The organism is Streptomyces fulvoviolaceus (genome assembly GCF_000718165.1).
GTDB lineage: Bacteria > Actinomycetota > Actinomycetes > Streptomycetales > Streptomycetaceae > Streptomyces > Streptomyces fulvoviolaceus.
Genome location: NZ_JOEY01000005.1, coordinates 169,099 through 283,439 on the forward strand (window position 1 = coordinate 169,099; position 114,341 = coordinate 283,439).

Genomic DNA, 114,341 nt, shown 5'->3' on the forward strand with positions numbered 1-114,341 from the left:
CGTCGCTCGCGTCGCTCGCGTCGCTCGTGTCGGAGACGGCGGCGTGGACCGTGGTGGTGGCCTCGACGGCGGTGGACTTGGCCTGCGCCTGGGCGGCACGGGCGGCCTTGGCGCCCTGGATGGCGGCGGCGCCCTTGATCTTGGAGGCCTTGGAGACCTGGGAGGCCTGAGGGACGGTGACCTTCGCGTCGACGTAGCGGCGGGCCTGGTCGGTGGTGCCGGTGGTGCCGGTGGTGTCCGCGACGGTCGAGGTCGCGTCCTTGACGGCCGTGCCGTCGGTGACGCCGGCGACGGTGTCCTGTACGCCGGAGACGACACCGTCGACCGTGCCGGTGACGGTGTCGGTGACCGCGCCGAGGGTGTCGGTGAGAGTGGTGTCGGAGGTGGCATCGGTGGTCGGGTCCGAAACGGACAGGGAAGAGGCCGGGAGTTCGTCCGCGCTGGCCACGGTGGAACCGAGCGCCCACGCACCGGTGACGCCGGCGGCTATGACGATGGAACGGCGGATGTTCTTGTTCATGGGTACGTCAGATCCTTGGATCCTGGGGAGGCCTGTGGAGGCCTGGGGACATTCCGGAGCCGACGGGCTCCAGGGGCTTCCGTCCGGAGATCGGAGGGGTGTCCGAACGGTTCGGGCAGACCTGATCCGCCCCCGCGCGGCAGGTCAGCAGCGGGGGAGGTCTGCCCTAGCCGGGGAAGACGGGAATGTCCCGGTGCCTGTCCCGGGTCCCGGCCGCGGAGACGCCCGCGGCGGCACCGGGCACGAGCCTCAGCGGCGCCCGGTGGTCGGTGGTGACGGCGTGTACGTCGCCGTGCCGTGACGTGCCGTTGTCCACGGCCGGCCTGTTGCCCAGGGCACCGCCCGGGGCATCGGCGGGCGCCTGGTGGACGGGCGCGTAGGCGGAGGGTGCTGCGCGGTGCGCGGAGGTGTCCGCGGTGGTGTCGGTCGCGGTGCCGTACGCGACGAACCGCGGCCCGTAGGTGTCACTGCTCTTGCCGAGGTGCTCGGCGCCCTGTTCCTCGGCCGCCGGCTCGGCGCCGCCGCCCGGCTGGGGCTGCGGTGCCGATGTGACCGGGGCGGGCAGGGTCTCCACCGGAAACAGGGGGAGACCGGGGAGTTCGGGCAGCGTGGGGAGGCTCGGCCACGACGGGGACTCCGGCAGTGACGGGAGGTCGGCCCCCGCCTCGGTCAGCCCCTCTGTCAGCCCTGTGGTCACGGTCTCGACCGCCTCGCCGACCGGCTGCACGACACGGTCACCCACGGACTGGATGACGTGATCGGTCACGGGGCGGACGAGCTGATCGTCGACCGGCGAAAGCGGCTTCACGTCGACCGGGGGCGGCTGCGCACCGACCGGGGCCGCGGGCGCCTTGTGGGTCGGATGGACGACGGGCTTGTCGGCCTTGTCGGCGTCGACCGTCTTGTCCACGAGGCTGCCGACCGTGTTGCTAGTCAACGACCGGGCGTCTCCCACCGAAGTCGCCGACACCGTGCCGTCCGCCGCATGCGCCTGTTCCCCGCAGAGGAACCCGAGCATGAACAACCCACCCACCAGCAGCACCACTTGCAGCACACGCCGTCCGGCCGCCGTGCGCATCACGCGCAGAGCGGCACCGGGCAGAGCTGCTGGCAAGGTCAAGACGGGGCGGTTCCTCCCGTGCGGCGGAACGGAATCGAAAGCGGCGGAACGGAATCGAAGGCCGTGGAACGGAATTCGAAGGCTGTGGAGGCGTCGATCCTTGCACGGGACTCCCGAGGTTGCGCAAGCCCTCCGTTACCGATGGGTAGGCATGTCCGTTTTGGTGGCCCAAGTCGGGCGTCGTCACATCGACAAATCACCAACAGGCGGGCGGTTTCCCGTAGTCACGCCGTCACGCGGTGTCCGGTATCGGCAGCGGGCGCTTCTCGATGGCCGCCGCCATCACCTCCGGGAACAGATCGGGCGTACACGCGAAGGCCGGTGCGCCGAGGGCGGCGAGCGCGGCCGCGTGCTCCCGGTCGTACGCGGGCGCCCCCTCGTCGGACAGCGCGAGCAGCGTCACGAACTGCACGCCCGACGCCTTCATCGCCGCGACCCGCTTGAGCATCTCGTTGCGGATCCCCCCTTCGTAGAGGTCGCTGATCAGCACGACCACCGTCTCGGTGGGCCGGGTGATCTGCGACTGGCAGTACGCGAGCGCCCGGTTGATGTCCGTACCGCCGCCGAGCTGCGTGCCGAACAGCACGTCGACCGGGTCGTCCAGCTGGTCGGTGAGGTCGACGACCGCCGTGTCGAAGACGACGAGCCGCGTGTTGATCGACCGCATGGACGCGAGCACCGCCCCGAACACGGACGCGTACACGACGGACGCCGCCATCGAGCCCGACTGGTCGATGCAGAGGACGACCTCCTTCTTCACCGACTGGGAGGCGCGGCCGTAGCCGATGAGCCGCTCCGGCACGATCGTCCGGTGCTCCGGGAGGTAGTGCTTGAGGTTGGCCGCGATCGTGCGGTTCCAGTCGATGTCGTGGTGACGCGGCCGGTTGATCCGAGCGCTGCGGTCGAGCGCGCCGGTGAGCGTGGCCCGGGTGCGGGTGGCGAGCCGCTTCTCCAGGTCCTCGACGACCTTGCGCACGACGGCCCGTGCCGTCTCCTTCGTCGTCTCCGGCATCACCTTGTTGAGGGAGAGCAGCGTGCCGACGAGGTGCACGTCGGCCTCCACCGCCTCCAGCATCTCCGGCTCCAGCAGCAGCGTGGACAGCCCGAGCCGGTCGATGGCGTCGCGCTGCATGACCTGCACGACGGAGGAGGGGAAGTACGTCCGGATGTCCCCGAGCCAGCGCGCGACGGACGGCGCCGACGCCCCGAGCCCCGCCGAACGGTCCTTCCCCGCCTGTCCCTTGTCCTTGTCCCCTCTCCCGTAGAGCGCGGTGAGCGCCCCGTCCATCGCGGCGTCCTGCCCGGCGAGCGCGCATCCGGTGCCGTCGGCCGCGTCGCCGCCGAGCACGAGCCGCCAGCGGCGGAGCCGCTCCTGTGCCAGGTCGGTCGACTCCGTCGTCATCCGTGCACCCCCGTGCGAAGTCGCTCCCAGAGCGGGATCACCCGGACGGTCGCCGAACCGTCGTCCGGCCGGCGCCCGTGGCCGTCCCTCGCTCTCACCACTTCCGCCCCCTGCTTCGGTTCCCTCGGTCCGTCGGTCGTCATCCCGCCACCCCCACAAGGTCGTTGTCGTCGGCGTTCTCCTGGCCGTCGCCGTCCAGGCCGAGCAGCAGCCGCACCACCGGCAGCACGGCGTCCGCGCGGTCGCTGTCCAGGTCGGGCGCGAAGCCCGGTATGCCGGAGCCGGCGCCCGCCGTACTCCCCCGCTCCCCCGGCCCGCGCCGCACCAGTTCGCCGAGCGTCCTGCGCACCCCGGGCTCGTACGCCGAGAACGTCCGCCGCAGCAACGGCAGCACGTCCGTGAACGCCTCCGTCGGCACGCCCGTCAGCCATGCGTCGACCAGTCCGAGCAGCCGCTCGTCGTGCACGAGGAGCATCCCGCCGCCGGAGCCGCCGCCGACGAAGCCCTCGATCCACGCGGCCGCGTCGCCGGGCGGTGTCCCCGGTGACAGGACGAGCCCCATGAGCAGGGCCGCCTCGTCCTGCCCCAACTCCCCGTCGTCCAGCAGCAGTCGCACCGCCCGGCCCCGCACGACACCGGGCACGGTGTCCCGCGTGGACAGCACTCGCAGCACGGCGTGCCATCGCTCGCGCAGGTCGCCGTGTCCCGGTGCGGGGGCGTCGCCCAGCAGCCCCAACGCCCCGTGCACCGCGTCCACATGGCGCCGCATCTCCTCGGCCGCCTCCACGTCGAGCGCGGCACAGGCCGGGGGCAGGCCGACGAATATCCGCTCGGCGAGGCCCGCGGCGACCTCCGCCAGCGCCCCAGTGTCCGTGCCGCGCACATCGCCGTAGCGCAGGGAGCGGACCAGGGCCGGCAGGGCCTGGGCGAGGTGGCCGACGTCGGCGTCGAGCGCCGCGCGGTCGGCGAGGACCTGCATCACCACGGGCAAGGCGTCCGGCAGTTCGGCCAGCAGGCAGCGCTCGGCGAGTGCGGTGACCTCGGCGAGGCCCTGCGCGGAGACGGCGTCCGCCTCCACCTTGGCGGTCGCGGCGGCCGCTACGGTCGTCCCCCACACCCCGGCCTCGGCGACCCGCACGGACAGCTCCGGCTCCCAACGCAGCCGCCACGTCTCCCGGAACGTGCCCGTGCTCCCCCGCGAGGCGGCCGGCTCCCCCCATCCGACACCGAGCAGCCGCAGCCGGTGCAGCAGCCTGCTGCGCTCGGCGTCGGTCTCCTTGCGCAGGTCGAGCTCCAACTCCCGCTCCAACGCCTCCGGTTTGAGCCGCAGCCTGCGCTGGAGCCGGTCGAGGTCCCGCTGCAACGGCACCGCGGGCGCCGACCGCGGCACTTCCCCGAGCACGTCCCCCACAACCAGCCGGTCGTGCACCAGGGCCAGCGGCACGTCCGAGCCCTCGCACATCACCGCCCGCACGGCGTCGGTCGTCTCGCTCAAACCGGGCAGCGGGCGGCCACGCATCGCGGCGAGGGTCTCGGCCAGCCGCACCGCCTCGATGACGTGCGCCGAGGAGACCAGTCGGTCCTCGTCCCGCAGCAGCCCCGCCACCTTGGTCAGCCACCGCGCGACCGGCCGGTCCGGGGCACCGAACAGATGCCCGTACCAACCGGGCGAGTCGATGCCGGCGCCGTAACCGCTGTGCCGCGACAGCCTGCGATACGTCCACGGCACCCACGTCAGGTCCGCCTTGACCTTGGCGAGCCCCTTCAGCAGCGCCCGGTCGGCGGCGACGGCGGTCTTCTGCCGCAGCGCTGGAACGTGCCAGGCCCCGCACACCACGGCGACCTCGCCCCCGAACTCACGCTGGGCCGCCCGCAGTTGGAGCCGCATGTAGGCCTCTCGCACGAGATCCCGGTCATGCCCCCCGGTCCCGTACGTCTCTCGCAGCACCCCCATCGCTTCTTCCAGCACGACGAACGGCTCGAACGCGTCCCCCTCCCCGGCGCCCCGGTGCTCGACGACGTCCTCCCACCAACGCTCCGGGTCGTCGTAACCGGCGGCCTCGGCGAGCACACCGAGCGGATCGACACGGACGGCCGCCTCGGGGGCGGGTTCGGCCGAAGGCTCGGCGCTCTCACTCTCGGCGCTCTCATCCTCTGCGCTCTCACCCTCTGCGCTCTCCTCCTCGTCTCTCCCCCACGCCAGCGTGTGCGTGGCCGGCAGGTCGATGAAGCGGGCCGGGACGTCGTGCTCCAGGGCCCAGCGGATCGCGACCCACTCCGGGGAGAACTCGGCGAGCGGCCAGAACGCCGAGCGGCCGGGCTCGTCCACGGCATGGGCGAGGAGCGCGACCGGCGGCCGCATGTCCTCGTCGGCGGCCAGCGGAATCAGGGCATCGGCCTCGGGCGGCCCCTCGATCAGCACGACCCGGGGCCGGGCCGCGGCCAGCGCCGCCCGCACGGACCGCGCCGACCCGGGCCCGTGATGCCGTACGCCGAGCAGCAGCGGCCCGCCACCGGTCGCGGCCCACACGCCGCTCTCGAGCCCTGTCACACCGTCCCCCTCGTCATCGTCATCGTCATCGCAACCACCGGTTGCCGCCCCCGGCGTTCACGCCGTTCCCGCCCGACTGGGTCCCGCCCGACCCCTTGTTCCCGCTCGCACGCCCCCATCCCAGGTCGTCGTTCACGCGCTCACCTCACGGCAGGCCCGGTAGAAGTCCTTCCAGCCGTCGCGCTCACGGACGACCGCCTCCAGGTACTCCTGCCAGATGACCCGGTCGGCCGCCGGATCGCGCACGACGGCGCCGAGGATGCCCGCGGCGACATCACCGGCCCGCAGCACGCCGTCGCCGAAGTGGGCGGCCAGCGCGAGGCCGTTGGTCACGACGGAGATGGCCTCGGCCGTCGACAGCGTGCCGCTCGGCGACTTGAGCTTCGTACGGCCGTCGGACGTCACCCCGTCGCGCAGCTCGCGGAACACGGTCACGACGCGTCGGATCTCGGCGATGCCGTCGGGCGCGGCGGGCAGTTCGAGGGAGCGGCCCATCTGGTCGACGCGGCGCGAGACGATGTCGACCTCGGCCTGGACGCTCTCCGGCAGCGGCAGCACGACCGTGTTGAAGCGGCGGCGCAGGGCGCTGGAGAGGTCGTTGACCCCGCGGTCGCGGTCGTTGGCCGTCGCGATGAGGTTGAAGCCGCGGACCGCCTGCACCTCCTGCCCCAACTCCGGTATCGGCAGCGTCTTCTCGGACAGGATCGTGATGAGCGTGTCCTGCACGTCGGCCGGGATACGGGTCAGCTCCTCGACCCGCGCCGTCATCCCCTCGGCCATCGCCCGCATGACCGGGCTGGGGACGAGGGCGGCGCGGCTCGGGCCGTTGGCGAGCAGCTGCGCGTAGTTCCAGCCGTACCGGATCGCCTCCTCCGGGGTGCCGGCCGTGCCCTGCACCAGCAGGGTCGAGTCGCCGCTGACCGCTGCGGCCAGGTGCTCGGACACCCAGGTCTTCGCGGTGCCGGGCACGCCGAGCAGCAGCAGGGCGCGGTCGGTGGCGAGTGTGGTGACGGCGACCTCGACGAGGCGGCGCGGGCCCACGTACTTCGGTGTGATCACCGTGCCGTCCGGCAGGGTGCCGCCCAGCAGGTAGGTGGCGACGGCCCACGGCGACATCTTCCAGCGGGCCGGGCGCGGGCGGTCGTCCTGCGCGGCCAGCGCGGCGAGTTCACCGGCGAAGTCGTCCTCGGCATGCGGGCGCAACGCCTCGGTCGAGTCCTGCTCCTGAGATTCCACGGGTACCGCGTCGACGGACACAGACATGGCTGAGGCCCCCTCCAGCTCGGCCGGTTCGGATCTGACAACCACGTTGCACCACGGCACTGACAACGCGTTCCGACCTGCGGAGACACGCTTGCGGGGCGGCTGGCGAGATCGCCGCCGAGGCCGATTGTCAGTGCTGGGATCTACCTTCGATGACATGACTCAGCAGGGGGTGCGCTGGACGGCGGATCAGGTGCTGGCACTGGCGCCTGACGCAGCATCACGCAAAGCGGGAAGCAAACTCGGGGCGGCCGGGCCGTGGTCCGAGGCGGGGAGTACCGACGAGGGGACGGTGTGGGGGCTGTGCAAGGGCAGTGGCAGCAAGCCGTATCAGACGGTCATCGACATCGCGGACGCCGCAGGGCCCGCGTACAAGTGCAGTTGCCCGAGCCGCAAGTTCCCGTGCAAACACGCGCTCGGGCTGCTGCTCCTGTGGGCGGGCGGGGACGGTGCGGTGCCGCCGGGGCAGGTGCCGGACTGGGCGGAGCAGTGGACGGAGGGGAGAAGGAAGCGCGCGGAGGACAAACGGACGGCGGGCGCGCCCGGTTCCTCGTCCGGGTCCGGTGATCCGGAGGCGGCGCGGCGCAGGGCGGAGCGCCGGGCCGTGCGGATCACCGCGGGTGCCACGGAACTGGAGCAGCGGCTCGCGGATCTGCTGCGCGGCGGGCTGGCCGGCGCGGAGCAGGCGGGGTACGGGCTGTGGGAGGAGACGGCGGCCCGCATGATCGACGCCCAGGCACCCGGACTCGCCGCGCGGGTAAGGGAATTGGGGGCGATCCCGTCCTCCGGTCCGGGCTGGCCGGTGCGGCTCCTGGAGGAGTGCGCCCTCCTCCACCTCCTCGACCAGGGCTGGCTGCGCCGCGAGCGGCTGCCGGACGGCCTGGCGGCGACGGTCCGTTCCCGGATCGGCCTGTCCGGTGCGGCGGACGGCCCGCCGGTGCGGGACCGCTGGCTGGTCCTCGCCCAGTACGACACGGCGGACGCGCGTCTGACGACCCGCCGGATATGGCTGTACGGCGCCGAGTCCGGCCGTACCGCGCTGCTCCTCTCTTATGGGGCCGCCGGACGCGCCCCGGAGATCGCGCTGCCGGTGGGGCTGGCCCTGGAGGCGGAGGTGTCCGCGTACCCGGGTGCCGGACAGCAGCGGGCTGCCCTGGGCGAGCAGTTCGCGGCGCCGGCTCCGGTGGGGATACGACCGCCGGGGGTGCCGACGGACGTGGCGGCCGCCCGCTACGGCGAGGCGCTGCGGGACGACCCCTGGCTGGACTCCGTCCCGGTCACGCTGGACCGGGTCGTGCCGACCCCGGACGGCGACTCCTGGCAACTGGCGGACGTCGACGGCGACTCGGCGCTGCCGCTCTCACCCGCCGCCCGTTCCCGCCCCGGCCTGTGGCGCCTGGTCGCGCTCTCGGGCGGCGCCCCCGTCAAGGTCTTCGGCGAGTGCGGCCACCGGGGCTTCACCCCGCTGACGGCCTGGCCGGAGGGCGCGGGCGAGGCGGTGCCGCTGTGCTGAACCGACCGAACCCCGTGCGCACGTGCAACAGCTCCCAGGCAGCCTCTGCAAAGGAACGGAAGGGAACCGCATGAACGGCACCGCTGTTACTCCGGCTGCGCCCGCACCGGGCGCCTGGGAGGAACTCGTCACCGCGGCCCTGCTCGGCACGGAGCGACGCACACCGCCCGGAGTCACACCCGGCCCCGAGGCACCCGCGGCGTTGCTGGACGCCGCGGCTGTGGAGACCGTACGGCGCCGGGCCGGGCTGCGGCCCGCCCGTGCGGCGGAGCGGCCGCGGCCGGCGCCCGAGGACGCGCGCCCACCGCTGCCCGCCGCGGCGGCCCGCAGGCTCGCGATGCTGCTGGCCGACCGCCCCGGCACGGGAGGCGGTGGCCGCAGAGGTACGACGCCGGATCTGATGGAACTGCTGCCGCAGTGGCTCGCGACGGCCAACGCCCGTGGTTTCGCGGCACCTCCTCAGGTGCTGCCCGCTCTGCTGGACGCGGCACGCGGGCGTACGGACCTGCGGCCGGCCGCGCTGACCTTCGCGGGACCGCGTGCCGTGTGGCTGGCCCGGCTGAACCCGGACTGGCGGTTCGCCCTGCGCGCGACCCCGGGCGGGGGCACGGCACTGCCGTCCCCCGAGGACACCGCGAGGATCCAACGGCTCTGGGAGGAGGGCCTGTTCGCCGAGCGGGTCGCCCTCCTCGCGGCGATACGCGCCCGCGAGCCCGCCGCCGCGCGCGAGCTGCTCGCGACGAGCTGGGCGACGGAACGCGCCGAGGACCGGCTGATGTTCCTCGACTCGCTGCGCACGGGCCTCGGCCCGGACGACGAGCCGTTCCTGGAACAGGCGCTGGCCGACCGGAGCCGCAACGTACGGGCGACGGCGGCGGAGCTGCTGTCGGCGCTGCCGGATTCGGCGCTGGCGGCACGGATGGCGGTCCGGGCCGGGGCCTGCGTGGCCGTCGACCGCACCCGGGACACACCGGCCGTCGTCGTCGAGGCACCGCACGAGTGCGACACGGGCATGGAGCGCGACGGCGTCGTACCCAAGCCTCCCGCGGGACGGGGTGAACGGTCGTGGTGGTTCGGTCAGTTGGTGGAGGCGACACCGCTCGGAGTGTGGCCGGGGCGGCTCGGCGGGCGTACGCCCCAGGAGATCGTGGCGCTGCCGGTGGCGGACGACTGGCAGAGCGAACTGCACGCGGCCTGGTGCCGGGCCGCCGTACGACAGCGGGACGCCGCGTGGGCGCGGGCGCTGCTCGGGCTGCCGGCCGCGCCCGAGGCCGGCGGGCCCGGCGCGGTGTCCCTGGCGGAACGGGCCAAGCTGCTCGGCACGCTGGGCTCCGCGGAACGGGCCGAGTGGGTGGCCGGGTTCATCGCGACCCACGGGCTGTCCGAGGCGTTCCAGCTGCTGGGGGTGTGCGCGGTGCCGTGGGCCGCGCCGCTTGGACGGGCCGTGGTGGACGCGCTCAACATCGCGCGGGACGCGGGGAGTTACCCATGGAGTTTCAGCGGAGTGATGGGGCTGGCGGAGCGCTGCCTCGATCCGTCCGCGGCAGGGCGACTGGACGGGTTGTTGGCGGTGCCGGACGAGGGGGAGGATGCGTCGCCCGGGGCCGGGGGCTACTGGGCGGAAGCCTTTCAGCGGCTCGTCACAACGCTGCGGCTGCGGGCGGCGATGCAGGAGGAACTGGGGGTGGTGCAACTCCCCGGCCCGTCCGGCGTTTGAGGACGAGGCCGTTCAGGCCGAAAGCGGGGGTCTGGGGGCGGCAGCCCCCAGGGACGGTCACCCCGCCCGACGGTGCGGCGCGCTTCGGCTCAGCCGCGGGAGGGCTACGCCCCCGCCGGCTGCCGTACGTTCTCCCGCACCCAGTCCACGATCGACTGCGTCGTCGCGCCGGGTGTGAAGATCTCCGCGACGCCCTTCTCCTTCAGGGGAGCGATGTCCGCATCGGGGATGATGCCGCCGCCGAAGACGAGGATGTCCGCCGCGTCGCGTTCGCGCAGGAGGTCGATCACCGCGGCGAACAGCGTGTTGTGGGCGCCGGAGAGGATGGACAGGCCGATCGCGTCGGCGTCCTCCTGGATCGCGGTGGCGACGATCTGTTCGGGCGTCTGGTGGAGCCCCGTGTAGATGACCTCCATACCGGCGTCGCGCAGCGCCCGCGCGATCACTTTGGCCCCGCGATCGTGGCCGTCGAGCCCCGGCTTGGCCACCACCACGCGGATCGGACCGGCTGCCACACCCATCACTGCCTCCATGAAGCGACTGCGTCCATTCCCACATCCATTCCCACCGACAGGTACCGCATCGGCCGGGAAAGTGAACGAACGTTATCTCCAGCATCCCGCAACCGGCAGTTTCGCGGTGCTGACCGAGGGGGAAATCACACGATGGGACACGTTCGGGAGCCGCAACGAGGTCGCCGCACCGCCGCGCCGCACACAGCGCGCCGCGGCGGTGCGGTGCATCGGCGTCGGCACGAAGGGCACGAAGAGCAGGTAAGGCACGACAGCGGGGAGCCTCGTCGCCACACCGGCAGGGCACCTCGTCACGTCATCGGCGCACCACGAGCCGCCACTCGCCGCACCCACCTCACGCGCGCCACTCGCGCTCCGTCGATGACGACCCGCGTCGCGACTTCACTTGAGTGCACACGGGGGACAGAGCCGTCCTTCCGCGTGCCGACAGGAGGTCGGCCATGAAGGTCACCAGGGCAGTGCTGCCCTTTCTTCCGCTCTGCCAGCGTCTCCTCCCGACCAGGCTGGCGGGACTCTCCCTCACCCTTCTGAAGGCGACCGCCCTCGAGCTCGCGATCCTCGCGGGACATCTCCTGCTCTACCCCTCCGGCATCACCCAGGAGCGCCGTTCCCCCCTCCCCCCGCTCCCCTCACCGGAGAACGGCACGGCGCAGCTGCCGACGGAGGCCAAGCCCCCGGTCGTGCTGCTGCACGGCTTCATAGACAACCGCTCGGTCTTCGTGCTGCTGCGCCGCAGCCTCGCCCAGCACGGCAGGCAGCAGGTCGAGTCGCTCAACTACTCCCCGCTGACCTGTGACATCCGTGCCGCGGCGGAGCTGCTCGGCCGGCACATAGAGGGAATCTGCGAGCGCACGGGCAGCAAGCAGGTCGACATCGTCGGGCACAGCCTCGGCGGGCTGATAGCGCGTTACTACGTGCAGTGTCTCGGCGGCGACCTCCGGGTCCGGACGCTGGTGACGCTCGGCACCCCGCACTCCGGCACCCAGGTGGTGCCGCTGGCGAACGCGCACCCGATCGTGCGCCAGATGCGCCCCGGCTCGGACCTGATCGAGGAGCTGACCCTGCCCGCCCCCGGCTGCCGTACGCACTTCGTCAGCTTCTGGAGCGACCTCGACCACCTGATGGACCCGCTCGAGACCGCCTGCGTCGACCATCCCGACCTGCTGGCGCAGAACGTCCGGGTGAGCGGGATCGGACATCTCGCCCTGCCCGTGCACCCCGCCGTCGCGGCCGGCATACGACAGGTCCTCAACGCCGACACCGACGCCGCCACGGACACCGCACGGACGGGAGCCAATGCCGTCGGCCACGCCGGCGGCCTGACAGTGGCGTAACAGCCACAACAGACGCCCGTCACAGCAGCCTCACGGCACTCAGGCGTCGAACGCGTATCGAACGCAGGGCCAAAGTCGCGCCCACAGTCCCCCGAAACACGGCCGAATGCCCGTTTCCTGCGAGCGCAAAACCCGTTGAAGATTGTCGCGCCCGCGTACCGCCGGGTACAGTCACCGCACTGCTCTGGCAGCCCCTGTTGTCGAGGCGAGAGAGAAGTTGGTGAACGACCGTCATCCGTCGGGGAGCATGACCACCCCGGCTCCGGCTTCCGACGCCGCCTCCGCGCACTACGCGCAGTACGGCAACCAGGAAGCCCAGTACGGCGACTTCACCACGTACGGCAACTACGACGCCACCGCGAGCTTCGAGGCCGACCCCCTCTTCGGCAACATGGCGGGCGAGAGCACCGGCACGTACGACAACTCGGCGTGGTCCACGGGCAGTCACCAGACCCTGAACTACGACATGTACGCGGCCCAGCACCACGCCGCCTACGACACCGGCGCGTACGACACCACCGCCTGGACCGGCCACCACCAGCAGCTCTCCGCCATCCCCCCACAGGCCACCGGCAACGACACCAGCGGCCAGTGGGACGCGAGCGCCTGGACCCAGCCCAACCAGTCCGCGGGCCCGGCCGACCAGACCCAGCACTGGGAATGGGGCACGCAGGCCTTCGACACCGGGGCGTACGACGCCACGCAGTGGAACTCCGACAGCGGCGCGACGGCGACCTTCGAGCAGGTCGGATACGAAGAGACCCACTCCTACGGCGAGTCCCACGGAACGTCCGCCTACGACGAACCCGCTTCGCACGAGGGCGAGATGCCCGCCCTGGACCTGACCGAGGCCGACGCCCACGCGCCTCTCCTCGACGACCAGGAAGACATCGCCCCGGCCCCGGCGCCCACCCCCGCCCCGGGTTCACGCGTCGCCGCTCGCAACGCGGGCCGTTCCCGCCGCCGTACGCCCCCCAAGCGCTCCGCACTGCTGACGATCGCCGTGCCCTCGGCGTGTGTCATGGGCGTCGCGGGGATCGCCGCCGCCTCCGTCGGCACGATGACCGGCGACAGCAAGGACACGTCGACGACCGCGTCGGACGCGACCTCCGTCAAGCCGTCCGCCGCGAACAACAAGCTGGACACCCAGCTCGAGAGCCTCTCCGCGGGCGCCGACGACTTCGCCGACCGGGCCAGCCGTACGCAGGAACGTATCGACCTCAAGGCCCAGCAGGCGGCCGAGCGGCAGAAGGCGAAAGAGGAGGCGGCCCGCAAGGAGCGGCTGCGCCCGAAGTTCGCCCTCCCGGTGACGCAGAAGGGCCTCAGCGCCTACTACGGCCAAGCCGGCATCAACTGGATGTCCGTCCACACGGGCATCGACTTCCCGGTCGCGTACGGCACGACCGTGATGGCCGCGACCGACGGCACCGTCCGTACGGAGTGGAACAGCTCCTACGGCAACATGATGGTCGTGACGGCGAAGGACGGCACGGAGACGTGGTACTGCCACCTTTCCAGCTACCGGGTCGCTTCCGGTACGACGGTCAAGGCCGGCGACCCGATCGCGTACTCCGGCAACTCCGGCAACTCGACCGGCCCGCACCTGCACTTCGAGGTGCACCCGGCGGGCGGTTCGGCGATCGACCCGCTCCCGTGGCTGCGCAGCCACGGGCTGGACCCCACGTAGCGGCCCAGCCCCCGCTCAACCCTCGGCTACAGCTTCTCCACCGGCGCGTACCGCAGCAGCAGCCGCTTCGGGTTGTCCCCGAAGTCGATCGTCGCCTCCGCGTTCGTCCCCGTGCCCTTCACGGCCACGACCGTCCCGAGCCCGAACTGGTCGTGCGTCACGCGGTCTCCGACGGCCAGGGACACCACCGGCTTCTCCGAGGCCCGCCGGGTGGCGAAGCCGGACGCGCCCGACGCCGACGAGCGCGAGCGGGACGTCGACAGCGAGGCCGCCACCCCGGACGCCGGGCCGGAGGAGACGGGTGCCATGGCGCCCGTGCGCTTCCAGTCCACGTGCTGCGCCGGGATCTCCTCCAGGAAGCGGGAGGGCGGGTTGTACGACGGCTGTCCCCATGCGCTGCGCAGCGACGACCGCGTCAGGTACAGCCGTTCACGCGCGCGCGTGATGCCGACGTACGCGAGCCTCCGCTCCTCCTCCAGCTCCTTGGCCTGGCCGAGGGCGCGCATGTGCGGGAAGACGCCGTCCTCCATGCCGGTGAGGAAGACGACCGGGAACTCGAGGCCCTTGGCGGTGTGCAGGGTCATCAGGGTGATGACGCCGGAGCCGTCCTCGTCCTCGTCGGGGATCTGGTCGGAGTCGGCGACGAGCGCGACCCGCTCCAGGAACGCGGCGAGCCCGACCGGGGCCGCTGCCTCGCCCTCCCCGGACTCCCCCGACTCCCCCGACTCCTGCTCGAACTCCAGGGCCACGGCGGCGAGTTCCTGGAGGTTCTCGATACGGGTCTCGTCCTGCGGATCGGTGGAGGCCTGCAACTCGGCGAGATAGCCGGTGCGTTCGAGGACCGCCTCCAGGACGGTCGCCGGGCCCGCTCCGGACTCGACGATCGTACGGAGGTCCTCCATCAGCGTGTTGAACCGCTTGACGGCGTTGGTCGACCGGGACGCCATCCCGTACGCCTCGTCGACGCGCTTCAGCGCCTGCGGGAAGCTGATCTTCTCCCGCTGGGACAGGGCGTCGATCATCGCCTCGGCACGGTCACCGATGCCCCGCTTGGGCACGTTGAGGATCCGGCGCAGCGGCACCGAGTCCTCCGGGTTGGCGAGCACCCGCAGGTAGGCCAGGACGTCCCGGACCTCCTTGCGCTCGTAGAAGCGGACGCCGCCGACGACTTTGTACGGCAGGCCGACGCGGATGAAGATCTCTTCGAAGACCCGGGACTGGGCGTTCGTCCGGTAGAAGACGGCGACATCGCCGGCCTTCGCGTCGCCCGCGTCCGTCAGTCGGTCTATCTCCTCGGCGACGAACTGGGCCTCGTCGTGCTCGGTGTCGGCGACATAGCCGGTGATGCGCGCGCCCGCGCCCGCGTTGGTCCACAGGTTCTTGGGGCGGCGGGACTCGTTGCGCTCGATGACCGCGTTGGCGGCGGTGAGGATCGTCTGGGTGGAGCGGTAGTTCTGCTCCAGGAGGATCGTCGTCGCGTCCGGGTAGTCCTCCTCGAACTGGAGGATGTTGCGGATGGTCGCGCCGCGGAAGGCGTAGATCGACTGGTCGGCGTCGCCCACGACGCAGAGTTCGGCGGGCGGGAGGTCATGCTCGGCGGGCGGTACGTCGACCGGGTGCTCGGAGGTGCCGACCAGCTCCCTGACCAGGGCGTACTGGGCGTGGTTGGTGTCCTGGTACTCGTCGACCATGACGTGCCGGAAGCGGCGGCGGTAGTGCTCGGCGACGTCCGGGAAGGCGCGGAGCAGGTTGACCGTCGTCATGATCAGGTCGTCGAAGTCGAGGGCGTTCGCCTCGCGGAGACGGGACTGGTACATGGCGTAGGCCTGGGCGAGGGTCTTCTCGAAGCCGTCCGTGGCCTGGGCGGCGAAGTCCTCCTCGTCGATCAGCTCGTTCTTCAGATTCGAGATCTTGGCGCTGAAGGACTTCGGCGGGAAGCGCTTGGGGTCGAGGTCGAGGTCACGGCAGACGAGCGCCATCAGACGCTTGCTGTCGGCGGCGTCGTAGATCGAGAACGAAGAGGTGAAGCCGAGCTTCTTCGACTCCCGCCGCAGGATCCGCACGCACGCGCTGTGGAAGGTCATCACCCACATCGCGTTCGCGCGCGGGCCGACGAGCTGCTCGACGCGCTCCTTCATCTCGCCCGCGGCCTTGTTGGTGAAGGTGATCGCGAGGATCTGGCCCGGGTGGACGTTCCGCGCGCCGAGCAGATACGCGATGCGGTGGGTGAGCACGCGGGTCTTGCCGGAGCCGGCGCCGGCCACGATGAGCAGCGGGGTGTCGGAGTGGATCACCGCCGCGCGCTGGTTGTCGTTCAGGCCCTCCAGCAGCGCGGCCGGGTCCACCGCCGGGCGCGGGGCGCCGTCGCGGTAGTACGCGTCCCGCTCCGGCGGCACGTCGAACTTCCCGCCGAACAGATCGTCCGGAACGGGTTCCGGTCCGTGCTCGTCCTCGGGCGGCGGCGGGGGTTCCTCGGCATGGGCCCGAGGGCCCTGGAGGTCCGCCAGGAAGCTGTCGTCAAAGAGGCTGCTCATCGCTCTCCGAGTTTAGGGCCTGCCCGATGGCCCAGTCCGGGGGTCGCGGGCCCTGGCACGCACATCTGCCGCGTTGTCGTCGATTGCCGACTCCCCCATCGCGTCGACGCCCTCCTCCGCGTTGCAGCTGCACGCACCAGACCCCGCTCGGGCCAGATGACCAGGCACCGGCGCCAAACCGAACTGAGCCATCGGACAGACCCTAAGGCTCCCCACTGACACCCTGCCGCCGCCCCGAGAACATCGCCCGAATCGCCAAGGGATCAGAACCCGAGGATCTTCCAGACCTGGCCTCCCGGTGTCTTCTTGCCTTCCAGGACCGTCCCGTCACGGTCCGCGATCGACCAGGCCGAGACGTAGACCTTGCCGTCGTACGGGTCGACGGCCACGCCCGCCGGGAACGGCACCTTCACGTTCGTACGTTTGCCGTGCGAGACCTTGGTCACGACGCCCGCGAAGAGCTGGCTGACGTACAGGTCGCCGCTGTCGTTGAAGGCGATGCCGGCGATCGAGCCGAAGCCCGACTTCCAGCCGAGGATCTTGCCGGTCCACGGGTCGACCTTCCACACGCGCGCGGTGGGCTTCTGGGCCTCGCCGTTCAGCTCGCCGACATAGAGGTTGCCGTCGGGGCCGAGCGCCAGGGAGGTGGGGACGGACTGGTTCTTGTCGTGGTCCGGGAAGACCGTGAAGGGGCGGGCCTTGCCGTGGCGCGAGACGACGACCAGGTCGTTGCCGGCCGCGTCCGCGACGATCTTGCGGCCGTCGGGGAGGGCGAGGACGGCGTACGGGTTGGACTCGACGGACGCCTTGTGCGGGTTGTATTTCAGCTCTACGGCGGTGATGTCGGCCGCGACCCTCGCCTTGCCGCGGTCGATGCGCAGCAGCTTGCCGAGCTTGTTCCAGGGCGGGGTCGTGGGGACTCCGGCCTCCGGCGGGGCGTAGGTCTCGACGCCCCAGATCTCGCCCCGGAGCGCGGAGACGCCGTCCACGCCGGTCGCGAAGCCGCCGTCGGGGGCGGCGCCCGAGGGCAGGCCCTGCACCACCCGGTAGTGCTTCCATGCGCCCCCGTCCCAGAAGATCTTGGTGACCGCGGAGCTGAGGCCGATGCACGTCGTGCCCTCGGGGCCCTCGCCGATGCACTTCTTGCCGCCGCGGCCGGCTTCGGCGACGTACACATGTCCGTTGTCGTAGGAGAGCTGGCGCGGGTTGTCGAGGCCGGTCGCGATCACGCGGACGACCGGTTTGTCGCCGGCGTGACCGCCCGTGGCGGTCGCGGGCGCGATGCCCGCGGTGGCGACGAGCGCCACCCCCGTGGCGACGACGAGTGCTGTGCGCTTCCTCATGGCCGAAACCCCCTCACTTGCCACGGCACCCGACCGTGGCCCGGCTGGAAGTTAGCGCCCGGAAGCGGGCGGACGTCGTCACTCCGGTCAAAATACGCACAAGTCGTCGCAGATCCTTCCGGATTGACCGCGGCGAGCGACGTCCTGACCTAAGGTCACGAAAATGTATCGGGCATATCGAACATCAACCTTCACAGAGGCCACACGAATTGGCTACCGTGCCGAGCAGGCCGTACGACCCCCACCGGCGAACGTCGCCGGGCCGCACGGCCTCCGCCTAATCCGGAGCGCCGCCGCGCCCCCGGAGCCGGGGACCCACCGAACTTTGGGGTGAATCGGCCAACTCCCTTATGGGGAAAGGCCGTAGGGCAACCCTTCCGAACCACCCGCCCGAACCCGACAGCTAACTCGGTAGGCGGAGCGTGGAAGGAGTCGCCAACCTTGGCGTCGCACCGCAAGTCGCGTCCCGCGGGTACGCGCGTAGCAGGCATACGGACCCCGGCGCTGGCCACGGCAGCCCTCACGTCCGTGGCCCTGCTGTCCCAGACCGCCAACGCAGCACCGGCCGATGACAAACCGAGCCTCGAAGAGGTCGAGAAGAAGGTCGACGACCTCTACCGTCAGGCCGAGTCGGCGACCGACAAGTACAACTCGGCCAAGGAGAAGACCTCCAAGCAGCGCAAGGAGGTCGACACCCTCCTCGACGACGTCGCCCAGCGCACCCAGCAGCTCAACGAGGCGCGGGAGGAGCTGGGTTCCTTCGCCGCCGCCCAGTACCGCACCGGCGCCTCCGCCCCCGACACGGCGACCTTCCTGCTCGCGGACTCCCCGCAGGACTACTTCGACCAGGCCCAGCTGATGGGTCGTATGACGAGTCGCCAGAAGAGCATGGTCGACGACTACGTCACCGAGCAGTCCGCGACGATGGAGAAGCGCCAGGAGGCCACCCAGAGCCTCGAGACGCTCACCGAGTCGCAGAGCGACCTGAAGACCGCCAAGGCGAACGTCCAGACGAAGCTCTCCGACGCACGCACGCTGCTGTCGAAGCTGACCGCCGAGGAGAAGGCGCGCCTCGCGGCGATCGAGAAGGAGAAGCAGCAGGAGGCCGCGCGCAAGGCCGCGGAGCTCGCGCAGCAGCAGGCGGAGGCGGAGCAGAAGGCGGCCGCGGAGGCCGCGCAGCAGGAGAGCAGCTCGTCGTCCGCCACGGACACCACGGACTCCTCGTACGCCACCAAGGCCGCGAAGGCGATCGCCTTCGCCCGCTCCCAGATCGGCAAGCCGTACGTCTGGGGCGCCACCGGCCCCGACTCCTACGACTGCTCCGGCCTCACCCAGGCTGCCTGGAACGCCGCCGGCATCTCCCTCCCCCGCGTCACCTACGACCAGGTCAACGCCGGCACCACGGTCTCCCTCGCCAACGCCCAGCCCGGTGACCTGGTCTTCTTCTACGACGACATCAGCCACGTCGGCCTCTACATCGGCAACGGCATGATGATCCACGCCCCGAAGCCGGGCGCGTACGTCCGCGAGGAGTCGATCTACTACGACGGCGAGTCGTCGATCTACAGCGTGGTGCGGCCGGCCTGACGGAAGCCGGGCGCGCCGATGGCCCGTATGGAGGCAAGCCTCCTGACCTCCCTCACCGCGCCCGGACTCGACCGCGCGCCGGTCTCGGCCGCCGCGCGCGGCGGAGCAACCGCAGCGGTCCGTCCCCCGAACTCGCCGTGAGCATCGGCCCGATGCTCACGGAGCCGACGGACGGGGGGCGCGAGGACGGGTGAGCGCGGCGCGTGGCACAGGCTGCACGCCCGCGCCTTTTGCCGTGTGCCCGCGCGCGTGCCCCGCTCGCGCGGCGCGCGGGGCTCCTTAGCATCGGCCTCATGTCCGGTACCTCCCCGCACTCCCCCCTGCGCGCCTGGTGGGCGCAGCGTCCGCCGGCGGCCGGGGCCGCCGTGATGGCGACCGGCATCGTGTCGGTCGGGCTGCATCTGACCGGCTACGAGGTGCTGTCCCGGATCGCCCTCGTGCTCGGCTGTATCGCCTGGCTGGGGCTGGCCGCGGACTTCGCCGTACGACTGCTGCGGGAGCCGGCGAGGTGGGTGGCGGAGGCCGGGACACCGGGGGCGCTGACGGCGGTCGCGGCGACCACCGTGCTGGGCACGCGCTTCTCCGCACTCGGCCGGCAGCAGCTCGCCGAGGCCCTGCTCGCGCTGTCCGCGCTGCTCTGGCCGGGGCTGATCGTGCTCGTCGTAGGGCACTGGAAGCGGCGCATGCCCGGGGCGGTGTTCCTCGGCTGCGTGGCCACCCAGGGGCTCGCGGTGCTCGGCGCGACGCTCGCGGCGGCCGAGGCGACGGCCTGGCTCGCGCACACGGCGCTCGTGCTGTTCTGGCTGGGGCTGGTGCTGTACGGGTTCGCGCTCGCCCGTTTCGACCTGCGGCAGGTGACCGAGGGGCTCGGCGACCACTGGGTCGCCGGGGGCGCGATGGCCATCTCGGCGCTCGCCGGCTCGAAGCTCATCGCCGCCGACAGCGCCCGCCTGTACCTGTGGAACAGCGACGACTACGGCGTCCTGCGCACGGTGACCGTCGCGCTGCTGGTGCTCGACCTGGCCTGGTACGCCGTGCTGCTCGTCGCCGAGATCCTGCGGCCGCGGCCGGCCTACGACGTGCGCCGCTGGGCCACCGTGTTCCCCATGGGCATGACCGCGGCGGCGACGCTGTCCGTCGCCGCCGCGCTGGACGTCTCATGGCTGGAGATTCCGGGTGAGGTGCTGCTGTGGATCGCGGTGGCGGCGTGGCTGGCCGTGGCCGCGGGGGCGGTCCTGAAGGCTCGGGCCGCCGTCAGGTCCACAGCACCGCGATGAAGATGTTCGCCGTGGTCAGCGCGCCCACCAGCCCGAACAGGCCCTTCTCCACCTTCTCGTCGTCCCGCTTCACGTAGACGAGGCCGAGGATCACGATCAGCAGGGCCAGCTTCACGCCGATCTTGATGTTGTTGACGGGCTGGTCGTCGGCCTGGTTGAGGCCGACCAGGATCACGCCGGTGACCAGCATCGTCGCGGCGCCGTGCAGCATCGCGGGGACGAAGCGGGCGGTGCCCTGGCCCATCGCCTTCATCTGCGTGAGGAAGCCGCCGAGCAGCGAGGCGATGCCGATGATGTGCAGGCCGACGAAGAGATGGATGAGGACGTCCATGAGGCCGGAGCCTAATCACGGGCACAGGGGACCCCCGACACCGCCCCACACCACATGACCTGACCTTGCATATATGCGGCCCATAGCACTCCGCTGCCACCCCCCGTCCCGGAATCGCCACTTCGGTCATCGCCCTGCGTGAAGTCGACGGCCCGGCCCCGGGATCACGGTCACATACGGTCACTCGGCGGTCGGCTCACGGCAGTTGCGCACAACGCGTTACCTCCCGGACACAGCGAGGTTTAGCGTCCTTCACCAGGTGACCGGCTCCCCACCGCCGCCCGGGCCAGGGGCGGCAGTCGGCCACCACCGCCGAGAAGGTCCGGCGGCGGTCCGCTCCCCCTGTGTGGGCCGCCGCCGGACGCGTGACCCGCCCCGGGCGGTCGTACGTCCGCTCCCCCTGGCGGCCGCACGTCCGGTGAACCCCCCGGGGCGGCCGTACCTCCGCCGACCGGGCGGTCGTACGGCCCGGGCGGTCGTACGAAAGGACGTGCAAGTCCACGTGGCAACGCACCGCAAGCCCCGTCAGCGCTCGGCCGGCGGCAACTCCGTCCGTACGGCAGCGACGATCGCCCTCGCCGGGGCAGCCACCGCGACAGGCTTCGACGGGATCGGACACGCCGAGCCGCAGCTGACGCCGGCGCAGGTCAAGGCGAAGGTGGACAAGCTGTACCAGGAGGCGGAGGCCGCCACCGAGAAGTACAACGGCGCGAAGGAGAAGGCGGAGGCGGCCCAGACCCGGCTGGGGACGCTGCAGGACGAGGCGGCGCGCAGGACCGAGAAGCTCAACTCGGCGCGGGACGCGCTGGGTTCGATGGCAGCGGCGCAGTACCGCGACGGGGGCATGGACCCCGCCCTTCAACTGGCGCTCTCCTCCGACCCCGAGCGCTACCTGGACGGCGCCGAGTTCGTCGACCGTGCGGGCACCCGGCAGGCGGCGTCCGTCGAGAGCGTCCGCCAACAGCTGCGGGAGATCGAGCAGTTGCGCGGCGCCGCGCATGTCGAGCTGGCCTCACTGAGGTCGCGGCAGGCGGAGCTGAAGCGGCACAAGAAGACGATCACCGGGAAGCTGGACGCCGCACGCCGGCTGCTGTCGCAGCTGCCGGACGAGGAACGCGCGGGCGATGTGCAGCGCGCCTCACGCTCCTCCGGCACGGGCACCCGGGACGGCCTGACGGCCGCGGGCAACGTGCCGGCCCCCAACTCCCGTGCCGCGGCCGCCGTCTCGTACGCCTACTCGAAACTCGGCAGCCCCTACGTCTGGGGCGCCACCGGCCCCGACGCCTTCGACTGCTCGGGCCTGATGCAGGCCGCGTACCGCTCCGCGGGCATCGCCCTGCCCCGCACGACCTACGCCCAGATCGGCGCCGGCCAGCGTGTCTCCCGCTCCGAACTCCTCCCGGGCGACCTGGTGTTCTTCTACTCCGGCATCAGCCACGTCGGCCTCTACGTCGGCAACGGCCAGATGGTCCACGCCCCGAACCCGTCGGCACCGGTGCGGGTGGCGCCGATCGACGAGATGCCGTTCGCGGGGGCTACGCGGGTGGCGTGAGCTAGCGCTGCGTCCAGCGCCGCTGGTCACTCTCCAGATACTCGGAGGAGACGAGACGGCGTGCCTGCTCCCGGAGCGCGGCGATGCTCCCGGGGCGGGCGACGGTGGAGAGGCTGATCCCGGCTTGGTAGTAGCCGCCGTGCATGAGCACCTCCCCGTCGAGCGAGGCCATGAGGAAGGCCGGGTTGCCGGCTCCCGCGCCCAGTACGCCCCTCTCGCAGCCTGCTCCGGCCACGTCCCACACCGGCGCGAGCTCGACCCGCACCCACCGCTGCTCGATCTCCACAGGGTCCACCTCGTTCGGATCCGCCCCCGACAGATCCAGGCCGACCAGGAACTCCCCGCCACCCGAGAAGAGCCCTCGCTCGACCGCCAGACGCTCCCACTCCTCGTTGATCCGCGTGCAGAGATCGGCTTCGTCGTGGCCGATCAGCACGCCGGAACGGCCGTCCTCCGAACCCAGGTAGCCCATGCAACCGGCCACTGCCACCGGGACCAGCTGGTCGGCGATCGGGAGGACTTCACGGAACAGCAGACCGGCGGCGGCCAGGTCGGCGACAAGCTTCGCTCGGGGTGGACGCACCACGACATCATGCCGCCCGCCGCGGGCCTTGACCGCAAGTCAGGTCGAGTTTCTATGGTCGGTCCCATGGACGACAAGGCCGCGGCCCTCCAGGACGACCTGTGGACGGAACGCCACGTGGGCATCTCCGACGAGGAGTACCTGACCACCCTCAAGGTGCTGCAGCGATTCATCCACAACACGGGCGGGCGGGCCTGGCACCACTAGGCACGTCGCGGTGTGCGCAGGGCGGCGCGCATCTCTTTCGCGTCGCCCCCGACTCAGCCGGATCGGTGCCGCTCGGCCCGAACTCCTGACCGCGTCACACCAACCGTCGCGCCGTCGCCCACCGCGTCAGCTCGTGCCGGTTCGACAGCTGCAACTTCCGCAGCACCGCCGAGACATGGGACTCGACCGTCTTGACGGAGATGAAGAGCTGCTTGGCGATCTCCTTGTAGGCGTAGCCCCGGGCGATCAGCCGCAGCACCTCCCGTTCGCGCTGCGTGAGACGGTCCATGTCCTCGTCCACCGGCGGCGCGTCCGTCGACGCGAACGCGTCCAGCACGAAGCCGGCCAGCCTCGGCGAGAACACCGCGTCGCCTTCCTGGACGCGGAAGATGGAGTTGACGAGGTCCGTGCCGGTGATCGTCTTGGTGACGTAGCCCCGCGCGCCACCGCGGATCACGCCGATCACGTCCTCCGCCGCATCCGAGACGGACAAAGCGAGAAAGCGGACGGGCTGCTCGGCGTCGGCCATCAACGCGGCGCTGCGGCGCAGCACTTCGACCCCGCCGCCGCCCGGGAGATGGACGTCGAGGAGGACGACCTCGGGCCGGGTCGCGGTGATGACGGTGACCGCCTGGTCGACGTCCGCGGCCTCGCCGACGACCTCGACCCCGGTCTCCTCGGTCCGGCCGATCTCGGCCTGGACGCCGGTGCGGAACATACGGTGGTCGTCGACAAGGACCACGCGCACGTGCCGCTCTCCTGCGCTGCCGGTGGCCTCCGCCGTGCTGTTCGCCTCGTCGCTCATGACGTCTTCTCCGCCCTCTCCATCTCCAGCTCGACCTCCGTGCCGCCGTCCGGCACCGCGCGCAGCCGCGCCGTGCCGCCGTGGCGCTCCATGCGGCCGATGATCGATTCTCTGACGCCCATGCGGTCGGCGGGTATCGAGTCCAGGTCGAAGCCGGGACCCCGGTCCCGGACGGACACGAAGACCGTCCTGCCCTCGACTTCGGCGAAGACCTGTACGGCGCCGCCCTCGCCACCGTACTTGGCGGCGTTCACCATCGCCTCGCGCGCGGCTTGCATCTGTGCGCCGATTCTCTCGTCGAGCGGGCAGTCGCCGACGACCACGACCTCTATGGGGACGCCGTGCTTGTCCTCGACCTCCGCCGCGTTGCACCGCACGGCATCGGCGAGGGTGGTCGGTTCGTCGGCCTCGTCCTTGCCGGTGCCCTCGGGTTTGTAGAGCCAGGTGCGCAGGTCGCGCTCCTGGGCGCGGGCGAGACGGCGCACCTCGCTCGCGTTCTCCGCGTTGCGCTGGATCAGGGTCAGGGTGTGCAGCACCGAGTCGTGGACGTGGGCGGCGACCTCCGCGCGCTCCTGGGCTCGGATGCGCATCAGACGCTCCTCGGAGAGGTCCTGGGTCATACGCACCAGATAGGGACCGGCGAGAAGCGTTATGCCGACGAGGACCGCGAGCGCTGCCTGCAGGACGGAGCCGAGGTGGGCGGTGGAGCCCTGCAGGACGAAGACGCCGGAGACGCCGGCCGTGACCAGGAGGACACCGCCGCCGGCCCGCAGCAGCGTGAGCGTACGGCGGCGGCGGCCGACCTCGACCCAGCGGGCCCGGCGGGCGTTGTCCGCCTGGCGCCAGACGAGGGCGACGCCCGCGCCGACCAAGACGACGGGCCAGAGATACGCCTTGGCGCCACTGCCGACATTCACGTTGCCCACGAAGACCATGGCCACGACGACCATGAGGAGCAGGGCCACGATCTGGCCCTTGTCCGGCCTGCGGGCCACAAGTCGGCGGCGACCGTCCGGCGAGGTCTCCGTGCTGACGATCGACGGGGGCTTCTGGCCGGCGACCCCGCCGACGCCGAGCGGAACGAAGAACCAGAACGCGGCATACAGCAGGGCGCCGAGGCCGTCCGCCATGAACAGGCCGACGAAGACGAGCCGCAGCCAGATCACGGGCAGCCCGAGATGCCCGGCGAGCCCCCGCGCCACGCCACCGAGCCAGCGTCCGTCACTGCTGCGGTAGAGCTTGCGCGGCGGCCGCGGTTCGACGAGTGGCGCTGCTGCGGCGTCCGGCATGCCATCGATGTTCACACGGCGGGAGGACCCGGGCATCAGGGTTGTCCCCCTAGACTCCCCTGATCTTCGAACCACCGCCGTCTCGAACACCTCCCCCGCCCCGCCTCAGGGACGATTTCAGGGTCCGGCCAGGGTCGTTCCGACTGCCGCCGCGGCGATACGACCGTCACCATGGACACATGACAGATCACCAGCACGCCGCGACGCCGCAGGACGCGGGCGCGCGGAAGGAAGGAGCCGCTGCCGAGGAGCAGGAGCCCGCCCTCGCCGCCGAGGACACGGCCCCCGTCACCGAAGGCGCGACCGCGGTTCCCCTCCGGTTCCGGCGGGACCGGCCGCACAAGATGCTGGCCGGTGTGTGCGCCGGACTCGGCCGGCAGTGCGACATGGACCCGGTGATCTTCCGCATCACGCTCGCGGTGCTCTCCGCGACCGGTGGCATCGGCCTCATCTTCTACGGCTTCGCCTGGCTCTTCGTCCCGTACGACGACGAGGACGAGAACGAAGTCCGCAAGCTCCTCACCGGCCGCGTGGACGGCCAGGCACTGACGGCCGTGCTGTTCGCGCTGGTCGGCTGCGGCGTGTTCCTCACGATGCTGAAGAACGGCGGAGTGCTGACCTTCGCCGTCGTCCTCTCCCTGCTCCTCGCGGGCGCCGGGTACTGGTCGCGCAACCGCGGCACCCCCGATCCCGACCCCCTGTCCGCCCAGGCCGTCGCCGACGCCCCGCCGGAGGCCCAGGCCCCGCCGGTGCCCACCGCCTACCCCTCCTGGTGGCGCGACCCCATCGTCAAGGACGGCACGCACGTCGGCGGCACGGGCTATCTCTGGGGCCCCCGGGACTCCCGCGACCGCGACATAGCGGCGGCGGTCAACATCAGCCTCGGTCGTACCTGGAGCAGCCGCGAGGACACCCGTACGACGCCCACCCGGCAGCCCAAGCCCCGCGGCCCGCGCTGGATCGGCGGCTGGGTCCTCCTGTTCGCCCTGCTCGCGGGCGGCCTCGGCACGAGCGCGACGTGGGACGACCACGCCCTCGGCACCAGCCTGCAGACCGGCCTGGCCTGCGCGCTCATCGTCTTCGGCCTCGGCATGGCCGTCAGCTCGTTCCTGGGCCGGACGGGAGCGGGCTCGGTCTTCCTGGCGATCATCACCGCGGGCCTCCTCGCCGCCTCCGCCGCGCTGCCGAAGGACATCAGCACGCACTGGGTGCGCACGGACTGGCGGCCCGCCGCCGTGTCGGACCTGCAGCAGAAGTACGACCTCGGTACCGGCGTCGGCACGCTGAACCTGACCCGGCTGAACATCCCCAAGGGGCAGACGGTGGAGTCCGAGATAGAGGTGGGCGTGGGCCGGGCGAGGGTGATCGTGCCCCCGGACATGACGGTGAAGCTGCACATCGACGTGGGGGTGGGAGACATCCAGCTGCCGGGGGACGAGGAGAAGGACGTGGACGTGGAGCCGGGCAAGTACAAGGAGGTGACCCTGTCGCCGACCTCGGGCGCCAAGAACACGGGCACACTCGACCTGGACATCCAGGTGGGCGTCGGTCAGGCGGAGGTGAGCCGTGCTGCGTCATGAGTTCCAGCCGGGAAAGCTGGTCGCCGGCTTCTTCGTGGCCCTCGCGGGCGTCATCTACGCCGGTGACGCGGGCGGCGCCTGGGAGACCCCGTGGTTCGTGGTGATCCCCGTCGTCACGGGCGGCCTCTGTCTGGCGGGCGCGGTCGGCCTCCTGACCCGGGGCATCCGCAGACGCCGCGGAAAAGGCCGTACGGGCGCCACCGCCGAGCCTCAGCCGGAGGCCCCGCGGTAGCCCCGCCGACCCGAGGAGCTACCGGTAGCCGCCCGCCCGCTGCCGTCGCCGGTTCCGTAGGGCCGCGTCCAGGGAGAAGACGGCCGCGCCCGCGAGGACGAGGGGCAGCCAGGCCATCAGATAGGCGAGGTCGTTGCCGTAGTAGTAGGGATCGGAGGCCCAGCTCACGGTCAGCCACAGGCTGAGGGAGATCAGCGCGCCGCCGAGTGCGGCCAGGCGGGCGAGGAGACCGATCAGGGTGCCGATACCGACGGCCAGCTCACCGAAGGCGATGGCATAGCCGAACCCGACAGGGCTCTTCAGCGACAGGTCGACCAGGGCCGGAATGGCCGAGGAGTCCCGGACGCCGCGCATCATGTCGCCGATCGAGCCCGAGCCGGAGTCCTTCATGAAGGCGCTGTCGGTGAGTTTGTCCAGACCGGCGTAGATGAAGGTGACGCCTAGGAAGACGCGGAGCGGAAGCAGGGCGTAGCGCGTGGCGCTGTCCCGCCAGCCGCGGTCTTCGTCGAAGTAGGGGGCGTGCGTGTCCGTACGAAAGCCGTGAGTCATCGCTCTAGCCGCCTCTCACCAGCGTGCGAAACCCCTAAAAGACGATACGCACGAACTGGCGGGACCGCTCAACCCCGTCCCGACCAGTTTCCCTACCCCGCGGTAACCCCTACAGGCATCGTCACTCCGTCACATCGATCGCGTACCGGTTGGTCTCCGCACCCGCCGCGGTGACCACCTGCACCTCCACCCGCCCCGGCTCCACATCCGCCGGCACCGGCACGGTCAGTACCTCGTCCGTCGGGTTGCTGAAGCCGCCGGTCACCGGGACGAGCGGCACATGGACGTTCACGGGACCGATGCGGACGACCATCCGCGACAGGCGGTCCGCCCGCTGCGCCCCCGGCGGCACGAACCCGGCGCCGCGGATCTCGATGTCGTCACCGGTGCGGATGGGCCCGTCCAGATCCCCGGCCTCCCGCGCCCGCACCACGGAGAGGATCACCGGCCGTCCGCCCTCGGAGTACTTCCCGGCGACATAGGTGGCGGCCGACACCAGCACCACCACCGCCAGCCCCCACGGCAGATCCGGCAGCTGATCCGGCCGCCGGGCCAGCCGCACCACACCGAACACCAAGGCGACCGCGCTGATCACGACGTACTGGATGTCGGCGAAGGTCCCCCGCCCGGCATCGTCCGTCAGCAGATCCGCGGCCCGAGGCCGATCCGCCCGCACCTTCTGCAACCGCTGCCCAAGAACCCGCAGCCCGACCACCCGCCGCACGAGCACCGCGATCCCGCAGACCACGGCCAGCACGGTCACCACACCCGCGCCCCGGGCCAGTTCGAGCCCGGAGATCAGCGCATCGCGCTCCGCAGGGGAGGAGGCCGCGGCCAGCCGGCCCACCAGCACCAGGACGGCGTAGGCGACGAACAACACCCACCCCACCGCCACCACCCGCGACGTGGACAGCCGGTTGTCCTCACCGACCACGGGCGCGAGCACACCACCCCGCGCCCGGTGGAACCAGGACGCGGCGGACAGCGCACCCGCCACCACAACAGCCGCCACCAACCCGGCCGTACGCGCGGAGCTCCACCCCGTACCGATGGCCGTCAGCGCCTGGACGAGCAGCAGCGCCACCACCACCGCCCACACCGCGTACACGGTCCGCCGCCACAGCCGCGCCAGCCACGCCTCGCCCTCGGCCCGCCCCCGCTCGGCCACCAGCTCGGCCGACTGGGTCAGTTCCTCGGAGACCCACTGGCGGGAGGCCGACGCGGAGTGCGCCACGGCTGCCGGCAGCCCCTGCCCGGCCGCGAATTCCTCCCGTTTCAGCAGGAATTCGGCAACGGCCCGCCGATGCCCCGCCCGTGCCCCGTGCGGACAGTCCCCGCAGGTGCAGCCCCCCTGGTGCGCACCCGCGTCCGCACCTTGTCTCGCTTCCTGCACCGCCACGCCCGACGCCCGCCTTCCCCTATGACCCTCTTGACTCTCACGACCCGTGCCCCGACAACTCCCCCGTGATGACAGCGAATTGTGCCCTACCGCACACCACCCCCGCCCGGCAGGTCTGGTCAGCGTGGGTGAAGCGGGAGCCGCCGTGTTGACCCGGCTGCGAGAATTTCCGTATGGCCGAGATCATCCAGCGTGACGGGACCTGGGCCTTCGACGGCACAACGATCAGGATCACGCCGGGACTCCACCGCTCCGTCCCGCTGTTCCGGCAGACGTACGGCGAGATCGCGGTGCCCCTGGAGGCCGTCTCGGGTGTCGTCTTCGAGCCGGAGCGCAAGCGCGGCAGGCTCCGTATGCGACTGCGCGAGGGCGCGGACCCGCTCCTCCAGGCGACCGGCGGCCGCCTGCCCGACCCGGCCGACCCGTACCGGCTCGTGGTGGACGTCGACCGCGCCGGAGTCGCCGAGTACGTGGCCGAGGAGATTCGCCGCTCCCTCCTCCTGGACCAGATCCCCAAGGAACCCACCAAGACCTACCTGCTCCCCGGCCCGCCGGTCCCGGTCTCGGTGCGTTCCTCCGACGGCACCGTCTCCTTCGACGGCACCCAGGTGCGCATCGACTGGGCCGACACCTCCGACCGGGTCAAACGCGCGACCGGCCCGCGCATCATCAACGTCGGCGACCTCGTCCAGGTCGAGTGGCTGCCCAACTCCGGCTACGAGGACGGCTTTCTGCGCTTCGTGACCCGCGAGACGGCGTTCTCCAAACTGCCACCGGAGAAGGACCCGTTCGCCCTCGACCTGTGGGGCAGCACCCGCCGCGACCTGCTCACGGCCCTTGTCGCGACGGCGGTCACGGCCCGGCTCCCGCACCCGTCCACCCGCAGCGCCATCGAGTACGACGACCAGCACGCCGCCCGCCCGCAGCTCACGGCGGCCGTACCGCCCCCGGCCGACCACCACGACGTACTCCTCAGAAGGCTGCGGGAGTTGGGCGAGCTGTACCGGGACGGGGTGCTCACGGACGAGGAGTTCGCGATGACCAAGGCGGCAGTGCTCCGGGGTTTCTAGCTCAGAAGGCTAGCTCAACAGATCCGGCTCGCTCCGGCTGATGTCCTGCCACATGGGCTGGTAGTTGATCCATGCGACCAGGTCCCCGCCCAGCTGCTCCCGTGTCGCCACCGCCGCCTTGTGGTCGATCAGGAGGGGCCGCCCGGCGGCCTTCGCCATCAGCTGGACCTGACAGGACCGCTCCAGCGACAGGAACCACCAGGCGGCCGCGTCCACCGAGTCGCCGACCGTCAGCAGGCCGTGGTTGCGCAGCACGAGCGCCTTGCGGGAGCCGAGGGCGCCGGCGATACGGCGGCCCTCGTGGGCGTCGACGGCGACGCCGGAGTAGGCGTCGTACAACGCGTGGTCCTCGTAGAAGGCGCAGCTCTCCTGAGTGATCGGGTCCAGGAGGTCGCCCAGCGCCGACAGCGCCCGCCCGTGCACCGAGTGGCAGTGGGCGACGGCGACGACGTCCGGGCGGGCGGCGTGCACCTGGGCGTGCACGGTGAACGCCGCCTGGTTGACGTGGTAGCGGCCCTCGATCACCTGCCCGTCCGAGTTGGCGAGCACCAGGTCGCTCACGGTGACGTGCTTGAACGGCATCCCGAAGGGATTGACCCAGAAGCAGTCGCTGTACTCCGGGTCGCGCGCGGTGATGTGCCCCGAGACCCCGTCCTCGAAGCCGAGCCGCCCGAAGAGCCGGAGCGCGCCCGCGAGCCGCTCCTTGCGGTGCCGGCGCTCGTCGTCGACCGAGTCGTGCATCGGCGGCATCGCGAACCGCAGCCGGTCGGTCGGAAGCGGCAGCGGCGGAGTGGCCCCGGCCGCGGAGGTCCCGTGCATGTGTCCTCCAGCACTGGGTTGCTTTACGGGGCGGAAGTTACCGTCGGTCAGCGCAGGAGAACAGAGGTGATTTGTAAAGATGGCGCACGAGAGGCGCCGTAGGCCGCGAATACCCGACAGCAGGTGTCGGGTATCGGCGCGAGACTGGCTCGTATGAGTATGAACTGGGCGACTTTCTCCGCCGCGGAACCCGAACTGGCCAAGATCGCCGAAGAGCGCTTCGGCGCCTTCACCCACCACGTCCTCGCGACCCTCCGCAAGGACGGCTCCCCGCGCACCACGGGCCTGGAGGTCCGGTTCCTGGGCGGCGAGCTGTGGCTCGGCATGATGCCGGACTCGCTCAAGGCGCTCGACCTGCGCCGGGATCCGCGTTTCGCGCTGCAGGCGAACCCCGGGGAGGGGCAGACCATGGGCGGCGGGGACGTCCGGATCAGCGGCCGGGCGATCGAGGTCGACGATCCGGAGACGAAGGCCCGGTACGGCGAAGAGGTGGAACCGCCGGAGCCGTTCCACCTCTTCCGCACCGAGCTGACGGAGGTCGTGCGGACCTACGTCGAGGACGACAAGTACCTGGTCGTCCAGGTCTGGAAGCCCGGAGAGCCGGTGCGGACTCTCCGACGCACCTAGGGCCTGTCCGGCGGATCATGCCGGCGCCGCTTATTACAGCCGGCCTGATCCGCCGGACAGGCCCTGGCGGGTCACTCCCACTCGATGGTGCCCGGCGGCTTCGACGTCACGTCGAGGACGACGCGGTTGACGTCGGCGACCTCGTTGGTGATCCGCGTCGAGATCTTCGCGAGGACGTCGTACGGCAGCCGCGACCAGTCGGCCGTCATGGCGTCCTCGGACGAGACCGGGCGCAGGACGATCGGGTGGCCGTAGGTCCGGCCGTCGCCCTGGACGCCGACGCTGCGGACGTCCGCGAGCAGGACCACCGGGCACTGCCAGATGTCCCGGTCGAGGCCGGCCGCGGTGAGCTCCTCGCGGGCGATGGCGTCCGCGTCGCGGAGCAGGTCCAGCCGCTCCTTGGTGACCTCGCCGACGATACGGATGCCCAGGCCGGGGCCGGGGAACGGCTGGCGCTGGACGATCTCGTCCGGGAGCCCGAGCTCCTGGCCGACCATCCGGACCTCGTCCTTGAACAGCTTGCGCAGCGGCTCGATGAGCTGGAACTCGAGGTCCTCGGGCAGCCCGCCGACGTTGTGGTGGGACTTGATGTTGGCGGTGCCGGTACCGCCACCGGACTCGACCACGTCGGGGTACAGGGTCCCCTGGACCAGGAACTCCACCGCCGGACCCGCGTCCGCGATGATCTCCGCCTGCGCCTGCTCGAAGACCCGGATGAACTCCCGGCCGATGATCTTCCGCTTCTCCTCGGGGTCGGAGACACCCTTCAGCGCGGTGAGGAAGCGCTCCTCCGCGTCGACGACGACCAGCTTGACGCCGGTCGCGGCCACGAAGTCCTTCTCGACCTGCTCGGTCTCGCCCTTGCGCATCAGACCGTGGTCGACGTACACGCAGGTCAGCTGGTCGCCGATGGCACGTGCGACGAGCGCGGCGGCCACGGCGGAGTCCACGCCGCCGGACAGACCGCAGATGGCGCGCTTGTCGCCGACCTGCTCGCGGATCGCGGTGACCTGCTCGTCGATGACATTGCCGGTGGTCCAGTCCGGGGTCAGGCCCGCGCCCCGGTAGAGGAAGTGCTCCAGAACCTGCTGGCCGTGCGTGGAGTGCATGACCTCGGGGTGGTACTGGACGCCGTAGAGCTTCTTCTCGTCGTTCTCGAAGGCGGCGACCGGGACGACGTCCGTGGAGGCCGTCACCGAGAAGCCCTCGGGGGCGGCGGAGCAGGCGTCGCCGTGCGACATCCAGACGGACTGCTCGTCGGGGGTGCCCTCGAAGAGCGTCGAGCCGGACTTCGAGACGTGCAGCGGTGTACGGCCGTACTCGCGGGCGCCGGTGTTGTCGACCGTGCCGCCGAGGGTCGTGGCCATCAGCTGGAAGCCGTAGCACATGCCGAAGACGGGGACGCCGGCTTCGAAGATCTCGCGGTCCAGGCGCGGGGCGCCCTCCGCGTAGACCGAGGAGGGGCCGCCGGAGAGGATGATCGCCGCCGGGTTCTTGGCGAGCATCTCCGCGACCGGCATGGTGCTCGGCACGATCTCGCTGTAGACCCGGGCCTCGCGGACACGACGGGCGATGAGCTGGGCGTACTGCGCGCCGAAGTCGACGACCAGGACGGTGTCGGGGGCGGGGGTCGCTGCTGACACGGAGTGCCTTCCGGCGGTTGGGCGGGGGTCTGTGGTTACCGATTCTAACGGGGTGCAGGTGGGCACCTTCCCGACCCGGTGGGTCATGGCATACTGACCCCCATGCTCACGCACCCGACCTTCCTCTTTACCTATGGCAACCGGCCCGCCGGCTGCCATGGTCGTGCTGCTTGAGCTACTGACAAGCGACTTCCCAGGCGCCCCGGGCCGACAAGGTCCGGGGCGCCTGTCGTTTCTTCCGGACCTTGCCGCTCCGGGGCACCCCACCCATCCCGATGAGGAGCCCCTTATGACCGCCATCGACGTGACCGGCGCCCGTACCTCCGAGGCCGCGGACGTGATCACCGGCGCCCGTGAGCGCATCGACGCGCTCGACGACCGGATCATCGGTCTGATCCAGGAACGGATGGCCGTGTCCGCCGTCGTCCAGGAGGCGCGGATCACCTCCGGCGGGCGGCGCGTGAACCTCTCCCGCGAGATGGAGATCCTCAGCCACTACAGCGAGGCGCTGGGCAAGCCGGGGACGTCGCTGGCGATGACGCTCCTCGAACTGTGCCGGGGTCGTATCTGAGTGGGTCGTATCTGAGTTCGGGCCCCCTCTCACCCGTACGGCGCGTGACCGTGACGCGAAGCGCTTCGTTGGTGGTGGTGTCCGTGCCAGCCAGGGGCGGGCCCGAACGAACCACGCGTGGCTCGCTGGGGCGATGAGACGTACGGATCGTGCCGTACGTCGTGGGACCTCGCTCCAGGTAGGTGACCGGACGGCAGGGGACAGCAGCCCGGTCACCCAAGGGAACGGCCGGCCCCGGGGACGCCCGGGGTCGACCGGCGGAAAATGCAAAAATGCACAAAAGCACAAAAGCTGAGCCAAGCGGTTGCGGAGGCCGCGTCCATCCAGCACGATGCTGAGAAAGCCCCCAAGTCCCGTCGCAGACAACTGCATTGCTTTGCGTTGACGTACTGCCAGAGGTCGAGACCATCCGCGCGCCCCGCATGCGCCGGGGCGCCGACCCGAGGGCACTCCAGGCAAGCGGCGCAACCCCCCGGCGCCGCTCCCAGGCACCGGCGCTGCCCTGACGTCGGTGCTGACGAGCGAAGGGCCCCGCGGCTCCGTCCCGCGGGGCCCTTCGCATGCGTGTCCTCAGGTACGCGACGCCGTCCCGCACTGCTCCGCCCCGCCGGCCGGGATGCCCCGGCTGCGGTCGTACGGGTCCGTGGTCGGGCCGGCCGCCGGGGAGCCGGTGGGCCCGGACGACGGGAACTCCGGGTGCATGTAGCCGTCGTACACACCGCAGGTCGAGTTGCCGACGTCCCGGGAGTACTGGACGACGTTCAGCCGGCCCTCGGTGGCCACGTAGCGGGTGGCGTCGAGGAGTTCGAAGTCGAGGACGCGGCGCACGATGGTGCGGGTGACCTCGGTCGAGCCGTCGGTGCGGGCCACTGGATAGACGAAGGTGTAGTCGGCGTGCACGGCCACGCCGTTCTGGTCGCCCTTCTCGAAGGTCATCCGGCCGCGTGTCTTGATCACGTCGCCGACCAGGCGTGTTTCGGCGGGGTCGAAGCGGCTGAACATCAGCAGCGGGTCGTAGGTCTTGTTCGGCTTGCGCAGGGCGCGGTTCAGGTCGTCGAACATGTCCGGTTGCTGCGGGTCGAGGATCGCGAAGGCCTTCTCGGGGCGTTCGCCGCGCAGGGTCTTCGTGTCGAGGTTCGCCGCGACCAGCAGCTTCTTGGTCTGCTGGAGCGCCAGTTCGACCCGTTCCTTCGACAGCCCGTCCAGGGCCTTCGCCTTCGGTACGACGATCCCGGCCTCGCCGTCGGCCCAGCGCAGCGCCGGGGAGCCGGCGAACGGGGCGTCGAGCGTGGGGGTTTCGGGGTCCTCGGCGCCCGGGGCCCCGGTCGGGGCCGCGGTCTCGGCCGGGAGCGTGGAGGTCGCGGTTTCCGGGGTGCTCCCGCCGAAGAGGTCGCCCGGCAGCAGCGACGGCTTCACCGCCACGACGGCCACCGCGGCGGCGACGGCTACGCCGAGGACCGTCCACAGCCCCCGGCGGCTCTTCTTCTTCTGCCACGCCGGGCCGGTGCGCCAGCCCTCGGGCAACTCGCCCCGCGCCTCTTTCTTCTTCAGCCGCTCGGTGACCATACGGGCGCGCGCGGACGGCTCCTTGGGAGCGGAGCCGCGGATGTCCCGTTCGCTGTCACGGGCGAACTGTTCCCAGACGTCATCAGGAATCTCGGGGTCTTTTGACACGACGGTCAGTTCTATGGCCTCCGAAAGCCCTTTCACAAGAAGAACTTGTATGTGACTCAGCCCACATAAGAATCCCGTGAGTGCGAGCGCAACCATTCGCAGGTGTCACGGATCAAACCTGACGAACCAAGGGCCCCACCCGCGCCCCCACGCGGAGGTTTCACCCGACGCGTGCTGCGAGTGGCGCAGTACACCGACTTTCCGAGGTCTTCATGAAGCTTCGACGTGCGCTGGCCGCTGCGGCCGCGACGGCTGCGATAGCACCACTGGCGCTGTTCGCCGCGCCGACCGCGTTCGCGGACGAGTCGCCGACGCCGACCGCGTCGGAGACCACTCCGGCCGCCGAGGAGAGCACGCCCGCGGCGGAGGAGAGCACCCCCGCCGCCGAGGAGTCGACTCCGGCCGCGGAGGAGAGCACGCCGGCCGCGGACGAGAGCACGCCCGCGGCGGAGGAGAGCACCCCCGCCGCCGACGAGAGCACCCCGGCGGCCGAGGAGAGCACGCCCGCTCCCGCCTCCAGCAGCCCCACCGCCGACGAGAGCGACGAGCCGATCGAGGACTGCCCGGTCGACGAGGACGGCGTCCCGATCGTCGACATCAGCGAGGTGCTGCACAGCTCGCTGACCGGTCTGCCCGAGAGCGTCGTGGCGGGCAGCGGCTGGACGGACTTCAAGTTCAACGTCAGCAACTCCAGCGACGACACGATCGAGAACATCACGCCGTTCGTCGGTGTCGGGGCGGTGGACTGGGAGTTCGAGGACGACTACAGCGACCTCGTCACCCTGCAGGTCAAGCAGGGCGGCAGCTGGGTGGACGTCGCCACCGAGTTCGGTGAGGGCGGTGCGTTCAACGCCTTCGCGCTCGACGGCGGCCGGTCGATCAGCTACGACCTGCGCGTGAAGGTCGACCGCGAGGTCCCGAGCGCCGTCGGCATCGCCATCGGCCTGGCCGAGTACTCCGACGACGAGTCCTGCTGGATCTCCGAGGACGAGAACTACGGCATCTACTTCTTCGAGGTCCTCCCGGCCGGCTCCGACGCGGGCGACCCGAACGACGCGAAGCCCCAGACCGGCGGCAAGGACGCGATCTCCGACGTCAGCGACGTCGACGTCGACGGTGAGCTCGCCGAGACCGGTGCCGGCTCCGCCCTGCCGGTCCTCGGCCTCGTCGGCGGCTTCGCCGTCGTCGCCGGTACCGGTGTGGTGTTCGCGATGAAGCGGCGGAAGGCCGGCTCGCACGCCTGAGCCATCGGAACACAGAGAAGGACCTGCGCTCGGAGGGGGGTGCAGGTCCTTCTCTGCGTCTGGCTTCTCTTCTACGACGTCTGTCTCTTCTACGACGTCTGTCTGTTCTACGACGCGTGTCTCTTCTACGACTTCGGCGGCACCGTCGGCATCCCCAGGAACGGCAGCTTCAGCGCGCCGAACGCCTCCGCCGGGACCGCGGGGGCCTTCGGCTCGACCGGGTTCAGGCGTTCGTACGCCGCTCCCTGCGCCGGACGCCGGTCCTCCTCGCCCTTGTTGGGCCAGTACGACATCGCGCGCTCGGCCTGGGCGGTGATCGTCAGCGAGGGGTTCACTCCGAGGTTCGCGGAGACCGCGGCGCCGTCGACGACCGAGATGCCGGGGTGGCCGTAGAGGCGGTGGTACGGGTCGATCACGCCGGTCTCGCGGGAGGAGCCGATGGGGCAGCCGCCGAGGAAGTGGGCGGTGAGGGGGGTGCCCATCAGCTCGCCGACGTTCGAGCCGGCGAAACCGTTGATCTCGGCGGCGATCGCGGACGCGCCCGCCGAAGCCGCCTTGATCTGCTTGGGGTTGGGGGCGCCGTGGCCCTGGCGGGCCGTGAGCAGGCCCTTTCCGACGCCGTCGGGTTTCAGGTACGTCGTCAGGGAGTTGTCCAGCGACTGCATCACCAGCCCGATGATGGTCCGCTCCGACCAACGGTGGTTGGAGAGGGAGCGCAGGACCAGGCCCGGGTGGCGGGTCGCGTTCCGCAGCCAGGCCAGGACGCGGGAGGAGCCCTCGGCGTACGGCACCTGGAGGATCGACAGGCCGCCCATCGAGTTGGAGCCCTTGCCGTAGCGGACCGGCTCGATGTGGGTGTTCTCGTCCGGGTGGATGGACGAGGTGATGGCGACGCCCTGTGTGAAGTCGACCTTCTGCTCGCCCGTCACCTTGCGGTAGCGGCGGTTGTTGGTCTGGGCGCCCACCAGCGCCTCGGAGTTGGTGCGGGTGAGTTCGCCCAACCTCTCTGAGATGTACGGGAGTTGCCCGCCCTCCTTCATCCGGTGCAGGAGGGTCTGGGTGCCGTAGGTGCCGGCGGCGATGACGACCCGGCGGGCCTTGAAGGTCCGTCCCCTCGACTTGCGGCGCGCGTCGGTCGGCAGGGTGGCTATCGCGTATCCGCCCTGCGAGTCGTCCGTGACCGACACGGCCGTCGTCAGCGGGTGCACGACCGCGCCCGCCTTCTCGGCGAGGTGGAGGTAGTTCTCGTTGAGGGTGTTCTTCGCGCCGTGACGGCAGCCGGTCATGCACTCGCCGCACTCGGTGCACGCGTTGCGGGCCGGGCCGGCGCCGCCGAAGTAGGGGTCGTCGACCTGCTCGCCGGGCCTGGCCTTCGCCGCGCCCTCCGCGTCCTCGCCGTCCCCGAAGAACACGCCCACGGGTGCCATGTGGAAGCTGTCGCCTACGCCCATCCGCTCGGCGGCCCCCTTCAGGTGGACGTCGGACGGGGTCATCGTCGGGTTGAGCCGTACGCCGAGCATGCGGCGGGCCTGGTCGTAGTACGGCTTCAACTCCTCCTGCCAGTCCGTGATGTCACGCCACTGGGGGTCGTCGAAGAAGGGCTTCGGCGGTACGTAGAGGGTGTTGGCGTAGTTGAGGGAGCCGCCGCCCACGCCTGCGCCGGCGAGGACCATGACGTTGCCCAGCAGGTGGATGCGCTGGATGCCGTACATGCCGAGTTTCGGCGCCCAGAGGTAGTTCTTCAGGTCCCAGGAGTTCTTGGGGAGGGACTCGCGGGTGAAGCGGCGGCCGGCTTCCAGGACGCCGACTCGGTAGCCCTTCTCCGTGAGGCGGAGGGCAGTGACGGATCCGCCGAACCCTGATCCGACGACGATGACGTCGTAGTCGTACCCGCCCTCGTCCCGGGCCTGGACAGACTTCTCCTGTGACACGTGCTCTCCTCGTTGAGAACGGGTGTTGCTAGCGGAACCGGAATGCCTTCATGACCCGGAGACTGCGGCTCATGAACTGGGCGTACGCCTCGTCGGTCATCCCCAGCGACGGCGCCATCGGCAGCAGCCGCTGCTGGGCCACCGTCTGGGCCTCCGTGTACTTGAGGATGCCCTCGGAGCCGTGGCGGCGGCCGAGGCCGGAGTCCTTCATGCCGCCCATCGGGGACTGGACGCTGCCGTATGCGGGGGCGTAGCCCTCGTTGACGTTCACCGTGCCGGTGCGCAGGCGGGAGGCAACCGCGCGACCGCGTCCGGCGCTCTTGGTCCACACGGACGAATTCAGGCCGTACGCCGTCGAGTTGGCAGCCGCCACCGCCTCGTCGTCGGTCTTGAAGCGGTAGATGGAGACGACCGGGCCGAAGGTCTCCTCGCCGCACACGGCCATCGGCGTCTCGACGCCCTCGAGGATCGTCGGCTCGAAGAAGTACGGGCCGATGTCCGGGCGGGCGACGCCGCCGGCGACGACCTTCGCACCCTTGGCCACGGCCTCCTCGACGTGCCGGGTGACCGTCTCCAGCTGCCGCTCCCCCACCAGCGAGCCCATGTCGGCGCCGTAGGTGAGGGACTTGCCGAGCCGCATCGCCTTGGTGCGGGCGGCGAAGCGCTCGACGAAGGCGTCGGCGATCGACTCGTGGACGTACAACCGCTCGATGGAGATGCAGAGTTGGCCGGCGGAGGAGAAGCAGGCGCGGACCGCACCCGCGGCCGCCTTCTCGATGTCGGCGTCCTCCAGGACCAACATGGCGTTCTTGCCGCCGAGTTCGAGGGAGACGCCGACCAGGCGGGCGGCGGCGCCCTGGGCGACCTCGCGGCCGGTGCGGGTGGAGCCGGTGAAGGAGACGTAGTCGGCGTGCTTGACCACCTCGGGGCCGACGACCGGGCCCTCGCCGAGGACGACCTGGAAGACCTCGGCGGGCAGCCCGGCCTCGATCAGGAGGTCACGGGCCCAGAGCGCGGTCAGGCAGGTCTCCGTGTCCGGCTTCATGACGACCGCGTTGCCCGCGACGAACGCGGGGAGCGCGTCGCCGACGGACAGCTCCAGGGGGTAGTTCCAGGGGGCGATCTGGCCGACCACACCGCGCGGGTGGCGCAGCTCGGTGACCTTGGTGAGGGTCGGGATGGCGCCGGTGTGGCGCTTCGGCTTCAGGTAGGAGGGCGCCTTACGGCCGTAGTGGCGCGCCGCGACGGCGACGGCCTGGACCTCCTCGTGGGCGTGCAGGCGCGCCTTGCCGGTCTCCAGCTGGATGAGGTCGAGGACCTCGGCCTGGCGGGCCAGGATCAGGTCGTGGAAGCGGAGCAGGACGGCCGCCCGCTGCCGTACGGGCACCTGCTCCCACACGGCCTGCGCCTTGCGGGCCGCCTCGAAGGCCTTCTCCACGTCCTCCGGCGTCGACTCGGGCAGGTCGGCCAGCTTCTCGCCGGTGTACGGCGTGTGGTTGGCCGTACGGCCGGAGCCGGTCACGCCCTTGGTGAGCTGGGCGACCAGCTCCGGGGTGACCACATCGGCTGCGGTGCGGGCGCCCTCCGGGGCGGGGGCGAGGGGGTTCGTGCCGGTCTGGGCCGGGGCCTGCGCGTCCGTCATGAGGCGCAGGGTATGCCGGAGCGGAGGCTTTGGGTACCCGTCGGTAACGGGCATTCACGGAGTACACACACACTGCCAGTGATCGGTGGCAACAAACGCGCTGATCAGGGCGTTGTGCAGGGATGTTCGGGGACGATCACCCCGGTTCCGGCCTCATCCGATCTCCAGCCGGCCTCGGGCGCCCTTGAAGAGCGCGGTGCCCTTCTTCTCGTCCGGAGTGCCCTTCGGCATCTGCACGTCCAGCTGGTACATACGGTCGTCGTCGGTGCGGACGACCAGACGCATCACCCGGACCGGTTCCTCGCCGTGCGGGTCGTAGGTGACGTCGGAGAGGACCGCCTCCTGGCCGTGGAAGGAGGTCGCGGTGTACTGGCCGCCGGTCCGCTCGTGCCCTTCCCTGCCGATGGCGGTTTCCTTCGCCGCGGCCATCGGGGAGGCGGGGGCCTTGTCCCACTCGGTGAACTGGACCGACAGGGTGCGGTTGTCGCTGTAGACGGACATGACGCGGTCGTCGCCGGCCTCGCCGATCTCGTAGAGCAGCAGGTAGCGGGAGGGAAGGGTGAGGACGGCGTCCATGCCCTGCGTCCGGTGAGCCACCCAGCCGTCCTTCCGCGCGGTGGTCCCGGTCGCCCCGCTCGTTCCGTCGGCGAAGGAGGTCCCGAGCCAGATGCCGCCGGCGAGCAGGATGCCGAGGGGGGCTACGGCCATGCGGAGGAGGGTGCGGCGGGCAGGTGGTGCTTTTTCGGCTTGCGGTACGGCGTCTTCCGGGGCGCTCGCCTCGGGCTCGGGCTCCGGTCCCGGCTCCGGCTCCGGTTCGGGCCGTCTCTCCCCCGCCACCCCCTCCAGAACCCGGGCGACCTCCTCCGGCTCCGGCCGCTCCTCCGGATCCTTCGCCAACAGACCCTGTATCAGCGGCCCGAGCGCTCCGGCGTGCTCCGGTTCGGGTGGATCCGCGGCGAGGATCGCGGCGAGCGTGGCGTGCGGTGTCGTACGGCGGAAAGGAGACCGTCCGTCGACGGCGGCATGGAGCAGTACGCCCAGGGACCACAGGTCGGACGCCGGCCCGGCGCCCGTGCCGGACATGCGCTCGGGGGCCACGAACTCCAGGGAGCCGACGAACTCCCCGCTGGCGGTGAGGGATTCCTCGCCCTGGACGTGGGCGATGCCGAAGTCGGTGAGGACGACGCGGCCGTGCGGGCCGAGCAGGACGTTGGCGGGCTTCACGTCACGGTGCACGATGCCGACGGAGTGGGCGGCACGCAGGGCACCGAGGACGGCCAGGCCTATGCGGGCGGCCTCGGCAGGCGGGAGGGGGCCTCTGCGTATCGCCTCGTGCAGTGACTCGCCGCGGATCAACTCCATGACGATCCACGGGAGTCCGTCCTCCTCCTCGACGACCACGTCGTGGATGGAGACGGCGGCGGGATGGTCGACACGGGCGGCGGCACGGGCCTCGCGGTAGAGCCGGTGCGCGGCCCGCCGATGACTCTCGTCCTCGGGGTCACCGGGCAACCGCGGCTGCTTGACGGCGACTTCGCGCTCCACGAGCTCGTCGCGGGCCCGCCAGACGGTGCCCATCCCGCCGGAGCCTATGCGCTCGACGAGGCGGTAGCGCCCGCCGAGCAGGACCCCGCTGGGGTCTGTGCCGCCCCCGTCGTTGCTCATGCCCCATCAGTACCGTGCGGGACGCCCACTTGTCGACGCCGGTCCCGACCGACCCGCCCACCGCCCGAGGGCGAACGTGCCGTTCTCCCGGCGCACCTCCACGCCCCCCGCGCCGCCGAAGTGCGCCGGAATCACCAACTCGCCCTGGTCTATGGCCCGTTCAAGCACGCGGCGCCGGCTCGCCACCGCCTGTCGTGGGTCCAGGCAGAAGCAGCTGCTGCACTCGGGGTGGAGGACCTGCACCGGGCTGTGCAGCAAGTCCCCGACGAATACGGCCCGTTCACCGCGGGAGGCGACGCGCAGCACGGCGGAGCCCGGGGTGTGCCCGGGGGCGGACTCCAGGGTCAGGTGGTCGTCGATGCGGTGCTCCCCGTCCCACAGCGTGGCCGATCCGGCCCGGTGCACGGGCGCGACGCTGTCCTCGTAGGTGAGGCGGTCGTCCGGCCGTACGCCACCGCCGTATCCGCCCGCGGGGCCGAAGTGGGCGTCGTCGGCGGCCGGGAGGAGGTAGCGGGCGTTCGGGAAGGTCGGCGCCCACTCGCCGTCGACATCATGGGTGTTCCAGCCGACGTGGTCCGCGTGGATATGGGTGTTGACGACGACGTCGACGTCCTCCGGGCGCACCCCGACCCGCTCCAGCCGGCCGGGGAGGTCGCCCTGCCGCCGGTGGAACAGGGGGTTGGAGGGCCGCTCGCGTCCGTTGCCCACGCCCGTGTCGACCAGTACGGTCCGTCCGGCGCTGCGCACCACCCAGGTCTGCAGCGCGGCCACGACGTGGTCGCTGTCGGGCTCCCAGTGGTCCGGCACCAGCTCCTCGCGCCGGCCCTGCCACACCTCGGGGCCGCAGCCCGGGACAAGGACACGGGTGGGCGCGAACGGGCCCTGCCACTCGACGACACGGACGATCTCGACGTCACCGATCACCAGACTCTGCACGTTCTCATCAGCCATGGTCGGGACTCTAGGAGCGCGGGGATGAGTGCTTCGATGCTCCAGTCACTCATCTGGATATGCGAGGAGCTCATACACTGCCGGTATGGACGTGGTGAGTGACGCGATCGCCGCCGTGCGCACCGGGCGCCCCTCCTCCAACCGGCTGCGGGTGGGCGGGAGTTGGTGCACACGGCTCGCTCCGTACGACGGTGCGGGCTTCCATGTCGTCCTGGCGGGGAGCTGCCGGCTGCTGCCGGACGGGGGCGGGGAGCCGGTGGCGCTGGGCGCGGGGGACGTCGTACTGCTGCCGCACGGGGCGGGGCATGTGCTGGCGGACGGTCCGGGCGATGCGGCGCGGGCGGTGCCGTTCGAGGAGATGCGCCGGCCGACGGGGGATCCGGGCGGGCGTGAGACGGAGCTGCTGTGCGGGAAGTACCGGCTCGACCGGAGCCGGGTGCACCCCCTGATGGCGGAGCTGCCGCAGGTCGTCCACCTGCCGAACCGGGTCGGCCACCACCCCGAACTGCGGTCCGCCGTGGACCTGTTGGCGCGGGAGCTCGACGACGAGCCCCGCCCGGGTTCCCAGCTGGCCCTGCCGAGCCTGCTCGACCTCCTCCTCGTCTACATGGTCCGCGCGTGGATGACGGAGGCGGCGACAGGAGCATGGCCGGCGGTGCTGACCGACCCGGTGACGACGGCCGCCCTGCGCGCGCTGCACGCGGACCCGGCCGCGCCCTGGACCAACGACCGCCTGGCCGCCGAGGCGGGCGTCTCCCGCGCGACCCTGGCCCGCCGCTTCACGGCCCTGGTCGGACGCCCGCCGATGGCCTACCTCACCTGGTGGCGGCTGACCCTCTCGGCGACCCTGCTCCGGGACACCGACGCCCCCCTGTCGACGGTGGCCCGCCGGGCGGGGTACGGCAGCCCGTACGCCCTCTCACACGCCTTCCGGCGGGAGTTCGGGGTGACGCCGGGCAAGTACCGGGAACGGCTGGTCGTTCATCGCGGTCGTGCTCCAGGGGGGCTCCGCGAAGGGCACTGACGGTGGCTTCGTCAGGAGTCTGTTCCTCCCAGTCGCAGGGACGAGAGCTGCGTGCTGCTGACCACGCCGGCGTACGAGTGGATCTCGTCGACCTCGCCCGCCAGGTGATCCGTGTCGCCGTCCGCGGTGAGGGTGCGGCCGATCTGGAGGTCGCCCGTCGGTGTCCAGGTGTCCGCGCCCGTCACGCTCGCGGTGTCGGCGGCGTAGTTGTAGTCGACGTAGAGCCGCAGTTCGTCGGTCTTCTCGTCGTAGACCACGGCGAGGAACTGCTCGCCCGCCGACGGGCTCGAGCCGAGCGGCGCGCTGACCGTCGTGGTCGGGGCGTCGGCGCGGTCCTCGTGGGCCACCACGGCCTGCCAGGTCTGCGAGGCGGCGACATAGCGCAGGGTGAGCAGGTCGGTGTGCTCGCCCGGCTGCGACAGCACCGTCATGTCACGGGTGGCGGCGGCCTCGTCGAGGCGGACGTGGGCGGCCACCGAGAAGCCCGCGTCGGTCGGGGTGAGGGCGGTGGGCGTGGTGGCGTAGTCGCCGTCGCCGTCGAGCAGCAGGTCGGCGTTGCCGACGAGGGGGTACTGCACCGGCGTGCAGTCCGGGTTCCAGGCGCAGTCGTCGGTGGCCGCGTGGAGCGATGCGTCGCCCGCCAGGGTGAGCGGCTCACCGCCCGCGTACGCCGGGCTCTTGCCGTCGGGCGCCGCCTCCAGGTCCCAGTAGCCCAGGCGCTGGGCCTTGCGGGTCGCCGTGGCGGTGATCTCCTCGGGCACGAACACGCGGTCCCAGACGTTCACATCGGTGAGAAGGCCCTGCCAGTGGCCGCTGTTCCCGTCGGCGCCGATGCGGAGCGTTCCGGTGCCGCCTGCCGCCGTGACGCTCTCGGCCGTGCCGGTGAGTTCTCCGTCGACGTACAGCCGGGCCGTGTCCTGCTCGGCGTCGTACACGCCCACGAGGTGCGCCCATTCGCCCTGTTCCGGGGCGCCGCCGGTGAGGCGGGCCGTGCCGCCGTCCGCGGTCGGGAGCGTGAAGGACCAGACGGGGGCGTCCGCCGGTCCGGTCGAGGTGCCCAGCGCGAAGCCGGCCTGGGTCACGGCCGTCGAGTCGGCGGAGAGCGCGTCCGGGCGCACCCAGGCGTCCACCGAGAAGTTCTGCGCGGAGTCAACCGACAGGTCGAGGGCCGCGTACGCCTCGTCCGTGCCGTCGAAGGCGGCGGCCGAGGCGACGCCGGTTCCGGACGGGCCGGAGGCGCCGAGGGTGACGCCGGAGCCGGTGACGGCGCCGGACTGGTCGTCCGGGTCCCAGTGGGTCACGGCCGCGCGGCCGTCCTGGACCCTGACGTAGTAGGTGGTGCCGGCGCTGATGGCGCCCTCGGCGTTGACCGCCTGTGCCTGGAGGTAGGTGACGCCTTCCGTCTCCGGCATCCACCGCAGGGACACCGGGGCGCCGGGCTCGGACGCCGTGAGGGTCCGCGTCGATCCGCCGAGCCACGAGTAGCGGTACGACACCACGTCGTCGGACGCCGAGTCGATCAGGAACGTGCCGTAACTGCCCACGCCGTCATGCCAGTTGTCGTCGTCCGGATACTCCTGCGACGTGACGACCGGAGCCGACGGCGCCTCCGCGGCGATGGCCGCACCGGTCGTCCCCGCGACGGTGAGTGCCGCGGCGGCGCACACCGTCGCGGCACGCGTCCACACATACTGCTTCAAGGTTCCCCTCCCCATGGATGCCCCAAGATCGCTCTCAGAGGAGGATGACCTTAACCGCTGCCACTGACAACGGAATTGAGCTCGCCCCGATCGCGCTTCAGCGCTCCTCGACCTCGAGGTTCGCGATCGCCGTCTTCGCCACCTCGCGCCCCCGCCCGGCGAAGTCGCCCTTGCTCGGATAGCTGATCGTGAGCTTCAGCATGTCGCCGCCCGCGGCCTTGTAGTAGAAGATCTGCAGCTCGCGGGGGCGGGGGTTCTCACTGTCGGTGGTCTTGTAGACGACCGTGTTCTTGGCTGCCGGTTTACCGTCGTACGTCGCCTCGTCGTCGGTGTCCGTCGTCGGGCTCTCGGGCATGTCGAGGTCGTATGCGCCGCTCTCCTTGAACACGGCGTCGTCGTCGTACATCTCGGCGGCCGCGGAACCCGCGATGGCGTTGCTGGTGTCCTCGGACTTCTTGTCACGGGTCAGGCCGATCCAGATGCTGCCGCTCCAGTCGGTGTACGTGACCCAGTGACCCTTGTCCGTCTCCCGGTCGGGCACGCCGCGCTGGTAGTCGGCGGGCACCGCCAGCGTCGCGGCGACGTCCTTCTCCTGCTTCGTCGTCCAGCCGTCGGGCAGCGGTCCCGCGAAGGGGTCCGCGATCACCAGGTACGCGGCCACCGCACCCGCGACGACCGCGGCACCGAGGCCGAGAAGTGCCTTGCGACCGAGGTGGATACCCGTTTGCGGACCCGTGTCCGGGCCCACGACGTGCTGGACGACCTGTGTGGGCGCGGGCGCCGGCGGATTCGCGGTCCGCTCCAGCAGCGCACGCACTTGCGTCGCGTTCGGGCGGCGCGCCGGGTCCTTCTGCAGCAGGCCGTTGATCGCGTCGGCGAGCGGGCCCTGCGCGGAGGCCGGCGGTGCGGGCGTGGCGTTGAGGACGGACTGGAGGGTCGCGGGGGTGTTGCTGCGGCGGAACGGGGAGACGCCCTCCGTCGCCGCGTACAGGACCACGCCGAGCGACCAGAGGTCGGAGGCGGGTCCGGGGCGCTGGCCCAGCACCCGTTCCGGCGCGATGTATTCGGGCGATCCGACGAAGCCGCCGGTGTCGGTCAGGTTCGTCTCGCCCTCGATCTGGGCGATGCCGAAGTCGCTGAGGACCACGCGGTCGTGCCGGCCGAGGAGGACGTTGTCCGGTTTGACGTCACGGTGCAGGATGCCCGCCGCGTGCGCGGCCTCCAGCGCGCCGAGCACCTCGAGGCCGATTCTCGCCGCTTCCCGGGCCCCGAGGGTGCCCTCCTGCAGCGCGTCGCCCAGCGAACGGCCCCGCACCAGCTCCATCACGATCCACGGCTGGCCGTCCACGACCGCCACGTCGTGCACGTTGACCACCGCGGGATGGTCGAGCCGGGCCGCGGCGCGCGCCTCGCGGCGCATGCGCTCGTAGGCGTTGGAACGTTCGCGTTCGGGAAGATGATCCGGAACACGGGGCTCCTTGACGGCCACCTCGCGGTCCACCGTCTCGTCCTTCGCGCGCCACACCGTACCCATGCCACCATGCCCCAGCTTGGCGAGCAGCCGGTAGCGTCCGGCGATGAGCCGACCGGTACCAGGCTCCGCCTGTGACGTCCTGGGAGGTTGCAGAACAAAACTCGTCGTCTCGTCGGGCTCGTGGCCGACTCCCCCGTGGCTGCTCATGGGTTCATCCATATCGCGCCAAGCGCTTACGCATCCACCTCTGACGCTTTCCAGTCACAGACCCGTGACTCAGGTCGCGACTTATATCCCCTTTATGCATGTACGCGGTTACGTGTGCGCGAACGTGTCGATCGCGACGTCGAAGTACTCCTTCGCCTCCCGCACCTTGCCGACCGGCGCCGACACCCATACGTCGTACATCCGGCCGTCCTCCTCCCAGCACAGGTCGTAGGTGTGCCGAGGGCCTTCCGCCGCGCTGAAGCCGTTCCAGGTGAACTCCCAGAGGGCGGCGGGCTGTCCGCGGTGCGTGAGGGAGGTGACCCGGCCGTCGTGGTAACCGGGGTTCGCGGACGGGCCCGCGGCGGCCGCGCGGCGCAGCACCGCGAGCGGGCCGCCCTGTTCGGGGTCGGAGACCTTGATGCCCAGGCGGAAGGTCTGTCCCGATGACACATAGAAGACCCGCTCGCCCTGCGGCTTGCGGGTGAAGCCCTCCGGTACGGCGAGGGAGAAGCCGGCCGGGTCGTCGGCGATGCGGTAGCCGGAAGGGGCGGAGGGCCTGGTGGGGGTGGTCGTGGGCGTCCCCGGCGCCGAACTCGACGTCGGGGAAGTGCCGGTGCCGTCCCGGTTCATGAGCAGCGCCGCCGCCGACACCCCCGCCCCCGCCATCGCGGCGACCAGCAGCACCGCCGTCAACACGCCCCTCGTGGAGCGCCGTTGCGGGTGCGGATTCCGCTGGGTCGGCGTGTAGCCGGGCGCCGGCTGCGGCGTGCGGCCCGTGTCCAGGAAGGCCCGCAGCATCCGCTCCGCCTCCGCCGCGTCCAGCCGCCGCTCCGGATCGCGCTCCAGGAGGCCTCGTACGACGGGAAGGAGCGGCGCGGCCTGCGCGGGCGGCCGTATCTCGTCGACCACGACCGCGTGCAGGATGCCGCCCAACGAGTCGCGCCGGAACGGGGATTGGCCGCTCAGAGCCGTGCACAGCAGCGCGCCGAGGGACCACAGGTCGGACTCCGGACCGGTCCTCGCCCCCGACATCCGCTCGGGCGCGGTGTACTCGGGCGAGCCGACGAAGGCCCCGGTCTCGGTGAGCGTGGTGGCGCCCGCGACCTGGGCGATCCCGAAGTCGGTGAGGACGACGCGGCCGGTGGCCGATTCCATGAGCACGTTCGCGGGCTTGATGTCCCGGTGCAGGACCCCGGCCGCGTGCGCCGTACGCAGCGCGCTCAGCAGGTCGGCGCCGATCCGGGCGGCCTCGGCGGCGTCGACCGGGCCGCGCCCGGAGACACGGTCGGCGAGGGAACCGCCGTCGATCAACTCCATGACGATGTACGGCCGTTCGTCGTGCTCGACGACGTCGTGGACGACGATGATGTGCGGGTGGCGCAGCTGGGCGACCGCGCTGGCCTCACGCAGGGTGCGGTCGCGCTGCCGCCGGGCGTCGGCCGCGGAGAGCGTCTCGTCCAGGGGGAGTTCCTTGACCGCCACCTGCCGGCCGAGCAGTTGGTCGGTCGCCCGCCACACCACGCCCATGCCACCGCGCCCGAGTCTCGCCTCCAGGCGGTAACGGCCCGCGATCACCCGGAAGTTGTCCCCCTCGGTCCCCATGCGCCCCATCATGCCGCAGCGGACGGGCACCCTCCGGGGCGGCGACCGGCCAAGTCTCCCGGCCGGCTCACCCAGGCTTTCAGGTGGGCGTCTTCTCCGACCAGCCCCGCAGGATCGCCTCGAACTGCTTGCTCGCGGTCGGCCAGCTCTTCGCGGGAGCCGACATGTAGATCGCGTACTCGGAGCCGTCCCGGGACATGTACGTCTCCTCGACCGCCCGGCGCGGCCCAGGCAACGTCGCCGCGTCCTTGGCCAGCGCGGTCCAGGTGTACTCCCAGCGGGCCCCCGGCCGGTCCCGGTAGGTGTTCTCCACCATGCTCACGCGCTCGTAGTCGCGCAGGTCCTGGATCTGCTGCTCCAGGTCGATCTGGTGCGCGTACGGGTCGTCGAAGTCCGGCGAGGTGTCGACGGCGATACGGACGAAGGTCTCGCCGCCGTCCGGGCTGAAGTCGATCTGCCGGAGGCCGGCGTACGGCTTGCCGAACTCCGTCCGCTTCCACCCCTTGGGCAGGTAGAGGCTGAAGCCCACGGGGTCGTCGCGGCGGACCCAGGTGTCCGGAACGGCTCCCGACGTGCTCTCACCGGTCGTCGAGGGGCTCGCCGAGGCGGACGTACCGCTCCCCTGCTGCCGCCCCTCGTCCCACTGCTGCATCGCGACCGCCGTCCCCGCACCGACGATCGCGGCGAGCGCGACCACGAGCGCGAGGGTCCGCAGCCGGCGGCGCTTGGGCGGCGGCCCGGCGACGGGACCGGTGCCGGTGTGGTGCGGTGGCCCGATGGTCGGGGGGCCGGGCATCGAGGGATACGGCGTCCCCGTGGCCGAGGAGTACGGGGTGCCGGCGCTCGCGGAGGGGTAGGGCGTGCCGCCCATGGAGGGATACGGCGTGCCGCCCGTGGAGGGATACCGCGTGCCGCCCGTGGCCGGGGTGTGCTGCGGGGCGTGCTGTGGAGCGTAAGAACCACTGTGGGCGCCCGCCCCATGGTGCGAGCCCACATGTTGCGTCGGCACATACGCCTGCGCCGCGTTCGGCCGCCGCCCCTCCGCCGCCTCGGCAAGCATCTGCTCGGCCTCGGCCACGTCGGGCCGCACGGCGGGGTCCTTGTGCAGCAGGGCGGCGATGACGGGCCCGAGCGGGCCGGCGTTGCGCGGCTCGGCGGGTTCCTCGTCGACGACGGCCTGCATGGTGGTCAGCGGCGTGTTGCGACGGAACGGCGACCTGCCCTCGACCGCCGTGTACAGCGTGGCGCCGAGCGCCCACAGGTCGGCGGAGGGTCCGGGGTCGTGGCCGCGGACCCGCTCGGGGGCGAGGTAGTCGACCGAGCCGACGACCTCTCCCGTCCGCGTGATGGTGGTGTCGCCCTCGATCTGGGCGATGCCGAAGTCGGTGAGGAGGACGCGGCCGTCCTGGCCGAGGAGCACGTTGCCGGGCTTGATGTCCCGGTGCAGGACACCGGCGGAGTGCGCGGCGCGCAGCGCCCGCAGCACCCACAGCCCGATCCGGGCCGCCTCCCGCGCCTCGACCCGACCGTCTTCCTTGACGGCGTCGGCCAGCGAGCGGCCCTCGACCAGCTCCATCACGATCCACGGCCGGCCGTCGTGGTCGAGCACGTCGTGCACGGTGACGACGGCGGAGTGGTTGATCCGGGCGGCTGCCCGCGCCTCCGCCCGGGTGCGGGCGAGGAGGATGGCCTGGTCGCTCTCGGAAACATAGAGCGCGGCGGTCAACTCCTTGATCGCGACGGCCCGGTGCAGCACCTCGTCGTGGGCACGCCACACCCGGCCCATGCCGCCCTTGCCTATCGGGTCGGCGAGCCGGTAGCGCCCCGCGAGGAGCAGGCCCTGCATCTGATTCACGTTGCCCCGCAATGCTCTTGACGGGCTCAGACTAAAGACCGGTCTATACCGAGGGGAACCAGGGGGGCGTCAAGGAGACCGCACTGTGACGGTTGTCGCTTCCGCGAAGTGCGGTGAACCTTCGGACCGCGGCCGGCGTCCGGCGAGCCGGTGACCTGGTCGGCCGTCGACCTGATCAGCCGGTGACCTGGTAGGTCGCCGACGCCTGCTCGTACAGCCGGGTCACCTCGTCGCGCTCCGCCTCCGGGCCGCGCACCTGCACCACGTGGTACTTCCCGTCGATCAGGATCGCGAGGTTGCGCACGAACAGCTCGCGCCCGTCGTCCCCGGTCCAGGTGAACTGCCCCTCGGCCATGCTCCGCGTGCCCACCTGGATCGACTTCAGCCCGGTGGCGGTGGCCCAGCTGGAGTCGCGGTACGGCTGCAGCTCGGGCTCCTTCTCCCGCTGGTACACCATCGGATCGCTGCCGTCCGCGGCCGCGGTGTCCCGGCCCGGCACGACGATGAGCTCGAAGTTGCCCTGCGCGTACACGACCTGCCCGCGCCCGTTCTCCGGGGAGCGGTCCCAGCCGTTCGCGACGGCGACCTTGAAGCCCGCCTCGTCCGTACGCAGGGTGAAGCCGTCGGCGACCTCGGGTCCGGCGGTCTGTGTCTCGGTGGCCCCGCTCGACTGCGAAGGACTGCTCTCCTGCTGCGGCGGCGAGGTCTGGTCGGGCCGGGGCTCGCTGCTCGCCTCCGGTGCCTGGCTCGCCTCACCGGCGGTGCCCGTACGGTCCGTGGCGCCGGTGTCGTCCGTGTCGGCCTTCGGCATGAAGAGCATGGCGTACGCGATCATCGCGCCCAGCAGGAGCAGGATCACCAGGAGCAGGTTGCGGCCGAGCCTGCGCGGCGAACGGACCTCCTCACGGGCCCGCTTGTGCCGCCCGTGGTGCGCCGGCAGTGCCGCCTTCCGCCTGCGCACCAGCTCGCCCCGGCGGCGTACGACGGGCAGCCGGCTCGCGTCGACGGGCGGCGCGGCGACGACATGCGCGCCGGCCTCCGGCTCGGGCGCCGAACGCACCAGCGAACGCAGCCAGCCGCGCAGCTCCTCGAAGTCCAGCCGCTCGGTGGGGTCCTGGCGCAGCAGCGACTCGACGACCGGCCTCAGCGGCCCGCACTCCTCCGCGAAGGCGGGCGGCTCGGCGCACACCAGCTGCACCAGCTCCGCGGTCGACTCCTCGGGATACGGCGCATGCCCCTGTACGGCCCTGAAGAGCAGCGCCCCGAGCGCCCACAGGTCGGTCGCAGGGCCGATCGGCGCCGCCAACTGCCAGTTCTCGTGCACCGGACCGGCCTGCTCCGGCGCCCACCGCTCGGTCACCGGCCCGACCACCGCCATCCGGGCCTGCCGCGCCCGCTCGGCGGCCAGCGCGGTGGCGGGCCCACGACGCTCGGGGGCACCGGCGGCGGCCAGCTCGTCCCAGCGGCTGGGGGGCGGGGTGGAGGCATCCCCGGGCATCGCACCCGGCACGGCCGACCCGCCGTTCCCGCCCCCGCCGAGGGGCAGAGCGGTGCGCGGCGCGGCGCCGTGCCAGGAGGTGGCGCCTACGCCGTAGGGATCGGCTGTCTGCCCCGGGGGCATGCTGCCGGGCGCATGCTCCACACCGTTCGCACCGGGATACGGCTGCTGCGCCGAGCCGCCCGGCTGTGCGGCGGGGTCGTCCTCGGAGGCCGGGCGGGCTCCGGGCAGTGCCGTCCGGCCGCTCTGCTGGGCCTCCTGGACCCGGGCCGCGGCCCGCGCCCCCGCGCGATACGCGGCGATCGCCCCGGCCCGCGCCGCGCGGATGTCCGTACCGGCGTCGGGGTCCCGGCGGACGAGCGCGGCCGACGCCCCCGCTCCGTTCGCCGTGTCCGCCCCGGCTCCGGGCAGCCCGCCCGAGGCCCGCGCCTCGATCGCGGCCCGCCGAGCGGCCTCGGCATCGGCCCCTCCGAGCCCGACCGCACCGGTGAAGCCCTGGGCGGCACCGGCCGTCCCGGACGCGGCCACCGTGGCGACCGGCGCGTCACCGGGCTCCGCACCTCCGGCACCCCATTCGCCCGCCTCGGCCGGCACCGGGTCGTAACCGCACAGTGCTTCCTCGGCCGCGCCGACCGCCAGTCCGGTCAGCATCACGCGGCCGTCGTCGCAGACGAGGACCGTGCGGGCGGTGATGTTCCGGTGCACCCAGCCATGGGCGTGCAGCACCCGGAGTGCCATGAGGACGTCGGAGGCGACCTCGGCCGCCCGGTACGGCGTCAGCGCCTTCTCGGCGAGCAGCGCCGCCAAGGGCCGCGCGGCCACCAACTCGCTGACGATCCACAGCGAACCGCCCTCGGCGAACACGTCGAAGACCTGGTCGAGCCGTGGATGGTCGGGGATGCGCGCCGCGGCCTGAGCGGCCTCGACCGCACGCCGTACGGCGGGATCACCGGGCCGGCGGGGACCACTGCGCGCCGGAGACCGCCGCACCGCCCGGTCCCGCGGCTCGCGCGGAGTGAACCCGTCGGGCAGACCTTCCGCGTCGAGCACCTCCGCCTCGACGACCTCCGGCAACGGCACCTGCCTGACCAGGACTTCCTGTCCGCTGTAGGTGTCGAAGGCGCGGGCCTCGGTGAGTTCGTACTCGTCGGACGGCGGCAACGGCAGGCGGTAGCGGTCGGCGAGCACCCGACCCGCGTAGTCGTCCACATTGCCTCCCCCGGCCGCCCGGTCGGTCAATTCCGTTCGCCTTACGGGCCGTTCCGCACACATACCTGGATGCGTACGGTCCGCAAGCACTCACGATACGTGCCGGAGGCAACCCGCAAAGAGGGGATGCCAGATCTCACGGCATCGGGTCGTCACGACTTGGGTTCGAAGGTCTGTGCCAGCGTCTGCCAGGTGTCCTTGCGCAGTTCAGTGCCCCAATTCGCGGCTTTCGCCGTGTACATCAGGGCATATCCGAGTTGGTCGTCGACGACGAACCCCCGGTCGATGGTCCGGTACTTCGTCCCGCTCTCGGTGTAGGTGAACTCCCAGTCGGCCGTGTTCCAGCCCCGGTAGTCCACCTTCTCTATTCGGATCTTCTTGTACTGGGAGCGCGACATGTACCGCTCCTGGTTCTCCCAGTCCGCCACCGGGTCGCCCTGCGGCGTGGACGTCCAGGCCACGAGCAGCTTCTGCCCGTCGGGCCCGGCGAAACGGTCCCCGGCCGACCCCGTCGACTGGTACTTCCACCCCTCGGGCAGCCCGATCGAGTACCCCTGGCTCCCCTTGTACGTCGAGGCCACCGCGCTGTCGTCGACGGAGTCGGCGGAACCGGACGCGGTCGCCTCGGCGCCCGGCTTGTTCCCGGACGTCGAACCGGACGTCGAACCGGACGTCGAACCGGACGTGCCGGACGAGGCCGTGGCACCGTCCGTCCCCGTGCCGCCGCTCTCGTCCTCCTTGGTGTCGGCGCTCTCGCTCGCACCCGCCGTCACCTTGGTACCGCCGCTCTTCGCGCCGTCGGTGCCGCCGTCGTCGCCGAGCGTGAGGGCCAGCACGGTGCCGATCACGGCGAGCGCCACGACCACCGCGATGATCACCAGCGTCCGCCGCGGCACCACATCGGTGAGCGGCGCCCTGGGCACGGGCCGCGGCGGCAGATCCGGCGGCGTCATCACGGGCCACCCCGAACTCCGGCCACCCGCAGCCGAGTCGGCCGCCTGAGCACCCTGCGCGCCCTGCGAACCAGCGGTCCCGGTCGAGGCCGACTCCGTCGGCACCTTCGCCTCGGGCTTCGCCCCGGCGTTCGCCCCAGCCTTAGCCCCGGCGGAGGCCGCACCCGCGGAACCCGGGACGGCCGTACGGCCGTCGGACCCCGAAGTGGCCGTACCACCCTCGGACCCCGGAGTAGCCGTACCGCTCCCGGACTTGGTGCGGGCGGCAGCCGCGGAGGTGCCCACCGCCCCGGCCGCCTTCCGCACGGAACGCAGCGCACCGCGCAACCGCTCCCCGCCCTCGGAACCACCCCGGTCCGCACGCTCGTCCGGCTGCGCCGGCAACGGCACGACCTTCGTCGCGTCCGCCGGCGGCTCCGGCTCGGCCTCCTTCGGCTCGGGCGCGTGGATCACCGCCTGGAGCATCGTCCGTGCGCCCGCGTCGTCGAGCCGCTTGACGGGATCCTTGGTGAGCAGGCCGTAGATGACGTCCTTCAACGGCCCCGCGTTCTTCGGCTCCTCCAGCGGCTCGGTCATCACCGCCGTGAGCGTCGCGATCGCGGACCCCTTGTCGTACGGCGGGGCGCCCTCGACCGACGCGTACAGCAGTCCCCCGAGCGACCACAGGTCGGCCGCCGGGCCCGGCTTGTGCCCACGGGCCCGCTCCGGGGAGATGTAGGAGGGCGCGCCGACGAGCATGCCGGTGGAGGTGATGGAAGGGTCGCCCTCGACCTGGGCGATGCCGAAGTCGGTGAGCACGACCCGGCCGTCCTCGGAGATCAGCACGTTGGACGGCTTCACGTCGCGGTGCAGGATGCCCTCGCGGTGCGCGGACCGGAGCACGTCGAGTATCGCCAGGCCGACCTCGGCCGCCCGCTTCGGTTCGAGGAGGCCGTCCTCCCGGATGACCTCGGCGAGCGACTTGCCCTCGACGAGTTCCATCACGATCCACGGCCGGTCGTCCTCGTCGACCACGTCGAAGACGGTGACCGCGCTGTTGTTGCGGATCCGCGCGATCGCCTTGGCCTCACGCAACGTGCGCGTGATCAGCCGGCGTTTCTCGTCCTCGTCGATGCTGGACGGGAACCGCAGCTCCTTGACGGCGACCGTCCTGCCCAGGGTCTCGTCCTCGGCACGCCACACCGTGCCCATGCCGCCGCGGCCGAGCACTTCTCCCAGCCGGTACCGACCGGCGAGGAGACGATCGCTCTTGTCCTGCCGGGATGCTCCCGCCCGCTCCGCCTCCGACATGCGTCCCCTCATGCAACCCGCCCTGACAGAGCCTTCATTGTCCCTCACCCGACAAGTGCCCGATGCCCCGGGTGCCCCTGACACCGCCGCGACCGCCGCACGGGTCCCACGCGGCGCAGGCGCTCTCCGGCGCCGCGGCGCCCACACCCCCGGGGACCGGATGAAGCTTCCGTTCCGCGGCCCTGCATGATGGGCCGCGACAGAGGAGGACCCGCGATGCCGCCGCTTAGGACACTACTGGCCGTACCTGTGTCCCTGGCCCTCCTCGCCCTGACCCCGACCGCCTCGTCGGCACCCTCGGACCCGCCCACGGACGCGATCCTTCCGCTGCTGGTCACCCGGGGTGACGCACCCGCCGCGGCCCTGCTGGCCCGCGAGGAGACCGGCACCCGCTACGCCGATGCGGGGAAGGGAATCGCCCGCGCCGACCACTTCCGCGCCGGCAGCATCACCAAGACCTTCATCGCGACGGTCGTCCTCCAACTGGCCGCCGAACACCGTCTGAAGCTGTCCGACACCGTGGAGCAGCACCTGCCCGGCCTCGTACGCGGAGCGGGCAACGACGGCCGCACGATGACCCTGCGCGCCCTGCTCACCCACACCAGCGGCCTGAACGACTTCACCGTGGACACCAAGGGCGTGGTCCCCCTCTCCCCGCTTCAGGCCGTACGCATCGCACTCACCCACCCTCCGGCCGGCCCCGGCCGCTATTACTACTCGAACACCAACTACGTGCTGCTCGGCCTGGTCATCAAGCAGGTGACCGGTCGCACCTACGCCACCGAGGCCGAGCGGCGCATCGTCGCTCCGCTGGGTCTGACGGGCACCGCCTTTCCTGGTTCGCGCACTTCTCTCCCCTCCCCGCACGGCCGCGCCTACGCCGCCGACGGAACCGATGTCACCGAGCTCGACCCGCGGGTGGCCGGAGCCGCGGGCGAGCTGGTGACCACGCTCGCCGACCTGGACCGCTTCTACGCGGCGCTGCTCGGCGGCCGGCTCCTGCCCTCGCGCTGGCTGCGCGAGATGCGCGACACCCAGGCCACACACGGCTTGTACGGCATGGGCCTGTTCCCGGTGAAGCTGCCGTGCGGCACCACGGTGTGGGGGCACAACGGCCGTATCGCCGGCAGCTACGTGCGCACCGCGGCCACCGTCGACGGCCGTCGCGTCCTCACCTTCCGCGTGAACACGACGGACATAGCAGACCCCGACCTCGAACCGGCCCTGCTCGCCGCCGAGTTCTGCCCCCGCACCTCGTAGAACGGACGGGTTCCGAACGAAGATCCCGGTTCGCGACACTCGTTCGAGTGATAGCGATGCCGAGCGAGGCCCGGAGACCTACAACGGCACGATGTCCGGCGCCCCCAACCGCGCCGCATCCGCCGTCAGGTCGTCGGGCTGCCGCTGCGACTCCCGCTCCGCCTCCACCCGCTTCTCGTAGTGCTCGACCTCGCGCTCGATCTGGTCCTTGTCCCAGCCGAGCACCGGCGCCATCAGCTCGGCGGCCTCGCGGGCGCTGCGCGTGCCCCGGTCAAAGGTCTCGATGGAGATGCGGGTGCGCCGGGTCAGCACGTCGTCCAGGTGCCGCGCCCCCTCGTGCGAGGCGGCGTACACGACCTCGGCGCGCAGATAGTCGTCGGCGGCCTGCAGGGGCTCGCCCAGCGAGGTGTCCGCGGCGACGAGGTCGAGGACCTCCTCCGCGAGCGCGCCGTACCGATTCAGCAGATGCTCCACGCGCACCACATGGAGGCCGGTGCGGGCGGCGATCCGCGCCCGCGCGTTCCACAGGGCCCGGTACCCCTCGGCGCCCAGCAGCGGCACGTCCTCCGTCACACACTCGGCGACCCGCATGTCGAGCCCGTGCACCGCCTCGTCCACCGCGTCCTTGGCCATCACCCGGTAGGTCGTGTACTTGCCGCCCGCCACGACGACGAGCCCCGGCGCGGGGTGCGCCACGGTGTGCTCGCGCGACAGCTTGCTGGTGGCGTCCGACTCACCGGCGAGCAGCGGACGCAGACCCGCGTACACGCCCTGGACGTCGTCCCGCGTGAGCGGCAGCGCGAGCACGGAGTTCACGTGCTCCAGCAGGTAGTCGATGTCCGCGCTGGAGGCGGCGGGGTGCGCCTTGTCGAGGTCCCAGTCGGTGTCGGTGGTGCCGATGATCCAGTGCCGGCCCCACGGGATGACGAAGAGCACGGACTTCTCGGTGCGCAGGATCAGCCCGGTCGAGGAGTTGATGCGGTCCTTGGGTACGACCAGGTGGATGCCCTTGGACGCGCGGACGTGGAACTGTCCCCGCTCCCCGACCATCGCCTGGGTGTCGTCGGTCCACACGCCGGTCGCGTTCACGACCTGCTTGGCGCGGATCTCGTACTCCCCGCCCGCTTCGACGTCCTGCACGCGCGCGCCGACGACGCGTTCGCCCTCGCGCAGGAAACCGGTCACGCGCGCGCGGTTGGCGGTCTTCGCGCCGTACGCCGCCGCCGTGCGCACGAGTGTCGCCACGAAACGGGCGTCGTCCATCTGGGCGTCGTAGTACTGCAACGCGCCGACCAGCGCGTCCTTCTTCAAGGCGGGGGCGACACGCAGGGCGTGACGGCGGCTCAGGTGCCGGTGCACCGGCAGACCCCGACCATGCCCGCGGGCCATCGACATCGCGTCGTAGAGCGCGACGCCCGAGCCGGCGTACAGGCGCTCCCAGCCCTTGTGCTGCAAGGGGTACAGGAAGGGCACCGGCTTCACCAGATGCGGAGCCAGCCGCTCCAGCAACAGCCCACGCTCCTTCAACGCCTCCCGTACGAGCGTGAAGTCGAGCATTTCGAGATAGCGCAGGCCGCCGTGGATCAGCTTGCTGGACCTGCTCGACGTGCCCGACGCCCAGTCACGCGCCTCGACCAGCCCCACGGACAGGCCCCGGGTCACGGCGTCGAGCGCGGTGCCGGCACCGACCACGCCGGCGCCCACCACCAGCACGTCCAGTTCGCGCTCGGCCATTGCTGCGAGTGACTCGGCTCGTTGCGCCGGCCCCAGTGCCGCTGTCCTCATCGCTGCCTCCCGCTGTCGGTCACGCCGGTTCACCCTTGAGGGGTGGCCCGGTCCGTATCCCCCATGCCCAAATTCTGACCGGCTTGCCCGACTTCAGCCACCAGTCGCCCCCAGCCTGTGGACAACTTTCACGGAAACGTAGGCCAGAGCTCACCGCCCCCAGAGCTCACGGACCCACAAAAAGACACACGGAACCAATCCCGTATTTCGGTCATATTTACTCCTAGTCTGACATTGCGCTCGCCCGTCCTGTCCACAGGGCTTGCGCACCTGTCCCGCTTCGGTTACTGGGAAGGACGGTCCACGCCATGCCCGCAGATCTCGCCGTCATCGGACTCGGCCCCTACGGACTGCCCCTGGCCCAGGCCGCCGTCGCCGCCGGCATCTCCACACTCGGCTACAAGACAGGACCCGAGGCGAGCTCCCTCAGCCCCGCCGAACTGCGCCGGATGCTCTCGGGGGGCTTCCGGACGGCCGCGGGCCCCGCCGAACTCGGCCGGGTGCGCACCGCGGTCATCTGTGCCCCCACCCCACGGGGCGTGGACGGCGGCCTCGACCTGAGCCAGGTGGAGGCCGCCGCGCGCACCCTCGGCGCGCGCCTGCGCCCGCACACCACCGTGATCCTGGAGTCGCCCGTACTGCCCGGCACCACCGAGGACTTCCTGCGCCCGCTCCTCGAAGAGTGCTCCGGGCTGCGCGCGGGCCGCGACTTCCACCTCGCCTACTCCCCCAGCCGCGTCGACCCCGGCAACCGCGACTTCACCCCCGCCAACACCCCCAAGGTGATCGGCGGTCTGACCCCCGCGTGCACCGAGTCGGCCGCCGCGTTCTACTCGAGGCTCACCGACAAGGTCGTACGCGCGCGTGGACCGCGGGAAGCGGAGACCGTACAGCTCCTGGAGACCAACTACCGGCACGTCAACATCGCCCTCGTCAACGAAATGGCCGTCCTGTGCCATGACTTGGGCGTCGACCTGTGGGACGTCATCCGCTGCGCGGAGACCAAGCCGTTCGGCTTCCAGGCATTCCGCCCCGGCCCCGGCGTCGGCGGCCACGCCGTCCCCCAGGACCTGACCGGCGGTCACCCCGGCCGCCCCCTGCGCATGGTGGAACTCGCCCAGCAGGTCAACAACCAGATGCCGCGTTACGTCATCCAGCGCGCCGCGACCCTCCTCAACGAGCACGGAAAGTCGGCGCGCGGCGCCCGCGTCCTGCTCCTGGGCGTCACCTACAAGCCCGACCTCGCCGACCAGCAGGCGACTCCCGCCCAGGAGGTCGCGATCCGGCTGTTGGAGCTCGGCGCCTCCGTCAGCTACCACGACCCGCACGTGCCGTCCTGGAGCGTCCTGGACCGTCCCGTCCCGCGCGCGGACTCCCTCTACGAGGCCGCCGCCGACGCCGACCTGACGATCCTGCTCCAGCAGCACCGGACGTACGACCTCCAGGGCCTGTCGGTGAAGGCCCAGTTGCTGCTGGACACGCGCGGCGCGACGCCGACGGGGGCCGCGCACCGGATCTGACGGATCCGCTCGCGAATTCGCCGGTGAATTCGCTGGTGAAACGGGCGGGGGCGCCTGCTACTCTTCGGCGACCCGTCGCACAGGTGTGCGCGGGTCCCGTCGCACGTTCGTGCGCGCACTCCACACCGCTCATTGATCCGGTCCCGCGAGGGACACGGGGGGATCCCTGTCATGACCCAGTCAGTTCCGCCGCAGCAGCCCGCCGACGGCAACCCGTTCGCGCAGAAGTCCGACGACGCCGCGCCGCAGCCGGCCGACGGCAACCCGTACGCCCAGCAGCCGGGCGCCGTACCGCCGCCCTCGCCGTTCGTCACCGCGGCCGCGCCCGCCGGTGGCAACATCACCCTCGGCCTGGTCGTCGCCGTCGTCGTGGCCCTGGTCACCGCCGGCATCTACGGCGCCATCGTCGGCGCCACCGAGTACGAGATCGGCTACGCCGCCGTCGGCGTCGGCTTCCTCATCGGCTTCGCGGCCGGCAAGGTCGGCGGCGCCAACCCGGCCCTGCCCGTGGTCAGCGCGATCCTGTCCCTGGGCGCCGTCTACCTCGGCCAGCTCATCGGCATCGCGGCGATCGGCGCGGACGAGCTCGACATCTCCGTCACCCAGGTCTTCACCGACTACTTCGACGTGGTCACCAAGGCCTGGAGCGAGGAGGCCGACGCCATGACCTTCCTGTTCCTCGGCATCGGCGCGTTCGCGGCGTTCTCGGGGGCGAAGAAGGCCGCGGCCTGACGATGCTCGCGGCGTCCCTCTGCATCGTGCTCGGTCTGGCGGTCCTCGTCAGCGGCGGCTGGGTAGCGCTCGACATCCGCAGCGCTGCCGCGGCCATCGAGCGCTGGCAGGAACGTAACCACGAGCTGCGCATGGCCACCGTCGGAGACTTCACGCCATCCCAGAAGTGGATCACGGCGACGGGCTTCCGTGTCGTGGCCGGTGGCGTCTGCCTCGTCGGACTCATCCTGATCCTGATGGGCCTGGTCAACCTCTGAGCCGCCCCGCACGCATGCCAAGGGCCCGCCCACCTCACGGTGGACGGGCCCTTCGGCGTCGTACGACCTACCGCCGGTGCTGCGAGTCCGCCACCGTGACCTCCACCCGCTGGAACTCCTTGAGCTCGCTGTACCCGGTGGTGGCCATGGCCCTGCGCAGCGCGCCGAAGAAGTTCATGGAGCCGTCCGGGGTGTGGGACGGGCCGGCGAGGACCTCCTCGATGGTGCCGACCGTGCCGAGGTCGACCTTCTTGCCGCGCGGCAGCTCGTCGTTCACCGCCTCCATGCCCCAGTGGTGGCCCCGGCCGGGCGCGTCCGTGGCGCGGGCCAGCGGGGAGCCCATCATGACCGCGTCGGCGCCGCAGGCGATGGCCTTGGGCAGGTCGCCGGACCAGCCGACGCCGCCGTCGGCGATCACGTGCACGTACCGGCCGCCGGACTCGTCCATGTAGTCACGCCGGGCAGCGGCGACATCGGCGACCGCCGTCGCCATCGGAACCTGGATGCCCAGCACGTTGCGCGTGGTGTGCGCCGCGCCGCCGCCGAAGCCGACCAGGACACCGGCCGCGCCGGTGCGCATCAGGTGCAGGGCCGCGGTGTACGTGGCGCAGCCGCCGACGATCACCGGGACGTCGAGCTCGTAGATGAACTGCTTCAGGTTCAGCGGCTCGTGCGAACCCGACACGTGCTCCGCCGAGACCGTCGTACCGCGAATGACGAAGATGTCCACACCCGCGTCGACGACGGTCTTGGAGAACTGGGCCGTGCGCTGCGGGGAGAGCGCGGCCGCGGTGACCACACCGGAGTCGCGCACCTCCTTGAGGCGCGCGCCGATCAGCTCCTCCTTGATGGGGGCGGAGTAGATCTCCTGGAGGCGCCGGGTCGCCGCGTCCGTGTCCAGCTCGGCGATCTCGTCGAGCAGCGGCTGCGGGTCCTCGTACCGCGTCCACAGGCCCTCGAGGTTCAGCACGCCGAGGCCGCCGAGCTCGCCGATACGGATCGCGGTGGCCGGGGAGACGACCGAGTCCATGGGAGCGGCCAGGAAGGGCAGCTCGAAACGGTAGGCGTCGATCTGCCACGCGATCGAGACCTCCTTCGGGTCGCGCGTACGACGGCTGGGGACGACGGCGATGTCGTCGAAGGCGTACGCCCGGCGGCCGCGCTTGCCGCGCCCGATCTCGATCTCAGTCACGTGTGTGGCCTTTCCTTCTGCGTTTCAGCGTCTTCCAGTATCACCGACGGGTACGACAAGGGCGGCCCCGGAGTACCCGGGGCCGCCCTGCGGAAGCCTGGTGACTACTTATTGCGGCTGTAGTTCGGCGCCTCGACCGTCATCTGGATGTCGTGCGGGTGGCTCTCCTTGAGGCCCGCCGAGGTGATCCGCACGAAGCGGCCCTTGGACTCCATCTCCTCGATGGTGGCGGCACCCACATAGCCCATGGTCTGGCGCAGACCGCCGACGAGCTGGTGCAGCACGTTGGCCAGCGGGCCGCGGTAGGGCACCTGGCCCTCGATGCCCTCGGGCACGAGCTTGTCGTCGGAGGCCACCTCGGCCTGGAAGTAGCGGTCCTTCGAGTACGACCGGCCCTGACCGCGGGACTGCATGGCGCCCAGCGAGCCCATGCCGCGGTACGACTTGAACTGCTTGCCGTTGATGAACTGCAGCTCACCGGGCGACTCCTCGCAGCCCGCGAGAAGGCTGCCGAGCATCACGGTGTCGGCACCGGCGGCCAGCGCCTTGCCGATGTCGCCGGAGTACTGCAGGCCGCCGTCGCCGATCAGCGGGACGCCGGCCGCGCGGGCCGCGAGGGATGCCTCGTAGATGGCGGTGACCTGCGGGACGCCGATGCCGGCGACCACGCGGGTGGTACAGATGGAGCCGGGGCCCACACCGACCTTGATGCCGTCGACACCGGCGTCGACCAGCGCCTGGGCGCCGTCACGCGTGGCGACATTGCCGCCGATCACGTCGACGCGCACGCTCGACTTGATCTTCGACATCCAGCTGAGGGCGTTGCTGTTGTGGCCGTGCGAGGTGTCGACGACCAGGAAGTCCACACCGGCCTCGGCGAGGGCCTGGGCCCGCTCCAGCGCCTCGGGGCTGGCGCCCACGGCGGCACCGACGAGCAGCCGGCCCTCGGCGTCCTTCGCGGCGTTCGGGTACTTCTCCGCCTTGACGAAGTCCTTGACCGTGATGAGGCCCTTGAGGACGCCCGCGTCGTCGACCAGGGGAAGCTTCTCGATCTTGTGGCGGCGCAGCAGCTCCATGGCGTCCGCACCGGAGATCCCGACGTGGCCGGTGACCAGCGGCATCGGCGTCATGACCTCGCGCACCTGACGCGAGCGGTCGGTCTCGAAGGCCATGTCGCGGTTGGTGACGATGCCGAGCAGCTTCTTGTTGCCGTCGGTGACGGGCACGCCGCTGATGCGGAACTTGGCACACAGGGCGTCGGCCTCGGCCAGCGTGGCGTCCGGGTGCACGGTGATCGGGTCGGTGACCATGCCGGACTCGGAGCGCTTCACCAGGTCGACCTGGTTGACCTGGTCCTCGATGGAGAGGTTGCGGTGCAGCACGCCGACGCCGCCCTGGCGGGCCATCGCGATCGCCATGCGGGACTCGGTCACCTTGTCCATCGCCGCCGAGAGCAGCGGGATGTTCACCCGGACGTTGCGGGAGATGCGGGACGAGGTGTCGACCGCGTTGGGGAGCACTTCCGATGCACCCGGCAGCAGCAGCACGTCGTCGTAGGTCAGCCCTAGTGTCGCGAATTTACCGGGCACTCCGTCGACGTTCGCAGTCATGACACCTTCCCCAAATGGCCTTGATCGGTGCGGATGTCCATGCTAACGGGAAGCAGAGGTCCCGAATTCCAGGGTTTCCGGTGACAGAAGCTTCGTATGTTCGTACGGAACCGGCGCAACGCCCGTTCAACAAAGGGACTACTGCTCGGCCAGCGCGCGCAGCCTGCTCAGCGCCCTGTGCTGCGCCACCCGGACCGCACCGGGTGACATTCCCAACATCTGACCCGTCTCCTCCGCGGTCAACCCCACCGCGATGCGCAGCAGCAACAGCTCCCGCTGGTTCTCGGGGAGGTTGGCCAGCAGTTTCTTGGCCCATTCGGCGTCGCTGCTCAGCAGGGCGCGCTCCTCGGGGCCGAGGGAGTCGTCCGGGCGTTCCGGCATCTCGTCGGACGGGACCGCCGTCGAGCCGGGGTGGCGCATCGCCGCGCGCTGCAGGTCCGCGACCTTGTGCGCGGCGATCGCGAAGACGAACGCCTCGAAGGGGCGGCCGGTGTCCCGGTAACGCGGCAGGGCGAGGAGGACGGCGACACAGACCTCCTGCGCCAAGTCCTCCACGAAGTGCCGGGCGTCGCCCGGGAGACGGGACAGACGGGTGCGGCAGTAGCGCAACGCCAAGGGGTGGACATGGGCGAGCAGGTCGTGTGTGGCCTGCTCGTCTCCGTCGACCGCGCGATGGACGAGCGCACCAATCGCCCCAGGGGCGCTGGCAGCCTCGTCGTCACGCATCGGTCCATGGTGCCTTGGCGTCGTCTGATCCGTGGCATCGCGCCCGTTGTTGTGCACCGAAGCGTTATGAGCAGGTGCGCCGGCACTCATCTCCTGCGCCCTCCCCTTCCGCTCGACCGACTCGTCCCCGAGGAACTCCACACCTCAAGGATGCGGCATCCGCGGCGAAACGAGCAGCGGGCACCCGGCAAGCCGCTTTGACGAGCGACTCCGGGGCGGTGCAGATGCGTTCCCACGCCCGCCGCGGCAGCAGTTGGTGTCAGCGGCCGGCACGTGCTCTCGGCGTGCCGGACGAAGGTCCTCGATGGAGGTTCCCCCGCTCGGGCGAAACCGCGAGTGGGGGACGAGCCACCAGGGCCTTCGGCCGGTGCGGCGAGCGTGCGTGCCGGGCGGCGCGGGGGCGTGCCTGAACTTCCTCGGGGTCGCTCGTCCCCGCCCACCGTGAGGTAGGCGGGGATTGTCGAACCCCCGCTACGACACACGCGGCCCTGCTCAGCGAACCAGGCCCCAGCGGAAGCCGAGCGCCACCGCGTGCGCCCGGTCCGAGGCGCCGAGCTTCTTGAAGAGCCGCCGGGCATGCGTCTTGACGGTGTCCTCGGAGAGGAACAGCTCGCGGCCGATCTCGGCGTTCGAGCGGCCGTGGCTCATGCCTTCGAGGACCTGGATCTCACGCGCGGTGAGCGTCGGCGCGGCCCCCATCTCGGCGGAGCGCAGCCGGCGCGGGGCCAGCCGCCAGGTCGGGTCGGCGAGGGCCTGCGTGACGGTGGCGCGCAGTTCGGCGCGCGAGGCGTCCTTGTGCAGATAGCCCCGGGCACCGGCGGCGACCGCCAGCGCCACGCCGTCCAGGTCCTCGGCGACGGTGAGCATGATGATGCGCGCACCCGGGTCGGCGGACAGCAGCCGCCGGACGGTCTCGACGCCGCCCAGACCGGGCATGCGTACGTCCATCAGAATCAGGTCCGAACGGTCGGCGCCCCAGCGGCGGAGGACTTCCTCGCCGTTGGCCGCGGTCGTCACGCGCTCGACGCCGGGCACGGTCGCGACCGCGCGGCGGAGCGCCTCTCGGGCAAGCGGGGAGTCGTCGCAGACGAGGACGGATGTCATGGCCGCCCTCCGCAGCTGATGCACGTCACCTTGAGCCTCCAGGCTGGTACGAAATCGTCACCTGTGCGGTCGACCGGCTCGGACAACTGCCCGAGCTTGTTGCTTCAACCGCCTCCGCACTCTCAACGACGGTCACTCGAAAGAGTTACGGGGCCGTGTGCCATCTTCGGCACTCTACGTGAGGGCGCGGACACGATGGAGACATGCAGGGCGGACCCACAACGTTTCATCACAACCGGTGCCCCATTTAGACCCTTTTCTTCCCTTTTGCTGGTGTCTGAGGCTAGATTCGCAATGAGTCATATTTTCATCTCCTTAGATCGTAGATGTACGGTCGTGGACACCGTATCCGCCCAGAACGGCTACAAGGGGTCACGCAATGGCAGATTTCTCCCGCCTTCCCGGACCGAACGCGGACCTGTGGGACTGGCAGCTCCTGGCTGCCTGCCGCGGGGTCGACAGCTCGCTCTTCTTCCATCCGGAGGGCGAGCGCGGTGCGGCTCGGAGCGCTCGTGAGAACTCGGCCAAGGAGGTCTGCATGAGGTGCCCGGTGCGCGCGCAGTGCGCGGCACACGCGCTCGCGGTGAGAGAGCCGTACGGCGTGTGGGGCGGGCTGACCGAGGACGAGCGCGAGGAGTTGATGGGACGGGCACGGCACCGGCTGGTGTCGGCGTCCGCATCCGCCGGAAGCAGCTCCTCGAACAATTGAAGGAACGTTTCTTCAAGTGAGGGCACGCGTGCGCGTGCCCTCACTTCACTTCTGGCCCGCCGCAAGCGCGAGCTGGTCCAACGTCGCCGCCACCGCAGGCACCTGGGCCAGGTCCGGCAGCGTGAGGGCGACGATCTCCCGCCGGACCGCCGGTTCCAGCGTCACCGTGCGCGCACCTCGTGGCCGTACGGACTCGATCGCGAGCTGGGGCAGGACGGCGACGCCCAGTCCCGCCCCCACCAGGCCGACCACCGCCGGATAGTCGTCGGTCGCGAAGTCGATGCGGGGCGTGAAGCCTGCGCCCTCGCACACCTCGACCAACTGGCCGCGGCAGCGCGGGCAGCCGGCGATCCACGGCTCCCGGGCGAGTTCGCCGATCGCCACCGACTCCGCGCGCGCTAGGCGGTGGCGTTCGGGTACGAGGGCGACGAGCCGGTCGGTCAGCAGCGGCCGTACGACGAGGTCGTCCCACTCACCTTCCGGAGCGCCCGCCGCACCCTCGTACCGGAAGGCGAGCGCCACATCGCAGTCGCCCGCGCGCAACAGCTCGACGGACTGCGGCGGTTCGGCCTCCTCCAGGGAGACGCGGGTGCCGGGGTGCGCGGCGCGCAGGGCGGCGAGAGCGGTGGGGACGAGGGTGGAGCTGCCGCTGGGGAAGGACACGAGCCGCACCCGTCCCGCGCGCAGTCCGGCGATCGCCGCGACCTCCTCCTCCGCCGCCGTGAGTCCGGCGAGAATCCCGGCGGCGTGCCGGACGAGCGCCTCCCCCGCCTGCGTCAGCCGCATCTCGCGTCCGCTGCGGATCAGCAGGGGTGTGCCCACGGACGCCTCCAGGGCCTTCATCTGCTGGCTGACGGCGGGCTGGGTGCAGCCCAGTTCGCGCCCCGCGGCCGAGAAGGAGCCGGTGGCGGACACGGCGCGCAGGACGCGGAGATGACGGGCCTCGATCACCCTTCGAGGATAAGTGAGGCTTTGATACGACGCCCGATATCGCGTCGACGCTTTGGGCGGCGGCCGCCTACCGTGTCGTCATGAAGCTTCTGTCTCTGAACCTGGGCCGCGCGCAGAGCGTGCCGTACACGGACCAGCCGGAGGGGCTGACCGGCATCGACAAGCGGCCGGCCGACGGGCCGGTGCGGGTGTCGGCGCCCGGGCCCAAGGGCACCGGGGGCAGCGGACTGGCCGGGGACCAGGTGTGCGACCGGCGCCACCACGGCGGCAACGACCAGGCCGTGTACGCGGTCGCACGCGAGGACCTGGACGACTGGGAGCGCGAGTTGGGACGGCCGCTCGCGAACGGCGCCTTCGGGGAGAACCTCACGACCCTGGGCGTCGACGTGTCCGGCGCGCGGATCGGAGAGCGCTGGCGGATCGGGGCCGAGCTGGTGCTTGAGGTCACCTGCGGGCGGATTCCGTGCCACACCTTCCAGGAGCACGTGGGTGAGAAGCGGTGGGTGAAGCGGTTCACGGAGCGGGGCGCGCCGGGGGCGTATCTGCGGGTGATCGAGCCCGGTGAGATCCGCGCGGGCGACCCGATCGAGGTCGTGCACCGGCCGGACCACGACGTGACGGTGGCGCTGCAGTTCCGGGCGGTGACCACGGAGCGGGGACTGCTGCCGCGGCTGCTCGCGGCGGGCGAGGCCCTGCATCCGGAGGCGCTGGCGGCGGCGCGGAAGTACGCGGCGGCGAACGGGGCCTGACCTCCCCTCACAGGGCAGCTCTCCTCGTGGCCTTCACCGACCGGGAGGCGGTGTGCAGCAATCGGACGCACCCAGTCCGGGTCACTAACCTTGCGCCATGACAACGGCATTGATTACGGGATCGACCGCGGGCATCGGTGCCGCGTTCGCGCGGCGCCTCGCCGCTGACGGCCACAACCTGGTGCTGGTGGCCCGGGACACCAAGCGTCTTCAGGAACAGGCGACCGAACTGCACGACCGGCACGGCATCGAGGCGGAGGTGCTGACGGCCGACCTGGCGACGGACGACGGCATCGAGACGGTCGCCGCACGGCTCTCCGACCGCAGGAATCCCGTCGACCTGCTGGTCAACAACGCCGGCTTCGGCAACAAGGGCCGCTATCTCGACGTCTCCATGGCCGACGAGCTGAAGATGCTCAAGGTCCACTGCGAGGCGGTGCTCCGGCTGACCTCGGCGGCCACGGAGGCGATGCGGGAGCGGGGGCGGGGCGGTGTCGTCAACGTCGCGTCGGTGGCGGCGTTCGTGCCGCGCGGGACGTACGGGGCGTCCAAGGCGTGGGTCGTGCAGTTCACGCAGGGCGTGGCGAAGGACCTGGCCGGGAGCGGGCTGCGGCTGATGGCGCTGTGCCCCGGGTTCGTCCGTACGGAGTTCCATCAGCGGGCCGGGATGGGGACGGACAACATCCCGGGGTGGATGTGGCTGGACGCGGACAAGCTGGTGGCGGCGGCGCTGCACGACCTCGCGCGGGGGAAGACCTTGTCGATCCCGGACCCGCGGTACAAGGCGCTGATGGGTCTGGTGAAGGTGACGCCCCGGGCGCTGCTGGGCGGGATCAGCTCGCGGACCGGGCGGAAGTACGGCCCTCAGTAGGGCGCGGCTCCTCCAGGGCCAGGGGGATGGCCCTGGGGCCGATGTCGCCCCGCTGATACGGACCGCTCCCTCCGCGCCGACACTCGTGGCGCAAAGGGGGACAATGGAGATGTTCAGCCGGACCCAGGGGGTCGGAGGCGGCGTCATGACATTTGTGCAGCTCATTGACTGCAGGACCAGTCGGTTCGACGAGTTGGACCGGCTGATGGACACATGGGTCGAGCAGACCAAGGGGAAGCGGACGGCGACGCACGCGGTGGTCGGGAAGGACCGCTCCGACGCGTCGCACTTCGTCGAGATCGTGGAGTTCCCGTCGTACGAGGAGGCCATGCGGAACTCCAATCTGCCGGAGACGGACAAGATCTTCCGGGAGATGGTCGCGCTGTGCGACGAGATGCCCACCTTCACCGACCTGGATGTCGTGCGGGACGAGCAGCTCAACCGCGGGGTGGCGCGGGGGTTCTTCGAGGAGGCCGGGCGGGCCGGGGCGGAGGCGCTGTTCGAGCGGTTCTCCGACGACTACGTGGACCACGACCCCGCCAATCCCGAGGACCTGGGGCTGGCAGGGGCGCGCGAGGAGTACGCGGGGTGGCGGCAGGCCTTCGAATTCACCTTCCGGGTCGACGACCAGCTCGCCCAGGACGACAAGGTGTGCACCCGCTGGAGCTGGGCCGGCCGGCACACGGGCGACTTCGTGGGGATCCCGGCCACCGGCCAGAACGTCACCATGACCGGGACGACCTGGCACCGGTTCCGGGACGGGCGGATCTGCGAGGGATGGTGGCAGTACGACCGGGCCGGGCTGCTGGAGCAGCTGGGGGTACTCGGTCAGTGACCCGCGAAGGGGAAGGGCCCCGCTCCGGCACTCGCGTGCGGAACGGGGCCCTTTTACGAGCGTGAGGCTCAGTGGGAGTGGCCGTGGCTGTGACCACCGGCGGCCGGCTCCTCCTCTTCCTTCTTCTCGACGACCAGGGTCTCGGTCGTGAGGAGGAGGGAGGCGATGGAGGCGGCGTTCTCCAGGGCGGAGCGGGTGACCTTGACCGGGTCGATGACGCCGGCCTTGACCAGGTCGCCGTACTCGCCGGTCGCGGCGTTGAAGCCCTGGCCCTTGTCGAGCTCGGCGACCTTGGAGGTGATGACGTAGCCCTCCAGGCCGGCGTTCTCGGCGATCCAGCGCAGCGGCTCGACGACCGCGCGGCGGACGACGGCGACACCGGTGGCCTCGTCGCCGGTGCGGCCGAGGCCGCCCTCGAGCACCTTGGCGGCGTGCACCAGAGCGGAGCCACCACCGGAGACGATGCCCTCCTCGACCGCGGCGCGGGTCGCGGAGATGGCGTCCTCCAGACGGTGCTTCTTCTCCTTCAGCTCCACCTCGGTGGCGGCGCCGACCTTGATCACGCACACGCCGCCGGCCAGCTTCGCGAGGCGCTCCTGGAGCTTCTCGCGGTCCCAGTCGGAGTCGGTGTTCTCGATCTCGGCCTTGATCTGGTTGACGCGGCCCACGACGTCCTCGTGGTTGCCGGCGCCGTCGACGACCGTGGTGTCGTCCTTGGTGACCGTGATACGGCGGGCGGAGCCCAGCACGTCCAGGCCGGCCTGGTCGAGCTTGAGGCCGACCTCCTCGGAGATGACCGTGGCGCCGGTGAGGACCGCCAGGTCCTGCAGCATCGCCTTGCGACGGTCGCCGAAGCCGGGAGCCTTGACCGCGACCGCGTTGAAGGTGCCGCGGATCTTGTTCACGACCAGGGTCGACAGGGCCTCGCCCTCGACGTCCTCGGCGATGATCAGCAGCGGCTTGGAGGCACCCGACTGGATGACCTTCTCGAGCAGCGGCAGCAGGTCCTGGATCGAGGAGATCTTGCCCTGGTTGATCAGGATGTACGGGTCGTCGAGGACGGCCTCCATGCGCTCCTGGTCCGTCACGAAGTACGGCGACAGGTAGCCCTTGTCGAAGGCCATGCCCTCGGTGAAGTCCAGCTCCAGACCGAAGGTGTTGGACTCCTCGACGGTGATGACACCGTCCTTGCCGACCTTGTCCATCGCCTCGGCGATGAGCTCGCCCACCTGGGTGTCCTGGGCGGACAGACCGGCGACGGCGGCGATGTCGGACTTCTCGTCGATCGGACGGGCGGTCGCGAGGAGCTCGTCGGAGATGGCCTTGACGGCGGCGTCGATGCCCTTCTTCAGGGCGGCCGGGGAGGCACCCGCGGCGACATTGCGCAGGCCCTCGCGCACGAGCGCCTGGGCGAGCACGGTGGCGGTGGTGGTGCCGTCACCCGCGATGTCGTTGGTCTTGGTCGCCACCTCCTTCACCAGCTGGGCACCGAGGTTCTCGTACGGGTCGTCGAGCTCGACCTCGCGCGCGATGGTGACGCCGTCGTTGGTGATGGTGGGGGCGCCGAACTTCTTGTCGATGACGACGTTGCGGCCCTTGGGGCCGATCGTCACCTTCACGGTGTCGGCAAGCTTGTTGACGCCGCGCTCAAGGGCGCGACGGGCGTCCTCGTCGAACTTCAGGATCTTCGCCATGGGAGCGGTTCAGCCCTCTCGGAAACTTTGGGAGAACGAACCGCGCCCCCGGCACCCGGCTTCTTGACGATCGCGGGGGCCAGGGGCGCAGCTCACTGCAAAACTGGGGTGAATTACTTCTCGATGATCGCGAGCACGTCGCGAGCCGAGAGGACGAGGTACTCCTCGCCGTTGTACTTCACCTCGGTGCCGCCGTACTTGCTGTACAGCACGATGTCGCCGGTCTTGACGTCGAGCGGCAGGCGCTCGCCGTTCTCGAAGCGGCCCGGGCCCACGGCCAGGACGACGCCCTCCTGGGGCTTCTCCTTGGCGGTGTCCGGGATGACCAGGCCAGAGGCGGTGGTCTGCTCAGCGTCGAGCGGCTGGACCACAATGCGGTCCTCGAGCGGCTTGATGGCAACCTTGGAGCTGGTGGTCGTCACGATCCGACCTCCCCCTTCGGAGATCTCACGGGGTTAACTGTCTGAGGTGGCGACCAGGTGGATCCGTCGTCGCGGGTGCCGGACCTGCCCGTCGCTATTGGCACTCTCCAGTGGGGAGTGCCAGGGCCGAGACTATGACTGCGATTAGCACTCGGTCAAGCGGAGTGCCAATTCGCGGCGCCGGCCGGGTTGGTTTGCTGGCGCCCTGTGCCGTCGTGGCCGTCTCTGGGGGCTGCCGCCCCCAGGCCCCCGCTGTCGGCCCGACACAACACGAAGACCCGACTACAGGTAGTCCTCCAGGCGCCCCACCGTCAGCCCTCGCCCCTGGATCTCCCGCAGCAGCCTCGTCGTCCGCTCCACGAGGGCCTGGCCCGCCACCTCACCCGACGCCACCGACACGATGTCGCCCGCCCGCAGCCGCTTCTCGCCCGCTACGAAGCTCAGCTCGTCCCCCTCCATCGACGCCCGCCACAGCACGACCGCCGCGAGCCCGCAGTCGGCCGCCGCATGGAGTGTCGTCGTGTCGTACGTGCCGTAGGGCGGGCGGAGGAGGCGGGGGCGGATGCCGAAGCGGGACTTGACCTTGTCCTGCTGGCCGCAGATCTCGGCGCGCTGGCCGACGTAGGGCAGGCCGCGCAGGGCGGGGTGGTCGAGAGTGTGGTTCTGGATGCTCGCGCCGACCGACTGGAGGCGCGCGAAGTGGCCGTACCCGGGGCCGACGACGCTGTCCGTGAGGAACAGGGTGACCGGCAGGCGCAGTTCGCGGACCATGTCGACGAACCGCGGGTCCTTCTCGGCTCCGTCGTCGTAGGTCAGGAAGACGACCTTGTCGGGGGTGGGGATGTGGTTCACGACGGGCAGCCCCGCGAGGGCGGGCTTCGCCGGGCGCCTCGGGGGTGCGGCGAGTGGGACCGTGAGGCCCCAGCGGCGGTACGGCCGCTCGCCCGCGCCCTCCGGCCCGTACGACCCCACCCGCTGCGCCGCCTTCTTGCCCAGCCGCTCGATGGGGTCGACGGACTGGGCGCAGCCGGCGAGCAACAAGGTCGCCAGGACCGCGGCCACCAGCCCGCGCGACCTCACAGGTAGTCCTCCAGCCGTGCCACCGCGTACCCCTCGGCCGTGATCTTGTCGAGGAAGCGGCGGATCATGTCGGGCATCGTGCCCTTCCAGTCCTCCCGGCCCCGGAAGTGGCTGAGGACGATGTCACCGGGGCGGATCTTCCGGTCCCATTCGCGGTACTCCCAGTGGTCGACGAAGACCTCCTCGTTCCAGATCGGCGCGTACTTCACCCCGCAGGACTTCGCGGCGCGCAGGGTGTCCTCGTTGTAGTTGCCGAAGGGCGGGCGGAAGAGAGTGGGGCGCTTGCCGTAGTGCTTCTCGATGACGTCCTGCATGCCACAGATCTCGTGCTTCTGGCGGGCGTAGGAAAGTCCGGGCAGGTAGGGGTGATGGAGGGTGTGGTTGTTGAGTACGACCCCTCTGGCCTGCATCTTCTTGAAGTAGCCGTAGTCCTCCTTGACCAGGTAGTCGCTGAGGAAGGCGGTGTACGGGATCTTCAGTTCGCTCATCATGCGCAGGAACGCCGGGTCCTTCTCGGCGCCGTCGTCGATGGTGAGGAAGACGATCTTCTGCTTGGTGGGGATGGTGGTGAAGATCGGCGGCAGGCCCAACTTCTCGTGGCCGTCGACCTCGAAGCCCTTGCGGGTGGTGATGCGCGGCTTCTTCGCGGGCGGCGCCGGGGGTGTCAGCGGGACCTTCTTCAGGCCCCAGCGTTTCGTCGCCGCCGCCCGGGCCTTGTACGCGGCACGCAGCTTGGTGGCGTAGCCGTCGAGGGCGCGGGCCGGGGGCGCCTGGAGGCGCTGCTGGCCGGGGGCGGGGGGCACCCGGGAGCCGTCGCCCTGCGCACAGCCGGAGGCGACGGCGGCGACGGCGAGGACGGCGACGCCACCCCGCACCCTCGACGACCGACTCCGCACCCCGGAAGACCGGTTTTTGTAATTTTGTCCTACTTCTCGCATGGTGTCGGATCTTCGCAGGTCACCGCCTCGGGCCGGCGCCGACACCGCCGCCGGAGGCGCACCGTCCACCGACTGGCCCACAATGAGCCGGTGAACGACCTCGCTCCCCTCCTCACCCCAGAGGGCCGCGCCCTCCTCGACGAAGTGCGCGACACCGCCCCCGCCGACGAACTCACCGTCGCCACCAGGCTCCGCCGCGAACACCCCGTCGAACTCGTCTCGGCGGCGCTCGGACAGGCGCGGCTGCGGCAGCGGGCGGCGGCGAAGTTCGGGCCCCAGGACGCGGGGCGGATGTTCTTCACGCCGAACGGGGTGGAGCAGTCGACGCGGGCGAGTGTGGCGACGTATCGCGCGGAACGGCTGAAGGCGCTGGGGGTGACCTCCGTCGCCGACCTGTGCTGCGGCATCGGGGGCGACGCGATCGCACTCGCCCGGGTCGGGATCCGGGTCCTCGCCGTGGACCGCGATCCGCTCACCGCCGCCGCGGCCCGGGCGAACGCCGACGCGCTGGGGATCGCCGATCTGGTCGAGGTGCGGGAGGCGGATGTCACGGAGGTGGATACGGCCGCGTACGACGCCGTGTTCGTGGACCCCGCCCGGCGCGGCGGCCGGGGCCGGATCTTCGACCCCGAGGCCTACTCCCCGCCCCTCTCCTGGGCCGTCGAGGCCGCCCTCAAGGCGCCGCACGCCGCGCTGAAGATCGCGCCCGGCATCCCCCACGAGGCGATTCCCGCGGACGCCGAGGCCGAGTGGATCTCGGACGGGGGTGATGTGAAGGAGGCGGTGCTGTGGTTCGGGACAGAGCCCGGGGCGGTGCGGGCGACCCTGCTGCCGGGGCCGCGCACACTGCTCGGCCGCGGCCTCCCCGACCCCGAAGTCCGGTCTGTCGGGCGGTACTTGTACGAGCCCGACGGCGCCGCCATCCGCGCCCACCTGGTCGCCGAGGTGGCCGAACAGCTCGACGGCGGGCTGATCGACCCGACCATCGCCTACGTCACCGCGGACGAGCTGCGCGCGACCCCGTATGCCACCGCGTACGAGATCACCGACCAACTCCCCTTCAACCTGAAGAAGTTGAAGGCACTGCTGCGGGAGCGCGGGGTCGGGATCCTGACCGTGAAGAAGCGGGGGTCGGCCGTCGAGCCGGAGGAGCTGCGGAAGAAGGTCAAGCCGCAGGGGCCGAACTCGGCGACCGTGTTCCTGACCCGGGTGGCGGGGGCGCCGACGATGCTGATCGGTGCCCCCGCGTAGCCGCCTACTGGTGGTGGACCGTCCTGAGCGGGTCCAGGTGCGGGTCGGCGCCGACCGGGCCGGACCGCGCCACGGTGGCGGGCTGGCCGTCGTTGGTGCGGGCGGCGAAGGTGCTCGCCTGGGTGCTCGGCGGCTCGTCGCCGTTGAGGTACGGGTGGTACACGAACTGGCTCGAACTCGCGCTGATCGCGGCGCCCGCGGTGTTCAGCGCGCCCGCCGTGACCGAGCCGGTGGAGCCGAAGGCGACCGTGAACTGCGTGCTCGCTGACTCGCGCAACAGGTAGCTCTTGACCTCGCTGGACAGGTCCGGGCGGGAGGTCCACAACACGGGGCCGAAGACGTTCATCGCCGCGCCCGCGGACACCCCGTCGCGCCAGGAGCCGGAGTAGGCGAGGGCGACGTTGCTCGGCGCGGTCCACCAGAACTTGGCGACGGCCACCGAGAGGGCTTCCTTGGTGGCGCCCGTGATCGGGTAGTACGAGTACGACGACGGCCACTTCGAGAAGGACGTGTGGGTCAGCGCGTACTTCGCGTCCGAGCCCACCGTGATGACCATGGTCGTCTTGGGGTTGAGGCCGTTGAGGTACGACTTCACCGACGAGGTCAGCGTCCTGCCGTTCGTGAGGACGAGGCCGCCCGCGCTGGCCGTGCCGTCGGAACCGGCGGCGGCTGACGCCGCGAGAGCCGCGTAGGCGTCGGTGCCGGAGGCCAGGAACACGTACTTCGGGGTGCTGGTGAAGGACTTCGCCACCGAGACGGAGGTCGCGTACCGGTCCGCGCCGGACAGCCGCTTCGGGACGTAGCCGAGCGCCTTCAGCTGCGAGGAGACCGTGGTGCTGAGGACGGAGGTGTTGCCGACGAGGTAGACGTTCTTGCCCGGCTTCAGCATCCGCTTCAGCTCGGCCTTCACCGCCGCGGTCAGCCCGCTCTTCGAGGTGCCCAGCACCGGGGCCTGCTTCCGGCCGGCCAGCCCTGGCGCGGTGAGCGAGTACGCCGCGCTGTCCCGGTTGACCAGCACCGCGGACTTGGCGGTCATCAGGCCCGGCACGCTCTCGCCGACCGTGTTCCAGGTCCAGCGGGAGGAGGCGATGTTGGTGGCGTAGGTGTCGGCGCCGTAGACCCGGCCGGTGGAGTTCTTGCGCAGCGGCTGCCAGCTGGGGTTGCTGCCCTGCGGCGTGCCCGGGACCTTGGTGAGCTCGCCGGTGGCCAGGTCGGCGTACTCGATGGTGTGCACGTCGGAGCTGTCGCCGGAGGTGTGGGCGTCGAAGATGATCCGGGTGCCGGTGGGCGACCAGGACGGGTTCTGGTAGCCGCGGCCGTCGGTGGTGATCTGCTGGACGTCCGTACCGTCGGCGTTGGCGGTGAAGAGCTGCGACAGGCCGCCGTCGACGTTGCGGACGAAGGCGAGCTTGCTGCCGTCCGGGGAGAAGGCCGGCTGCGCGGCGTCGGTGAGGACCCGCTTGACCGTCTTCGCGGTCGGGTCGTAGACGTACACGCCGTCGTTGTCGTAGCAGCCGTAGTTGATACGGCGTGAGAAGGCGACCAGGCCGGCCGGGCTCACCGTCGGGTCCTCGTCGCAGACGGTCGACGGCTCCTGGGCGTCCGTCAGCAGCGGCCGCGGAGCCCACGAGGCGTCGGAGGGGCCGTAGACGAGCTGGCCACCGGTGGAGTAGACGACGTAGCGGCCGCCCCACCAGAAGGCGAGGTCCTTCTGCTCGGCGCTGGAGCGCACGCCCGACGCCCAGGGCAGCACGAACCGTGAGGTCCCGCTGGGTCGGATGCTGGCAAGCTCGCCCCATTCGGAGACGATCCGGCTGCCGTCCGGAGCCCAGGCCGCGTAGGCACCCATGTAGTTGCCCACCTGCGTGGTGGCACCGGTGGCCGGGTCGACCAGCGTCGGGCCGTCGGTGAGGATCTTGCCCTCGGTGCCCGGCCAGGGACCGGCGTCGTCGGCGGCGGCACCGGGCGCGGTGGCCAGGGCGCCCACCGCGGCGAGCGCCGCCGCGGTCGCGAGCGTCGCGACACGGCGCGTGAACAGTCTCAAGTTGTCGACCCCCCATGGATCATCACAAGCCCCGCACAGGGGCTGGATCACTGTAGATTCCCGATGGGGCGCATGGGAACAGAGTGACGAGGGAAGAGAACTACGCTTTGCACGCGTCGGCCCTGGCCAGCAGCAGTCCCCGCTCCTGTTCGTTCCGCGTCAGCTCCGCCGCCCGCTCGAACTCCGCCCGGGCCTCCGCCGTACGGCCGAGCCGGGCCAGCAGGTCGCCGCGGACGCTGGGCAGCAAGTGGTAGTCGCGCAGGGCGGGTTCGGCGGTGAGGGCGTCGACGATCTCCAACGCCGCTTCCGGACCGTCCGCCATCGACACCGCGACCGCCCTGTTGAGTTCGACGACCGGGGACGGGGCGCGGGCGGCGAGCAGGGTGTACAGGGTCGCGATGCTCGCCCAGTCGGTGTCCTCGTAGGAGTACGCGTGTGCGTGGCAGGCGGCGATGGCGGCCTGGAGGGCGTACGGGCCGGGGGCGCCGGTCGCGGTGGCGTCGGTGCGGCCGAGGGCGGTGATGCCGCGGGCGATGAGCATGCGGTTCCAGCGGCGGCGGTTCTGGTCCTTGAGGAGGACCGGTGCGCCGGACGGGTCCGTGCGGGCCGCGGACCGGGACGCCTGGAACTCCAACAGGGAGGTCAGGCCGTGGACTTCGGGTTCCTTCGGCATCAGGGCGGACAGGATGCGGGCCAGGCGCAGCGCGTCCTCGCAGAGCGCCGGGCGCAGCCAGTCGTCGCCGGCCGTGGCGGCGTAACCCTCGTTGAAGATCAGGTAGATGACGTCCAGGACGGAGCCTAGGCGGGCCTCGCGGTCGGGGCCGTAGGGAACCTCGAAGGCGATGTTCTTCGCGGCGAGGGTGCGCTTGGCGCGGACGATGCGCTGGGCGACCGTGGATTCCGGGACCAGGAACGCGCGGGCGATCTCGGGGGTGGTGAGGCCGCCGAGGAGACGGAGGGTCAGCGCGATGCGGGCCTCGGCGGAGAGGACCGGGTGGCAGGTGGTGAAGACGAGGCGGAGCAGGTCGTCGTCGATGTCGTCGGGGGCCGACGGCTCCTCGGGCGGGGGTGTGTGCGACAGGTCCCGGCCCATCTCCGCCAGCTTGCGGGCGTAGTTCTCCCGGCGCCGGACCAGGTCCACGGCGCGGTGCCGGGCGGTGGCCATGAGCCAGGCGCCCGGGTTGTCGGGGACGCCGTCGCGCGGCCACTGCTCAAGGGCCGCGACCAGCGCGTCCTGGGCCAGCTCCTCGGCGATGCCGACGTCACGGACGATGCGGGTGACGCCGGCGATGATGCGCGCGGACTCCATACGGAAGACCGTCTCGACGGTGCCGCGGGGGTCGGTGGCGGAGGGCTGTGGGGTCACAGCCCTCCATTCGACACCTGTACGGCCGTACAGCCAAGGAACAGGCGCTCAGCCCTCCGCGATCTCCCGCACCTCGCAGGTCACCGTCCAGAACTCCTCGTGCACCTTCAGGAACCGCTTGGTCCACTCCAGCGCCTCGGCCTTGTCCTTGCACTGCATGACCGCGTAACCGCCGACGACCTCCTTGGACTCCGTGAAGGGCCCGTCGGTGACCGAGATCTTCCCGCCCTCCCAGTGCACCCGGGTGCCCTGGGCCGTCGGGGTCAGCCCGGCGGTGTCGAGCATCACCCCCGCCTTGGTGATCTCCTCGATCAGCTCGCCCATGCGCTGCATCAGCTCGGGGCTGGGGCCCTCGGCGGGCGCGGTGCTCTCGTCGATCTGCACGAGCGACAGGTAACGGGGCATGGTGACTCCTCAGGTCCGGCCGGCCGGGTCCTTCCCGGCCTCTCACCCCTGCGTCGATCGGGAGACAGCCGGATCGACAGGCTCGACGGATTTCTTCGAGGTTTTTTCTGCGGGGTGCGTTTCCGCAGGCAGGGAGCCCTTCGGATGCTTCCGACACAGGAGACCCGCAGCCAGTCTCCCCACGGCCAGCGGCCCTGCCGAGGAGCGGCCTGCCCCCCGAACAGGCCCTGCGCGCCTACCGCACCATCTGGTACGTCGTCTACGGCGCCCTCGTCTTCCGGAGCGCGGAGACACGGCGGGCCGCCCTCGTAGCGAGCGCGCGGCCGGAGCTGCGGCTCGGGTGGCAGCTTGGCGAGCAGCCGAGCCCGTACGAAGCCGTATGCGTGCGCCACCCGCTCGGGCCAGCCCCGCCGTCACCGCCTGCGCGAGCTGCGCCTCCCCCGCACCCCGTGCGAACCACTGCCGCTCACGTCACGTCCGTAAGCTCGGCGCGCTGCCATCACACCTACCCCACCGCGCCCCCGAACCTCGCCTTCGCATACGGCACCCCGAGCACCTTCCCCCCGACCATCAGCCCCGCATCCGTCACGACCCCCTCCGGCCGCCCCCGCAGCACATACACCCGCCCGTTCCCGGCGTCCTCCCCCACCGCCGCGGCGACCAGGTCGGCGTGGCCGTTGCCGTTGATGTCGAGGAGGCGGACCGCGCTGCCGAAGACGTCGCCCGGCTGGGTGGTGCCGGGGATGCCGGGGGTGTCCTGGGTGAAGACCTGGGAGCCGGTGCCGGTCAGGCCGGTGGGGGTGCCGCGGAGGACGACGACCTCGCCCGCTCCGTCGTCGTAGCCGAGTTCCCTGCCGATCGCGCCGACGGCCACGTCGTCGATGCCGTCGCCGGTGATGTCGCCGGCGGCGAGGGCGGAGCCGAAGAGGTCGTTGATCTCCGAGGCCCCGGGGACTCCCGGGGTGTTCTGGGAGTACGACTTCCAGCTGGAGCGGGGTCCCAGGCCGGAGGCCGAGCCATGGGCGACCGTGATCCTCCCGGCGTCGTCGGGGACGGAACCGGCCAGGAAGTCGTCGTACCCGTCGCCGTTCACGTCGCCGAAGGCCAGGCCGTAGCCCCCGTCAGGAGCCTTGTCGGTCGCGTCCTTGAGGCCCGAGGAGGAGGCGGTGTAGAAGCGGGTGCCGTAGCCGCCCTCGCCGTAGTAGACGCGCAGGGCGAGTTCGTCGCGGCCGTCGCCGTTCACGTCGCCGGTGGCGCCGTCGTCGACGTCGTAGTACTTGAGGTGCTCGGGGTCCAGGGCGGTCTTGCGGGCCGGGGCGCCGGAGCGGGTGACCGGGCCGGTCCAGACGGTGGCGGTGCTGCCGAGGGGGTCGTCGCCGGGGGCCCGGTCGGTGCGGAACAGGGCCAGGTCCAGCTTGCCGTCGCCGTCGAAGTCGCCGGCCTGGGTGTTGGTCGCGGGGACGGCCGTACCGCCGGACAGGCCCTTCGGGCTGCCCCAGACGATCACCGCATCGCCCTTGCGCCGGGCGAGGCCGACCACCAGGTCCGCGTACCCGTCCCCGTTCAGGTCGCCCTTGGAGAGCCTCGCGCCGAAGCCCTGGTCCGCCACCGGGTCGGCCGGGATTCCTTGCGTGGTGCGGCTGATGACGGTCCGGCGGGTGGTGGCGGACACACCGTGCGGGCCGCCGTAGAGGACCGCCACATAGCCGGCGCCCTTCTGCCCGCCCAGCGTGGCCCCGGGGGCACCGATCGCGAGGTCCTGGTAGCCGTCGCCGTCGAAGTCGTCACGGACGGGGGTCTGCGCGGGGTCCCGCGCCCGGTCCGAGAGGTCCGACGGGACCCAGCCCAGCGCGAGCAGTCCCGCCAGCAGTGGCACGGTCCAAGGCGTGTACGAACGAAGCAACAGCACCGGGCGACCCTCTCGACGACGGCGAGACCCTCACCGGACGAGACTCACGACCGCCCCCGGCGGTTGCGTTCATTCACTCACTCAGCGCAGCGACTCCCACAGCTCGCTCGCCTCCGGCTCGTCCGCCACCACCCGGTTGGCGTTCGACGGCGCGGTCACCACGGGCATGGTCACCGTCTTCATGTCGTCCGCCGACAGGCCCTGCAGGCTCTCGCCGAGGCTCATCAGCTCGGTCAGCGAGTCGAGGCCGGTGTCGGTGGTGAGGCTGCCGGTGATCGCGTCGGCGACCGTGTACAGCTGGGTGGGCTCGGAGAGCAGGTTCGTGGAGGAGATCTGCTCCAACAGGGCCTTCACCAGCTTCTGTTGGAGGCCTATACGGCCGAGGTCGCTGCCGTCGCCTATGCCGTGCCGGGTGCGGGCGAGGGCGAGGGCCTGCTTGCCGTTGAGGGTGTGGGTGCCGGCCGTCAGCTTCAGGTGGCTGTCGTCGTCATCGATGTCCTCGTCCGTCGTCACCGTGACGCCGCCGAGGGCGTTCACCAGCTTCGCGAAGCCCGAGAAGTCGATCTCGATGTAGTGGTCCATGCGGACGTTCGTGATCGACTCGACCGTCTTCACCGCGCAGACGGCGCCGCCCACCGCGTACGCGCTGTTGAACATCGCGTTGTACGCCACCGCCGTGGAGCCCCCGCTCTCCAAGGGACACGACGGCCGCGTGACGAGCGTGTCGCGCGGGATGCTGACCACGGTGGCCTTCGTCCGGCCGGCGTCGATGTGCACGACCATCGCGGTGTCGGACCGGGCGCCGCCGCTGCTGCCGCCACCGAGCGCCTTGTTCTCCTTGCCGCTGCGCGAGTCCGAGCCCAGGACAAGGATGTTGATGGCCTCGGTGGGCAGCGGGGAGGCGGAGGCGGTGCCGGACGGGGTCGGTGTGGTGACCGACTTCGCCGGGCGGTCGTCGCCGAGCGCGCTGTTGATGTCGACGCTCTTGATGTTGCTGTTCAAGTGCCAATAGGCCCAGCCGGCCGCCCCGATGCCCAGCACCAGTGCGCCTGCGAGGGTGAGGCCGGCGGCCTTCAGCAGTCTCGGCCGCCGGCCAGGTCTCTTGCCTGCCGCGTCCCCGTTCTCGTCGTGTGACTTCACGGGGAGGAACGTAAGTCCGAATTATTACGAGCAGGAACCTCGTCAGCCGATTCCTTCGGAAATTCTCAGACTTCTCATGCCATCATCAGCCCAGGTCAGCCCCACTCATCCCAGTGCCACCGTGGGCACCGGATTGCTCCCGCTCCAGGAGCCGTTGAACCCGAACGTCACCGAGCCGCCGTCCGCGACCGTCCCGTTGTACGAGGCGTTCACACACTGCACCGCCGTCCCCGACTGGGTGCAGGTGGCGTTCCAGGCCTGGGTGATCTGCTGGCCCGCGCCGAACTCCCAGCCCACCTTCCAGGACGACAGCGAGCCGCCCGCGCAGGCGATCGTCACCTGGCCGGTGAAGCCGGTGTTCCACTGGCTGCTGACGCTGTACGTCGCCGTGCAGCCGTCCGTGGACGGGCCGCTGCCGCCCAGTGCCTCCGCGATCGCGTAATACGCCGGTTTCGGCGCGTAGTTCTCGTCGTACGGCGTCGCCGCGCCCTGTCCCGGGAAAGTGTCCGGGATCCACGAGTCGGAGTCGGTGAAGCCCCAGACGGTGACGCCGGTGCAGCGCGTCACCGCCACGCACGCGTTCATGACCGCCTTGTAGTCCGCGGCCTGTTGGGCCAGTTTCGTGCTGTCCGACGGCAGCGTCATCCGGATGTCCAGCTCGGTGATCGCCACGTCGACGCCGAGGTCGGCGAAGCGCTGGATGTTCTGCTGGAGCGTGGAGGGCACCTGGCCGAGGATCAGGTGGGCCTGGAGGCCGACGCCGTCGATCGGGACGCCTTGCTCCTTCAGGGACTTGACCAGGTTGTACAGGGCGGTGCTCTTCGCGTTGACGCCCTCGACGTTGTAGTCGTTGATGTACAGCTCGGCGTCCGGGTCGGCGGCGCGGGCGGCGGTCAGGGCCTGGGCGATGTAGCCGGTGCCGAGGCCGTTGTACCAGAGGGTCTGGCGGTAGGTGCCGTCCTCGTTGAACGGCTCGTTCACCACGTCCCACGCGGCGAGCCGCCCCTTGTAGCGGCCCACTTCCAGCGCGATGTGGTCGTTCAGCAGCTGGCTGAGCTCGGCCGAGGTCCAGGTGCCGTTCGTCAGCCAGCTCGGGTTCTGGCTGTGCCAGGCCAGGGTGTGGCCGCGCACCTGCTGGCCGTGCGCCTCGGCGAAGGCGACGATCTGGTCGGCCTCGGCCCAGTTGTAGGTGCCCCGGGTCGGCTCGACCGAGCCCCACTTCATGGCGTTGCCGGGGGTCAGCCAGTTGAACTGCGCCCCCGCGATGTCGCCGTAGGTACCGGTGAGCTTGGACCCGGTGACCGCCGTACCCATGACCTTGCTCTTGGCGTCGGCGAGGTCGCGGAGGGGGACGTCCGCGGCTCGCGCCGTGGTCGCACCGGCGGTCAGCAGGGCGCCGACGGCGGCCGCACCGGCCAGCACGGCGGTGAGTCGTACACGTAACGAAGGTCTGGAGGTTCTCATTGCGGGTGCCTCCGAAAGTTTCGGTCGTGCAACCGATTGACTTCGGAGGAGTGTGAGGGCGCTCACCTCACCCGTCAATACGTCAGCTTCCGGCCACACCGCACCCGGGCGTCACATCACGCCGGCGGCGCCCCCGTACTGCTGCGCACCACCAGGCTCGTCGCCAGCTCCACCCGCGTCGCCGCCTGGGTTCCGTCCTCCCGCCCGAGGTCGAGCACCAGCTTCGCCGCCGCCTCGGCCATCTCGGTCAGCGGCTGCCGTACGGTCGTCAGCGGCGGGCCCACCCAGCGCGCCACCGGCAGGTCGTCGAACCCGACGACGCTCAGGTCCTCCGGGATGCGCAGCCCCAGCTCGCGCGCGGCCTCGTACAGCCCGAGCGCCTGGAGGTCGTTGCCGGCGAAGACGGCGGTGGGCCGGTCCGGGCGCCGCAGCAGGTCCAGGCCCAGCCGGTAGCCGGTCTCGTGGTGGAAGTCGCCCGGCTTGATCAACCCGGGGTCGACCGGCAGCCCGGCGGTCTCCAGGGCGGCCCGGTAGCCGTCGATGCGGGCGCGGCTGCACATCATCCGGGACGGTCCGCTGATGGCGCCGATCCTCCGGTGCCCCAGCTCGACCAGATGCCGGGTCGCGGCGAGCCCGCCCTGCCAGTTGGTGGCGCCGATCGAGGGCACGTCGGCGCCCGGGTCGCCGGCCGGGTCCATCACCACGAACGGGATCGATCTGCTGTTGAGCAGGGCGCGCTGGGACTCGTCGAGCCCGGACAGCACGAGGATCACACCGTGGGGGCGGCGGGCGGCGACCTGGTCGGCCCAGGTACGGCCGGGCGTGAGCCGCCCGGCGCTCTCACTCAGCACCACGCTGAGGCCCGCGTCCCTCGCCACGTTCTCCACCCCCCGGATGACCTCCATCCCCCACTCGCTCTCCAGCTCATGGAAGACCAGGTCGATCAGGGGCGAGCGGCTCGCCTCGGCGCGGCGGCGGCGATAGCCGTGCGCGCGCAGCAGGTCCTCGACTCTGCTGCGGGTCGCGGGGGCGACATCGGCACGGCCGTTGAGGACCTTCGAAACTGTCGGCGCCGAAACACCGGCCTCTCGGGCGATCTCGGCAAGCGTCGCCGTTTGCGCGGACCGACCGGTTGCCGGGGCTGTCGCCCGGGTTTCTGCGGGCTCCGAGGGTGTCATGGCGGCGATCGTATCCCTGCACGACCTCTTGACGAACCCTCCTGGCGGCCCTAGGTTCCCAAAACATTCGAATTACATCTCGAAACATTCGCGAGAGGTCGTCGACCCGACAGGAGTTTCATGACCACCGCGCCCTGGCGTGACCCCGCCCTGCCCGCCGCCACCCGCGTCGACGACCTCCTCTCCCGGATGACCCTCGAGGAGAAGACCGCCCAGCTCTACGGCGTGTGGGTGGGCGCCAGCACGGACGGCGACGGAGTAGCACCACTGCAACGCGAGATGACCGCCGAGTACGACTGGGACGAGCTGATCGGTCAGGGCCTCGGCCAGCTCACCCGCCCCTTCGGCACCGCCCCCGTGGACCCGGCGCTGGGCGCGCAGGCACTGGCCCGCGCCCAGCGCCGTATCGCCGGGGCGAGCCGTTTCGGCATCCCGGCCCTCGCCCACGAGGAGTGCCTGGCCGGCTTCACCACCTGGCAGGCCACGGCCTATCCGGTGCCGCTCGCCTGGGGCGCGAGCTTCGATGCCGCGCTGGTCGAGGAGATGGCCGGCGCCATCGGCCGCGACCTGCGCTCGGTCGGCGTCCACCAGGGTCTCGCCCCCGTCCTGGACGTCGTACGCGATCTGCGCTGGGGCCGGGTCGAGGAGACCATCGGCGAGGACCCGTACCTGGTCGGCACGATCGGTGCCGCGTATGTGCGGGGCCTGGAGTCGGCCGGGATCGTCGCCACGCTCAAGCACTTCGCCGGGTACGCCGCCTCGGCGGGCGCCCGCAACCAGGCACCTGTGCGGGCGGGCGTCCGGGAGCTCGCCGACATCACCCTCCCGCCCTTCGAGATGGCACTGCGCGAGGGCGAGGCCCGCTCGGTGATGGCCGCGTACACCGAGACGGACGGCGTCCCGGCCTCGGCGGACCCGGGACTGCTGACCGAACTCCTGCGGGAGGACTGGGGGTTCACCGGCACGGTGGTCGCCGACTACTTCGGCATCGGCTTCCTGCAGACCCTGCACCGGGTCGCCGGCAGTGAGGCGGGGGCGGCGCACGCGGCGCTCGCGGCGGGCATCGACGTCGAACTGCCGACCCTCAAGTGCTACGGCACACCCCTGCTGGAGGCCGTACGAGCGGGCGAGATCCCCGAGTCCCTGATCGACCGCGCGGCCCGCCGTGTCCTCCTCCAGAAGTGCGAACTCGGCCTCCTCGACGAGGGCTGGGACCCGGAGCCGGCCGGGCGGATCGACCTGGACTCGACGGCGAACCGCACCCTGGCCCGGCGGCTGGCCGAGGAGTCGGTGGTGCTGCTGGACAACCCGGACGGCCTGCTGCCGTTGGCCCCCGACACCCGGATCGCGGTCGTCGGCCCGCGCGCCGCCGACGCCCTCGCCATGCTGGGCTGCTACTCCTTCCCCTCCCATGTGCTGACGCACCACCCCGAGGTGCCGATGGGCATCGAGATCCCGACGGTCCTGGAGTCGCTGCGCGCCGAACTCCCCGACGCGAAGGTCACGTTCGCGGAGGGCTGCGGGGTGACCGACCCGGACACCGGGGGCTTCGAGGAGGCGGTGGCGCGGACGGCCGAGGCGGACGTGTGCGTGGCGGTCCTCGGCGACCGGGCGGGGCTGTTCGGGCGGGGCACCTCGGGCGAGGGCTGCGATGTGACGGACCTGCAACTTCCGGGCGTGCAGGGTGAGTTGCTGGACTCGCTGGTCGCGACGGGTGTGCCGGTGGTACTGGTCCTGCTGACCGGCCGCCCCTATGCACTGGGCCGCTGGCACGGGAGGCTTGGAGCGGTCGTCCAGGCGTTCTTCCCTGGAGAGGAGGGCGGCCCGTCGGTGGCGGGAGTGCTGTCGGGCCGCGTCAACCCGTCCGGGCGCCTGCCGGTGAGCGTCCCGCAGGTGCCCGGCGGCCAGCCGTGGACCTACCTCCAGCCGCCCCTCGGCCTCGCGGGCGAGGTCAGCAACCTGGACCCGACCCCGCTGTACGCCTTCGGACACGGGCAGTCCTACACGGCGTTCGCCTGGGAGGACTTCACGGACGGCCCGTCACAGATCGGCACGGACGGCACGTACGACGTGTCGCTGACCGTGCGCAACGCGGGGGACCGGGCGGGCGCCGAGGTCGTCCAGCTGTACCTGCACGACCCGGTGGCCTCGGTGACCCGCCCGGACATCCGCCTGATCGGCTACCACCGCCTGGAGTTGGAGCCGGGCGAGTCCCACCGGGTCACCTTCCACTTCCATACGGATCTTTCGGCCTTCACCGACCGTACCGGGCGAAGGGTGGTCGAACCGGGCACCCTGGAGCTACGGTTGGGGGCATCCAGCGCGGACGCACGGCACACGGCCCGGCTGAACCTCACAGGGCCGGTACGGGTGTTGGGCCCGGATCGCCGGCTGCGCTGCGAGACGGAGGTGTCGGGCGTGGAGTGAACCGACACCGGGAGCACGGGGGTTGCAATGTTCCGGTATGTCCATCTCGAGCTGAAGGCGGCCTTCGCCGCGGCGGCCGCCCTGATCGTCACGTTGGCCGTCCTGTTCGTCGTCCGCGGGTCACCGGTCCTGGCCGACGCGTGGTGGCTCTCCGTCGTCGCCATGGTCGTCGTGGCGGCGTTGTGGACGGGCCTGCAGGCGTCCCGGTCCAAGTGGGGCGGCAAGGCGCGGGACTTCGAGGCGGCGGTCCCCAGGGAGGACCCTCAGGGAGTCCTGCCCGCGGGCCGCGGCCGCCTGCTCCACCGCCCCTTCCGCTGGGTGCTCTTCCTCACCCTCCTGGCCGTGTCGCTGCCCCTGTCGTTCTGGCACTCCAACCTGGCCCTGGTCCAGCTGTGGCTGACGCTGTACTGGCTGAGCGGCGCCCTGGCCGCCGCCCGCTGGGAGCGCCGGAACGGCGTGCTGCTGTGGCAAGGGCACGACAGGAACGACCCGTTGAAGCTCTCCTACACGCCGGTCAGTCCGCCGCCACCGACTCGAACCGCCACCGATGCACCGCCCGGTTGACCAACTCACCGTCCGGCTCGGGAAGTTCGGGCAGATCGGCGTCGTAGGCCGCGTCCCACCACGTGAGGACCAGCACCCGGTCCTGCGGAGCCCGGAAGGTCTCACGGCGCAGGGGCCGCGACGGCAGCTCCTGCTCCCGTGCCCAGGCGAGCAGTTCCTCGCCGCGCCCCTCGACCGCCCGCGCCTCCCACATCAACGCGACCGTCACGAGTAGAGGTTCTCCTTGCTGACCTCGTGCACATGATCGTGGCCGGGGACGTGCGGGTCCGTCACCGGCAGCGAGGAGTCCGCCGACAGGTCCCAGCTGGACGTCGGCCGGTTGCGGGCGACCATCTCCGCGCCGAGCGCCGCGACCATCGCGCCGTTGTCGGTGCACAGCTTCGGCCGCGGTACCCGCAGCCGGATCCCGGCCGCCTCGCAGCGCTCCTGGGCCAGCACGCGCAGGCGCGAGTTGGCGGCCACACCGCCGCCGATCATCAGGTGGTCGACGCCCTCGTCCTTGCAGGCCCGCACGGCCTTGCGGGTCAGCACGTCCACGACCGCCTCCTGGAAGGACGCCGCCACATCACGCACCGGCACCTCCTCCCCCGCCGCCCGCTTGGCTTCGATCCAACGGGCCACGGCCGTCTTGAGACCGGAGAAGGAGAAGTCGTACGCCGGATCGCGCGGCCCGGTCAGCCCGCGCGGGAAGGCGATCGCGCGCGGGTCGCCCTCCTTCGCGTACCGGTCGATGACCGGCCCGCCGGGGAAACCGAGGTTCAGCACGCGCGCGATCTTGTCGAAGGCCTCGCCGGCCGCGTCGTCGATGGTCGCGCCCATGGGCCGGACGTCGGAGGTGATGTCGCTGGAGAGCAGGAGCGAGGAGTGCCCGCCGCTGACCAGCAGCGCCATCGTCGGCTCCGGCAGGGCGCCGTGCTCCAGCTGGTCGACGCAGATGTGGGAGGCGAGGTGGTTGACGCCGTAGAGGGGCTTGCCGAGGGCGTAGGCGTACGCCTTGGCGGCCGAGACGCCGACGAGGAGGGCACCGGCGAGGCCGGGGCCCGCGGTGACCGCGATGCCGTCGAGGTCCTTCGCGCTGACCCCCGCCTCCTTCAGCGCCCGGTCGATGGTCGGCACCATCGCCTCGAGGTGCGCGCGCGACGCGACCTCGGGCACCACACCACCGAAGCGGGCGTGCTCGTCGACGCTGGACGCGATGGCGTCGGCCAGCAGGGTGGTACCGCGGACGATGCCGACACCGGTCTCGTCGCAGGAGGTCTCGATGCCGAGGACGAGCGGTTCGTCAGCCATTGATCTCGGTTCCTTGTTCGGAGTTTGCTCTCGCGGCGGAGCCGCTGTCAGCTGCTGTGGTGAGTCGCATCACCAGGGCGTCGACATTGCCGGGCTGGTAGTAGCCGCGCCGGAAACCAATGGCCTCGAAGCCGAAGCGCTCGTACAGCTTCTGGGCGCGGACGTTGTCGATCCGGCACTCCAGCAGCACCTCGGCGCAGTCGAAGTCGGTGGCGGCCCGCAGGAGTTCGGTCAGCAGCCGCGCGCCGAGGCCCGTGCCCCAGTGGTCGCGGGCGACGGCGATCGTCTGGACGTCGGCGAGGTCACCGGAGGAGGCGAGACCGGCGTACCCCACGAGCCTTCCGTCACCGTCCTCGGCCACGAGATACCGCCGGGTGGCCTCGGGGCCCCGGGAGTGCGCGAGCTCGGACCAGAACATCCCGCGGGACCAGGCGTCCTCGGGGAAGAGGGCCTTCTCCAGCTCCAGGACGGGGTCGATGTCCCACCAACGCATCTCACGCAGCCGAGGCGTCACGGTCGTCGGTTCGGTCACTTGGGGGTGACCACCTTGTAGTTCTTGGGGACCTGGGCGTCGGGCCGGCGCAGGTACAGCGGCCGGGGGGCCGGGAGTTCCTCGCCCTTGGCGAGTCTCTCGGCCGCCAGCGACGCGAGCGCGGCGGCGGAGACGTGCTCGGGCTCGTGCACCTTCGGGAAGGTGTCCGGGTAGAGCAGCGCGCCCGCGCCGACGGCCGGCAGCCCGGCGACCCGGTCGGCGATGTCGGCGGGTCGGTCGACGGCGGGGTCGGTCAGGCGGGTGCGGGAGTCGGCGTACGTCGCCCAGTAGACCTCCTTGCGCCGGGCGTCGGTCGCCACGACGAAGGGGCCCTTCTCGATGTCGGCCGCGTACGCCAGCCCGTCGAGGGTGCACACGCCGTGCACGGGCACACCGAGCGCGAGCCCGAAGGTGTCCGCGGTCATCAGACCGACGCGCAGCCCGGTGTACGGCCCTGGGCCGATGCCGACGACGACGCCGGTGACGGCGTCGAGCTTGAGACCGGCCTCGGCGAGCACACGGTCGACGGCCGGCAGCAGCAGCTCCCCGTGCCGGCGCGCGTCCACCTGGCCGGAGGAGGCGATGACAGCCCTGCCGTCGTGCAGCGCGACGGTCACGGCGGGGGTGGCGGTATCCAGAGCGAGCAAGAGCACGCAAACAGCCTACGGCTCCCTAGGGGCCTGTGTCGGACGTCCCGCCTGCCCGGCGACGCCCGGCACGCACTCCCCCAGAGGGGGGAACCCCCAGCCGCGTTGCCGAACCGCCCACGTGGCTCCTCCCCCATCGAGGACGCTCCGGCGCCTTGCGATCGCACGCACCAGACGCCGCCGGGCCCGCCCTCCGGGCGGACGACGGGACGTCCGACACAGGCCCCTGCGCACGTACGGCCGCCATGGTCGGGCGGTCACCTGCTGCTACCGTCGCGGCAAAGCGGGACGTACAGGATGACGCGCTACACGAGGCAAGAGGTGGACGACGGTGGCAAGCAGCAGCTCGGGAATCGTGGCCGGGCTCACCGTGACAGCCCTCGCGACCGTCGGTTTCCTCGCCTACCAGGCCTCCGCGAGCGTTCCGGCCGGGCTGGGCACACCGCATACGCGCAGCTCACCGGCGGTGGCCGCCGCGAAGGCGCCCCGGGACAGGACGGACCCCACCGCGCTGCCCGCCGGGTCCGGTACGGGTGAACGGGTCGTGTACTCGGTGGACGACGACCGGGTGTGGCTGGTCGGCGCGCGCAACAAGGTCAAGCGCACGTTCAAGGTCACCCCGGGCACCCTGGACCCGACTCCGGGCTCCTACTCGGTCACGTCCCGCTCGAACTCGGTCACCGGCACCGACGGCACACCCATCGAGCACGTCGTCCGCTTCACCAGCGTCGACGGCGTGGTCATCGGCTTCAGCACGGCCGTGGGCGCCTCGATGTCGACGGCCGACACCACGACCGTGAAGACGGGCGGCATCCGCGAGTCCCGCCCGGACGGCGACGCGATGTGGGACTTCGCGACGATCGGCGCGAAGGTGGTCGTGATCCGCTAGGCGGCTTTGGGGCGCTCGACGCGCGGCTGCAGTGTCTCGGGATCGGGCAGCCGCGGGGGCGTGGAGATCGCCTTCGCCGCGGCGCACGACGCCAGCAGATCGCGCATGGACACGCCGGCGGCAACGGCGTACGGCCGCGGCTGTGGGGTGCTCTCGGTGGCCGACATGGACGCCTCCTGAAGTTCGGGGGCGGGCGTAGTTAGGTAGACCTAACTACGAACTGGATACCATGTGACCACGCACAAGACACCGAACGCAATATCTTGCCGACGTCTTGTCGGAACGTTCATCAAAATTCACTCGGCTCTCAGGCCGTGAGCAGGTTCAGGTCGGCCGAAGCCCACCGCTCCCCGAGTCCCGTCAGCGTCACGTGCCGCACCTCGTCCGTCGTATCGCCGACGGCCCGGTGGATCACGACCTCCAGGCGGTCGTCGGTCAGCTCCTCGACCTTGCCCTCCCCCCACTCCACGACGATCACCGAGTCGGTCAGCGAGACGTCGAGGTCGAGGTCCTCCATGTCGTCGAGGCCGCCGCCGAGGCGGTACGCGTCGACGTGGACGAGCGGCGGGCCGTCCCCGAGGGACGGGTGCACTCGGGCGATCACGAAGGTCGGGGACGTGACGGCGCCCCGGACGCCGAGCCCCTCGCCGAGCCCGCGGGTCAGTGTCGTCTTGCCCGCGCCGAGCTCCCCGGTGAGCATCACGAGATCACCGGCGCGCAGCAGTTTGGCGAGCCTTCGGCCGAGCTCTCGCATCTGCTCGGGGGACGTGACGGTCAGCTCGGTCTCAACCGGGTTGTGCGGTGCTGCTGGTGCTTCCATAGCCACCCACGGTAGCGCCCGCGGGAACCGCACCCGCGCGGGTGAGCAGGTCGGCGAGGCGGTCGGTGACCACTTCCGGGTGTTCCAGCATGACGAGGTGCCCGGCGTCCGGGACGAGCACCAACTCGGCGTCCGGCAGCAGGTCGGCGATGGCCTCACTGTGCTCGCTGGGCGTGACGAGGTCGCCGACGCCGGCCAGCACGAGCACCGGCAGGTCGGCGAAGTGGGCGATCGCCTCGGTCTTGTCGTGATCGGTGAAGGCCGGGTAGAACTCGGCGACCACGTCGATCGGCGTGCCCTCGATCATCCGCTCGGCGAACCGGGCGACGGCCGGATCCACGTCCCGGGACGCGAACGAGTACCGCTTGATTATCCCGGCGAACAGATCGGCGGTGGCCCGCCGCCCCCGCTCCACCAGGGCCGCCTGCTGCCCCAGCGCCTTCAGCACGCCCGGCAGCACCCGCCGTACGGCGTTGACGCCCGCGACGGGCAGCCCGAAGTTGACCTCGCCGAGCCGCCCCGAAGACGTGCCCACAAGGGCGACGGCGACAACGCGCTCACGGATCAGCTCGGGGTACTGGTCGGCCAGCGCCATGACGGTCATCCCGCCCATGGAGTGCCCGACGAGCACGATGGGCCCCTCCGGCGCGGCCGCGTCGATGACGGCCTTGAGGTCACGACCCAGCTGGTCGATGGTGACCGGCATGTCGTCCTGCACCTGGGCCGCACCGCGCTCGGACCGCCCGTGACTGCGCTGGTCCCAGTGGACGGTCCGTACGACGCCTCGCAGCGCCGCCCGCTGGAAGTGCCAGGAGTCCTGGTTGAGGCAGTAGCCATGGCTGAAGACGACGGTGACGGGGGCAGGGGCCTTGCGCCCGAACAGCCGCCGACGGCGCGGGCTGAGTGCGGGCGCAGCTTCGGGATCGACATCGTCGACCTCGTAGTACAGCTCGGTGCCGTCGTCGGCGTACGCCTTGCCGGGGGTGCCGCGCAGCGAGCCGTACGGTCCCGTCGAGTCGAGCGCGAGCCGGGCCTTCTTGCGCATGCCGCGCCCGACGGTGAGCCGCTCTATCGCCACACCGGCGGCCGCGCCCGCGGCGACCACGCCTATCGCGGCGCCCGCGATGCCGGTCGCCCTGCGCCAGTTGCCCGCCCCCGTGGCGGCGAGCGCCGCCGAGGCGGCGTCCGCGACGGCCTCCGCACTGCTCTCGCTCACGTGCCACTCCTCTTCGCCGGACCGTCAGGACCGCCTGGACCGCTACCGTCCCGAATGCCCTGTCCCTCATTCAAATAGACGCGGGGAACGCGCTTTCCGATCCGGGTGACGATTTCGTACGCGATGGTGCCCGCGGCCTGCGCCCAGTCCTCGGCGGTGGGCTCGCCGCGGTCGCCGGGCCCGAAGAGCACCGCTTCCGAGCCGGCCGTGGGCTCGTCCCCGCCGAGGTCGACGACGAACTGGTCCATGGCCACCCGCCCGGCCACCGTCCGCCACTTGCCGTCGACCAGCACGGGCCCGGTCCCGGAGGCGTGCCGCGGGATGCCGTCCGCGTACCCGACGGGCACGAGCCCGAGGGTCGTCTCGCCGGGGGTGATGTAGTGATGCCCGTAACTGACGCCGTGAGACCCCGGAACGTGCTTCACCAGCGCGACGGACGCCGACAGCGTCATGACGGGGCGCAGCCCGAAGTCGGCGGGGCTGCCGATCTCGGGGCTCGGCGAGATCCCGTAGATCGCGATCCCGGTCCGCACGAGGTCGAAGTGGCTCTCGGGAATGGTCAGCGTGGCGGGCGAGTTGGCGATGTGCCGCACCTCGGGCCGCACGCCCTGCCCCTCGGCATACGCCACCATCTCCCGGAAGCGGGTGAGCTGGGCGGCGATGGAGGGATGCCCGGGCTCGTCGGCGCAGGCGAAGTGCGACCAGAGCCCGGTGACCCGGAGGAGCCTGTCGGCCTCGGCGGCCAGGGCGGCGTGGACGAGCTCCGCCCAGTCGTCGCCGGGCTGGCAGCCGTTGCGCCCGAGACCGGTGTCGGCCTTGAGCTGGATCCGCGCGGGCCGTCCGGCCTGCCGGGCCGCCGCCGTGACCTCCTCGAGCGCCCACATCCCGCTGACGGACACGTCGAGGTCGGCCTCGACGGCCTCTCTCCACGGCCCGCCGGGCGTCCAGAGCCAGCACATGACGCGCCCGGTCAGCCCGGCGGCCCGCAGCTCGAGGGCCTCCTCGGGCGTGGCGGTACCGAGCCAGCCGGCTCCCGCCTCGACGGCCGCGCGGGCGCAGGGCACCGCGCCGTGGCCGTACCCGTCGGACTTCACCACGGCCATGACGGCCGCACCCGGCGCACGCTCGCGCAGGGCACGCACGTTGGCCCGCAGCGCGGCCAGGTCGATCTCGGCGCGGGCGCGCAGCGGGGCGGCCGGGGTGGTTGCTGTCTCAGTCATGACGCCCCCAGTGTCGCAGAGGGGTCCGACAGCCCCGCGGAGCCCTGCGAGGCCGGCGTCCGGGCCGTCCGTGTCCGTCAGAGACGCAGGCCGTGCCGGGCCAGGTACTTCGCCGGGTCGACGTCCGAGCCGTACTGGCGGCGGGCGCGGACTTCGAAGTGCAGATGCGGGCCGGTGGAACGCCCGGTGCTCCCGCTGCTTCCTATCCGTGTTCCGGCCCGGACCTTGGAACCCCGCGTGACCGAGATGCGCGACAGATGAGCGTAGAGGACGTAGCGGGAATCCCGCATCTTTATCGTCACGGCCTTGCCGTACGACCCGGACCAGCGGGCCAGGACGACGGTGCCGGAGCCCACCGAGTAAACCGGGGTCCCCTTCGGTACGGCCAGGTCGATTCCGGTGTGATATCCGACCAGCCAGTTGCCCCGCACCCGGTAGCGCATCGTGACCCTCGCCCGCCGCCGTATGGGGCGGCTCCATGACTCGGGCGCGAGGAACCGATCGCCGTCCTCGGGGTCGTCGGCGGCCGCCAGTAGTCGCTCGTATTCCTCGTCGTACTCGGTGCCGCAGTTCCCGTCCGTGTCCTCGGCCCAGGCATGGGGAGTCGCACCGTGGAGACCGAGCGCCGCACCCCCCACGACAACTGCCGCTCTCCCGAACAACTCGCGCCGAGTGGCGCCGCATAGGGGTAGATCGCCTACGTGTGGAACGTCTGTGTCTGGAACGCCTATGTGTGGATCGTCCATGCCTGCCAGGGAAACATCGCCCGTTCGGCTCCGCACATGCGGCCGACCGGGATTACTCCCGACGGGTAGTTCTTCACCGGGTCGCGCCAATTTCACGCTCTATCGCTTGCGTCCGAAAGCCACAAGTGCGGGCCCGCGTACGAGTTAACGCCTCACTCCCGCACATCCCGCCAGGCCCCCGGAATCGCCGCGGCCACGTCATGCGCCCCCACCGGCGCCCCGTCCGCCGCGAACCTCCCCGCCAGCCCGTGCAGATACGCGGCCGCACTTCCCGCGTCGACGGCGGTGAGCCCGGCGGCCAGCAAAGACCCCGCCAGCCCCGACAGCACGTCCCCGCTCCCGGCCGTGGCCAGCCAGGCCGTCCCCGTCGCGTTGACCCGCGCGGCTCCCCCGCCCGAGTCGGCGACCACGGTCGTCGAGCCCTTCAGCAGTACGGTCGCCGCGTACCGCGCGGCCAGGTCCCGCGCCGAGGCGAGCCGGGCCCCTTCGACCTCCTCCCGCGCGACCCCCAGCAGCGCGGCAGCCTCTCCGGCATGCGGGGTCATCAACGTCGGCGCGGTACGAGCCCGTACGGCGTCCGGCTCGGCCAACCGCAGCCCGTCCGCGTCGATCAGCACGGGCACGTCCGCCGCCACCACCTCCGCCACGGTCGCCGCGTCCTCCCCCGCCCCCGGCCCGACGACCCACGCCTGCACCCGCCCCGCCTTCCGCGGCCCCAGATCCGACACGAGCGTCTCGGGAAAACGGGCGATGACGGCCGGCCCGGCGGGCCCGACGTACCGCACGGCCCCCGCCCCGCCCCGCAACGCTCCGGCGACGGCGAGAACGGCCGCCCCCGGATACCGCGCCGATCCGGCGGCGATACCGACGACTCCCCGCCGGTACTTGTCGCTCTCCCCCGAGGGCACCGGCAACAACCGAGCCACATCCACGTGTTGCAGGGCCTCCAGCTCGGCCTCGTCCGGCAGCGACAGCCCGATGTCCACGAGCCGCACCGAACCGGCGTACTCCCGCGCCGGATCGATCAGCAACCCCGGCTTGTGCGTCCCGAAGGTGACGGTCAGATCGGCCCGTACGGCCGCCCCGCGCACCTCCCCCGTGTCCGCGTCGACCCCACTCGGCAGATCGACGGCGACGACGGCGGCCCGAGCCCGCTCGGCGGCGAGAGCGAGCGGCACGGCATCCGCCCGCAGCCCACCCTTGCCGCCGATCCCTACGATGCCGTCGACCACCAGGTCGGCCCGTTCGATCAGTTCCTCGGCGCCATCGGTACCCACCGCACGGCCCCCCGCCCGCCGCAGCGCCGCGAGCCCGCCGGCATGGGCCCGCTCGGGCGCGAGCAGCACGGCCGCAACTCCGGCGCCCCGCCGCGCCAGCCGGGCGCCCGCGTACAACGCGTCCCCGCCGTTGTCACCGCTCCCGACCAGCAGCACGACCCGGCTGCCGTACACCCGCCCCAGCAGGTCCGCGCAGGCTGCGGCGAGTCCGGCGGCCGCCCGCTGCATCAACGCGCCCTCCGGCAGCCGCGCCATCAGCTCCCGCTCGGCCGCCCTTACCGTCTCCACGCTGTACGCAGTCCGCATGGGTTCGAGTCTCCCCCGTCCCCCACCCACCGCGTCGAAGCCATTGACGCTTTACCGCCCCTTTGCCAAACTCCCGGCCCCCACAGGATGAATCGATTCAGTCGAACCGATTCGACGAGAGGACGCACCCGCATGCGACGCAGAGCCGCACTCCTCGCAGCCACAGCCCTTCTGGCGACCGGCCTCACCACGACAGCCGTCGCCCCGAAGGCCGTCGCCGCAGCCTGCGGCGACGGCTCCTACCAGGCAGAGGCCGTACTGAACGGCAGCACCTGGACAGCCCGCCACGGCAGTACGACGGTCTACACCGGCACGGACTTACGAGCCGCAGCCCAGGCAGCCGTGAACAGCCTCACCTCCGGCCGCACCACCAAGGAACGGGTCGTGGTCCGAGGCTCGGGCTCGATGTCCGCCGGTTCCCGCATCTCGCTCCCCAGCTACACCACCCTCGACGTCTGCGGCACGATCAACGTCACGGGCACCGGCAGCGGCGACCAGGCCCCGGTCTACTCCCGCGGCACCCGGGACGTGGAGGTCCAGCACCTCAACCTCACGGGCAGCCCGCTCTACGGCGTCTTCCTGCGCAACGTCCAGAACGTGGTCCTCGGCCAGCTGGACATGCGCCTGTCGGCGGGCCTCGGCGTGCGGATCGACAACCGGGGCGACACGAGCCAGTGGACGAGGAACGTCCGCATCGACAACGTCTACGTGTCGGGCGCGAGCAGCCACGCGGTCGAGACGTACGGCGTCGACGGCCTCACCATCGGCACGGTGACGGCCCGGAACGTGGGCGAGTCCGGACTCCTCCTGAACCAGACGATCAACGCGACGGTCACCAAGGTCGACGCGGAGAACGCAGGCACCGGCACGGGCTACGCGGCCTTCCGCATGGCCAACCGCAACGGCCGGGTCGGGAGTTCGTACCCCACCAACATCCGCGTGGGCGAGGTGATCGCGAGGGGCGGTGGCCGCGGCGTGTTCTGCGTCTCGGAGAGCGGCGGCGCGGTCATCGACAAGGTGACGCTCTCCAGCACCGGCAACAACTCGGTCCTGATCGAGAACTGCTACAACGTCAGCCTCGCGGCCCAGAGCGGCACGATCACGGGCGGCGGCGAACTCCGCCTCGCGGCCCGCGCGGAGTTCCCGAACAACGACAACATCACCATCCAGAACCTGACGGTGACGAACGCGACGATCCGCGAGAACCCCTGCGGAACGAACACCACCTTCCGCAACATCACCCTGGTCAACAGCACCCAGTCGATCTGCTGAGAGCGGCGTGACGGGGTGGCCTCAGCCCTCCGCGACGACGACCGCCGAGGCCACCCCCGCGTCATGGCTCAGCGACACATGCCAGGACCGCACGCCGAGCTCGGCGGCCCGCGCCGCCACCGTCCCGGTGACCCGCAGCCGAGGCTGCCCGCTGTCCTCGACGTAGACCTCGGCGTCGGCCCAGTGCAGCCCGGCCGGCGCGCCCAGCGCCTTGGCGAGAGCCTCCTTCGCAGCGAACCGCGCGGCGAGCGAGGCGATCCCCCGCCGCTCCCCGCTGGGCAGCAGCAACTCGCGCTCCAGGAAGAGGCGTTCGGCCAGTCCGGGCGTGCGCTCCAAGGACGCCCGGAACCGGTCGATCTCGGCCACGTCGATTCCGACCCCGATGATGCTCATGCCGGGCACCCTACGGGCACGGGGAACGCGGTCGGGTCAGGCACCTGCCTGCTTGACGTCGACTGCCTGCTTGACGTCGGCTGCCTGCTTGACGTCGGCTGCTACTTGACGTCGATGAAGTCGCCGGTCGCCTTCGCGGAGCCGGTCGTGGCGGTGCCGGCGAAGACGAAGCGGTAGTAGCCGTCGGAGCCGGCCTTGGTGGTGGTCTTCAGGGCGCCGGTGCTGCTGGACTTGACCGTCTTGAGGGTGGTGTAGGTGTCGCTTCCCTTCTTGCGGAACTGCAACTGCACCGCCTGGGTCGCGTAGCCCGCGTACTTGCCCGTGGTCCAGTTGGCGCGGCTCAGCTTGCCGGTGACCGTGATGGTCTTCCCCTTCTTCACCGGCTCCGGAGAGGCGTTGGCGGTCAGCTTGGCGGCGCGCTTGATCTTGGTCCTGGCGACGTCGTCGTTGTAACTGGCGTTCGCGTAGAGGTCGTAGGCGCCGAGGAAGAACTTCCAGGTTCCCGCGACGCCGTTGCCACCCTGGAAGTCGACCGCCGGGTCGATGTTGAAGACCGCCTTGCAGCCGTAGACGCCCTGGGTCGCCGATTCCGTGCAGACGGCGTCGTCGTCCGTCCCCAGGGAGCCGGTGATGGTGTCCACGTTCGAGCTGTCGGTGCCCTGCCACAGGAAGGCCGTGGTGAGGGCGACGCCGTCCTCGTCGGAGGCGGTGTACGTGACGGTGACGGACTTCTTGGTGGTCGTGCCGAGGACGATGTCCTTGCCACCGTTGATGACCGCGTTCGAGAAAGTGGTGCCGCCCAGCGAGTCCTTCGGCTGGACGGCCGTCGAGGCGACGGCTCTGAGATCCGTCGACGCACCCGGACGCTCCGCCGCCTGGGCACCGGCCGGAAGAGCCAGCGCCGAAAGAACAACAGCGCCGGAAAGAACGATGGCCGCAGCGCGCATACGCATGTGATCCCCCCACAGTGAAGTCGAGAGGCCCTGCCGAACTGTCCCCCCGGCAGGGCCTGTTGATGTTGCGCATCGTACATACGTACGGGCCCGGGTGTGATCCATTCACAGGCTGCGAGTCGGCCACCGAGCCGCGAACAGCTCGCACCGCACGCACTTGGCCCGATTGCCGTGTCCGGCCGACGGATGCCACGCCTCGATCCGCAGCTCACCCGTAGGGCAGCGGGCCGGCCCCTTCGCATGGCGTACGGCGTTGCAGATCAGCTCCGTCGCAGCACGACCCGGCTGCCGTACACCCGCTCCAGCAAGTCCGTCGGCACCTACGGCCGTAGCACGACCTTGCCGAACAGGTCGCCCTCGACCATGGACTTGAAGCCCTCCGCGGCGTCGGCGAGAGGGAGCGTCGAGTGGACGGGCGGACGGATGTCGTGTTCGGCGCAGAACCGCACGAGCTGTGCGAGTTCGTCGCGTGTCCCCATCGTGGTCCCGACGATCCGCAGCTTCGCCATGAAGAGGCGTTCGAGGTCCAGCGGCGGGTTGGAGCCCGATGTCTGGCCGGCCACCACGATCGTCCCGCCCGGCCTGACGGCCTTCATGGAGTGCTGCCAGGTCGCGGCGCCCACCGACTCCAGCACGGCGTCGACCCGCTCCGGCAGCCGGGTTCCCGGCGCGAACGCCTGGTCGGCTCCCAGCTCCACCGCCCGTGCACGCTTCTCCTCGGTACGGCTCGTCACCCACACCCGCACGCCCGCGGCCTTGCCCAGCACCGTGGCCGCCGTCGCGAGACCGCCACCGGCGCCCTGCACGAGCAAGGTGCTTCCCCGCGTCGCACCGGCGAGGACGAAGAGCATCCGGTACGCCGTCACCCACGCCGTGGGCAGGCACGCGGCGTGCTCGAACGACATTGCGGCCGGCTTGGCCACGAGGTTGCGCCTCGGGACGGCGACGCGCTCGGCGAAGGTGCCGTCGTGGAAGTCGGAGAGGATCGTCACCCCTGGGTCGAGGATCTCCTCCCCGCCCCAGGCCGGGTCGTTGACCAGCGCGTGGATGATCACCTCGCGCCCGTCCTCGTCGACGCCCGCCGCGTCGCAGCCGAGCACACGCGGAAACGGCGCGTACTTGGGGGTCCCCACCCCGCGCAGCGACCAGACGTCATGGTGGTTGAGTGAAGCGGCGCGCACCCGGACGACGGTCCAGCCCTCTTCCGCGACGGGCTCGGGGTGCTCCCCGACGTGCAGGCCGGCCAAGGGGTCGGTCGCGTCGGCGCGGGTGATCGTGGCCGCTAGCATGCGCGGTGAATCGAGGCTCGGCGCTCGTCGGTGACGATGATGACCCGCCCGCCGGTATCCATGAATTTCTCCTCGTCCTCCCGTAGCACCTTGCCTCCCTCGCCCGAATACCACGCCCTCCAGCGTTCGAGGCCGGCAAGGTCCTCGAACCTGAACTCCGTGACGCAGTCATAGGGGGGATCGGTCTTGCCGCGGCCGAGGCGCAGCGCGTGATTCTGCCCGTAATGCCTGATCGCCTCTGCGACGTCAGGAGGGATGGTGCGCGCGGCGAGCGGCGCGTGCTTCTGCTCGTAATACGCGCAGAATTCCTCGAGGGTGAAGTCCGGACGACGCTTGATCAGCGCAATCATTTTGATCAAGTCGAATCCGCCTTTCCATCGTTCGGCGCGGCTCCGTCGCCGAGCACCTGAACGTTAGACCGCCCGGTCGGTACAATCAAGATGCTCGGGGCACCCATCAGGGCGCGACCGACTCGCACTCGGTGATCCGGTCCATCTCCTCTGGCGGCTCTGGCGGTTCAGGGCCTGTCCCAGCGGCGCCACTGGCCGTCCTGCTGACTGTCCTGCCGGTCAGCCACCGCTCAGGCCTGTTCCGGACCGACCCCCGAAACCTCGGGGTCCCCGGCGAACAGATCCTCGGCCCGCTCGACCGTGCGGGAACGCTCCAGCCAGGCGTCCATGCGGTCGAGATCAGCGCAGGCGGTGATGCGCTCGCTCACGACTGTCCGATACGGGGACGCCGCGAGCCTCCAGCACGAACAGGATCCCCTTGGCCCCGCCTTCGGCCCATCCTCCTGCCTTGCCTTCTGTCTTGCCCTCCAGGTAGGCCGTCTCACGGACCGTCCCCCGGCCAGGGAAGTAGCTGACGAACGGCATGATTTCCCTCGCGAGCACCGCCACCCGCGTGGCCGTCCGCGACACAAAGGCCCCAGCCAGGGCAACCATCACCTTCCCGACCGGAGCCTTCTCCGCCTTCCTCACCGGCGTGAAGAACTACTCCACCGTCACCGACTTCGCCAGGTTCCGAGGCTGATCCACCTCGTTCCCCCGAGCCGTGGCCAGCTCGCAGGCGAACACCTGCAACGGCACCGTGGCCACGAGCGGCTGAAGCAAGGTCGGAGTCACAGGGATCCGAATCAAGTGATCCGCATACGGCACGACCGCCTCATCCCCCTCCTCCGCGATCACGATCGTCCGCGCACCCCGGGCCCGGATCTCCTGGATGTTGGACACGATCTTGTCGTGGAGGACGGACCGCCCCCGAGGCGAGGGCACGACCACGACCACCGGCAGGTCGTCCTCGATCAACGCGATCGGCCCGTGCTTCAACTCCCCCGCCGCAAACCCCTCGGCATGCATATAGGCGAGCTCCTTCAGCTTCAGCGCCCCCTCCAGCGCCACCGGATACCCGACATGCCGCCCCAGGAAGAGCACCGTCTTCTTCGCGGCGAGCGACCGCGCCAACTCCCGTACCGGCTCCATCGTCTCCAGCACCCGCTCGACCTCACCGGAGATCTGCGACAGGTCCCGGATGACGGCGGAGATCTCGTCACCCCACTTGGTCCCCCGCACCTGCCCCAGATACAGCGCGACGAGATAGCAGGCGACCAACTGCGTCAGAAACGCCTTCGTCGACGCTACGGCCACCTCCGGCCCCGCATGCGTGTACAGCACCGCATCCGACTCACGCGGAATGGTCGACCCGTTGGTGTTGCAGATGGCGAGCACCTTGGAGCCCTGTTCCCGCGCATGCCGCAGCGCCATCAGCGTGTCCATGGTCTCCCCGGACTGCGAGATGGCGATGACCAGCGACCGCGCGTCCAGGATCGGATCCCGGTACCGGAACTCGCTCGCCAGCTCCACCTCGCACGGGATGCGCGTCCAGTGCTCGATGGCGTACTTGGCGATGAGCCCGGCGTGGAAGGCCGTACCGCACGCCACGACGACGACCTTGTCGACCTCCCGCAGCTCATGCGCGGGGATCCGCACCTCGTCCAGCGTCAGCGAGCCGGACGCGTCGATGCGCCCCAGCAAGGTGTCGGCGACAGCCTTGGGCTGCTCGGCGATCTCCTTGAGCATGAAGTAGTCGTAGCCGCCCTTCTCCGCGGCGGACGCGTCCCAGTCGACGTGGTACGACCGGACGTCGGCAGGCCGGCCGTCGAAGCCCGTCACCGTGACCCCGTCCCGGCGCAGCTCGACCACCTGGTCCTGACCCAGCTCGATCGCCGACCGGGTGTGGGCGATGAACGCGGCGACATCGGACGCGAGGAAGGCCTCGCCCTCCCCGACACCCACCACCAACGGCGAGTTGCGCCGCGCCCCCACCACCACATCCGGCTCGTCCGCATGCACCGCGACCAGCGTGAACGCGCCCTCCAGCCGCCGGCACACCAGCCGCATCGCCTCCGCGAGATCCCCGCACGACGAGAACTCCTCGGCGAGCAGATGCGCCACGACCTCGGTGTCGGTCTCGGAGGCCAGCGCATGCCCCCGCTCCGCCAACTCGGCCCGCAGCAGCGCGAAGTTCTCGATGATCCCGTTGTGCACGACGGCCACGCGCCCCGCGTTGTCGAGGTGCGGATGGGCGTTCGCGTCCGTGGGTCCCCCGTGCGTCGCCCACCGCGTGTGCCCGATCCCCGTCCTGCCCGCCGGCAGCGGCCGGTCGACCAGCTCCTTCTCCAGGTTGACCAGCTTCCCGGCCTTCTTCGCGGCGGCCAGCCCGCCGTCCGCGAGCACCGCGACGCCTCCGGAGTCGTACCCCCGGTACTCCAGTCGCTTCAGTCCGGCCATCACGACATCGAGCGCCGACTGCGACCCCACGTATCCCACGATTCCGCACATGCGCCGCAGCCTAGGGGCCGGAAGCCGTCCGAACACGGCACTACGTGCCCGATTTCGGAAATCCTGGCGCCGCTGAGCAGTCCGCCCGGCGGTAGGAAAATGGGGCCATGTCCGAGTACGGTTTCGCCCGCGCATCCGATGAAGTTCTCGTCGTCCGAAACGAGTTGGCCGGCCAAGTGGTCCAGGCGCTCCGGCGCGCCGGCCTGCACGCTTTCCGCGAGGGAGAGAACGAAGCAGCGGACCGGTCGGGCGCCGCGGTCCACGTCGAGCCCGACGCCGAGACGGCCTCGGCGGCTGTAACCGTGGGATGGGGTTACGCCCCCGGCATGGTCCAGGCGGCTGTCGACAGCCTCGACTCCGGCAGTCCTGACGCGCCGGTCGTCCGCCTGCCCGGGACGATCGGTCAGCACATGCAGAGCGCGCTGATCAAGATCTCGCTGTCGGCGGGAGTCCTCGCAACGCTGGAGAACGACACCATGAACCCGGAACGCGTCCTGGTATTCGGGATGATGTCCGATCTGCCACCGGCGCTGAGACCCACGTTCGACCGACCGGAAATTCACCATGACTGAACCCCGATTCGACCTGCATCCGAAAGCCTCACCGGAGGTCGTCGAGGAGCGCCAGGCGCTCGCCGAGCGAGTGTGTCGGGAACTGCGACGTGCCGGTCTTCCGGTGTACCGGGGTGACCTCAGCGGCGGTCCGCACAATCAGCCTGGCGTGGACGTGCACGTGGAGCCTTTCGTCGACGGCGGAGTGTACGTGGACTGGGACACGGACGCGGAGCTCAGGGATGCCGCTGTCGATCTCTTCGCGCAAGGGATCGACTACTCGAACCCCCCTGCGGTCGTCCGCCACCACAACACCGTCCACAAGCACATGCAGGCCGCTCTTCTGGGGATTCTCACCTCGGCGGGGTTCGAGGTCGAAGTACCGGACCCGCATGGGCATGGGAGCGCGGTCCAAGCGAAGGGCTTCCGGCCCTGAAGCACCCACTGTTGGGCCCCGCCGAAGCCGAGCTGTACCGGCTCCGGCGGGGCCTGCCGCACTCCGCCTGCGCACCTGGAGGGCGACGACGAGGGCGACCCGACAGGTCCGGAAGTCCGTGGCGACCAAGCGAAGGACTTCGGCGGATGACGGGCATCGAAGCGAGCCGACAGGTCATCGACCTGGTTCGTGCCAACGAGGACAGCGCAAGGCACGGCCGGGGTTGCTCTCCCGACACCATCGCCCGCGCCGAGCGGGAGCCGGGTCTCACGTTCCCGCCGTCGTACCGGCTCCTTGTCGAGGAGTTCGGCACCTGGGACGTGGCGCCCACCGAGTTCCTCGGCGTCCACCAGACCGAAGCCGCCGGGGATGTGCTCCTGGGCTCCGTGACCGAGACCCTCGACGCTCGGGCCGACGTCGACATGCCACCGGAACTGATGGTGGTCCTGCTCGACGACGTGTGGTCGTTCGCCGTCCTCGACACCTCCCAGCCCGACGAAGACGGCGAGTACCCCGTCTTCGCCTGGAATCCGGGAGTACTCGACGGTGGGCTCATGGAGAAGATCGCGGACAGTCTCGGAGAGTTCGCGCTCAAGGAGTGTCAGCAGAACCTGAGCTGATCCACTCCGCGGGACAGACACCGGACAGGGCGCCGCACGCCCGGCGTGCAGCCCCCCTGTCGCGTGCCCGGCGCCCAAGTGACGCACCCCACCCGCCGCCCCGTTCAAACTCCGTTAACAATGGACTGTGATCTCTCCGGTCTCCCCGATGCCCCGGAGCGCCCACCGGCCCAAGCCGGAGGCGACTCCCTTCGTCGACCTCACCCGCTCCGAGTGGAGCGCGCTGCGTGACAAGACACCGCTGCCGCTCACCGCCGAGGAGGTCGAGAAGCTGCGCGGCCTGGGCGACGTCATCGACCTCGACGAGGTGCGGGACATCTACCTCCCGCTGTCCCGGCTCCTCAACCTCTACGTCGGCGCCACGGACGGCCTCAGAGGGGCGCTGAACACCTTCCTGGGCGAACAGGGCTCGCAGTCCGGCACCCCGTTCGTCATAGGGGTCGCCGGCTCCGTCGCCGTAGGAAAGTCCACGGTCGCCCGTCTCCTCCAGGCCCTGCTCTCCCGCTGGCCCGAGCACCCGCGCGTCGAGCTGGTGACGACAGACGGCTTTCTGCTGCCCACCGAGGAGCTCCAGGCCCGCGGCCTGATGTCGCGCAAGGGTTTCCCCGAGTCGTACGACCGCCGGGCCCTGACCCGCTTCGTCGCCGACATCAAGGCCGGCAAGGACGAGGTGACGGCCCCCGTCTACTCCCACCTCATCTACGACATCGTCCCGGACCAGCGCCTCACGGTCCGCCGCCCCGACATCCTCATCGTCGAGGGCCTCAACGTCCTCCAGCCCGCCCTCCCCGGCAGCGACGGCCGCACCCGCGTCGGCCTCGCCGACTACTTCGACTTCAGCGTGTACGTCGACGCGAGCGGCGAGGACATCGAGCGCTGGTACCTCAACCGCTTCCGCAAGCTGCGCGCGACCGCCTTCCAGAACCCCGACTCGTACTTCCGCAAGTACACCCAGGTCTCCGAAGAGGAAGCCGTCGACTACGCCCGCGGGCTGTGGCGCACCATCAACAGGCCCAACCTGGTGGAGAACATCGCCCCCACCCGCGGCCGCGCCACCCTCGTCATCCGCAAGGGCCAGGACCACAAGGTGCAGCGCCTCAGCCTCCGCAAGCTGTGAAGACGTAACGAAGGCCTGTTAGAAAGGCGTCATGCTGCATCTGCGCCTGATCACCCCGGCCGAGAAGACCGACGACGTGGTCCGCCTGATCGAGAAGACGGTCGGCACCACGCATCTGGTGGTGATGGCGGGCGCCGCCCGCAACCCGGCGGGGGACGTGGTGATGTGCGACGTGGCCCGCGAGGCCGGCGACGAACTCATCGGCGCACTACGCCAGTTGGACCTCGACAAGACCGGCTCCATCGCCGTCGAGAACATCGACCTGTCGCTCTCCGAGCGGGCCGACAAGGCCGAGGAGGAGGCACCGGGCGAGGGCGCGGACGCGGTGCTGTGGGAGCACCTGACGGACGCGACGCACGAGGAGTCCACGCTCTCCATCACGTACGTCGCCTTCATCACGCTGGCCACCATGATCGCGGCCTGCGGTGTGGTCCTCGACAACGCGATCCTGATCGTGGGTGCGATGGCGGTGGGCCCGGAGTTCGGCCCGCTGGCGGGCTTCAGCACGGCGGTCGTTCGGCGTCATCCGCGCCTGGCGCTGCGCTCGTTGATCGCCCTGATCGTCGGCTTCGCGGTGGCGATGGCGGTGACGGTCGGCTTCAGCTGGTTCATGGACGCCGTGGACCTCTTCCACAAGTCCGACCTGGAGGGTGACCGCCCCAACACCGCGTTCGTCTACGCCCCCGACGCCTTCTCGTTCGTCGTCGCAGTCCTCGCCGGCATCGCGGGCACGCTCTCGCTGACCTCCGCCAAGTCGGGCCTCCTGGTCGGCGTCGCCATCTCGGTCACGACGGTCCCGGCCGCCGCCAACGCGGCCGTAGCCCTCAGCTACGGCGACACGAACCAGACGGTCGGCTCGACCAACCAACTCCTGCTGAACCTGCTGGGAATCGTCCTCGCGGGCACGCTGACGCTGCTGGCCCAGAAGTGGCTCTGGACCAGCCAGCGCGAACGTACGGCGAAAACAGGGAAGGTCTGACCGACAGCAGGGAAGGTCTAACCGAGCGCCGACTTCACCACATCGGCCAACCGACCGGCCACAGACCGGGCCTGATCGATATCGGCCGCCTCGACCATCACCCGGACCAACGGCTCGGTCCCCGAAGGCCGCAGCAACACCCGCCCCGTGGACCCGAGTTCACGCTCGGCCTCGGCAACGGCGGCAGCGAGCTCCGCCGAACTCCCCACACGCGACCGATCGACATCCGGCACATTGATCAGCACCTGCGGCAACCGCTCCATGACAGAGGCCAGTTCACGCAGCGACCGTCCGGTCTGGGCGACCCGCGCCGCCAGCAGCAGCCCCGTCAGCGTCCCGTCCCCGGTCGTGGCGTGGTCGAGGATGATCACGTGCCCGGACTGCTCGCCGCCGAGGGCGTACCCGTGCTCCTTCATCTCCTCGAGCACATACCGGTCCCCCACCGCGGTCTGGATGAGCTTCAGCCCCTCGCGCTCGATCGCCAGCTTGAGGCCCAGATTCGACATGACCGTCGCGACAACGGTGCCGGAGCGCAGTGCGGAACGCTCCCGCATCGCAAGCGCGAGTACGGCCATGATCTGGTCGCCGTCCACCTCCTCCCCGGTGTGGTCGACGGCCAGGCAGCGGTCGGCGTCGCCGTCGTGCGCGATACCGAAGTCGGCGCCGTGCTCGGCGACGGCGGCCTTCAGAAGGCCCAGGTGGGTGGAGCCGCAGCCGTCATTGATGTTGAGCCCGTTCGGCTCCGCACCGATCGTCACGACCTCGGCCCCGGCCCGCGTGAACGCCTCCGGCGACACCCGCGCGGCAGCGCCGTGCGCCTCGTCGAGGACGATCTTCAGCCCGTCGAGCCGGTTCGGCAGCACAGTGACGAGGTGGGTGACGTACTCCTCGAAGCCCTCGTCGTACACCCGGACACGGCCGACGCCCTCGCCGGTCGGACGATCCCAGGGTGCGCCGGTGCGGTGCTCCTCGTAGACCGTCTCGATACGCTCCTCGAGGTCGTCGTCGAGCTTGTGGCCGCCGCGGGCGAGGAACTTGATGCCGTTGTCGGGCATGGCGTTGTGGCTCGCGGACAGCACGACGCCGAGGTCGGCCTCGAGTTTGGCGGTGAGGTACGCGACCGCCGGGGTGGGCAGCACGCCGACGCGCAGGACGTCCACGCCCGCGCTGGCCAGGCCGGCGATCACTGCGGCTTCCAGGAACTCACCGGACGCGCGCGGGTCCCTTCCGACCACCGCGGTCGGCCGGTGCCCCTCGAACGTGCCCGCCTCGGCCAGTACGTGCGCCGCGGCGACGGAGAGGCCGAGCGCCATCTCGGCCGTCAGGTCCGCGTTGGCGACACCGCGCACGCCGTCCGTGCCGAAGAGTCGTCCCACTTGTCCTCCTGTGAAGCGTCAGTTTCGGAGATCATCCGATCACACGAGCCTTTGAGCGCCTTGTGCCGTTATACGCCTAAGGCTGTGATAAACGAACGCCCCGGCGGCACTGTGGCGTGCCGCCGGGGCGTTCGGACGTACTGCTGACGTGCGAGTACGAGCTGCAGGCAGCGAAGCTTAACGCTTGCTGTACTGCGGGGCCTTGCGGGCCTTCTTGAGACCGGCCTTCTTGCGCTCGACCGCACGGTCGTCGCGCTTGAGGTAGCCGGCCTTCTTGAGGGCGGCGCGGTTGTTGTCCACGTCGGCCTCGTTCAGCGCGCGGGCCACGCCGAGGCGCAGGGCACCGGCCTGGCCGGAGACGCCGCCACCCGAGATGCGGGCGATGACGTCGTAGCGGCCGTCGAGCTCGAGCACCTTGAAGGGCTCGTTGACTTCCTGCTGGTGGACCTTGTTCGGGAAGTAGTCCTCGAGCGTGCGCCCGTTGACCTTCCACTTGCCGGTGCCGGGCACGATGCGAACGCGCGCGATGGCGTTCTTGCGACGGCCCAGGCCGGCGGCCGGCTGCGGGTCGCCGAAGCGGCCGGCGAGGGACTCCGAGGTGTACTCACCCTCGACGGGGACCTCGGACTCGGTGGTGTAGCTCTCGATGTCGACAAGCTCGGTCTCGGTCTCTTCGACCGGCTGCTCAACGGTGGTCTCGGCCACGATGCTCCTCAGATTCTTTTCTGTCTTAGGGGGTGTGGCCGGAACTACTGCGCGACCTGGGTGATCTCGAACGGCACCGGCTGCTGCGCAGCGTGCGGGTGCTGGTCGCCCGAGTAGACCTTCAGCTTGCCGAGCATCTGACGGCCCAGGGTGTTCTTGGGGATCATGCCCTTGATGGCCTTCTCGACGGCCTTCTCGGGGTTCTTGGCCAGCAGCTCGTCGTAACGGACGGCACGCAGACCACCCGGGTAACCGGAGTGGCGGTACGCCAGCTTCTGGGTCTTCTTGTTGCCGGACAGGTGAACCTTGTCGGCGTTGATGATGATGACGAAGTCGCCCATGTCCATGTGCGGGGCATAGGTCGGCTTGTGCTTGCCACGGAGGAGGTTCGCAGCGGTGGTAGCCAGACGGCCCAGGACGATGTCCTGAGCGTCAATGACGTGCCACTGGCGAGTCACATCGCCGGGCTTGGGGCTGTACGTACGCACTTCGCAGCCTTCTTCTTCAGTGGATGGGTGCTGACACATGGCATCACTGAAGCGATCGTGCAGCTGGGGACGACAGTGCCGGGACCACTGCCCGTATGCCGCCCACTGGTAACTGCTCCAGGGAACCTACGTAAGGGCCTCTCGCGTGAGAACGACCAAGCCACTACGCATAACAAACTGCAAGGTTACCCGCGCTGCCCCGGACGGGTCAAAACGAGCCCTCGACGACACCGTACGGTCGAGATGTACGGCCCTGCCGGAAAGGTCCCACAGAGCCCTTCCGGAGGCATCACCAGCACCTCACGTCCCCCGTCTAAGATGCGGCCCATGAGCTTTGGGCAGCAGGGGGGACCCCAGTCCCAGTGGGATCCCTGGAAACCGAATTCCCAGCAGCCGTGGGACGGCAGCGGCGGCGGCGACACTCCGGACTGGGCCGCGCTCGCCGAGGCGTCCGAGACGCGGAACAAACGGCGCCGGTTGTTCCTCATCGGCGGCGGCGCGGTCGCCACGCTCGCCATCGGCACGGCCGTGGCGATGGCCGTCGTGTCGGCGAACGGCGACAGCGAGTCGAACAAGCCGGCCTCGTCACTGCCCGCGACCGCGGACATCCCGAGCGCGACCGGGACCGCGGCGCCGTCGTTCGAGCCGACCAGCGCCCCGCCCGCGCTGGATCCGAAGGACTTCATCTCCAGCAAGAGCAAGGACACGTCCCCGCTCGGCGCATCCATCCTCTTCCCGGGAACCCAGCTGACCATGCAGCTGACCTCGGGGGGTTCCGCGGTGTACAAGAAGGGTGAGACGGACGACACGAAGAACTGCGCCTCGACCGGCGTCGTCCAGCCCAGCCTCGGCAAGATACTCACCGCCAACGACTGCACCCGCTTCATGCGCGTCAGCTACACCAAGGGCGGCGTCTCGGTGACGGTCGGCGTGGCCGTCTTCGACACGGAGGCCGAGGCCACCAAGGCCAAGGGACAGGTCGACACCCAGAAGGACATCGTCAAGTCGCTGTCCGGCGGCGCCGTCAAGCCCTTCTGCAACTCCGCAGTCTGCCGTACGACCGCGAACTCCTACGGCCGCTACGCCTACTTCACGGTCGCCGGTTTCACCAGCGGCAAGGACGTGACGACCAAGGACACGGCCGTCTTCAGCATCAGCGACAACCTGCAGGAGTTCACGTTCCGGCAGATCCGGCGACGGGGCCAGGCGCAGGCTTCGGCGGCCGCCAACGAGTGACGCTCCGCCCGCCCTGCACGGGGCGGGTGGGCGCTCCATCGATTACACATTCGCAGTCGCGATGTCGCGTGCGAGCCACCGGTCAGTGGGCGTGGATCGAGCCCCAGGCGAAGTTCTGCCCGAACCCGGTGCCCGAACCGCCCGTATACACCTGGTCCGTGGCGTAGTACGTCGCCTTCACATCCGCGTTCGTATTGGTTCCCCTGGTCAGGGCGGTCCCCCAGGTGCTCCAGATCACCCATGGGCTGGGGGTCAGCGCGTTCGAGCCGGCGGCCGTGATCGGCACGTTGTACGTCTCCGCGAGCATCCGCGGCTTCGCGTAGTCGACGAGCCCCGTGTAGTACACGTTCGTGAAGTCCGAGTAGCCCGGGTAGTAGTCGTCGACGGCGACGACGTCGACGAGGTCGGCCCCCGGGTAGTAGTCCCACGGCACACCGCTTCCCGGCGCCTTCCAGCCGTTGGGCGACCAGACGAAGATCAGGTTGTGCAGCCCCTTCGTCCTCACCAGGTAGTCGTACGTGATCCGCCACAGCTTCTTGTAGGAGGCCGCGGTCTTCCCGCCCCACCAGAACCAGTCGCCGTTCATCTCGTGGTACGGCCGCAGCAGTACGGGAACGTCCCAGGCGGCGAAGTACGAGAGCGTGGCCGCGAGAAAGCCCAGGTCCGCGAGGAGCGCCCGGTACTCGTCGGTGTCCGACTCCCAGTCGAGAACGCGGTCGAACCACGCCTGGTCGGTGCTGAGCGTCGCCACCGGGTAGGACTCGTAACCGCCCGGGTGCTCCCCCTCGACCTGCGTGAGGACCCGGCTCCAGGACTTCACCGAGGAGCCGGGGTACGGCTGGTGGAAGCTCATGCCCACGATCCCGGAGGCCGCGCCGCCGTTGGTGAGGGACGCGGCGGTGCCGTCGAGCCGGACCATGGTGCCGTCCGGGTTGTACGTGCCGTCCGCCGCGCGCGGCAGCCCCTTCCACACGCCACAGGCGAGGTCGACGGCGTCGTCCGTGTACTGCCACGACCGCAGCCCCGTCGGCAGCCCCAGCAGCTGGTTGTAGGACCGGTCCCCGTACGTCCCCCAGCCGGTCGCGCCGTACCCGGGCCCGAGGTCGATCTCGATGAAGCCGGACAGCTTGCCCGTGATGTCCCGGGCCTTCCTGTAGTAGTACCCGGAGAACGTCGTGCCGCCCGTGTCCCCGTAGCTCGCGTTGTACAGCTCCTGCTGGGTCTCGATGTGCTGCCCGATGATCGTCATCGGGCTGCTCCCGGAGCGCGCGGCATTCTCCATCGACACCAGGTGGCTGTACACCGACTGCGCGTTCCCCGACGCCGCCGGATCCCGGCCCGTCAGCGTGGGTGCGATGAGCGGCACGGCCGCCCGTGCCACTCCCGGTATGACGGACGCGGCGGCTGCGGCGCCGAGCGCGGTGACGAACGTACGTCTTCGCAAGACTCAACCTCCAGGAAAGGGGCGGATCTTGCTCAGATTACGGCCGCCTCCTGGAACAGGGCGGCGATCTTCGGGAGTTCCAGTCTCAGCACCCGCCGCACGACGGCAGGGACCGCCGGTTCCGCGCCTCCTTGTTCCGCGCGGCCAGCAACTCGTCGGCGGGGTAACCGACTTCCTCCAGCGTCAGCCCGTGCGGCCGTACGACATGCACGGCTGAGTCCCGTACGCCGGCGGCGAGCACCTTGCCCGGCCACTCCGGCCCCCGGTGCCCGTCCCCCACGAACAGCAGCGCCCCGATGAGCGAGCGCACCATGTTGTGGCAGAAGGCGTCGGCGCGGACGGTGGCGGTGATGATCCCGTCGCCGCCGCGCAGGAGGCTCAGCTCCTGGAGCGTACGGATGGTGGTCGCGCCCTCCCGCTTCTTGCAGTAGGCGGCGAAGTCGTGCTCCCCCAGGAGCCGCCCGGCGGCCTCGTTCATCGCGTCGACGTCGAGGGGCCAGTCGTGCCAGAGGACGTGGTTGCGGAGCAGCGGGTCGACGCCGCCGGGCTCGTCGGTGACGCGATACGCGTACCGCCGCCAGATCGCGGAGAACCGGGCGTTGAAGCCCGCGGGCGCCTCGGTGAGGGACCACACCCGCACGTCCTTGGAGAGCCGCCCGGCGAGCCGCTTGAGCAGCTTCTCCCGGTGCTCGGCCCAGAGCTCCTCAGGGAGGTCCACGTGGGCCACCTGACCCCGCGCGTGCACCCCGGCATCGGTCCGCCCCGCCACGGTCAGCTCGTACGTCGTGTCCTTCGACCGCGTCACGGTCCGCAGCGCGTCCTCGATCTCCCCCTGCACGGTCCGCCGCCCCCCGGCCTGCTTGGCCCACCCGGAGAACGCGGTCCCGTCGTACGACAGATCAAGGCGAATACGAACATGCCCGGCCGCTACTTCATCACTCACACGGAGATCCTCTCAGGAACACAAAAGCGGGCCCGCTCCTGGAAAAAGGAACGGGCCCGCGAACGCACACGCTTACGCGTCCTTGGACTCCTCGGCGGCGTCCTCGGCCTCGTCGGCCTTGGTCACGTCGACCTTGGTCTCCTCGGCAACCGGAGCAGCCTCGGCGTCCTTGGCGGCACGCTTGGTGGCGGCCTCGGCCTCACCAGTCGCAGCCTGCGCGACCGTCAGCGCCTCGACCAGCTCGATGACAGCCATGGGCGCGTTGTCGCCACGACGGTTACCGATCTTGGTGATGCGGGTGTAGCCACCCGGGCGGTTCTCGTAGCGCGGGCCGATCTCGGTGAAGAGCGTGTGGACGACGCTCTTGTCCGTGATGGTCTGGAGCACCTGACGGCGGTTGTGAAGGTCGCCCTTCTTCGCCTTGGTGACCAGACGCTCGGCGTACGGACGCAGCTTGCGCGCCTTCGCCTCGGTGGTGGTGATACGGCCGTGCTCGAAGAGGCTCTTCGCGAGGTTCGCGAGGAGCAGCTTCTCGTGCGCGGCGCTGCCGCCCAGACGGGCACCCTTGGTGGGCTTCGGCATTTCTTTCTCCTTGGCATCTGCCCCGGCCGTATCAGGTACCGGGGTCAGGACCCGGTGAGCGGATGCTCACCGGCAACAACCGATCAGTACTGCTCGGTCTCCACGAAACCCGCGTCCGCGTCGTCGTCGGCGCCGAAGGCGTCGGCGGCGGCGGTCGGGTCGAATCCGGGCGGGCTGTCCTTCAGGGCCAGGCCCATGCCGGCCAGCTTCGCCTTGACCTCGTCGATGGACTTCGCACCGAAGTTACGGATGTCCAGGAGGTCGGCCTCGGAGCGGGCGACGAGCTCACCCACGGAGGGGACGGGCCCATGTCGATGCCCTCGGCGTCGATGTTCAGCTCGCGGGCGAGACCGAACAGCTCGACCAGGGTCTTACCGGCCGACGCCATGGCGTCACGGGGACGCATGGCCTGCTTGGTCTCGACGTCGACGATC

Annotated in this window: 100 protein-coding genes, 2 pseudogenes and 1 riboswitch (1 of these 103 running past the window's edge); of the genes and pseudogenes, 34 read left to right on the forward strand and 68 right to left on the reverse strand. The window is 70.9% G+C overall.

What is annotated here, in order from left to right:
* From IG08_RS0107050 to IG08_RS0107070, 5 genes are all read right to left on the reverse strand, one after another.
* Positions 1-520, reverse strand: the 5' portion of a protein-coding gene (locus IG08_RS0107050) for a hypothetical protein (RefSeq protein WP_030597631.1). 1,412 nt of this gene lie to the left of the window's left edge; only the first 520 of its 1,932 coding nucleotides appear in the window; its start codon is at positions 518-520; the stop codon falls past the left edge of the window.
* Between the two features lie 166 nt (positions 521-686).
* Positions 687-1,640 carry a hypothetical protein gene (locus IG08_RS0107055; RefSeq protein WP_030597638.1) on the reverse strand — a complete coding sequence of 318 codons (954 nt, stop codon included), beginning with the start codon at positions 1,638-1,640 and terminating at the stop codon, positions 687-689.
* Between the two features lie 232 nt (positions 1,641-1,872).
* Positions 1,873-3,042: a VWA domain-containing protein gene (locus tag IG08_RS0107060; protein ID WP_030597640.1), complete on the reverse strand. Its 1,170-nt coding sequence runs from the start codon at positions 3,040-3,042 to the stop codon at positions 1,873-1,875.
* Between the two features lie 139 nt (positions 3,043-3,181).
* Positions 3,182-5,593, reverse strand: a complete 2,412-nt coding sequence (locus IG08_RS0107065) for a DUF5682 family protein (RefSeq protein WP_030597642.1) — start codon at positions 5,591-5,593, stop codon at positions 3,182-3,184.
* 132 nt (positions 5,594-5,725) lie between these two features.
* Positions 5,726-6,856 carry an ATP-binding protein gene (locus IG08_RS0107070; RefSeq protein ID WP_030597644.1) on the reverse strand — a complete coding sequence of 377 codons (1,131 nt, stop codon included), beginning with the start codon at positions 6,854-6,856 and terminating at the stop codon, positions 5,726-5,728.
* A 157-nt stretch (positions 6,857-7,013) separates the two neighbouring features.
* On the opposite strand from IG08_RS0107070, the gene IG08_RS0107075 reads away from it, so the two are divergent.
* Together IG08_RS0107075 and IG08_RS0107080 are read left to right on the forward strand one after the other, a co-directional pair.
* Complete coding sequence (locus tag IG08_RS0107075; protein ID WP_030597647.1) at positions 7,014-8,369, forward strand: SWIM zinc finger family protein; 1,356 nt, start codon at positions 7,014-7,016, stop codon at positions 8,367-8,369.
* Between the two features lie 70 nt (positions 8,370-8,439).
* Positions 8,440-10,086 carry a DUF5691 domain-containing protein gene (locus tag IG08_RS0107080; RefSeq protein ID WP_030597650.1) on the forward strand — a complete coding sequence of 549 codons (1,647 nt, stop codon included), beginning with the start codon at positions 8,440-8,442 and terminating at the stop codon, positions 10,084-10,086.
* A 104-nt stretch (positions 10,087-10,190) separates the two neighbouring features.
* Here IG08_RS0107080 and IG08_RS0107085 read toward each other — a convergent pair whose 3' ends face one another.
* The gene (locus IG08_RS0107085; protein ID WP_030597653.1) at positions 10,191-10,607 is read right to left on the reverse strand and encodes a coenzyme B12-dependent isobutyryl CoA mutase small subunit; all 417 of its coding nucleotides are present in this window, start codon (positions 10,605-10,607) and stop codon (positions 10,191-10,193) included.
* Between the two features lie 452 nt (positions 10,608-11,059).
* Between IG08_RS0107085 and IG08_RS0107095 the strand changes: the two genes are divergently transcribed.
* Both IG08_RS0107095 and IG08_RS0107100 read left to right on the forward strand, forming a co-directional pair.
* Positions 11,060-11,953 carry a lipase family alpha/beta hydrolase gene (locus IG08_RS0107095; RefSeq protein ID WP_030597659.1) on the forward strand — a complete coding sequence of 298 codons (894 nt, stop codon included), beginning with the start codon at positions 11,060-11,062 and terminating at the stop codon, positions 11,951-11,953.
* 247 nt (positions 11,954-12,200) lie between these two features.
* Positions 12,201-13,640: a M23 family metallopeptidase gene (locus IG08_RS0107100; RefSeq protein WP_030597662.1), complete on the forward strand. Its 1,440-nt coding sequence runs from the start codon at positions 12,201-12,203 to the stop codon at positions 13,638-13,640.
* A 26-nt stretch (positions 13,641-13,666) separates the two neighbouring features.
* Here the strand turns inward: IG08_RS0107100 and pcrA are convergent, their stop codons facing one another.
* Together pcrA and IG08_RS0107110 are read right to left on the reverse strand one after the other, a co-directional pair.
* Positions 13,667-16,174 (reverse strand): DNA helicase PcrA, encoded by a 2,508-nt coding sequence (pcrA, locus tag IG08_RS0107105; protein WP_030597665.1) that lies wholly within the window; start codon positions 16,172-16,174, stop codon positions 13,667-13,669.
* Between the two features lie 263 nt (positions 16,175-16,437).
* On the reverse strand, positions 16,438-17,517 hold the full coding sequence (locus tag IG08_RS0107110; RefSeq protein ID WP_030597667.1) for a ScyD/ScyE family protein: 1,080 nt from the start codon (positions 17,515-17,517) through the stop codon (positions 16,438-16,440).
* A 264-nt stretch (positions 17,518-17,781) separates the two neighbouring features.
* A riboswitch (cyclic di-AMP (ydaO/yuaA leader) is annotated at positions 17,782-17,950 on the forward strand.
* 8 nt (positions 17,951-17,958) lie between these two features.
* Here IG08_RS0107110 and IG08_RS0107115 point away from each other — a divergent pair.
* Both IG08_RS0107115 and IG08_RS0107120 read left to right on the forward strand, forming a co-directional pair.
* Complete coding sequence (locus IG08_RS0107115; protein WP_030597669.1) at positions 17,959-19,104, forward strand: C40 family peptidase; 1,146 nt, start codon at positions 17,959-17,961, stop codon at positions 19,102-19,104.
* Between the two features lie 293 nt (positions 19,105-19,397).
* Entirely contained in the window at positions 19,398-20,381 is a 984-nt protein-coding gene (locus IG08_RS0107120; RefSeq protein WP_030597671.1) for a tellurite resistance/C4-dicarboxylate transporter family protein, read from the forward strand.
* Here IG08_RS0107120 and IG08_RS0107125 read toward each other — a convergent pair.
* A complete protein-coding gene (locus IG08_RS0107125; protein ID WP_030597673.1) occupies positions 20,359-20,712 on the reverse strand; it encodes a hypothetical protein in 354 nt (117 codons plus the stop codon). The genes IG08_RS0107120 and IG08_RS0107125 overlap by 23 nt on opposite strands.
* 502 nt (positions 20,713-21,214) lie before the next feature.
* On the opposite strand from IG08_RS0107125, the gene IG08_RS0107130 reads away from it, so the two are divergent.
* On the forward strand, positions 21,215-22,264 hold the full coding sequence (locus IG08_RS0107130; protein ID WP_030597675.1) for a C40 family peptidase: 1,050 nt from the start codon (positions 21,215-21,217) through the stop codon (positions 22,262-22,264).
* Position 22,265: 1 nt separating this feature from the next.
* Here the strand turns inward: IG08_RS0107130 and IG08_RS0107135 are convergent, their stop codons facing one another.
* Positions 22,266-22,847, reverse strand: a complete 582-nt coding sequence (locus tag IG08_RS0107135; RefSeq protein ID WP_052424511.1) for a hypothetical protein — start codon at positions 22,845-22,847, stop codon at positions 22,266-22,268.
* Between the two features lie 72 nt (positions 22,848-22,919).
* On the opposite strand from IG08_RS0107135, the pseudogene IG08_RS56815 reads away from it, so the two are divergent.
* A pseudogene (locus IG08_RS56815) lies at positions 22,920-23,054 on the forward strand (MarR family transcriptional regulator); the annotation flags it as partial.
* Positions 23,055-23,148: 94 nt separating this feature from the next.
* On the opposite strand, the gene IG08_RS0107145 reads toward IG08_RS56815, so the two are convergent.
* Together IG08_RS0107145 and IG08_RS0107150 are read right to left on the reverse strand one after the other, a co-directional pair.
* A complete protein-coding gene (locus tag IG08_RS0107145) occupies positions 23,149-23,859 on the reverse strand; it encodes a LuxR C-terminal-related transcriptional regulator (RefSeq protein WP_030597679.1) in 711 nt (236 codons plus the stop codon).
* Positions 23,856-25,148 carry an ATP-binding protein gene (locus IG08_RS0107150; RefSeq protein WP_030597682.1) on the reverse strand — a complete coding sequence of 431 codons (1,293 nt, stop codon included), beginning with the start codon at positions 25,146-25,148 and terminating at the stop codon, positions 23,856-23,858. Before IG08_RS0107150 ends, IG08_RS0107145 begins: the two co-directional genes overlap by 4 nt.
* 179 nt (positions 25,149-25,327) lie before the next feature.
* On the opposite strand from IG08_RS0107150, the gene IG08_RS0107155 reads away from it, so the two are divergent.
* Together IG08_RS0107155 and IG08_RS0107160 are read left to right on the forward strand one after the other, a co-directional pair.
* Positions 25,328-26,728 carry a PspC domain-containing protein gene (locus IG08_RS0107155; protein ID WP_030597685.1) on the forward strand — a complete coding sequence of 467 codons (1,401 nt, stop codon included), beginning with the start codon at positions 25,328-25,330 and terminating at the stop codon, positions 26,726-26,728.
* Complete coding sequence (locus tag IG08_RS0107160; protein ID WP_030597687.1) at positions 26,715-26,960, forward strand: hypothetical protein; 246 nt, start codon at positions 26,715-26,717, stop codon at positions 26,958-26,960. Before IG08_RS0107155 ends, IG08_RS0107160 begins: the two co-directional genes overlap by 14 nt.
* An 18-nt stretch (positions 26,961-26,978) precedes the next feature.
* Here the strand turns inward: IG08_RS0107160 and IG08_RS0107165 are convergent, their stop codons facing one another.
* Both IG08_RS0107165 and IG08_RS0107170 read right to left on the reverse strand, forming a co-directional pair.
* Positions 26,979-27,509 carry a DoxX family protein gene (locus IG08_RS0107165; protein ID WP_030597694.1) on the reverse strand — a complete coding sequence of 177 codons (531 nt, stop codon included), beginning with the start codon at positions 27,507-27,509 and terminating at the stop codon, positions 26,979-26,981.
* 121 nt (positions 27,510-27,630) lie between these two features.
* Positions 27,631-28,908 (reverse strand): hypothetical protein, encoded by a 1,278-nt coding sequence (locus tag IG08_RS0107170; protein ID WP_030597697.1) that lies wholly within the window; start codon positions 28,906-28,908, stop codon positions 27,631-27,633.
* Between the two features lie 173 nt (positions 28,909-29,081).
* Here IG08_RS0107170 and IG08_RS0107175 point away from each other — a divergent pair, with 173 nt between their 5' ends.
* The gene (locus tag IG08_RS0107175; protein ID WP_030597700.1) at positions 29,082-29,978 is read left to right on the forward strand and encodes a DUF4429 domain-containing protein; all 897 of its coding nucleotides are present in this window, start codon (positions 29,082-29,084) and stop codon (positions 29,976-29,978) included.
* Positions 29,979-29,987: 9 nt separating this feature from the next.
* Here the strand turns inward: IG08_RS0107175 and IG08_RS0107180 are convergent, their stop codons facing one another.
* On the reverse strand, positions 29,988-30,797 hold the full coding sequence (locus IG08_RS0107180; protein WP_030597702.1) for a class II aldolase/adducin family protein: 810 nt from the start codon (positions 30,795-30,797) through the stop codon (positions 29,988-29,990).
* A gap of 153 nt (positions 30,798-30,950) precedes the next feature.
* Between IG08_RS0107180 and IG08_RS0107185 the strand changes: the two genes are divergently transcribed.
* A complete protein-coding gene (locus IG08_RS0107185) occupies positions 30,951-31,424 on the forward strand; it encodes a pyridoxamine 5'-phosphate oxidase family protein (protein WP_030597705.1) in 474 nt (157 codons plus the stop codon).
* 71 nt (positions 31,425-31,495) lie between these two features.
* Here IG08_RS0107185 and guaA read toward each other — a convergent pair whose 3' ends face one another.
* Positions 31,496-33,067 (reverse strand): glutamine-hydrolyzing GMP synthase, encoded by a 1,572-nt coding sequence (gene guaA / locus IG08_RS0107190; RefSeq protein WP_030597708.1) that lies wholly within the window; start codon positions 33,065-33,067, stop codon positions 31,496-31,498.
* A gap of 289 nt (positions 33,068-33,356) precedes the next feature.
* Between guaA and IG08_RS0107195 the strand changes: the two genes are divergently transcribed.
* Positions 33,357-33,638 carry a chorismate mutase gene (locus IG08_RS0107195; protein WP_030597710.1) on the forward strand — a complete coding sequence of 94 codons (282 nt, stop codon included), beginning with the start codon at positions 33,357-33,359 and terminating at the stop codon, positions 33,636-33,638.
* Positions 33,639-34,208: 570 nt separating this feature from the next.
* On the opposite strand, the gene IG08_RS0107200 is transcribed toward IG08_RS0107195, so the two are convergent.
* The gene (locus tag IG08_RS0107200) at positions 34,209-35,312 is read right to left on the reverse strand and encodes a hypothetical protein (RefSeq protein ID WP_234342820.1); all 1,104 of its coding nucleotides are present in this window, start codon (positions 35,310-35,312) and stop codon (positions 34,209-34,211) included.
* A gap of 212 nt (positions 35,313-35,524) precedes the next feature.
* Here IG08_RS0107200 and IG08_RS0107205 point away from each other — a divergent pair, with 212 nt between their 5' ends.
* The gene (locus IG08_RS0107205; protein ID WP_030597714.1) at positions 35,525-36,556 is read left to right on the forward strand and encodes an LPXTG cell wall anchor domain-containing protein; all 1,032 of its coding nucleotides are present in this window, start codon (positions 35,525-35,527) and stop codon (positions 36,554-36,556) included.
* 125 nt (positions 36,557-36,681) lie between these two features.
* Here IG08_RS0107205 and IG08_RS0107210 read toward each other — a convergent pair whose 3' ends face one another.
* The 4 genes from IG08_RS0107210 to IG08_RS0107225 form a co-directional block, all read right to left on the reverse strand.
* The gene (locus tag IG08_RS0107210) at positions 36,682-38,487 is read right to left on the reverse strand and encodes a GMC family oxidoreductase N-terminal domain-containing protein (RefSeq protein WP_052424513.1); all 1,806 of its coding nucleotides are present in this window, start codon (positions 38,485-38,487) and stop codon (positions 36,682-36,684) included.
* 28 nt (positions 38,488-38,515) lie between these two features.
* The gene (locus IG08_RS0107215; protein WP_030597718.1) at positions 38,516-40,129 is read right to left on the reverse strand and encodes a succinic semialdehyde dehydrogenase; all 1,614 of its coding nucleotides are present in this window, start codon (positions 40,127-40,129) and stop codon (positions 38,516-38,518) included.
* A gap of 153 nt (positions 40,130-40,282) precedes the next feature.
* Positions 40,283-41,794 carry a serine/threonine-protein kinase gene (locus IG08_RS0107220; protein WP_030597722.1) on the reverse strand — a complete coding sequence of 504 codons (1,512 nt, stop codon included), beginning with the start codon at positions 41,792-41,794 and terminating at the stop codon, positions 40,283-40,285.
* A 6-nt stretch (positions 41,795-41,800) separates the two neighbouring features.
* Positions 41,801-42,745 carry an MBL fold metallo-hydrolase gene (locus IG08_RS0107225; RefSeq protein WP_030597725.1) on the reverse strand — a complete coding sequence of 315 codons (945 nt, stop codon included), beginning with the start codon at positions 42,743-42,745 and terminating at the stop codon, positions 41,801-41,803.
* Positions 42,746-42,830: 85 nt separating this feature from the next.
* Between IG08_RS0107225 and IG08_RS0107230 the strand changes: the two genes are divergently transcribed.
* Entirely contained in the window at positions 42,831-43,769 is a 939-nt protein-coding gene (locus IG08_RS0107230) for an AraC family transcriptional regulator (protein WP_052424514.1), read from the forward strand.
* 11 nt (positions 43,770-43,780) lie between these two features.
* Here the strand turns inward: IG08_RS0107230 and IG08_RS0107235 are convergent, their stop codons facing one another.
* The 6 genes from IG08_RS0107235 to IG08_RS0107260 form a co-directional block, all read right to left on the reverse strand.
* A complete protein-coding gene (locus tag IG08_RS0107235) occupies positions 43,781-45,469 on the reverse strand; it encodes a LamG domain-containing protein (RefSeq protein ID WP_158812189.1) in 1,689 nt (562 codons plus the stop codon).
* 97 nt (positions 45,470-45,566) lie between these two features.
* Positions 45,567-47,150: a serine/threonine-protein kinase gene (locus tag IG08_RS0107240; RefSeq protein ID WP_030597733.1), complete on the reverse strand. Its 1,584-nt coding sequence runs from the start codon at positions 47,148-47,150 to the stop codon at positions 45,567-45,569.
* 108 nt (positions 47,151-47,258) lie between these two features.
* A complete protein-coding gene (locus IG08_RS0107245) occupies positions 47,259-48,752 on the reverse strand; it encodes a serine/threonine-protein kinase (protein ID WP_030597736.1) in 1,494 nt (497 codons plus the stop codon).
* 79 nt (positions 48,753-48,831) lie between these two features.
* Positions 48,832-50,598, reverse strand: a complete 1,767-nt coding sequence (locus IG08_RS0107250; RefSeq protein ID WP_030597737.1) for a serine/threonine-protein kinase — start codon at positions 50,596-50,598, stop codon at positions 48,832-48,834.
* 184 nt (positions 50,599-50,782) lie between these two features.
* Entirely contained in the window at positions 50,783-53,314 is a 2,532-nt protein-coding gene (locus tag IG08_RS0107255) for a protein kinase (protein WP_043453463.1), read from the reverse strand.
* Between the two features lie 152 nt (positions 53,315-53,466).
* The gene (locus tag IG08_RS0107260; RefSeq protein ID WP_030597739.1) at positions 53,467-55,557 is read right to left on the reverse strand and encodes a serine/threonine-protein kinase; all 2,091 of its coding nucleotides are present in this window, start codon (positions 55,555-55,557) and stop codon (positions 53,467-53,469) included.
* A gap of 216 nt (positions 55,558-55,773) precedes the next feature.
* Here IG08_RS0107260 and IG08_RS0107265 point away from each other — a divergent pair, with 216 nt between their 5' ends.
* Complete coding sequence (locus tag IG08_RS0107265; RefSeq protein ID WP_030597741.1) at positions 55,774-56,817, forward strand: serine hydrolase domain-containing protein; 1,044 nt, start codon at positions 55,774-55,776, stop codon at positions 56,815-56,817.
* A gap of 78 nt (positions 56,818-56,895) precedes the next feature.
* On the opposite strand, the gene IG08_RS0107270 is transcribed toward IG08_RS0107265, so the two are convergent.
* Complete coding sequence (locus IG08_RS0107270; RefSeq protein ID WP_030597743.1) at positions 56,896-58,602, reverse strand: glycerol-3-phosphate dehydrogenase/oxidase; 1,707 nt, start codon at positions 58,600-58,602, stop codon at positions 56,896-56,898.
* Between the two features lie 308 nt (positions 58,603-58,910).
* On the opposite strand from IG08_RS0107270, the gene IG08_RS0107275 reads away from it, so the two are divergent.
* The 3 genes from IG08_RS0107275 (at position 58,911) to IG08_RS0107285 (ending at position 61,111) form a co-directional block, all read left to right on the forward strand.
* Complete coding sequence (locus IG08_RS0107275) at positions 58,911-60,122, forward strand: nucleotide sugar dehydrogenase (protein WP_030597745.1); 1,212 nt, start codon at positions 58,911-58,913, stop codon at positions 60,120-60,122.
* Positions 60,123-60,293: 171 nt separating this feature from the next.
* Positions 60,294-60,854: a hypothetical protein gene (locus IG08_RS0107280; protein ID WP_030597746.1), complete on the forward strand. Its 561-nt coding sequence runs from the start codon at positions 60,294-60,296 to the stop codon at positions 60,852-60,854.
* Positions 60,855-60,856: 2 nt separating this feature from the next.
* Positions 60,857-61,111 carry a hypothetical protein gene (locus tag IG08_RS0107285; protein ID WP_030597749.1) on the forward strand — a complete coding sequence of 85 codons (255 nt, stop codon included), beginning with the start codon at positions 60,857-60,859 and terminating at the stop codon, positions 61,109-61,111.
* A gap of 67 nt (positions 61,112-61,178) precedes the next feature.
* Here IG08_RS0107285 and IG08_RS0107290 read toward each other — a convergent pair whose 3' ends face one another.
* From IG08_RS0107290 to IG08_RS0107305, 4 genes are all read right to left on the reverse strand, one after another.
* On the reverse strand, positions 61,179-62,303 hold the full coding sequence (locus IG08_RS0107290; protein ID WP_030597754.1) for a GuaB3 family IMP dehydrogenase-related protein: 1,125 nt from the start codon (positions 62,301-62,303) through the stop codon (positions 61,179-61,181).
* 104 nt (positions 62,304-62,407) lie between these two features.
* Positions 62,408-63,913 (reverse strand): IMP dehydrogenase, encoded by a 1,506-nt coding sequence (gene guaB, locus IG08_RS0107295; protein WP_030597757.1) that lies wholly within the window; start codon positions 63,911-63,913, stop codon positions 62,408-62,410.
* A 138-nt stretch (positions 63,914-64,051) separates the two neighbouring features.
* The gene (locus tag IG08_RS0107300) at positions 64,052-64,639 is read right to left on the reverse strand and encodes a sigma-70 family RNA polymerase sigma factor (RefSeq protein WP_030597760.1); all 588 of its coding nucleotides are present in this window, start codon (positions 64,637-64,639) and stop codon (positions 64,052-64,054) included.
* Between the two features lie 492 nt (positions 64,640-65,131).
* The gene (locus IG08_RS0107305; RefSeq protein WP_003948568.1) at positions 65,132-65,743 is read right to left on the reverse strand and encodes a response regulator transcription factor; all 612 of its coding nucleotides are present in this window, start codon (positions 65,741-65,743) and stop codon (positions 65,132-65,134) included.
* A gap of 379 nt (positions 65,744-66,122) precedes the next feature.
* Here IG08_RS0107305 and IG08_RS0107310 point away from each other — a divergent pair, with 379 nt between their 5' ends.
* Positions 66,123-66,452: a WhiB family transcriptional regulator gene (locus IG08_RS0107310; protein ID WP_030597763.1), complete on the forward strand. Its 330-nt coding sequence runs from the start codon at positions 66,123-66,125 to the stop codon at positions 66,450-66,452.
* Positions 66,453-66,497: 45 nt separating this feature from the next.
* Here the strand turns inward: IG08_RS0107310 and IG08_RS0107315 are convergent, their stop codons facing one another.
* Positions 66,498-67,403, reverse strand: coding sequence for a LysR family transcriptional regulator (locus tag IG08_RS0107315; protein WP_030597766.1), 906 nt, complete (start codon positions 67,401-67,403; stop codon positions 66,498-66,500).
* Positions 67,404-67,483: 80 nt separating this feature from the next.
* On the opposite strand from IG08_RS0107315, the gene IG08_RS0107320 reads away from it, so the two are divergent.
* From IG08_RS0107320 to IG08_RS0107330, 3 genes are all read left to right on the forward strand, one after another.
* Positions 67,484-68,152: an MOSC domain-containing protein gene (locus tag IG08_RS0107320; RefSeq protein ID WP_030597769.1), complete on the forward strand. Its 669-nt coding sequence runs from the start codon at positions 67,484-67,486 to the stop codon at positions 68,150-68,152.
* Positions 68,153-68,249: 97 nt separating this feature from the next.
* Complete coding sequence (locus IG08_RS0107325; RefSeq protein ID WP_030597771.1) at positions 68,250-69,023, forward strand: SDR family NAD(P)-dependent oxidoreductase; 774 nt, start codon at positions 68,250-68,252, stop codon at positions 69,021-69,023.
* Between the two features lie 145 nt (positions 69,024-69,168).
* Positions 69,169-69,858, forward strand: a complete 690-nt coding sequence (locus tag IG08_RS0107330; protein WP_030597773.1) for an ester cyclase — start codon at positions 69,169-69,171, stop codon at positions 69,856-69,858.
* A 68-nt stretch (positions 69,859-69,926) separates the two neighbouring features.
* Here IG08_RS0107330 and groL read toward each other — a convergent pair whose 3' ends face one another.
* From groL to IG08_RS0107350, 4 genes are all read right to left on the reverse strand, one after another.
* Positions 69,927-71,552, reverse strand: a complete 1,626-nt coding sequence (gene groL / locus IG08_RS0107335; RefSeq protein ID WP_030597775.1) for a chaperonin GroEL — start codon at positions 71,550-71,552, stop codon at positions 69,927-69,929.
* Between the two features lie 113 nt (positions 71,553-71,665).
* A complete protein-coding gene (gene groES, locus IG08_RS0107340; protein ID WP_003998759.1) occupies positions 71,666-71,974 on the reverse strand; it encodes a co-chaperone GroES in 309 nt (102 codons plus the stop codon).
* 282 nt (positions 71,975-72,256) lie between these two features.
* A complete protein-coding gene (locus IG08_RS0107345) occupies positions 72,257-73,054 on the reverse strand; it encodes a polysaccharide deacetylase family protein (RefSeq protein ID WP_030597777.1) in 798 nt (265 codons plus the stop codon).
* On the reverse strand, positions 73,051-73,929 hold the full coding sequence (locus tag IG08_RS0107350) for a polysaccharide deacetylase family protein (protein ID WP_030597778.1): 879 nt from the start codon (positions 73,927-73,929) through the stop codon (positions 73,051-73,053). Before IG08_RS0107350 ends, IG08_RS0107345 begins: the two co-directional genes overlap by 4 nt.
* A 153-nt stretch (positions 73,930-74,082) precedes the next feature.
* Here IG08_RS0107350 and IG08_RS0107355 point away from each other — a divergent pair, with 153 nt between their 5' ends.
* The gene (locus IG08_RS0107355; RefSeq protein WP_030597779.1) at positions 74,083-75,243 is read left to right on the forward strand and encodes a THUMP-like domain-containing protein; all 1,161 of its coding nucleotides are present in this window, start codon (positions 74,083-74,085) and stop codon (positions 75,241-75,243) included.
* Between the two features lie 4 nt (positions 75,244-75,247).
* On the opposite strand, the gene IG08_RS55680 is transcribed toward IG08_RS0107355, so the two are convergent.
* The 7 genes from IG08_RS55680 to IG08_RS0107390 form a co-directional block, all read right to left on the reverse strand.
* Complete coding sequence (locus tag IG08_RS55680) at positions 75,248-77,287, reverse strand: cell wall-binding repeat-containing protein (RefSeq protein WP_234342821.1); 2,040 nt, start codon at positions 77,285-77,287, stop codon at positions 75,248-75,250.
* Between the two features lie 100 nt (positions 77,288-77,387).
* Positions 77,388-78,596, reverse strand: a complete 1,209-nt coding sequence (locus IG08_RS0107365) for an RNA polymerase sigma factor (protein WP_078655483.1) — start codon at positions 78,594-78,596, stop codon at positions 77,388-77,390.
* 105 nt (positions 78,597-78,701) lie between these two features.
* Positions 78,702-79,058, reverse strand: coding sequence for a YciI family protein (locus IG08_RS0107370; protein ID WP_030597782.1), 357 nt, complete (start codon positions 79,056-79,058; stop codon positions 78,702-78,704).
* A 505-nt stretch (positions 79,059-79,563) separates the two neighbouring features.
* Complete coding sequence (locus IG08_RS0107375; protein WP_043453469.1) at positions 79,564-80,967, reverse strand: FG-GAP-like repeat-containing protein; 1,404 nt, start codon at positions 80,965-80,967, stop codon at positions 79,564-79,566.
* Between the two features lie 81 nt (positions 80,968-81,048).
* Complete coding sequence (locus IG08_RS0107380; protein WP_234342822.1) at positions 81,049-82,107, reverse strand: LCP family protein; 1,059 nt, start codon at positions 82,105-82,107, stop codon at positions 81,049-81,051.
* A gap of 105 nt (positions 82,108-82,212) precedes the next feature.
* Complete coding sequence (locus IG08_RS0107385) at positions 82,213-83,571, reverse strand: glycoside hydrolase family 10 protein (protein ID WP_030597788.1); 1,359 nt, start codon at positions 83,569-83,571, stop codon at positions 82,213-82,215.
* A gap of 116 nt (positions 83,572-83,687) precedes the next feature.
* Complete coding sequence (locus IG08_RS0107390) at positions 83,688-84,749, reverse strand: LacI family DNA-binding transcriptional regulator (RefSeq protein WP_030597790.1); 1,062 nt, start codon at positions 84,747-84,749, stop codon at positions 83,688-83,690.
* Between the two features lie 120 nt (positions 84,750-84,869).
* Here IG08_RS0107390 and IG08_RS0107395 point away from each other — a divergent pair, with 120 nt between their 5' ends.
* Positions 84,870-87,176 (forward strand): beta-xylosidase/alpha-l-arabinosidase, encoded by a 2,307-nt coding sequence (locus IG08_RS0107395; protein WP_030597793.1) that lies wholly within the window; start codon positions 84,870-84,872, stop codon positions 87,174-87,176.
* Between the two features lie 27 nt (positions 87,177-87,203).
* Positions 87,204-87,740 (forward strand): hypothetical protein, encoded by a 537-nt coding sequence (locus IG08_RS0107400; protein ID WP_030597796.1) that lies wholly within the window; start codon positions 87,204-87,206, stop codon positions 87,738-87,740.
* Here IG08_RS0107400 and IG08_RS0107405 read toward each other — a convergent pair.
* From IG08_RS0107405 to tsaB, 4 genes are read right to left on the reverse strand one after another with little or no spacing between them, the layout of a single operon-like run.
* Positions 87,691-87,948, reverse strand: coding sequence for a hypothetical protein (locus IG08_RS0107405; protein ID WP_030597799.1), 258 nt, complete (start codon positions 87,946-87,948; stop codon positions 87,691-87,693). The two genes, IG08_RS0107400 and IG08_RS0107405, sit on opposite strands and share 50 nt — an antisense overlap.
* A complete protein-coding gene (gene tsaD / locus IG08_RS0107410; RefSeq protein ID WP_030597802.1) occupies positions 87,945-89,030 on the reverse strand; it encodes a tRNA (adenosine(37)-N6)-threonylcarbamoyltransferase complex transferase subunit TsaD in 1,086 nt (361 codons plus the stop codon). Before tsaD ends, IG08_RS0107405 begins: the two co-directional genes overlap by 4 nt.
* Positions 89,023-89,523: a ribosomal protein S18-alanine N-acetyltransferase gene (gene rimI / locus IG08_RS0107415; RefSeq protein WP_043453515.1), complete on the reverse strand. Its 501-nt coding sequence runs from the start codon at positions 89,521-89,523 to the stop codon at positions 89,023-89,025. The genes tsaD and rimI overlap by 8 nt, the downstream gene beginning before the upstream one ends.
* A gap of 35 nt (positions 89,524-89,558) precedes the next feature.
* Positions 89,559-90,215: a tRNA (adenosine(37)-N6)-threonylcarbamoyltransferase complex dimerization subunit type 1 TsaB gene (gene tsaB / locus IG08_RS0107420; protein WP_030597807.1), complete on the reverse strand. Its 657-nt coding sequence runs from the start codon at positions 90,213-90,215 to the stop codon at positions 89,559-89,561.
* Between the two features lie 325 nt (positions 90,216-90,540).
* On the opposite strand from tsaB, the gene IG08_RS0107425 reads away from it, so the two are divergent.
* Positions 90,541-91,098, forward strand: a complete 558-nt coding sequence (locus IG08_RS0107425; RefSeq protein WP_030597809.1) for a hypothetical protein — start codon at positions 90,541-90,543, stop codon at positions 91,096-91,098.
* On the opposite strand, the gene IG08_RS60605 is transcribed toward IG08_RS0107425, so the two are convergent.
* The 6 genes from IG08_RS60605 to IG08_RS0107455 form a co-directional block, all read right to left on the reverse strand.
* Entirely contained in the window at positions 91,095-91,265 is a 171-nt protein-coding gene (locus IG08_RS60605) for a hypothetical protein (protein WP_199820819.1), read from the reverse strand. The genes IG08_RS0107425 and IG08_RS60605 overlap by 4 nt on opposite strands.
* 140 nt (positions 91,266-91,405) lie before the next feature.
* On the reverse strand, positions 91,406-91,918 hold the full coding sequence (gene tsaE / locus IG08_RS0107435; protein WP_030597811.1) for a tRNA (adenosine(37)-N6)-threonylcarbamoyltransferase complex ATPase subunit type 1 TsaE: 513 nt from the start codon (positions 91,916-91,918) through the stop codon (positions 91,406-91,408).
* Positions 91,884-93,134 (reverse strand): alpha/beta fold hydrolase, encoded by a 1,251-nt coding sequence (locus tag IG08_RS0107440; RefSeq protein WP_030597813.1) that lies wholly within the window; start codon positions 93,132-93,134, stop codon positions 91,884-91,886. The genes tsaE and IG08_RS0107440 overlap by 35 nt, the downstream gene beginning before the upstream one ends.
* The gene (alr, locus tag IG08_RS0107445; protein ID WP_030597815.1) at positions 93,131-94,354 is read right to left on the reverse strand and encodes an alanine racemase; all 1,224 of its coding nucleotides are present in this window, start codon (positions 94,352-94,354) and stop codon (positions 93,131-93,133) included. Before alr ends, IG08_RS0107440 begins: the two co-directional genes overlap by 4 nt.
* A 77-nt stretch (positions 94,355-94,431) precedes the next feature.
* Positions 94,432-94,992, reverse strand: a complete 561-nt coding sequence (locus tag IG08_RS55685) for a M23 family metallopeptidase (protein WP_234342823.1) — start codon at positions 94,990-94,992, stop codon at positions 94,432-94,434.
* Between the two features lie 260 nt (positions 94,993-95,252).
* Entirely contained in the window at positions 95,253-96,683 is a 1,431-nt protein-coding gene (locus IG08_RS0107455; protein ID WP_030597820.1) for a bifunctional ADP-dependent NAD(P)H-hydrate dehydratase/NAD(P)H-hydrate epimerase, read from the reverse strand.
* A gap of 132 nt (positions 96,684-96,815) precedes the next feature.
* On the opposite strand from IG08_RS0107455, the gene IG08_RS0107460 reads away from it, so the two are divergent.
* Positions 96,816-97,955 carry a hypothetical protein gene (locus IG08_RS0107460; protein ID WP_030597823.1) on the forward strand — a complete coding sequence of 380 codons (1,140 nt, stop codon included), beginning with the start codon at positions 96,816-96,818 and terminating at the stop codon, positions 97,953-97,955.
* A gap of 21 nt (positions 97,956-97,976) precedes the next feature.
* On the opposite strand, the gene IG08_RS0107465 is transcribed toward IG08_RS0107460, so the two are convergent.
* The 5 genes from IG08_RS0107465 to IG08_RS61165 form a co-directional block, all read right to left on the reverse strand.
* The gene (locus IG08_RS0107465; RefSeq protein ID WP_030597825.1) at positions 97,977-98,348 is read right to left on the reverse strand and encodes a holo-ACP synthase; all 372 of its coding nucleotides are present in this window, start codon (positions 98,346-98,348) and stop codon (positions 97,977-97,979) included.
* Positions 98,349-98,449: 101 nt separating this feature from the next.
* Positions 98,450-99,301 (reverse strand): hypothetical protein, encoded by an 852-nt coding sequence (locus IG08_RS0107470; RefSeq protein ID WP_030597828.1) that lies wholly within the window; start codon positions 99,299-99,301, stop codon positions 98,450-98,452.
* Positions 99,302-99,621: 320 nt separating this feature from the next.
* Complete coding sequence (locus IG08_RS0107475) at positions 99,622-100,590, reverse strand: zinc-binding dehydrogenase (protein ID WP_030597830.1); 969 nt, start codon at positions 100,588-100,590, stop codon at positions 99,622-99,624.
* Complete coding sequence (locus IG08_RS0107480; protein ID WP_199820820.1) at positions 100,584-100,940, reverse strand: EthD domain-containing protein; 357 nt, start codon at positions 100,938-100,940, stop codon at positions 100,584-100,586. Before IG08_RS0107480 ends, IG08_RS0107475 begins: the two co-directional genes overlap by 7 nt.
* A 230-nt stretch (positions 100,941-101,170) precedes the next feature.
* Positions 101,171-101,308, reverse strand: a complete 138-nt coding sequence (locus IG08_RS61165) for a hypothetical protein (protein ID WP_234342824.1) — start codon at positions 101,306-101,308, stop codon at positions 101,171-101,173.
* 155 nt (positions 101,309-101,463) lie between these two features.
* On the opposite strand from IG08_RS61165, the gene IG08_RS56820 reads away from it, so the two are divergent.
* Complete coding sequence (locus IG08_RS56820; protein WP_078655479.1) at positions 101,464-101,622, forward strand: DUF397 domain-containing protein; 159 nt, start codon at positions 101,464-101,466, stop codon at positions 101,620-101,622.
* Here IG08_RS56820 and glmS read toward each other — a convergent pair.
* Positions 101,583-103,430, reverse strand: a complete 1,848-nt coding sequence (gene glmS, locus IG08_RS0107495) for a glutamine--fructose-6-phosphate transaminase (isomerizing) (protein WP_078655480.1) — start codon at positions 103,428-103,430, stop codon at positions 101,583-101,585. The two genes, IG08_RS56820 and glmS, sit on opposite strands and share 40 nt — an antisense overlap.
* A gap of 107 nt (positions 103,431-103,537) precedes the next feature.
* Here glmS and IG08_RS0107500 point away from each other — a divergent pair, with 107 nt between their 5' ends.
* A complete protein-coding gene (locus IG08_RS0107500) occupies positions 103,538-104,002 on the forward strand; it encodes a hypothetical protein (protein ID WP_030597836.1) in 465 nt (154 codons plus the stop codon).
* A gap of 28 nt (positions 104,003-104,030) precedes the next feature.
* Here the strand turns inward: IG08_RS0107500 and IG08_RS59985 are convergent, their stop codons facing one another.
* Positions 104,031-104,381 carry a hypothetical protein gene (locus IG08_RS59985; RefSeq protein ID WP_158812190.1) on the reverse strand — a complete coding sequence of 117 codons (351 nt, stop codon included), beginning with the start codon at positions 104,379-104,381 and terminating at the stop codon, positions 104,031-104,033.
* Between the two features lie 182 nt (positions 104,382-104,563).
* Here IG08_RS59985 and IG08_RS0107510 point away from each other — a divergent pair, with 182 nt between their 5' ends.
* The 3 genes from IG08_RS0107510 (at position 104,564) to IG08_RS0107520 (ending at position 107,133) form a co-directional block, all read left to right on the forward strand.
* Positions 104,564-105,037, forward strand: coding sequence for an SMI1/KNR4 family protein (locus IG08_RS0107510; RefSeq protein WP_030597840.1), 474 nt, complete (start codon positions 104,564-104,566; stop codon positions 105,035-105,037).
* Between the two features lie 148 nt (positions 105,038-105,185).
* Complete coding sequence (coaA, locus tag IG08_RS0107515; RefSeq protein WP_030597841.1) at positions 105,186-106,154, forward strand: type I pantothenate kinase; 969 nt, start codon at positions 105,186-105,188, stop codon at positions 106,152-106,154.
* A 31-nt stretch (positions 106,155-106,185) separates the two neighbouring features.
* Positions 106,186-107,133 (forward strand): DUF389 domain-containing protein, encoded by a 948-nt coding sequence (locus IG08_RS0107520; protein ID WP_030597843.1) that lies wholly within the window; start codon positions 106,186-106,188, stop codon positions 107,131-107,133.
* Positions 107,134-107,150: 17 nt separating this feature from the next.
* Here the strand turns inward: IG08_RS0107520 and glmM are convergent, their stop codons facing one another.
* The 3 genes from glmM to rplM all read right to left on the reverse strand — a co-directional run bounded on the left by glmM (position 107,151) and on the right by rplM (position 109,702).
* Positions 107,151-108,509: a phosphoglucosamine mutase gene (gene glmM / locus IG08_RS0107525; protein WP_030597845.1), complete on the reverse strand. Its 1,359-nt coding sequence runs from the start codon at positions 108,507-108,509 to the stop codon at positions 107,151-107,153.
* A gap of 177 nt (positions 108,510-108,686) precedes the next feature.
* Positions 108,687-109,214, reverse strand: coding sequence for a 30S ribosomal protein S9 (rpsI, locus tag IG08_RS0107530; protein ID WP_030597847.1), 528 nt, complete (start codon positions 109,212-109,214; stop codon positions 108,687-108,689).
* Positions 109,215-109,258: 44 nt separating this feature from the next.
* A complete protein-coding gene (gene rplM / locus IG08_RS0107535; protein ID WP_030597849.1) occupies positions 109,259-109,702 on the reverse strand; it encodes a 50S ribosomal protein L13 in 444 nt (147 codons plus the stop codon).
* Positions 109,703-110,029: 327 nt separating this feature from the next.
* On the opposite strand from rplM, the gene IG08_RS0107540 reads away from it, so the two are divergent.
* Positions 110,030-110,938 (forward strand): hypothetical protein, encoded by a 909-nt coding sequence (locus IG08_RS0107540; protein WP_030597851.1) that lies wholly within the window; start codon positions 110,030-110,032, stop codon positions 110,936-110,938.
* A gap of 82 nt (positions 110,939-111,020) precedes the next feature.
* On the opposite strand, the gene IG08_RS55690 is transcribed toward IG08_RS0107540, so the two are convergent.
* The 4 genes and pseudogenes from IG08_RS55690 to IG08_RS56825 form a co-directional block, all read right to left on the reverse strand.
* Positions 111,021-112,382, reverse strand: coding sequence for a glycoside hydrolase family 26 protein (locus tag IG08_RS55690; RefSeq protein WP_030597853.1), 1,362 nt, complete (start codon positions 112,380-112,382; stop codon positions 111,021-111,023).
* Between the two features lie 85 nt (positions 112,383-112,467).
* A complete protein-coding gene (truA, locus tag IG08_RS0107550) occupies positions 112,468-113,325 on the reverse strand; it encodes a tRNA pseudouridine(38-40) synthase TruA (RefSeq protein ID WP_030597858.1) in 858 nt (285 codons plus the stop codon).
* Between the two features lie 72 nt (positions 113,326-113,397).
* On the reverse strand, positions 113,398-113,907 hold the full coding sequence (gene rplQ, locus IG08_RS0107555) for a 50S ribosomal protein L17 (RefSeq protein ID WP_030597861.1): 510 nt from the start codon (positions 113,905-113,907) through the stop codon (positions 113,398-113,400).
* An 83-nt stretch (positions 113,908-113,990) separates the two neighbouring features.
* Positions 113,991-114,341: pseudogene (locus tag IG08_RS56825) on the reverse strand (DNA-directed RNA polymerase subunit alpha C-terminal domain-containing protein); the annotation flags it as partial.

Coding starts and splice junctions, on each gene's coding strand:
- IG08_RS0107365 (WP_078655483.1), bottom strand. CDS start 78,596: ATGGAGTCCGCGCGCATCATCGCCGGCGTCACCCGCATCGTCCGTGAC.
- rimI (WP_043453515.1), bottom strand. CDS start 89,523: ATGCGTTGGTGGGACATCGACCCCGTCCTGGAGCTGGAGAAGGCCCTC.
- IG08_RS0107325 (WP_030597771.1), top strand. CDS start 68,250: ATGACAACGGCATTGATTACGGGATCGACCGCGGGCATCGGTGCCGCG.
- IG08_RS0107155 (WP_030597685.1), top strand. CDS start 25,328: ATGACAGATCACCAGCACGCCGCGACGCCGCAGGACGCGGGCGCGCGG.
- IG08_RS0107275 (WP_030597745.1), top strand. CDS start 58,911: ATGCCCGCAGATCTCGCCGTCATCGGACTCGGCCCCTACGGACTGCCC.
- IG08_RS0107305 (WP_003948568.1), bottom strand. CDS start 65,743: ATGACATCCGTCCTCGTCTGCGACGACTCCCCGCTTGCCCGAGAGGCG.
- IG08_RS0107285 (WP_030597749.1), top strand. CDS start 60,857: ATGCTCGCGGCGTCCCTCTGCATCGTGCTCGGTCTGGCGGTCCTCGTC.
- IG08_RS0107390 (WP_030597790.1), bottom strand. CDS start 84,749: ATGACACCCTCGGAGCCCGCAGAAACCCGGGCGACAGCCCCGGCAACC.
- IG08_RS0107250 (WP_030597737.1), bottom strand. CDS start 50,598: ATGCAGGGCCTGCTCCTCGCGGGGCGCTACCGGCTCGCCGACCCGATA.
- IG08_RS0107240 (WP_030597733.1), bottom strand. CDS start 47,150: ATGAGCAGCCACGGGGGAGTCGGCCACGAGCCCGACGAGACGACGAGT.
- IG08_RS0107220 (WP_030597722.1), bottom strand. CDS start 41,794: ATGAGCAACGACGGGGGCGGCACAGACCCCAGCGGGGTCCTGCTCGGC.
- IG08_RS0107230 (WP_052424514.1), top strand. CDS start 42,831: ATGGACGTGGTGAGTGACGCGATCGCCGCCGTGCGCACCGGGCGCCCC.
- guaB (WP_030597757.1), bottom strand. CDS start 63,913: ATGACTGCGAACGTCGACGGAGTGCCCGGTAAATTCGCGACACTAGGG.
- IG08_RS56820 (WP_078655479.1), top strand. CDS start 101,464: ATGATTTCCCTCGCGAGCACCGCCACCCGCGTGGCCGTCCGCGACACA.
- IG08_RS0107195 (WP_030597710.1), top strand. CDS start 33,357: ATGACCGCCATCGACGTGACCGGCGCCCGTACCTCCGAGGCCGCGGAC.
- IG08_RS0107400 (WP_030597796.1), top strand. CDS start 87,204: ATGTTCCGGTATGTCCATCTCGAGCTGAAGGCGGCCTTCGCCGCGGCG.
- IG08_RS0107145 (WP_030597679.1), bottom strand. CDS start 23,859: ATGAGCGACGAGGCGAACAGCACGGCGGAGGCCACCGGCAGCGCAGGA.
- IG08_RS0107480 (WP_199820820.1), bottom strand. CDS start 100,940: ATGATTGCGCTGATCAAGCGTCGTCCGGACTTCACCCTCGAGGAATTC.
- IG08_RS0107120 (WP_030597671.1), top strand. CDS start 19,398: ATGTCCGGTACCTCCCCGCACTCCCCCCTGCGCGCCTGGTGGGCGCAG.
- IG08_RS0107385 (WP_030597788.1), bottom strand. CDS start 83,571: ATGAGAACCTCCAGACCTTCGTTACGTGTACGACTCACCGCCGTGCTG.
- IG08_RS0107205 (WP_030597714.1), top strand. CDS start 35,525: ATGAAGCTTCGACGTGCGCTGGCCGCTGCGGCCGCGACGGCTGCGATA.
- alr (WP_030597815.1), bottom strand. CDS start 94,354: ATGACTGAGACAGCAACCACCCCGGCCGCCCCGCTGCGCGCCCGCGCC.
- IG08_RS0107395 (WP_030597793.1), top strand. CDS start 84,870: ATGACCACCGCGCCCTGGCGTGACCCCGCCCTGCCCGCCGCCACCCGC.
- IG08_RS0107540 (WP_030597851.1), top strand. CDS start 110,030: ATGAGCTTTGGGCAGCAGGGGGGACCCCAGTCCCAGTGGGATCCCTGG.
- IG08_RS0107100 (WP_030597662.1), top strand. CDS start 12,201: ATGACCACCCCGGCTCCGGCTTCCGACGCCGCCTCCGCGCACTACGCG.
- IG08_RS0107225 (WP_030597725.1), bottom strand. CDS start 42,745: ATGGCTGATGAGAACGTGCAGAGTCTGGTGATCGGTGACGTCGAGATC.
- IG08_RS0107260 (WP_030597739.1), bottom strand. CDS start 55,557: ATGTCGGAGGCGGAGCGGGCGGGAGCATCCCGGCAGGACAAGAGCGAT.
- IG08_RS0107455 (WP_030597820.1), bottom strand. CDS start 96,683: ATGCGGACTGCGTACAGCGTGGAGACGGTAAGGGCGGCCGAGCGGGAG.
- IG08_RS0107095 (WP_030597659.1), top strand. CDS start 11,060: ATGAAGGTCACCAGGGCAGTGCTGCCCTTTCTTCCGCTCTGCCAGCGT.
- IG08_RS0107470 (WP_030597828.1), bottom strand. CDS start 99,301: ATGCGTATGCGCGCTGCGGCCATCGTTCTTTCCGGCGCTGTTGTTCTT.
- IG08_RS0107075 (WP_030597647.1), top strand. CDS start 7,014: ATGACTCAGCAGGGGGTGCGCTGGACGGCGGATCAGGTGCTGGCACTG.
- IG08_RS0107475 (WP_030597830.1), bottom strand. CDS start 100,590: ATGCTAGCGGCCACGATCACCCGCGCCGACGCGACCGACCCCTTGGCC.
- IG08_RS0107320 (WP_030597769.1), top strand. CDS start 67,484: ATGAAGCTTCTGTCTCTGAACCTGGGCCGCGCGCAGAGCGTGCCGTAC.
- IG08_RS0107215 (WP_030597718.1), bottom strand. CDS start 40,129: ATGACGGACGCGCAGGCCCCGGCCCAGACCGGCACGAACCCCCTCGCC.
- IG08_RS0107310 (WP_030597763.1), top strand. CDS start 66,123: ATGGCAGATTTCTCCCGCCTTCCCGGACCGAACGCGGACCTGTGGGAC.
- rplQ (WP_030597861.1), bottom strand. CDS start 113,907: ATGCCGAAGCCCACCAAGGGTGCCCGTCTGGGCGGCAGCGCCGCGCAC.
- IG08_RS0107330 (WP_030597773.1), top strand. CDS start 69,169: ATGACATTTGTGCAGCTCATTGACTGCAGGACCAGTCGGTTCGACGAG.
- IG08_RS0107370 (WP_030597782.1), bottom strand. CDS start 79,058: ATGCCCCGTTACCTGTCGCTCGTGCAGATCGACGAGAGCACCGCGCCC.
- tsaE (WP_030597811.1), bottom strand. CDS start 91,918: ATGGAAGCACCAGCAGCACCGCACAACCCGGTTGAGACCGAGCTGACC.
- groL (WP_030597775.1), bottom strand. CDS start 71,552: ATGGCGAAGATCCTGAAGTTCGACGAGGACGCCCGTCGCGCCCTTGAG.
- IG08_RS59985 (WP_158812190.1), bottom strand. CDS start 104,381: ATGCCCATGCGGGTCCGGTACTTCGACCTCGAACCCCGCCGAGGTGAG.
- IG08_RS0107500 (WP_030597836.1), top strand. CDS start 103,538: ATGTCCGAGTACGGTTTCGCCCGCGCATCCGATGAAGTTCTCGTCGTC.
- IG08_RS0107125 (WP_030597673.1), bottom strand. CDS start 20,712: ATGGACGTCCTCATCCATCTCTTCGTCGGCCTGCACATCATCGGCATC.
- IG08_RS0107150 (WP_030597682.1), bottom strand. CDS start 25,148: ATGCCGGACGCCGCAGCAGCGCCACTCGTCGAACCGCGGCCGCCGCGC.
- pcrA (WP_030597665.1), bottom strand. CDS start 16,174: ATGAGCAGCCTCTTTGACGACAGCTTCCTGGCGGACCTCCAGGGCCCT.
- IG08_RS0107270 (WP_030597743.1), bottom strand. CDS start 58,602: ATGAGGACAGCGGCACTGGGGCCGGCGCAACGAGCCGAGTCACTCGCA.
- IG08_RS0107175 (WP_030597700.1), top strand. CDS start 29,082: ATGGCCGAGATCATCCAGCGTGACGGGACCTGGGCCTTCGACGGCACA.
- IG08_RS0107510 (WP_030597840.1), top strand. CDS start 104,564: ATGACGGGCATCGAAGCGAGCCGACAGGTCATCGACCTGGTTCGTGCC.
- coaA (WP_030597841.1), top strand. CDS start 105,186: ATGCCCCGGAGCGCCCACCGGCCCAAGCCGGAGGCGACTCCCTTCGTC.
- IG08_RS0107165 (WP_030597694.1), bottom strand. CDS start 27,509: ATGACTCACGGCTTTCGTACGGACACGCACGCCCCCTACTTCGACGAA.
- IG08_RS0107300 (WP_030597760.1), bottom strand. CDS start 64,639: ATGCGTGACGACGAGGCTGCCAGCGCCCCTGGGGCGATTGGTGCGCTC.
- IG08_RS0107465 (WP_030597825.1), bottom strand. CDS start 98,348: ATGAGCATCATCGGGGTCGGAATCGACGTGGCCGAGATCGACCGGTTC.
- IG08_RS0107280 (WP_030597746.1), top strand. CDS start 60,294: ATGACCCAGTCAGTTCCGCCGCAGCAGCCCGCCGACGGCAACCCGTTC.
- glmS (WP_078655480.1), bottom strand. CDS start 103,430: ATGTGCGGAATCGTGGGATACGTGGGGTCGCAGTCGGCGCTCGATGTC.
- IG08_RS0107460 (WP_030597823.1), top strand. CDS start 96,816: ATGCGACGCAGAGCCGCACTCCTCGCAGCCACAGCCCTTCTGGCGACC.
- IG08_RS0107265 (WP_030597741.1), top strand. CDS start 55,774: ATGCCGCCGCTTAGGACACTACTGGCCGTACCTGTGTCCCTGGCCCTC.
- IG08_RS0107185 (WP_030597705.1), top strand. CDS start 30,951: ATGAGTATGAACTGGGCGACTTTCTCCGCCGCGGAACCCGAACTGGCC.
- IG08_RS0107085 (WP_030597653.1), bottom strand. CDS start 10,607: ATGGGTGTGGCAGCCGGTCCGATCCGCGTGGTGGTGGCCAAGCCGGGG.
- tsaD (WP_030597802.1), bottom strand. CDS start 89,030: ATGGCTGACGAACCGCTCGTCCTCGGCATCGAGACCTCCTGCGACGAG.
- IG08_RS0107245 (WP_030597736.1), bottom strand. CDS start 48,752: ATGGGGACCGAGGGGGACAACTTCCGGGTGATCGCGGGCCGTTACCGC.
- IG08_RS0107520 (WP_030597843.1), top strand. CDS start 106,186: ATGCTGCATCTGCGCCTGATCACCCCGGCCGAGAAGACCGACGACGTG.
- IG08_RS60605 (WP_199820819.1), bottom strand. CDS start 91,265: ATGTCGGCCACCGAGAGCACCCCACAGCCGCGGCCGTACGCCGTTGCC.
- IG08_RS0107060 (WP_030597640.1), bottom strand. CDS start 3,042: ATGACGACGGAGTCGACCGACCTGGCACAGGAGCGGCTCCGCCGCTGG.
- IG08_RS0107070 (WP_030597644.1), bottom strand. CDS start 6,856: ATGTCTGTGTCCGTCGACGCGGTACCCGTGGAATCTCAGGAGCAGGAC.
- IG08_RS0107180 (WP_030597702.1), bottom strand. CDS start 30,797: ATGCACGGGACCTCCGCGGCCGGGGCCACTCCGCCGCTGCCGCTTCCG.
- IG08_RS0107080 (WP_030597650.1), top strand. CDS start 8,440: ATGAACGGCACCGCTGTTACTCCGGCTGCGCCCGCACCGGGCGCCTGG.
- IG08_RS0107110 (WP_030597667.1), bottom strand. CDS start 17,517: ATGAGGAAGCGCACAGCACTCGTCGTCGCCACGGGGGTGGCGCTCGTC.